104 protein-coding genes, 1 tRNA gene, 2 rRNA genes, 1 other RNA gene and 5 pseudogenes (2 of these 113 cut by a window edge) are annotated in these 115001 nt (G+C 56.8%); 41 read left to right on the top strand and 72 right to left on the bottom strand.

The annotated features are described in order from the left end of the window. The 3 genes from CC94_RS0112115 to prmB form a co-directional block, all read right to left on the bottom strand. Window positions 1–431, bottom strand: partial view of an MFS transporter gene (locus CC94_RS0112115; protein WP_005370142.1) — the start only. 733 nt of this gene lie to the left of the window's left edge; 431 of the gene's 1164 nt are visible here — the first part of the coding sequence; its start codon is at window positions 429–431; its stop codon lies off the left edge, out of view. A 617-nt stretch (window positions 432–1048) separates the two neighbouring features. Next, a complete protein-coding gene (aroC, locus tag CC94_RS0112110; protein WP_031431036.1) occupies window positions 1049–2137 on the bottom strand; it encodes a chorismate synthase in 1089 nt (362 codons plus the stop codon). A 1-nt stretch (window position 2138) separates the two neighbouring features. Beyond that, entirely contained in the window at window positions 2139–3071 is a 933-nt protein-coding gene (prmB, locus tag CC94_RS0112105) for a 50S ribosomal protein L3 N(5)-glutamine methyltransferase (RefSeq protein ID WP_005370140.1), read from the bottom strand. Between the two features lie 91 nt (window positions 3072–3162). Between prmB and CC94_RS0112100 the strand changes: the two genes are divergently transcribed. From CC94_RS0112100 to CC94_RS0112070, 7 genes are all read left to right on the top strand, one after another. Then, window positions 3163–4044 (top strand): HDOD domain-containing protein, encoded by an 882-nt coding sequence (locus CC94_RS0112100; protein ID WP_005370139.1) that lies wholly within the window; start codon window positions 3163–3165, stop codon window positions 4042–4044. 176 nt (window positions 4045–4220) lie between these two features. Continuing rightward, window positions 4221–4787, top strand: a complete 567-nt coding sequence (locus tag CC94_RS0112095; RefSeq protein ID WP_005370138.1) for a TetR/AcrR family transcriptional regulator — start codon at window positions 4221–4223, stop codon at window positions 4785–4787. Beyond that, window positions 4784–5791, top strand: coding sequence for a secretion protein HlyD (gene hlyD / locus CC94_RS0112090; RefSeq protein ID WP_031431034.1), 1008 nt, complete (start codon window positions 4784–4786; stop codon window positions 5789–5791). The genes CC94_RS0112095 and hlyD overlap by 4 nt, the downstream gene beginning before the upstream one ends. Beyond that, the gene (locus CC94_RS0112085; protein ID WP_031431033.1) at window positions 5788–7518 is read left to right on the top strand and encodes an ATP-binding cassette domain-containing protein; all 1731 of its coding nucleotides are present in this window, start codon (window positions 5788–5790) and stop codon (window positions 7516–7518) included. The genes hlyD and CC94_RS0112085 overlap by 4 nt, the downstream gene beginning before the upstream one ends. Next, complete coding sequence (locus CC94_RS0112080; protein WP_005370132.1) at window positions 7515–8645, top strand: ABC transporter permease; 1131 nt, start codon at window positions 7515–7517, stop codon at window positions 8643–8645. Before CC94_RS0112085 ends, CC94_RS0112080 begins: the two co-directional genes overlap by 4 nt. A gap of 71 nt (window positions 8646–8716) precedes the next feature. Next, window positions 8717–9754: an ABC transporter permease gene (locus CC94_RS0112075; protein WP_245619746.1), complete on the top strand. Its 1038-nt coding sequence runs from the start codon at window positions 8717–8719 to the stop codon at window positions 9752–9754. Window positions 9755–9807: 53 nt separating this feature from the next. After that, window positions 9808–11238: an efflux transporter outer membrane subunit gene (locus CC94_RS0112070; protein ID WP_031431029.1), complete on the top strand. Its 1431-nt coding sequence runs from the start codon at window positions 9808–9810 to the stop codon at window positions 11236–11238. A gap of 61 nt (window positions 11239–11299) precedes the next feature. Here CC94_RS0112070 and CC94_RS0112065 read toward each other — a convergent pair whose 3' ends face one another. From CC94_RS0112065 to CC94_RS0112050, 4 genes are all read right to left on the bottom strand, one after another. Further along, the gene (locus CC94_RS0112065) at window positions 11300–11815 is read right to left on the bottom strand and encodes a CinA family protein (RefSeq protein ID WP_031431027.1); all 516 of its coding nucleotides are present in this window, start codon (window positions 11813–11815) and stop codon (window positions 11300–11302) included. 115 nt (window positions 11816–11930) lie between these two features. After that, entirely contained in the window at window positions 11931–12707 is a 777-nt protein-coding gene (lpxA, locus tag CC94_RS0112060; protein ID WP_031431025.1) for an acyl-ACP--UDP-N-acetylglucosamine O-acyltransferase, read from the bottom strand. A gap of 7 nt (window positions 12708–12714) precedes the next feature. Then, window positions 12715–13599 (bottom strand): site-specific tyrosine recombinase XerD, encoded by an 885-nt coding sequence (gene xerD, locus CC94_RS0112055; RefSeq protein WP_031431023.1) that lies wholly within the window; start codon window positions 13597–13599, stop codon window positions 12715–12717. Then, a complete protein-coding gene (locus tag CC94_RS0112050; protein ID WP_051911483.1) occupies window positions 13596–14093 on the bottom strand; it encodes a methylated-DNA--[protein]-cysteine S-methyltransferase in 498 nt (165 codons plus the stop codon). Before CC94_RS0112050 ends, xerD begins: the two co-directional genes overlap by 4 nt. Before the next feature lie 548 nt (window positions 14094–14641). On the opposite strand from CC94_RS0112050, the gene CC94_RS0112045 reads away from it, so the two are divergent. The 7 genes from CC94_RS0112045 to CC94_RS0112010 all read left to right on the top strand — a co-directional run bounded on the left by CC94_RS0112045 (window position 14642) and on the right by CC94_RS0112010 (window position 23470). Continuing rightward, window positions 14642–17197, top strand: coding sequence for a hypothetical protein (locus CC94_RS0112045; RefSeq protein WP_005370102.1), 2556 nt, complete (start codon window positions 14642–14644; stop codon window positions 17195–17197). Window positions 17198–17326: 129 nt separating this feature from the next. Continuing rightward, a complete protein-coding gene (locus CC94_RS0112035; RefSeq protein WP_005370099.1) occupies window positions 17327–19249 on the top strand; it encodes a GMC family oxidoreductase in 1923 nt (640 codons plus the stop codon). A gap of 592 nt (window positions 19250–19841) precedes the next feature. Continuing rightward, complete coding sequence (locus CC94_RS0112030) at window positions 19842–20120, top strand: LytTR family DNA-binding domain-containing protein (protein WP_031431018.1); 279 nt, start codon at window positions 19842–19844, stop codon at window positions 20118–20120. Window positions 20121–20149: 29 nt separating this feature from the next. Beyond that, complete coding sequence (locus tag CC94_RS0112025) at window positions 20150–21076, top strand: malate dehydrogenase (RefSeq protein WP_031431016.1); 927 nt, start codon at window positions 20150–20152, stop codon at window positions 21074–21076. Between the two features lie 13 nt (window positions 21077–21089). After that, on the top strand, window positions 21090–21299 hold the full coding sequence (locus tag CC94_RS0112020) for a VIT1/CCC1 transporter family protein (protein ID WP_005370094.1): 210 nt from the start codon (window positions 21090–21092) through the stop codon (window positions 21297–21299). A 7-nt stretch (window positions 21300–21306) separates the two neighbouring features. Next, window positions 21307–21600 carry a GIY-YIG nuclease family protein gene (locus CC94_RS0112015; RefSeq protein WP_005370093.1) on the top strand — a complete coding sequence of 98 codons (294 nt, stop codon included), beginning with the start codon at window positions 21307–21309 and terminating at the stop codon, window positions 21598–21600. Window positions 21601–21652: 52 nt separating this feature from the next. Beyond that, window positions 21653–23470, top strand: a complete 1818-nt coding sequence (locus CC94_RS0112010; RefSeq protein WP_005370092.1) for a hypothetical protein — start codon at window positions 21653–21655, stop codon at window positions 23468–23470. Between the two features lie 18 nt (window positions 23471–23488). Here CC94_RS0112010 and CC94_RS0112005 read toward each other — a convergent pair whose 3' ends face one another. The 9 genes from CC94_RS0112005 to ffh form a co-directional block, all read right to left on the bottom strand. Then, window positions 23489–24715, bottom strand: coding sequence for a glucose-1-phosphate adenylyltransferase (locus CC94_RS0112005; protein ID WP_031431013.1), 1227 nt, complete (start codon window positions 24713–24715; stop codon window positions 23489–23491). 325 nt (window positions 24716–25040) lie between these two features. Next, window positions 25041–25979, bottom strand: coding sequence for a DUF5655 domain-containing protein (locus CC94_RS0111995; protein WP_005370091.1), 939 nt, complete (start codon window positions 25977–25979; stop codon window positions 25041–25043). A 417-nt stretch (window positions 25980–26396) separates the two neighbouring features. Then, a complete protein-coding gene (locus CC94_RS0111990; protein WP_005370090.1) occupies window positions 26397–26984 on the bottom strand; it encodes an ankyrin repeat domain-containing protein in 588 nt (195 codons plus the stop codon). A 38-nt stretch (window positions 26985–27022) separates the two neighbouring features. Continuing rightward, window positions 27023–27298, bottom strand: coding sequence for a hypothetical protein (locus CC94_RS0111985; protein ID WP_005370089.1), 276 nt, complete (start codon window positions 27296–27298; stop codon window positions 27023–27025). Window positions 27299–27579: 281 nt separating this feature from the next. Continuing rightward, window positions 27580–27924 carry a 50S ribosomal protein L19 gene (rplS, locus tag CC94_RS0111980; RefSeq protein WP_005370087.1) on the bottom strand — a complete coding sequence of 115 codons (345 nt, stop codon included), beginning with the start codon at window positions 27922–27924 and terminating at the stop codon, window positions 27580–27582. Window positions 27925–27932: 8 nt separating this feature from the next. Continuing rightward, window positions 27933–28676, bottom strand: a complete 744-nt coding sequence (gene trmD / locus CC94_RS0111975; RefSeq protein WP_005370085.1) for a tRNA (guanosine(37)-N1)-methyltransferase TrmD — start codon at window positions 28674–28676, stop codon at window positions 27933–27935. A gap of 9 nt (window positions 28677–28685) precedes the next feature. Beyond that, window positions 28686–29198: a ribosome maturation factor RimM gene (gene rimM, locus CC94_RS0111970; protein WP_005370083.1), complete on the bottom strand. Its 513-nt coding sequence runs from the start codon at window positions 29196–29198 to the stop codon at window positions 28686–28688. 6 nt (window positions 29199–29204) lie between these two features. After that, window positions 29205–29456: a 30S ribosomal protein S16 gene (rpsP, locus tag CC94_RS0111965; protein WP_005370081.1), complete on the bottom strand. Its 252-nt coding sequence runs from the start codon at window positions 29454–29456 to the stop codon at window positions 29205–29207. A 531-nt stretch (window positions 29457–29987) separates the two neighbouring features. Beyond that, a complete protein-coding gene (ffh, locus tag CC94_RS0111960) occupies window positions 29988–31346 on the bottom strand; it encodes a signal recognition particle protein (RefSeq protein WP_005370079.1) in 1359 nt (452 codons plus the stop codon). 201 nt (window positions 31347–31547) lie between these two features. On the opposite strand from ffh, the gene CC94_RS0111955 reads away from it, so the two are divergent. The 4 genes from CC94_RS0111955 (at window position 31548) to CC94_RS0111940 (ending at window position 33649) form a co-directional block, all read left to right on the top strand. Beyond that, window positions 31548–32342, top strand: coding sequence for a cytochrome C assembly family protein (locus CC94_RS0111955; RefSeq protein ID WP_005370078.1), 795 nt, complete (start codon window positions 31548–31550; stop codon window positions 32340–32342). 29 nt (window positions 32343–32371) lie between these two features. Then, window positions 32372–32566: a DUF1289 domain-containing protein gene (locus tag CC94_RS0111950; RefSeq protein ID WP_031431008.1), complete on the top strand. Its 195-nt coding sequence runs from the start codon at window positions 32372–32374 to the stop codon at window positions 32564–32566. 33 nt (window positions 32567–32599) lie between these two features. Next, a complete protein-coding gene (locus tag CC94_RS0111945) occupies window positions 32600–33199 on the top strand; it encodes an MBL fold metallo-hydrolase (protein ID WP_005370075.1) in 600 nt (199 codons plus the stop codon). A gap of 147 nt (window positions 33200–33346) precedes the next feature. Beyond that, window positions 33347–33649 carry a hypothetical protein gene (locus CC94_RS0111940; protein WP_005370067.1) on the top strand — a complete coding sequence of 101 codons (303 nt, stop codon included), beginning with the start codon at window positions 33347–33349 and terminating at the stop codon, window positions 33647–33649. Between the two features lie 98 nt (window positions 33650–33747). On the opposite strand, the gene CC94_RS0111935 is transcribed toward CC94_RS0111940, so the two are convergent. The 3 genes from CC94_RS0111935 to CC94_RS0111925 all read right to left on the bottom strand — a co-directional run bounded on the left by CC94_RS0111935 (window position 33748) and on the right by CC94_RS0111925 (window position 35594). Then, window positions 33748–34440 carry a DUF3313 domain-containing protein gene (locus CC94_RS0111935; RefSeq protein WP_005370062.1) on the bottom strand — a complete coding sequence of 231 codons (693 nt, stop codon included), beginning with the start codon at window positions 34438–34440 and terminating at the stop codon, window positions 33748–33750. Window positions 34441–34638: 198 nt separating this feature from the next. Further along, the gene (locus CC94_RS0111930) at window positions 34639–35055 is read right to left on the bottom strand and encodes a hypothetical protein (RefSeq protein ID WP_005370061.1); all 417 of its coding nucleotides are present in this window, start codon (window positions 35053–35055) and stop codon (window positions 34639–34641) included. A gap of 173 nt (window positions 35056–35228) precedes the next feature. Then, the gene (locus tag CC94_RS0111925) at window positions 35229–35594 is read right to left on the bottom strand and encodes a glycine zipper 2TM domain-containing protein (protein ID WP_005370058.1); all 366 of its coding nucleotides are present in this window, start codon (window positions 35592–35594) and stop codon (window positions 35229–35231) included. Window positions 35595–35836: 242 nt separating this feature from the next. Here CC94_RS0111925 and rapA point away from each other — a divergent pair, with 242 nt between their 5' ends. From rapA to CC94_RS0111910, 3 genes are all read left to right on the top strand, one after another. Further along, window positions 35837–38656, top strand: coding sequence for an RNA polymerase-associated protein RapA (gene rapA / locus CC94_RS0111920; protein ID WP_031431006.1), 2820 nt, complete (start codon window positions 35837–35839; stop codon window positions 38654–38656). An 8-nt stretch (window positions 38657–38664) separates the two neighbouring features. Then, complete coding sequence (locus CC94_RS0111915; RefSeq protein WP_005370055.1) at window positions 38665–39012, top strand: hypothetical protein; 348 nt, start codon at window positions 38665–38667, stop codon at window positions 39010–39012. A 103-nt stretch (window positions 39013–39115) separates the two neighbouring features. Continuing rightward, window positions 39116–39970 (top strand): CvfB family protein, encoded by an 855-nt coding sequence (locus CC94_RS0111910; protein ID WP_005370053.1) that lies wholly within the window; start codon window positions 39116–39118, stop codon window positions 39968–39970. A gap of 493 nt (window positions 39971–40463) precedes the next feature. Here the strand turns inward: CC94_RS0111910 and CC94_RS22375 are convergent, their stop codons facing one another. From CC94_RS22375 to CC94_RS23760, 6 genes and pseudogenes are all read right to left on the bottom strand, one after another. After that, the gene (locus tag CC94_RS22375; protein ID WP_031431003.1) at window positions 40464–43097 is read right to left on the bottom strand and encodes a pre-peptidase C-terminal domain-containing protein; all 2634 of its coding nucleotides are present in this window, start codon (window positions 43095–43097) and stop codon (window positions 40464–40466) included. Further along, window positions 43070–43921 (bottom strand): pre-peptidase C-terminal domain-containing protein, encoded by an 852-nt coding sequence (locus tag CC94_RS24320; protein WP_342666539.1) that lies wholly within the window; start codon window positions 43919–43921, stop codon window positions 43070–43072. Before CC94_RS24320 ends, CC94_RS22375 begins: the two co-directional genes overlap by 28 nt. A gap of 39 nt (window positions 43922–43960) precedes the next feature. After that, window positions 43961–44296: pseudogene (locus CC94_RS25265) on the bottom strand (S8 family peptidase); the annotation flags it as partial. 176 nt (window positions 44297–44472) lie between these two features. Continuing rightward, window positions 44473–45429 carry an IS5 family transposase gene (locus CC94_RS24750; RefSeq protein ID WP_031429660.1) on the bottom strand — a complete coding sequence of 319 codons (957 nt, stop codon included), beginning with the start codon at window positions 45427–45429 and terminating at the stop codon, window positions 44473–44475. Window positions 45430–45648: 219 nt separating this feature from the next. Further along, a pseudogene (locus CC94_RS24745) lies at window positions 45649–46047 on the bottom strand (S8 family serine peptidase); the annotation flags it as partial. Between the two features lie 493 nt (window positions 46048–46540). Beyond that, a pseudogene (locus CC94_RS23760) lies at window positions 46541–46636 on the bottom strand (IS5/IS1182 family transposase); the annotation flags it as partial. Window positions 46637–46802: 166 nt separating this feature from the next. Here CC94_RS23760 and CC94_RS0111890 point away from each other — a divergent pair. After that, window positions 46803–47225, top strand: coding sequence for a helix-turn-helix domain-containing protein (locus CC94_RS0111890; RefSeq protein ID WP_005370045.1), 423 nt, complete (start codon window positions 46803–46805; stop codon window positions 47223–47225). 134 nt (window positions 47226–47359) lie between these two features. Here the strand turns inward: CC94_RS0111890 and CC94_RS25510 are convergent. From CC94_RS25510 to CC94_RS0111865, 7 genes and pseudogenes are all read right to left on the bottom strand, one after another. Continuing rightward, window positions 47360–47533, bottom strand: a pseudogene (locus CC94_RS25510) (IS4 family transposase); the annotation flags it as partial. Window positions 47534–47614: 81 nt separating this feature from the next. Next, window positions 47615–47999, bottom strand: a pseudogene (locus CC94_RS25260) (ABC transporter permease subunit); the annotation flags it as partial. Further along, on the bottom strand, window positions 47990–48172 hold the full coding sequence (locus CC94_RS24305; RefSeq protein WP_213069551.1) for a hypothetical protein: 183 nt from the start codon (window positions 48170–48172) through the stop codon (window positions 47990–47992). The pseudogene CC94_RS25260 and the gene CC94_RS24305, both read right to left, overlap by 10 nt. Window positions 48173–48298: 126 nt before the next feature. After that, the gene (gene ssuD / locus CC94_RS0111880; protein WP_036304426.1) at window positions 48299–49456 is read right to left on the bottom strand and encodes an FMNH2-dependent alkanesulfonate monooxygenase; all 1158 of its coding nucleotides are present in this window, start codon (window positions 49454–49456) and stop codon (window positions 48299–48301) included. A 113-nt stretch (window positions 49457–49569) separates the two neighbouring features. Continuing rightward, window positions 49570–50544, bottom strand: a complete 975-nt coding sequence (locus tag CC94_RS0111875) for a sulfonate ABC transporter substrate-binding protein (protein WP_036303954.1) — start codon at window positions 50542–50544, stop codon at window positions 49570–49572. Window positions 50545–50583: 39 nt separating this feature from the next. Continuing rightward, window positions 50584–50895 (bottom strand): hypothetical protein, encoded by a 312-nt coding sequence (locus tag CC94_RS0111870; protein ID WP_031430995.1) that lies wholly within the window; start codon window positions 50893–50895, stop codon window positions 50584–50586. A gap of 46 nt (window positions 50896–50941) precedes the next feature. Then, a complete protein-coding gene (locus tag CC94_RS0111865) occupies window positions 50942–51724 on the bottom strand; it encodes a GntR family transcriptional regulator (RefSeq protein WP_005370037.1) in 783 nt (260 codons plus the stop codon). 401 nt (window positions 51725–52125) lie between these two features. Between CC94_RS0111865 and CC94_RS0111855 the strand changes: the two genes are divergently transcribed. Both CC94_RS0111855 and CC94_RS0111850 read left to right on the top strand, forming a co-directional pair. Continuing rightward, window positions 52126–53490, top strand: coding sequence for an MFS transporter (locus CC94_RS0111855; protein WP_005370035.1), 1365 nt, complete (start codon window positions 52126–52128; stop codon window positions 53488–53490). Between the two features lie 53 nt (window positions 53491–53543). Further along, a complete protein-coding gene (locus CC94_RS0111850) occupies window positions 53544–54572 on the top strand; it encodes a glycosyltransferase family 4 protein (RefSeq protein WP_031430990.1) in 1029 nt (342 codons plus the stop codon). A gap of 61 nt (window positions 54573–54633) precedes the next feature. Here CC94_RS0111850 and CC94_RS0111845 read toward each other — a convergent pair whose 3' ends face one another. The 5 genes from CC94_RS0111845 to CC94_RS0111825 are packed head-to-tail and all read right to left on the bottom strand — an operon-like array spanning window position 54634 to window position 61643. Beyond that, window positions 54634–55758, bottom strand: coding sequence for an ABC transporter permease (locus tag CC94_RS0111845; RefSeq protein WP_031430988.1), 1125 nt, complete (start codon window positions 55756–55758; stop codon window positions 54634–54636). 2 nt (window positions 55759–55760) lie between these two features. Next, entirely contained in the window at window positions 55761–58541 is a 2781-nt protein-coding gene (rbbA, locus tag CC94_RS0111840; RefSeq protein WP_031430986.1) for a ribosome-associated ATPase/putative transporter RbbA, read from the bottom strand. Next, complete coding sequence (locus tag CC94_RS0111835; protein ID WP_031430984.1) at window positions 58538–59608, bottom strand: HlyD family secretion protein; 1071 nt, start codon at window positions 59606–59608, stop codon at window positions 58538–58540. Before CC94_RS0111835 ends, rbbA begins: the two co-directional genes overlap by 4 nt. Before the next feature lie 21 nt (window positions 59609–59629). Continuing rightward, window positions 59630–61045, bottom strand: coding sequence for an efflux transporter outer membrane subunit (locus tag CC94_RS0111830; RefSeq protein WP_031430982.1), 1416 nt, complete (start codon window positions 61043–61045; stop codon window positions 59630–59632). Next, window positions 61035–61643: a TetR/AcrR family transcriptional regulator gene (locus CC94_RS0111825; protein WP_005370024.1), complete on the bottom strand. Its 609-nt coding sequence runs from the start codon at window positions 61641–61643 to the stop codon at window positions 61035–61037. Before CC94_RS0111825 ends, CC94_RS0111830 begins: the two co-directional genes overlap by 11 nt. A gap of 86 nt (window positions 61644–61729) precedes the next feature. Between CC94_RS0111825 and CC94_RS0111820 the strand changes: the two genes are divergently transcribed. Continuing rightward, entirely contained in the window at window positions 61730–62755 is a 1026-nt protein-coding gene (locus CC94_RS0111820) for an HlyD family secretion protein (RefSeq protein ID WP_005370022.1), read from the top strand. A gap of 2 nt (window positions 62756–62757) precedes the next feature. Beyond that, window positions 62758–64347 carry a DHA2 family efflux MFS transporter permease subunit gene (locus CC94_RS0111815; protein ID WP_005370020.1) on the top strand — a complete coding sequence of 530 codons (1590 nt, stop codon included), beginning with the start codon at window positions 62758–62760 and terminating at the stop codon, window positions 64345–64347. An 88-nt stretch (window positions 64348–64435) separates the two neighbouring features. Here the strand turns inward: CC94_RS0111815 and CC94_RS0111810 are convergent, their stop codons facing one another. Together CC94_RS0111810 and hemL are read right to left on the bottom strand one after the other, a co-directional pair. After that, window positions 64436–64822, bottom strand: coding sequence for a hypothetical protein (locus CC94_RS0111810; RefSeq protein ID WP_005370018.1), 387 nt, complete (start codon window positions 64820–64822; stop codon window positions 64436–64438). Between the two features lie 216 nt (window positions 64823–65038). Beyond that, window positions 65039–66319 carry a glutamate-1-semialdehyde 2,1-aminomutase gene (gene hemL, locus CC94_RS0111805; RefSeq protein ID WP_005370016.1) on the bottom strand — a complete coding sequence of 427 codons (1281 nt, stop codon included), beginning with the start codon at window positions 66317–66319 and terminating at the stop codon, window positions 65039–65041. 241 nt (window positions 66320–66560) lie between these two features. Here hemL and ffs point away from each other — a divergent pair. From ffs to CC94_RS0111785, 5 genes are all read left to right on the top strand, one after another. Then, window positions 66561–66657, top strand: an RNA gene (gene ffs, locus CC94_RS23080) — signal recognition particle sRNA small type. A gap of 41 nt (window positions 66658–66698) precedes the next feature. Continuing rightward, window positions 66699–68333: a DNA polymerase III subunit gamma/tau gene (gene dnaX / locus CC94_RS0111800; RefSeq protein WP_005370014.1), complete on the top strand. Its 1635-nt coding sequence runs from the start codon at window positions 66699–66701 to the stop codon at window positions 68331–68333. Window positions 68334–68349: 16 nt separating this feature from the next. Further along, a complete protein-coding gene (locus CC94_RS0111795) occupies window positions 68350–68673 on the top strand; it encodes a YbaB/EbfC family nucleoid-associated protein (RefSeq protein ID WP_031430979.1) in 324 nt (107 codons plus the stop codon). 2 nt (window positions 68674–68675) lie between these two features. Next, on the top strand, window positions 68676–69272 hold the full coding sequence (gene recR, locus CC94_RS0111790; RefSeq protein WP_005370010.1) for a recombination mediator RecR: 597 nt from the start codon (window positions 68676–68678) through the stop codon (window positions 69270–69272). A 207-nt stretch (window positions 69273–69479) separates the two neighbouring features. Beyond that, window positions 69480–69818: a histidine triad nucleotide-binding protein gene (locus tag CC94_RS0111785; RefSeq protein ID WP_005370008.1), complete on the top strand. Its 339-nt coding sequence runs from the start codon at window positions 69480–69482 to the stop codon at window positions 69816–69818. 82 nt (window positions 69819–69900) lie between these two features. Here CC94_RS0111785 and CC94_RS0111780 read toward each other — a convergent pair whose 3' ends face one another. From CC94_RS0111780 to moaD, 3 genes are read right to left on the bottom strand one after another with little or no spacing between them, the layout of a single operon-like run. Further along, on the bottom strand, window positions 69901–70695 hold the full coding sequence (locus tag CC94_RS0111780; protein WP_031430977.1) for a DUF2797 domain-containing protein: 795 nt from the start codon (window positions 70693–70695) through the stop codon (window positions 69901–69903). 29 nt (window positions 70696–70724) lie between these two features. Further along, entirely contained in the window at window positions 70725–71177 is a 453-nt protein-coding gene (locus tag CC94_RS0111775; protein WP_005370006.1) for a molybdenum cofactor biosynthesis protein MoaE, read from the bottom strand. 4 nt (window positions 71178–71181) lie between these two features. Then, on the bottom strand, window positions 71182–71415 hold the full coding sequence (gene moaD, locus CC94_RS0111770; protein ID WP_005370005.1) for a molybdopterin converting factor subunit 1: 234 nt from the start codon (window positions 71413–71415) through the stop codon (window positions 71182–71184). A gap of 76 nt (window positions 71416–71491) precedes the next feature. On the opposite strand from moaD, the gene moaC reads away from it, so the two are divergent. Both moaC and lpxD read left to right on the top strand, forming a co-directional pair. Then, window positions 71492–71968 carry a cyclic pyranopterin monophosphate synthase MoaC gene (moaC, locus tag CC94_RS0111765; RefSeq protein ID WP_031430975.1) on the top strand — a complete coding sequence of 159 codons (477 nt, stop codon included), beginning with the start codon at window positions 71492–71494 and terminating at the stop codon, window positions 71966–71968. A gap of 333 nt (window positions 71969–72301) precedes the next feature. Beyond that, a complete protein-coding gene (gene lpxD, locus CC94_RS0111760; protein WP_031430973.1) occupies window positions 72302–73342 on the top strand; it encodes a UDP-3-O-(3-hydroxymyristoyl)glucosamine N-acyltransferase in 1041 nt (346 codons plus the stop codon). Window positions 73343–73642: 300 nt separating this feature from the next. On the opposite strand, the gene CC94_RS0111755 is transcribed toward lpxD, so the two are convergent. The 9 genes from CC94_RS0111755 to CC94_RS22370 form a co-directional block, all read right to left on the bottom strand. Then, window positions 73643–73831: a hypothetical protein gene (locus CC94_RS0111755; protein ID WP_005370002.1), complete on the bottom strand. Its 189-nt coding sequence runs from the start codon at window positions 73829–73831 to the stop codon at window positions 73643–73645. An 898-nt stretch (window positions 73832–74729) separates the two neighbouring features. Next, complete coding sequence (locus CC94_RS0111750; RefSeq protein WP_005370001.1) at window positions 74730–76121, bottom strand: hypothetical protein; 1392 nt, start codon at window positions 76119–76121, stop codon at window positions 74730–74732. A 4-nt stretch (window positions 76122–76125) separates the two neighbouring features. Beyond that, complete coding sequence (locus CC94_RS0111745) at window positions 76126–76851, bottom strand: type III pantothenate kinase (RefSeq protein WP_005370000.1); 726 nt, start codon at window positions 76849–76851, stop codon at window positions 76126–76128. Beyond that, window positions 76848–77843, bottom strand: coding sequence for a bifunctional biotin--[acetyl-CoA-carboxylase] ligase/biotin operon repressor BirA (gene birA, locus CC94_RS0111740; RefSeq protein ID WP_005369999.1), 996 nt, complete (start codon window positions 77841–77843; stop codon window positions 76848–76850). The genes CC94_RS0111745 and birA overlap by 4 nt, the downstream gene beginning before the upstream one ends. Window positions 77844–77879: 36 nt before the next feature. Continuing rightward, window positions 77880–78461, bottom strand: coding sequence for a PilZ domain-containing protein (locus tag CC94_RS0111735; RefSeq protein WP_005369998.1), 582 nt, complete (start codon window positions 78459–78461; stop codon window positions 77880–77882). A 128-nt stretch (window positions 78462–78589) separates the two neighbouring features. Then, entirely contained in the window at window positions 78590–78844 is a 255-nt protein-coding gene (locus CC94_RS0111725) for a PA3496 family putative envelope integrity protein (RefSeq protein WP_005369996.1), read from the bottom strand. 478 nt (window positions 78845–79322) lie between these two features. Next, entirely contained in the window at window positions 79323–80021 is a 699-nt protein-coding gene (locus tag CC94_RS0111715) for a flagellar brake protein (protein ID WP_281174040.1), read from the bottom strand. A gap of 42 nt (window positions 80022–80063) precedes the next feature. After that, entirely contained in the window at window positions 80064–80570 is a 507-nt protein-coding gene (locus tag CC94_RS0111710) for a Rossmann-fold NAD(P)-binding domain-containing protein (protein ID WP_005369992.1), read from the bottom strand. A 387-nt stretch (window positions 80571–80957) separates the two neighbouring features. Further along, window positions 80958–81836: a SapC family protein gene (locus CC94_RS22370; protein ID WP_031430966.1), complete on the bottom strand. Its 879-nt coding sequence runs from the start codon at window positions 81834–81836 to the stop codon at window positions 80958–80960. A gap of 315 nt (window positions 81837–82151) precedes the next feature. Between CC94_RS22370 and CC94_RS0111700 the strand changes: the two genes are divergently transcribed. After that, on the top strand, window positions 82152–82397 hold the full coding sequence (locus tag CC94_RS0111700) for a type II toxin-antitoxin system Phd/YefM family antitoxin (protein ID WP_031430964.1): 246 nt from the start codon (window positions 82152–82154) through the stop codon (window positions 82395–82397). Between the two features lie 28 nt (window positions 82398–82425). Then, window positions 82426–82716 (top strand): type II toxin-antitoxin system RelE/ParE family toxin, encoded by a 291-nt coding sequence (locus CC94_RS0111695; protein ID WP_031430962.1) that lies wholly within the window; start codon window positions 82426–82428, stop codon window positions 82714–82716. 618 nt (window positions 82717–83334) lie between these two features. Here CC94_RS0111695 and CC94_RS25050 read toward each other — a convergent pair. From CC94_RS25050 to CC94_RS23750, 5 genes are all read right to left on the bottom strand, one after another. Continuing rightward, the gene (locus CC94_RS25050; protein WP_342666516.1) at window positions 83335–83460 is read right to left on the bottom strand and encodes a hypothetical protein; all 126 of its coding nucleotides are present in this window, start codon (window positions 83458–83460) and stop codon (window positions 83335–83337) included. A gap of 151 nt (window positions 83461–83611) precedes the next feature. After that, on the bottom strand, window positions 83612–83809 hold the full coding sequence (locus CC94_RS0111685; RefSeq protein ID WP_005369979.1) for a DUF5397 domain-containing protein: 198 nt from the start codon (window positions 83807–83809) through the stop codon (window positions 83612–83614). A 323-nt stretch (window positions 83810–84132) separates the two neighbouring features. Beyond that, window positions 84133–85092 carry an Rpn family recombination-promoting nuclease/putative transposase gene (locus tag CC94_RS0111675; RefSeq protein WP_031430959.1) on the bottom strand — a complete coding sequence of 320 codons (960 nt, stop codon included), beginning with the start codon at window positions 85090–85092 and terminating at the stop codon, window positions 84133–84135. 585 nt (window positions 85093–85677) lie between these two features. Then, entirely contained in the window at window positions 85678–86211 is a 534-nt protein-coding gene (locus CC94_RS0111665; protein ID WP_031430956.1) for an REP-associated tyrosine transposase, read from the bottom strand. A gap of 446 nt (window positions 86212–86657) precedes the next feature. Then, window positions 86658–86798: a hypothetical protein gene (locus tag CC94_RS23750; protein ID WP_157203427.1), complete on the bottom strand. Its 141-nt coding sequence runs from the start codon at window positions 86796–86798 to the stop codon at window positions 86658–86660. 53 nt (window positions 86799–86851) lie between these two features. Here CC94_RS23750 and CC94_RS0111650 point away from each other — a divergent pair. Beyond that, window positions 86852–86922, top strand: a tRNA-Met gene (locus tag CC94_RS0111650). A gap of 98 nt (window positions 86923–87020) precedes the next feature. On the opposite strand, the gene CC94_RS24095 is transcribed toward CC94_RS0111650, so the two are convergent. Then, the gene (locus CC94_RS24095) at window positions 87021–87173 is read right to left on the bottom strand and encodes a hypothetical protein (protein ID WP_169740955.1); all 153 of its coding nucleotides are present in this window, start codon (window positions 87171–87173) and stop codon (window positions 87021–87023) included. Window positions 87174–87310: 137 nt separating this feature from the next. On the opposite strand from CC94_RS24095, the gene CC94_RS0111640 reads away from it, so the two are divergent. After that, the gene (locus tag CC94_RS0111640; protein ID WP_031430952.1) at window positions 87311–88474 is read left to right on the top strand and encodes a slipin family protein; all 1164 of its coding nucleotides are present in this window, start codon (window positions 87311–87313) and stop codon (window positions 88472–88474) included. A gap of 131 nt (window positions 88475–88605) precedes the next feature. Here CC94_RS0111640 and CC94_RS0111635 read toward each other — a convergent pair whose 3' ends face one another. The 10 genes from CC94_RS0111635 to CC94_RS0111585 all read right to left on the bottom strand — a co-directional run bounded on the left by CC94_RS0111635 (window position 88606) and on the right by CC94_RS0111585 (window position 104906). After that, window positions 88606–89409: a SapC family protein gene (locus CC94_RS0111635; RefSeq protein WP_051911481.1), complete on the bottom strand. Its 804-nt coding sequence runs from the start codon at window positions 89407–89409 to the stop codon at window positions 88606–88608. Window positions 89410–89527: 118 nt separating this feature from the next. Then, window positions 89528–90055 carry a hypothetical protein gene (locus CC94_RS0111630; RefSeq protein WP_031430948.1) on the bottom strand — a complete coding sequence of 176 codons (528 nt, stop codon included), beginning with the start codon at window positions 90053–90055 and terminating at the stop codon, window positions 89528–89530. A 136-nt stretch (window positions 90056–90191) separates the two neighbouring features. Further along, window positions 90192–90392, bottom strand: a complete 201-nt coding sequence (locus tag CC94_RS0111625) for a DUF6447 family protein (RefSeq protein ID WP_031430946.1) — start codon at window positions 90390–90392, stop codon at window positions 90192–90194. A 185-nt stretch (window positions 90393–90577) separates the two neighbouring features. After that, on the bottom strand, window positions 90578–96580 hold the full coding sequence (locus tag CC94_RS0111620; protein ID WP_031430945.1) for a hypothetical protein: 6003 nt from the start codon (window positions 96578–96580) through the stop codon (window positions 90578–90580). A gap of 53 nt (window positions 96581–96633) precedes the next feature. Beyond that, window positions 96634–97797 (bottom strand): hypothetical protein, encoded by a 1164-nt coding sequence (locus CC94_RS0111615; protein WP_031430943.1) that lies wholly within the window; start codon window positions 97795–97797, stop codon window positions 96634–96636. Between the two features lie 1170 nt (window positions 97798–98967). Beyond that, the gene (locus CC94_RS0111605) at window positions 98968–100317 is read right to left on the bottom strand and encodes a TolC family outer membrane protein (protein WP_051911478.1); all 1350 of its coding nucleotides are present in this window, start codon (window positions 100315–100317) and stop codon (window positions 98968–98970) included. Window positions 100318–100327: 10 nt separating this feature from the next. Continuing rightward, on the bottom strand, window positions 100328–101650 hold the full coding sequence (locus tag CC94_RS0111600) for an HlyD family type I secretion periplasmic adaptor subunit (protein WP_031430939.1): 1323 nt from the start codon (window positions 101648–101650) through the stop codon (window positions 100328–100330). Window positions 101651–101668: 18 nt separating this feature from the next. After that, window positions 101669–103378, bottom strand: coding sequence for a type I secretion system permease/ATPase (locus CC94_RS0111595; RefSeq protein WP_031430937.1), 1710 nt, complete (start codon window positions 103376–103378; stop codon window positions 101669–101671). Between the two features lie 142 nt (window positions 103379–103520). Continuing rightward, a complete protein-coding gene (locus CC94_RS0111590) occupies window positions 103521–103967 on the bottom strand; it encodes an NfeD family protein (protein WP_031430935.1) in 447 nt (148 codons plus the stop codon). A 9-nt stretch (window positions 103968–103976) separates the two neighbouring features. Then, entirely contained in the window at window positions 103977–104906 is a 930-nt protein-coding gene (locus tag CC94_RS0111585) for an SPFH domain-containing protein (RefSeq protein WP_031430933.1), read from the bottom strand. A 324-nt stretch (window positions 104907–105230) separates the two neighbouring features. On the opposite strand from CC94_RS0111585, the gene CC94_RS0111580 reads away from it, so the two are divergent. Further along, entirely contained in the window at window positions 105231–105524 is a 294-nt protein-coding gene (locus tag CC94_RS0111580) for a hypothetical protein (RefSeq protein WP_031430931.1), read from the top strand. 103 nt (window positions 105525–105627) lie between these two features. On the opposite strand, the gene CC94_RS25045 is transcribed toward CC94_RS0111580, so the two are convergent. Then, the gene (locus tag CC94_RS25045) at window positions 105628–105753 is read right to left on the bottom strand and encodes a hypothetical protein (protein WP_281174012.1); all 126 of its coding nucleotides are present in this window, start codon (window positions 105751–105753) and stop codon (window positions 105628–105630) included. On the opposite strand from CC94_RS25045, the gene ribF reads away from it, so the two are divergent. From ribF to lspA, 3 genes are read left to right on the top strand one after another with little or no spacing between them, the layout of a single operon-like run. Further along, window positions 105743–106696, top strand: coding sequence for a bifunctional riboflavin kinase/FAD synthetase (ribF, locus tag CC94_RS0111570; RefSeq protein ID WP_031430928.1), 954 nt, complete (start codon window positions 105743–105745; stop codon window positions 106694–106696). The genes CC94_RS25045 and ribF overlap by 11 nt on opposite strands. Beyond that, the gene (ileS, locus tag CC94_RS0111565; RefSeq protein WP_031430926.1) at window positions 106680–109508 is read left to right on the top strand and encodes an isoleucine--tRNA ligase; all 2829 of its coding nucleotides are present in this window, start codon (window positions 106680–106682) and stop codon (window positions 109506–109508) included. The genes ribF and ileS overlap by 17 nt, the downstream gene beginning before the upstream one ends. Before the next feature lie 8 nt (window positions 109509–109516). Then, entirely contained in the window at window positions 109517–109990 is a 474-nt protein-coding gene (gene lspA / locus CC94_RS0111560; RefSeq protein ID WP_031430924.1) for a signal peptidase II, read from the top strand. Window positions 109991–110105: 115 nt separating this feature from the next. On the opposite strand, the gene CC94_RS25255 is transcribed toward lspA, so the two are convergent. From CC94_RS25255 to CC94_RS0111540, 4 genes are all read right to left on the bottom strand, one after another. Beyond that, complete coding sequence (locus CC94_RS25255; protein ID WP_342666515.1) at window positions 110106–110414, bottom strand: septal ring lytic transglycosylase RlpA family protein; 309 nt, start codon at window positions 110412–110414, stop codon at window positions 110106–110108. A gap of 328 nt (window positions 110415–110742) precedes the next feature. Beyond that, window positions 110743–112287, bottom strand: a complete 1545-nt coding sequence (gene lnt, locus CC94_RS0111550) for an apolipoprotein N-acyltransferase (RefSeq protein WP_084675337.1) — start codon at window positions 112285–112287, stop codon at window positions 110743–110745. 171 nt (window positions 112288–112458) lie between these two features. Beyond that, window positions 112459–112574 (bottom strand): 5S ribosomal RNA (gene rrf / locus CC94_RS0111545). A 159-nt stretch (window positions 112575–112733) separates the two neighbouring features. After that, a 23S ribosomal RNA gene (locus CC94_RS0111540) occupies window positions 112734–115001 on the bottom strand; it runs 627 nt beyond the window's last position.

The raw sequence follows: 115001 nt of genomic DNA, 5'->3' as shown, positions 1-115001 counted from the left end.
TGCACCGCCACGATGAAGCCGACCGAACCCCAGAGCCGTATCCGGCTGTAGCGGTGCGCGTCGTCGCGCAGATGCGCCAGGGTCACCGCCTCGAAAAGCGGCAGCGATGCGTTCCAGAATACCCCGAAGCCGAAAGTGCAGAGCGCCAGCTCGACGTAACCGCGCGCGGCCAGAAACCCCGAGAAAGCCGCCGCCGAAAAAAACAGCGTCAGCCGGATCAGGCGCAGGTTCTTGCCGGTCCGGTCCGCGATCCAGCCCCAAAAATTCGGCGCGATAATCCGGCTCCCGACCAGCACCGCCGACAGATTGCCGATTTGCGCCGCATCGAGGCCGAGATGCTTGAGGTACAGGTTCCAGTAGGGCAAAAAGCCGCCGAGCGTCGCGAAATAGAACAGGTAAAAACCCGACAGGCGCCAGTAAGGGACGGACATTGGATAAAATTGCTGGGTTAGATGCATGGAAACATAGACTGTAACGGAAGGCGCGCCGGCTTTGCGCGTCACGGCTAATGCCCTGCTCCTAGGCCACCCTTCAACTCACTACTGAATCCGTGTGAATCCGTGTAAGGCGGAACGCGGCAGCGGTTCCGCCGGAGGATGGCCGCTCACCGGCGGATCGCCTGGCGGCATCCGCCCTACTGAACTGCACGAACCCACGTAAGGCGGAACGCGGCAGCGGTTCCGCCGGAGGATGGCCGCTCACCGGCGGATCGCCTGACGGCATCCGCCCTACTGAACTGCACGAACCCACGTAAGGCGGAACGCGGCAGCGGTTCCGCCGAAGGATGGCCGCTCACCGGCGGATCGCCTGACGGCATCCGCCCTACTGAACTGCACGAACCCACGTAAGGCGGAACGCGGCAGCGGTTCCACCGGAGGATGGCAGCTCACCGGCGGATCGCCTGGCGGCATCCGCCCTACTGAACTGCACGAACCCACGTAAGGCGGAACGCGGCAGCGGTTCCGCCGGAGGATGGCCGCTCACCGGCGGATCGCCTGACGGCATCCGCCCTACTGAATTCATGCAATCGTAATCCACCCCACAGTTCTTATCTCAAAACCGGCAAACCGGAGCGCACATCGCTATTCTGCGCCCGGTGCCGGAGATAGTGGTCCATGATCACAAGCGCCGCCATCGCCTCCGCGATCGGGGTCGCGCGGATCCCGACGCAGGGATCGTGGCGCCCTTCGGTCACCACTTCGATCGGTTCGCCGCGCACATTGATCGACCGACCCGGCAGGCGCAGGCTCGAGGTCGGCTTCAGCGCGATGCTGGCGACGATGTCCTGGCCGCTCGAAATGCCGCCCAGGATGCCGCCGGCATGGTTGCTCAGGAAACCTTCCGGCGTGATCTCGTCGCGGAATTGAGTGCCCTTGCTTTCGATGCAGCCGAAGCCGTCGCCGATTTCAACGCCCTTGACCGCATTGATGCTCATCAACGCATGGGCGAGATCCGCATCCAGCCGGTCGAAGATCGGTTCGCCAAGGCCCGGCGGCACGTTCGTCGCGACGATATTGATGCGCGCCCCGATCGACTCGCCCTCCTTGCGCAGCGCGTCCATGTAGCTTTCGAGTTCCGGCACGCGTTCGGGATCGCCGCAAAAAAACGGGTTCGTGTTCACGGCCGACCAGTCCAGCCTGTCGATTTTGATCGGTCCCAACTGCGCCAGAAAACCCCGAATCTCGATCCCGGCCTTTTCCTTCAAATATTTTTTCGCAATCGCCGCCGCCGCAACCCGCATCGCGGTTTCGCGCGCGGACGAACGGCCGCCGCCGCGGTAATCGCGGAAACCGTATTTCTGCTGATAGGTATAATCGGCATGGCCGGGCCGGAACGATTCGGCGATTTTCGTGTAATCCTTCGAACGCTGGTCGGTGTTTTCGATCAACAGGCCGATCGGCGTGCCGGTGGTTCTGCCTTCGAACACGCCGGACAAAATCTTCACTTCGTCCGCTTCGCGCCGCTGCGTCGTATGCCGGGAAGTCCCGGGCTTGCGGCGGTCGAGGTCGTGCTGGATATCGGCCTCGCCGAGTTCGAGTCCCGGCGGACAGCCGTCGACGATGCAGCCGAGTGCGGGCCCGTGGCTTTCGCCGAAGGTGGTGACGGTAAACAGTTTTCCGAAGGTATTGCCAGACATATCAATCCAAAGCCGCGATAAATTGGTCGTGATAGAGCGCGAGCTGCTCGCCGGTCAGTAAAAACACGCCGTCGCCGCCGCGCTCGAAATCGAGCCAGTAGAAAGGAATGTCCGGAAACCGGTCCTGCAGCGTCTGCGCACTGCTGCCGACTTCGACGACCAGGATGCCCTGTTCGCTCAGAAAGCCTTTCGCCTGCGCCAGAATCCGCAGTACGATGTCCAGCCCGGTCTTGCCGCCGGTAAAGCCCATCTCCGGCTCGGCATGGTATTCGGGCGGTAGGTTTTCCCATTCGGCGACCGCGACATAGGGCGGATTGCTGACGATAATGTCGTAGCGGTGCCCCGGCAGGCTCTCGAACAGATCGGACCGGTACAACGCCACCGAATCTTCGGACTGATGCTTGGCGACGTTGATTCCGGCGACCGCCAGCGCCTCGGGCGACAAGTCGACCGCATCGACCGCCGCGGTCGGAAACGCATAGGCGCAGGCGATCGCGATACAGCCGCTGCCGGTGCACAAATCCAGAATCCGGTCGACATTGTCCTCGTCGACCCACGGCGCGAAGCGCTGTTCAATCAGTTCCGCGATCGGCGACCTGGGCACCAGCACCCGTTCGTCGACATAAAACGGCAATCCCGCGAAAACGGCTTCGTGCGTCAGGTAGGCGGCAGGCTTTCTCTCGTTGACACGGCGCTCGACGATGTCGATCACCGCCTGCCGTTCCGGCCGGATCAGGACCGCCTCCAGGTAAAACGGCGAAACGTTGTAAGGCAGATGCAGCGTATGCAATACTAAACCCGCCGCCTCGTCGATGGCGGTCAGGGAGCCGTGGCCGAAGTAGACCTGGGCCTCGGTAAAGCGGCTGGCCGCCCAGCGAATATAATCCCTGATAGTAGTTAAAGTATCGATGACCTCGGTCGAAATGGATTGCATGGCTGGAAATTCCTGGCCGGCCGGCCTCTGCGCAAAGAGACGAATTCTAAACTAAACTTGCCTTACTGTCCGATTTTTAAAACCTTTACCCATGGAAGCCGCCGAACCGTCAACCACCTCTTCCTCAACCGGCCAGGCCGAAAATAAGCTGCTGCTGGCGTGTTACCGCCATTTCGAAAAAAACCAGCTGATCCTGCCGACGATCCCCGAGGTCGCTTTTAAAATCCGCCGCGTGATCAATGACGAGAAAGCCAACAGCGCCAAGATCGCTCGCACCATGCAGGCCGACCCTTCGCTCACCGCGCGCCTGATCAAGATTTCGAACAGCGCCCTTTACCGCGGCCGCAAAACGATCGAAAGCTGTCCGGAAGCGATTACCCGGCTCGGCCTGAAAGCCGTGCAGGACATCGTCACGGCGTTTTCGCTAAAGTCGGTATTCACTGCCCAATCGCCTTCCATCCGCCAACGAATGGTCGAATTATGGGCGCACAGCAGTTTCGTCGCCGCGATCAGCGCCGTACTGGCGCACAAGGCGAAAGGCTTCGATCCCGACCGCGCGATGCTGGCCGGCTTGATTCACGACATCGGCAAGATCCCGATTCTGGCCTTTGCCGATCAACACATCGACCTGGTCGCGAACACCGCCCATCTCACCGAAACGATCGACAAGCTGCACGGCATGATCGGCCTGAATATCATCCGCAAATGGAATTTTCCGGACGACTTCGAGAATGTCGTACTCCATTCGGAAAACTGGCAGCGCGATACCGGCGAACATCTCGATTACGCCGACATCGTGATGCTGGCGCAATTCCACAGCCTGATCGGCAAGGTCGACATCAAAACCCTGCCGAAACTCGATACGCTGCCTGCCTATCAAAAAATCGCCCGCCGCCTCGACGCGAGCGGCAGTCTCGAAATTCTGGACATTGCCAAGGAGGAAATCGAAGCGATCCGGCAAATGCTCGGGTGAATCCGTTTTGGCCGCCGTCAATCGCCCGAAGCCTGCCGCTTCCCGATGAAAAGTGGTAAGCGGCAGCCACTGATACCTTGAATCGCCCTGGAAAACATCCCTTATAGCAATTTATTTTTTCACCATTCGTTGCCGCCTATTGACTATACCGTCCAGACGGTACAGTATATGAATTTATGAAACGCATGCAAAAGACGAACACTCGAGAACGCCTGCTCGATGCCGCCGAAGCCGTCGTGATAGAGCAAGGCGTCAGTGCCATGACCTTGGATGCGGTTGCCGCAAAGGCCGGCCTTAGCAAAGGCGGGCTCCTTTATCACTTCCCCACCAAAGACGCCATCGTGCTGGGCATGGTTTCGCGCATCGCTTCCATCGCACAGGAAAGGTTTGCCGCCGGTTTGGCTGGCGAGCCGCCTGGGCGAGGGCGACATGCCAGGACGATGCTGCATATGATGTTGGATACCGAGGGTTCCCTGTTTCCCCGGCTCCAACGGGTGGCCGGCCCATTGCTGGGCGCGGTATCCAGCAATCCGAAAATGCTGGAGCCGATGCGACGCTTCTTCCAGGGAGTATATCAAGGCATGCTGGATGACGGCTTGCCTGCCGATCGCAGTTGGCTGATTCTTGCCACACTGGACGGTCTCAAATTTTGGAGAATTTTCGGCATCCTGCATCCTTCGGAAGAAGACCTGGCAGGGCTTCGGCGGTTGTTGACGCAGATCATCGATGAGGCATCATTGTGAAAAAGATCATCCTCTTTGTCATCGTTTTGCTGGTCATTGCGGGGAGTGCAAGCTGGATTTATCGCACGTTCCGCGGTGAAGACAGGACCACGCCGACACTTTACGGCAATGTGGACATACGCGAAGTCACGCTCGGTTTCCGCGTTCCCGGCAAGCTGGCGAAACTTCTTTACGACGAGGGGGACAAGGTCAAAGCGGGCGAAGTGATGGCCAGGCTGGACGACGAGCCCTATCGCAATCAGCGGGCCAGCGCCCAGGCCCAGGTGGACTCGTTGCGGGCGCGCCTGAAGTTGCGTGAAACCGGCAACCGTCCGGAAGAGATCGCGCAAGCCCGGTCGCTCGTCCGTGAGCGCGAAGCCGCCGCCGTCAATGCCGAACGCTTGTTCAAACGGGCCGAAGAATTACTGGCCGACAAAGGCGTCTCGGTCCAGGAACGCGACAACGCCGAGGCCAACCACAAAGAAGCCAGGGCAAGACTCAAATCGGCGCGCGCCAACCTGGCGCTCCTCGAAGCCGGGTTTCGCGCCGAGGATATCGCCCAAGCCAAAGCCGATCTTACGCAAACCGAAGCGGCACTGGCCACCGCCCGCCTCCAGTTGAGCGATACGGTATTGGCCGCGCCGTCCGATGGCGTCATTCTTACCCGGGCGCAAGAAGCCGGCGCCATCCTGCAAGCGGGCTCTCCGGTTTTCACGCTGTCCCTGGTGAATCCGGTTTGGGTTCGCGCCTATGTCCATGAGCCCGACCTGGGCCGCCTACATCCGGGCATGAAGGTTGAAATCCGCACCGATGCCCTTGACGGCAAACCTTACAGAGGCCAGATCGGCTACATTTCCCCGCGCGCCGAATTCACGCCGAAGACCGTGGAAACGGCGGAACTGCGTACCGCGCTCGTCTACCGGTTACGCATTGTCGTCGAGAATCCCGATGACGGGCTGCGCCAGGGTATGCCGGTCACCGTCACCCTCGCCGGCAGCTCGTCAAGCACGCCGGCTCCGTTATGAGCGATGCCCTGGTCATACTCGATTCCGTCCGGAAAATCTTTCCGCACGCGAAGAAGCCCGCGCTGGAAGGCGTCTCGGCCGTGTTGAGGCCCGGCCAGATTACCGGACTGGTGGGACCCGACGGGGCCGGCAAGACAACCCTCATCCGGCTGATGGCCGGATTGCTCGCGCCGACTTCCGGCACCATTTCCGTAGACAATCGCGACCCGATCCGCGACGCGGACAAGCTGCGCCCGGTCATTGGCTACATGCCGCAAAAATTCGGCCTCTACGAAGATCTGTCCGTTGTCGAAAATCTCGAATTCCACGCTGATCTTCGGGACCTGACGGGTGAAGAACGCGCCGCCACCTTCAAACGCCTGCTGGAATTTACCGATCTTGCCCGGTTCACCGCCCGATTGGCCGGAAAACTGTCCGGCGGCATGAAGCAGAAGCTCGGCCTGGCCTGCGCGCTGCTGGGTCGGCCAAGGTTGCTGCTGCTGGACGAACCGAGCGTGGGCGTCGATCCGATTTCGCGCCGCGAATTGTGGAAGATGGTCCATGAACTGATTGCCCAGGGCATGGCGGTCGTATGGAGCACGGCGTATCTGGATGAAGCCGAATTATGCGCGGAGGTGCTGTTGATGAACGACGGCCGGTTGATCTTCTCGGGCAAGCCCGCGGATCTCACGGACCGAATCCATGGCCGAAGCCTGCAAATCAGGCATCTGACCGGCAACCGCCGGCAATTGCTCGCGCGGGCGCTGCGCCGGCCTGAAGTCATGGACGGGGTCATTCAGGGCCATGCGGTCCGCCTGGTGCTCCGCCAAGGAGCGGTCCGACCCAACCTCAAGGAGCTCGATGCCGGGATTGATGCGGAATTCGTGCCGGTCGCGCCCCGTTTCGAGGATGCGTTCATTGAAGCCCTCGGGGGCGGCCCGGGCGGCGATTCGGCTCTTGCGCAACGCCTGCGGCCGGTGCCCGGCAATGACGATACGGTTGTGGAAGCGGTGGCGTTAACCAAACGCTTCGGCGATTTCACCGCAACCGATGATGTGAATTTCAGCGTCAAGCGCGGGGAGATCTTCGGCCTGCTCGGCCCGAACGGCGCCGGCAAGTCGACGACGTTCCGGATGATGTGCGGGCTGCTTGCGCCGACATCCGGTACGGCGCGAGTCATGGGCATCGACCTCAAAACCAGCGCCAGCGAAGCCCGCCAGCGCCTGGGTTACATGGCGCAGAAGTTTTCGCTGTACGGCAATCTCACGATCGAACAGAACCTGAAGTTCTTCTCCGGTGTTTACGGTTTACGCGGCGTCCGGCAGAAAACCGCCATCGCGGACATGGTCGAGGTCTTCAAGCTGCAGCCTTTCCTCGGCACCACGCCCGATGCCCTTCCGCTCGGTTTCAAGCAGCGCCTGGCGTTGGCCTGCGCGGTCATGCACGAGCCGGCGATTCTGTTTCTGGACGAACCGACCTCCGGCGTCGACCCGGTGACGCGCCGCGAGTTTTGGACGCATATCAACGGCCTCGTCGAAAAAGGCGTTACCGTGATGGTCACAACACACTTCATGGACGAAGCCGAATATTGCGACCGCATCGCGTTGGTGTTCCGCGGCAAAATCATCGCGGCCGGCTCCCCGGACCGGCTCAAGGAACAAGCCGTGTCCCCCCGGAATCCCGACCCCTCGATGGAAGATGCGTTCATTTCCCTGGTGCAGCAACATACTTCAGAGGTCTCGATATGAAATCGCCTGTGTCCTTCCGCCGCCTGTACGCCCTTTGCCGAAAGGAGACCTGGCAAATCCTGCGCGATCCGAGCAGTAATCTGATCGCCTTCGTGCTGCCGGTAGTGATGCTGTTCATTTTCGGTTACGGCATCAACCTCGACTCTACCGCGGTGAATATCGGTCTGGTGCTCGAAGACGCCAGTCCCGAGGCCAGACATTTCGCGGACAATCTTTACGGCTCGCGCTACTTCGTCGTTCATCCCGCCGAGACGCAGGCGGAGATCGGGCAGGCGCTGACCGAAGGCCGGGTACGAGGCTTTGTGGTGGTACCGGCGGATTTTGCCGAAAAACTCGAACGGCCGACCGGCACTGCGCCGCTGCTGGTGGTTACCGACGGCTCGGAACCCAACACGGCCAACTTCGTGCAAAATTATGTGACCGGCGCCTGGAACGGCTGGATACAGCAGCGTGCTGGCGAACGCGGCGAAGCGCCGCCGCCCGGCATTACCATCGAACCGCGCTTTTGGTTCAATCCCGCCGCCGAAAGCCGGAATTTTCTGATTCCGGGATCGATTACCATCATCATGACCGTCATCGGCGCGCTGCTGACCTCGCTCGTGGTGGCCCGCGAATGGGAACGCGGCACGATGGAAGCGCTGCTGGCCTCGCCGGTGACCCGGACCGAACTGCTGTTGAGCAAACTGCTGCCTTATTACGTACTCGGAATCGTTTCGCTGTTTCTGTGCGTCGGGGTGGCAGCCTTGATGATGCAGGTGCCGTTTCGCGGTTCGCTGCTGATTTTGTGGGGAATCGGTTCGCTCTTTCTGGCGAGCAGTCTCGGTTTGGGCTTACTGCTCTCCACCGTGCTGCGCAACCAGTTCGTCGCCGCCCAAGCGGCCCTCAACGCGGCATTTCTGCCCGCCCTGATGCTTTCGGGCTTTCTGTTCGAAATCCGCAGCATGCCCGCCGTCATTCAAGCCGCCACCTATCTGATACCGGCCCGCTATTTTGTGACCGCCATCCAGACGCTTTTCCAGGCCGGCAATGTCCCGCCCATTTTGTTGCACAGCGGCCTATTTCTGGTGGCTGCGGGCAGCTTCTTCATCGGGTTGACCGCGCTGAAAACCCGCCGCCGTTTGGAGTAATGATGTTTTCACGCATCCTGACGCTCATCATCAAGGAACTCGAAATGCTGCTGCAAGACCGGCAAAGCCGCATGGTTCTGATCGTGCCCGTCTTCCTGCAACTGGCTCTATTCCCCTTTGCGGCTACGCTGGAAGTCAGGAACAACACGCTGGCGATCTACAACGAAGATTCCGGCCGCGAATCCACGGAATTGATGCAGCGTTTCTCGCAGGCCCAGGCCTTTACCCAACTGCTTACGCTCTACGGCGAAGCCGAGGTGCGAGATACCATCGACAACCAAGAGGCGCTGCTCGTCATTCGTTTTCCGCCGGATTTTTCGCGCGATATCGCGGCGGGCCGTCCTGCGAAGATTCAAGCCATTCTCGATGGCCGACGCTCCAACAGCGGCCAGATCGCCCTGGGCTACGTACAACAAATCGTCAACGATTACAGCAACGAACGCTTCGAGTCGAAGCAAAAGAACGCTCGCTCATCGTTGATTGTCCGCCACTGGTTCAATCCCAATCTGGATTATGTCTGGCATATATTGCCCAGCCTGATCGCCATTATCACGTCGATCAACGCGCTCATCGTAACGGCGCTCTCGGTAGCACGCGAGCGCGAACAAGGCACGCTCGATCAACTTTTAATCTCACCGCTCACGCCCGGAATGATCATGATCGGGAAAATCGTTCCGGCAATTCTGGTGGCCATCATGCAGGGAACGATCATTTTGCTGGGCGCCGTTTTCGCCTATCGCGTGCCGTTCGAGGGATCGCTGTCGCTCCTTTACGGCAGCATGATTTTTTACTGCCTGGCCCTGGCCGGATTCGGCCTGTTGATTTCATCAGTCTGCGCCACGCAGCAACAAGCGTTTCTCGGGGTTTTCAGCTTTTTGATGCCGGCCATCCTGCTGTCCGGCTATGCTTCGCCGGTCGACAATATGCCGAGCTGGCTGCAATATCTGGACTGGATCAATCCGATACGCCATTTCATCGTCATTGTAAAGGGGCTTTTCCTCAAGGACATCGGCCTTGTCGCGCTGCTGCACAGCTTGTATCCGCTCCTGATCATCGCCATCGTGACACTGAGTGCGGCAAATTGGTTATTTCGCCATCGCTTAGCCTGAATGTCGCGGCATTCAAACCCATGCCCCATGCCAACTCGTCGACGGAAATGCCTATGAAAACAACAGCCTTGATCTCCGCATTGTTGGTGCTCCCGGCAGCCGGATGTACCGTTGGCCCGGACTATCGGCCCCCCATTACCCATGCGCCTGCGCAATGGAGCGACCACCATACCGGCAGCATTACCCGTCAAAATGATCGGCTCGGTGAATGGTGGAAACTCTTTCACGATGCCGAACTGGATTCCCTGATCCAACGGGCGCTCGTAGCCAATCTCGACCTGCGCATGGCCGAATCCCGCGTGCGTCAGGCCCGATCCGAACAGGGCTTCGCCGAAGCGGATTTCTGGCCGACGGTGAATGCTTCCGGCTCTTATACCCGGCAAAAACAAAGCCAAAACCAGCCTATCCTCGGATCGCTGCCCAATTCTTCCAACATCCCGTTTGAGAACGATGTTTACAAAGCCGGGTTCGATGCATCGTGGGAAATCGATCTCTTTGGCGGCAAGCGCCGGGCGCTCGAAGCCGCGACGGCCGAATTGGCCGCGATGGAATATGGCCGGCGCGACGTGCTGGTGACGTTGCTATCCGAAGTGGCAAGGTATTACGCGCTAACCCGAGGCGCCCAGCGGCAGTGGGCCACTCTTCAAAACCAGATTGAAGCTCAGGAAGAAACGGTCAAAATCACTCGCAGCCGCGTGGATCACGGATCAGCGGCGGAGTTGGAACTGCAACGCGCGCTCGCGCTGCTGGCGAGTGTACAATCGCAAGCGCCGATCATCGAAACCTCGATTCAGTCGTCGATTCATCGTCTGGGCGTGTTGCTTGCGCAAAGCCCCGACGCCTTGAATACGGAATTGTCCGCAACGGCGACTATTCCGGCACCTCCACCACAAGTCCCGGTCGGATTGCCGTCGGACCTCCTGCTTCGCCGCCCCGACGTGTTGCGGGCCGAGCGTTTACTTGCCGCGGAAACGGCTCGTATCGGACAGGTGAAAGCCGAGCTATTCCCCAAATTTTCACTCACCGGATCGGCAGGACTCATTAGCATCAGCGCGAGCGACTTCTTTCTCCCCAGCAGTCGCACGTGGTCTATCGGTCCGACCGTACAATGGCGGATTTTTGATGCCGGTCGAGTGCTGGCAAGCATCAACGCTCAGACAGAAGCTCAAGATCAGGCTTTGCTGAATTATCAAAAGATCATTCTCACTTCATTTGAAGAAGTTGAGACCGCATTGATAACTTATGCAAAAGAACAGGAACATTACCAACGGCTGGAACAAGAAGTCAATGCAAACCAAAGGGCTGTCGAACTCGCCAGTCAACGCTACGCCAAGGGTTGGACGGGTTACCTCGATCTGCTCGATGCGCAACGCACGCTGTATATCTCCCAAGACGAATGGGTACGCAGCAAACGTACCGTTACCTTGAATCTGGTTGCGCTCTACAAAGCCCTCGGGGGCGGCTGGGAAACAGGAAAGCCTTGAGGCTTATGAGAAAGTGCATTGGAAGGGTGGTCTACGCCACCATGAGTCAAGGGGACTTTTTTCAGCCGCCTTCCCCATCCGAAATATCGGCCTGTCCATATTCATCGAGCAAACACCGCAACGCCGTCCGCACTGTCTGTAAGCGCACGGCATGCCGGTCGCCGGCGAAATGCCGCTCGATGCAACGGCCGGGCCGGTCGCGCCGCTGCCAGGCGATGAATACCAGGCCGACCGGTTTCTCGGCGGTGCCTCCGCCGGGGCCGGCGATGCCGGTCACGGCCAGGGCGATGTCCGCCTCGCTATGCGCCAAGGCGCCGGCGGCCATTTCGGCGGCCGTCTGCAGACTGACCGCACCATACTGCCGCAGAGTGCTTTCGCGGACCCCGAGCATCGCAATTTTCGCCGCATTGCTGTAGGTCACGAATCCCCGGTCGAACCAGGCCGAGCTGCCGGCGATTTCGGTCACGCTCTGCGCGATCCAACCGCCGGTGCAGGACTCGGCCAGGGCCAGGCTGTGCCCCGATCCGAGCAGGTGCCGGCCGAGCCGTTCGGCCAGAGACAATAAATCGTTTGGCATCGTCCAATCCATTCTTTAGTCGGCGTGGGGTACGCACCTCGTTTGACGCCTCAACCGGAAAACACCTCAATATTGCGGCAAAACCATGAACACGGCGCGCGATGCGCGCCTCCCCTTAATCTGCCGAAATATCGACGAACCCGTGCAGGCCGCGTTTAGATTTGACCGCCAGCCAGTTTTTCAGAAACATCAATTCCTCGGTTTCTTCCAGACCCTCCAAAGTCTTTTTGTTCCTGAGCAGGCGGAAAGCCCGGGACAAGACATTGTAACGTTCGCCGGTAATACCGGCCCTTCTCAGGCCGACCGTGTTCAGCCGGTAATGGCGCGCCGGCCGGCCGCCGACCAGCGTGAACGGAATCACGTCCATGTTCAGGCCGGTGGTGCCCTGCACGATCGCGAACGCGCCGATCCGGCAGAACTGGTGCGCGACGACCGCGCCGCCCAGGAACACGTTGTTGCCGACTTCGACATGGCCGCCGATCGCGACATTGTTCGCGAAAATGGTCTTGTCGCCGATCGTGCAGTCGTGCGCGACATGGCTGTTGTTCATGAAATAGCAGCTCGAACCGATCCGCGTTTCGCCGTTTTCCTTGGTCGCCCGGTGCGCGGTAAAGCCTTCACGGAATACGTTATCGTCGCCGACGGTCAGCCAGGTTGCGGTTTCCGGTCTGAAGCCGAGATCCTGAGGCAGGCCGCCCAATACCGCATGCGGATGCAGAATATTGCCCGCTCCCATTCTGACATGGCCGTGCACGACCGCATGCGCGCCGACCCGGCAGCGGCTGCCGAGCACCGCGCCGCTTTCGATCACCGCGAACGGGCCGACGAGGGTTCCTTCCCCGAGCGTGACATCGGAGCCGATATAAGCGGTCGGGTGAATCTGTTGTGTCATGTTGTATTTAGCCTCTCGGGTGGTATTTGGAATGTAAATCTTTCAGCCGTTCGCGGGCGATATGCGTATAAATCTGCGTCGTCGACAGGTCGGAATGGCCGAGCAACAGCTGCACCACGCGCAAATCCGCCCCGTGGTTCAACAAGTGCGTCGCGAAAGCGTGGCGCAGGGTATGAGGGGACAGTTCCGCGGCGATGCCTGCTTTTTTTGCGTGCCGCTTGATGATATGCCAAAAGGCCTGCCGGGTCATCCCTTCCGCCCGGTTCGTCACGAACAGGCAGTCGCATTGCCGGGCGCCGAGAATATCCGGCCTTGCCTGATTCATATAGGTTTCGAGCCAGCTCATCGCGATTTCGCCGACCGGAACCAGCCGCTCCTTGCTGCCTTTGCCGGTAACCCGAACCACGCCTTGGCGGAAACTGATCTGCTCGAACTTGAGTCCGACCAGCTCGGACACCCGCAGCCCCGTCGCATAGAGCATTTCGAGCATCGTCCTGTCGCGCAGGCCGAGCGCATTGGATACCTCGGGCGCTTCGAGCAAGCGTTCGACGTCCTTTTCGGACAGCGACTTCGGCAAAGGGCGGCCGATATACGGCGACTCGATCAGCGCGGTCGGATCGGCGCTGATCCGGTTTTCGCGCAGATAATAACCGTAGAAACCGCGCAGGGTCGAAAGAATGCGCGCGGTAGAGCGGCCGCCGATGCCCTGCTGATAACGGAAGGCGAGGAACCGCGATAGCTGGTCGCCGTCGGCCTCCAGCATCGGCTTGCCCTTCAGCCAGTCGGCAAATATCCTTAAATCGCTCCCGTAGGCGGCCAGCGTATTCTCGCTGAGCCCCTGCTCGGCCCAGGCTGCATCCAGATACTGGTCGATTACGTCCGCGGCCTTCATCGGCGATGCTCCGCCTCGAATTGCAACAGTTTGATTTTGACATCCATCAAGGCGCCCTCGGTCACGCCGCAATATCCCCCAAGCCCCGCAGACGAAACGACCCGATGGCAGGGGATGAGCGGCGCATAAGGATTGTCGCGGCAGGCATTGCCGACCGCTCGCGGGGAGGAAGCCAGCACATGGGCCAAAGCGGCGTAAGTCCGCGTTTCGCCGAACGGAATCCGGCACAATTCAGCCCACACACGGCGCCTGAAAGGCGTGCCCTGCGCCAACACCTTCACGGCGAGATCAACCTTACCGTCATGCCAGTAAGCGTCGAACCGATTTTGCCACTCGCGGTCGCGAGAGATTCGGCTATCCGTTTCAATAATCCAATCGCCGCCAACCATCACATCGCCGCTTACGCTTACGCGCAACCACCCTGCGGGTGTTTCCACGCGGATATCTTTCACCGGCTCCCGGCACTGCTCGACCCATTCGACTACGAACGCCATCCGTCTATCTACCTCGCTGGGGCATCGTTCGGGACCCCGCCGCCAGCAACTCAAAACCATGTAAGCATTTACTTACAAACCTATGATATATCAAGATAATTTTTACCCGCATCGCCATCACTCTTTAGTTGACAAAAATTCGCCGTTAGGTACACAATTGAGCAGATCAGCTTGGCCGAACATAGACAACTCAATCCGAAAGCAAGAATAACTTAAGAAAAATACGCCCTAACTTAAACGTATTGGATTAACAACTTAAGAAATATTCTAACTGAGTTTTGCCTAAAATCGCCGAAAAACGATCAAGTTCCGTTTTCAGCCGGGATATCCCGGCGCTTTTGCGTTGAAAGTCCGGAATTGCAGGAGCTATTACTGAAAAATCAGCGCGACTCCGTCCGGCGTGCCATTCATGCTAAAGACCTGGCAGGGTCATAATTAAGAACAATAATCAAAATAAAATCACTTCTTCAACGGAGGCCAACCAAAAACACCGCATTTCAGGGATGTCAATCATCTGCAGGATTTTCAATTTAACCGGGGAGATAAATATGAAACTCAAAAAATCAGCACTTGCGCTGATGCTGACCGGCACTGGCTTTCTAGGCCTGGCCGGCTACAGCAGCGCGGGATCGGCAGCACTTTTCAGCAGCAACGTCTGCAAGAATCAACAAGGCGAGATCATCGACGAAGCGATGTGCGCCGGCCGCGACGCCGCCAGCCTGAAAGGCGCGGACGAAGATTACTTCAAAGACATGGACTACGGCATCACCAAAGACCCGGCCACCTTGGCCAAAACGCTGGCCCCGTTCGTACCCGGCATCACGCCGGAACAGGCGGTCAAGAGCGTCGCGACCGGGCGCAACAACTGGATCGTTTGGACCGCGGGCAACGACCGCCTCTGGGACACCATCAGCTATCGCAGCGTCGGCAACCTCGATTTTCTGAAAACTCTGTCCAATCACCCCGGCCTTAAATTCAGCCGCAGCAACCGCTGGAACTATCTGGGCCTGGTCAACGAACCCTGCTTTGAAAAAGGCACCGGTCCACGCAAGGACCGCTACGGGCTCTGGCTCGACGTGCGCTCGACAGACTGCCCGGCCGATCCGTTCGAAAATGAAGAAAAATATCCCGGCGTAAAATACGGCGCCCGCGGCAAGAACATTCCGGCCGGCTCCTACTACGGCTATGCGACCGGCATCGTCGGCCTGCGCCTGTTCCCGAACCCGGACTTCGACGAAAAAGCCGAAAAAGCCTGGGATCCCGAACGCTACTATACCGATCCCAGCTATTACAACAACAAGAATCTGGTCCGCCCTTACCGCGTCGGCATGTCCTGCGGTTTCTGCCACGTCGGGCCGAATCCGACCAATCCACCTGCCGACCCCGAACATCCGAAATGGGAAAACCTGAACTCGAATCCGGGCGCGCAATATTTCTGGATCGACCGCATTTTCTCGTGGGAAGCCGATCCGAGCGCATTCCCGTTCCAATTGTTCGCGACCTCGCGTCCCGGCGCCCTGGATACCTCGCTGATTTCGAGCGATTACATCAATAACCCGCGCACGATGAACGCGGTCTATAACCTGGTACCGCGCCTCCTGAACGCGAAAAATTTCGGCGAGGAAAAGCTCGGCGGCGGCAGCTTGAACAACAGGCAATTCAACGACTATGTCAAAAGCGGCCCGTTGACCGAGTTTTACAAAGCACCGGATACCGTGTTTACCCCGCGCGTGTTGAAAGACGGTGCCGATTCGGTCGGTGCGCTCGGCGCGTTGAACCGCGTCTTCATCAACATCGGCCTGTTCAGCGAAGACTGGTTGACGCACTTCAATCCGTTGGTCGGCGGCAAACCGATTACCCCGATCCCGATCATCAAATCGCGCAAAAACTCGGTCTACTGGCAAGCCAACGAAGCGCAAACGCCGGATCTGGCGCTGTTCTTCGTCGCCGGCACCCGTCCGGATCTGCTGAAGAATGCGCCCGGCGGCGATCAAAAAATCACCCAAGACGCGGCGGTGCTGACCCGCGGCAAGGAAGTATTCGGCGAACGCTGCGCCCGTTGCCATTCGAGCAAACTGCCGGACAAAGCTTACGAATTCTTCAAAGGCGGAGCCGTCGGCAAGGACTATCTGAAACACTGGGGTAATTACTGGCGCTGGACGCAAACGGACGAATTCAAGAAAGCGATCGACGTAATCGTTAAAAAAGACGACTTCCTGCAGGACAACTTCCTGTCCACCGACCTGCGCGTTCCGGTCACGCTGCTCGAAACGAATGCGTGCAGCCCGCTGGCGACCAATGCGATCGAAGGCAACATCTGGAACGATTTCTCGTCGCAGTCGTACAAGAATCTGCCGTCTGTCGGCAAAATCACCGTACACCATCCAATGACCGGAAAGCCTTGGGAATTCACCGCGCCGGGCGGCGGCGTCGGCTTTACCCGTCCGGCTTCGTTGGTCAGCGTCTGGTCGACCGCGCCGTTCTTCGTAAACAACTCGCTCGGTAAATTCGACCCAAGCCCGTCGGTCGAAGCCAGAATGGGTTCGTTTGAAAACTCGATCACGCAATTGCTGTGGCCGGAAAAACGAGAGGGCAACATCCAGTATCAAACCGCGAACGGCAAAATGCTGCCGGGCTGGATCGACCGCACTTTCGCAACCAGCTATCTCAGGGTGCCTGCCGGATTCTTGCCGGATTGGCTGAACAAGCTGGCAGGCAAGATCGACGGCGGCAAATTCGCCGGCGAACAGGGGCTGGAACTCGGTCCGATTCCGAAAGGCACGCCGGTCAACCTGTTGACCAACATCGACCTGGACCGCCGCGAAGGCTTCATCGACCGAGTCAAGCACAAAGCCGAACTGCTCGGATTGCTGCTCAAGATCAAGCATGATCTGAAAGAAATTCCGAAAGACGCAACCGACGAGCAAGCCGCAGCGCAATTTAAAAATCTCGTGGATCCTTTGGTCAAGGCCAGCAAATGTCCCGACTACATCGTCAACCGCGGCCATTATTTCGGCACCGACTATTTCAAGGAAGCCAACCTTGAACCGGGCCTGAGCGATGCCGACAAGAAAGCGCTAATCGAATTCCTGAAGACTTTTTAACCCTTCATTTTCGATCGGGAGCGGCATGACGCCGCTCCCTCTCAGCAACATCATCATGGATAAAACCTATGAAGCCGCCTCGATCCCGGATCGAGGCGGCTTCCACTTATTTGATCAGGAGAAACGACAATGACAGTATCGAATGCAACTTACGATTATATCGTCGTCGGCTCGGGCGCGGGCGGCGGCACCGTCGCGGCGCGCCTCGCCGAAAAAGGCAAGAAAGTGTTGGTATTGGAAGCCGGCGGCGATCCGAAACAGCTCCAGGGCGACGACCTGGCCTTCCCCGGCGAAGACCGCCTGCCCGAGGATTACGATGTACCGGTCTTCCATCCGTTTTCGACCGAAAACGCAGCGATGCGCTGGGATTTTTTCGTCCGCCATTACGAAACCGAAGCGCTTCAGGCCCAGGACCCCAAATATACGCCGGCAGAGAAAGGCGTGCTGTACCCGCGCGCCGGCTGCCTCGGCGGCTGCACCGCGCATAATGCGATGATCACGGTCTATCCGCACAACGCCGACTGGGACGAGGTCGCCGAACTGACCGGAGACGACTCCTGGAAAGCCGACAACATGCGCAAATATTTCGAAGGGATGGAAAACTGCGAGCACCGGCCGAAGCTGCGTAAACTCGCCACCTGGCTCGGCATCAATCCGTCCCGCCACGGGTTCAAGGGCTGGTTCCAGACCGAAGCCGCGCTGCCGCTGCAAGCCTTGGCTAAAGACAAGAAACTGATCCTGACGATACTGGAGTCCGCCGCCAAAGCCGCCGGCGCCCTGCCGAACTTTTTCGAGCGCCTGAAATGGCAGATCGAAGGACTGGCCGATCCGAACGACTGGCGGCTGGTCAAGGAAAATGCCACCGGACTGCGCTATCCGCCGCTCGCGACCACGAACGGCCGCCGCCACAGCACCCGCGAACGCCTGCTCGTGGCGCAGCAGAAATATCCGAACAATCTGACCATCGAACTGGACGCCCTGGTCACCAAGGTCATTCTCGACGAAAACAACCGCGCCGTCGGCGTCGAATACCTGAAAGGCGCCAAACTCTACAAGGCACATGCCAATCCGAGCAACCAGCCCGGCGAGCGCCGCACCGTCCACGCATCGAAAGAAGTGATTCTGGCCGGCGGCGCCTACAATACGCCGCAACTCCTGATGCTGTCCGGCATCGGTCCGCAGGAAGAACTGCAAAAGCACGGCATTCCGGTCAGGCAGCATTTGCCCGGCGTCGGCACCAACTTACAGGACCGCTACGAAGTCGGCGTCGTGAACCGAATGAATCAGGACTGGGAAGTGCTGAAAGGCGCCAAATATTCGGCCGGCGATCCGCAATACAACGATTGGAAAAACGAAAACAAGGGCGTCTACACGACCAACGGCGCCGTGCTGGCGGTCATCAAGCGTTCTTTCGAAGAGCGGCCGCTGCCCGATTTGTTCTGCTTCGCGGTGCTGGGATACTTTAAAGGCTACTTCCCCGGCTATTCGAAGCTGATCAAGGACAATCTGAACTACCTGACCTGGGCCGTGCTGAAAGCGCACACGGTCAACCGGGCCGGCCAGGTCCGCCTGGCCTCCAGCGATCCGCGCGACCGGCCCTATATCAACTTCCGCTACTTCGAGGAAGGCAACGATACGCTCGGCGAAGATCTCGACTCGGTCGTCGAAGGCGTCAAATTCGTGCGCAGCATTGCCAAGCCGCTGTTCGAACAAGGCATTCTGGCCGAGGAAGTCGCACCCGGCAAAGACGTGCAAACCGACGACCAACTGCGCGATTTCGTTCGTTTCAATGCCTGGGGCCACCACGCCTCCTGCACCTGTCCGATCGGCGCCGACAACGATCCGATGGCGGTGCTGGACAGCCAGTTCCGTGTCCGCGGGATCCAGGGCCTGCGCGTCGTCGACGCCTCGGTATTCCCGAAGATTCCGGGCTTCTTCATCGTGTCCTCGATTTACATGATCGGCGAAAAGGCCGCGGACGTGATACTGAACGCCCCGCAGGACGCTCGCACGGCCAAGCCGTACGAAGCGGTGGCCGAAGCGGCTTCGTAATATTGAACGGTTGATAAAAAAACCCGGGTGGGCGGTTTTTTCCGCCCACTTTTTTTCGCGGCCCTGCGCCTCTCGCCGTCTAGCGCCTTACCCACCCAACCGTCCTCCGACCCTTCCTTCCTGTGCCGATACGACCTCGTCGTTGCCGCTGCTCAGTCGGCCACCCTCCTTTCACTGCCTGCGGGCGGAGCGAAACAGAGTCAAAATGAATCCAACAGGTTAGAATGAGCCGCAACGGCTGTAACCCGTAACCCGTAACCCGTAAGGCGGAACCGGCTCTGCCGGGTTCCGCCGAAGGAGAGTGGATTGCCTGGCATGGCGGCGGATCGCCTGACGGCATCCGCCCTTGTATATTAAAGCCCTCTACAAATACAGGATTAATTAAACCGAAGAGTTTATAGTGATTGCCGATTTCTGGGGAAGCCGGTCCGCCCTGAAGCCTTGAGCTTGTGCGTAGAATGGCTCCCCACCCTCGTCATCCATGCCGTGGAGTATCTGAGACCTGTAAGCTAAGCTTCTGAGTCTGCATTCACAACCCGTAAGGCGGAACCGGCTCTGCCGGGTTCCGCCGAAGGAGAGTGGATTGCCTGGCATGGCTTTGAAGCATGTTGTGGCGTTTTGCTATCGCGAAAACGCTCTACAAGCTCCGCAAATCCATAGAGGCAGCCCGGTCAATCTCCATCATGTGCAGGGATTGAAACCCAGACTTGGCGAGGAGCATGCCTATAAGGTCTATTTCAAGACCAACCCGGACGAATTACAGGTCGGCCCGAATTATCCGCACTTATTGCGGACGGCGCTGCTGGGCGATATTTCAGGGTCATTATCGATGGCATTGGTCTTGCCTTACACAATACGTTATCCTACCTAAGACCAAACCACCCAGGAGTTCGGTGACTCATGAAAATTGCGATCATCGGCACCGGCCATGTCGGATCGACCATCGCTTATGCATTGGTGCTGAAAGGCCTCTGCGACCATTTGGTGCTGGCCGGCAGGAATCTGGCCAAAGCGCATGGCGACGAACTGGATTTACAGCATACCCTCGCCTTCTGCGAACGTACGATGCTGATCGAAAGCGCTCCGATCGAAGCCGTCGCAGCGAGCGACATTCTGATCGTCACCACCTCGGTGCCGTTATCCGACCACATGACTTCGCGCATGGAGCTCGGCCCGGCCAATGCAGCCTTGTTCCGGCAGCTGATTCCGCGCTTGGCGCGCAACAATCCGGACGCGATTTTGATCATCATCACCAATCCGGTCGATGTCCTGACTTATCTGGCGACGCAGATTTCGGGTTTTCCGGCTTCAAGCATCATCGGTATCGGCACCCTGGTGGATTCGGCGCGCTTCAGGTCGCTGCTGTCGATAGAGCGGCAGATTCATCCGGACGATCTGCGCGCCTATATTCTCGGCGAACACGGTCCGAACCAGTTTCCGCTGTTCAGCACCGCCTCGATGGGCAGCGAGCATATCGACGACAACCCTTTGCACCGCGAGATTTTCAACGCCGTGTACAATGCCGGTTTCGACGTCTACAACGCCAAAGGCTACACCAATTTCGCGATCGCCGCCGCGGCCTGCGAAGTGGTCCGCGCGATTGTCTACGATTCGCATAGGACTCTGCCTCTCAGCACCTATCTTGAAGACTGGCTTGGAATCCGGGACAATTGCTTCAGTATTCCGGTCGTGGTCGGGCGGCGCGGCGTCATTCGCCATCTCCATCCTTACCTGAACCGAACGGAAAGAAAGGCATTGGAAAAAGCGGCCAAGGAGATCAAAGCCCGGATCAACCGCCTGCTTTCTTCCGAGTCCGGCTTGCGTTAACCAGGAAATCGGCGTGCAATTTCACCATCCGGAATCTCACCGCACCCACCGGCCCGGCTGGCTCCGCGCCGCGGTATTGGGAGCCGACGACGGCATCGTCTCGACGGCCAGCCTGATCGTAGGCATCGCGGCTTCGCGCGCGGCGCAACAAGATATTTTGCTGGCCGCCTGCGCAATGTCGATGGCGGCCGGCGTCGGCAAGCTGTTCGGGACCGCGGCGTAGGCTGCCGATGACCTGGTTCGTCTACATCATCCTCTGCAGCGACGACTCGCTTTATACCGGCATCACCAATGACGTGCAGCGGCGCTTCGAGCAACATGCCGGCGGACGCGGCGCCAAATATTTCAACGGCCGGCGGCCCGAGCGGTTCGTGTATCTGGAAACCGGGCATGACCGCAGTTCCGCGACCCGGCGCGAGCTGCGGCTTAAAAAATTGAGCCGCCCGCAAAAAACGCGGCTGATCGCGTCGGAAGCCAACCGGATCGACGATTTCCTGCATCTGTTGCCCGGCACACCGACTTGAAGCCGCGCTTGGCCCACGCTGAGCGGATAACTCGATCCGGGAGAGGAAATGGATGGCCCGATACGCCAATATTTATGACATCTGCGACACGCCTATTTTAAAAGAACAGCCCTACGCAGAACCGGGCCGTAATCTGAAGCGGCTTTATCGAAAAGTCGCGGGTAACGGGTTATTGAAATACCTGATCCTTAAAGGCTGCCGCCATCCGGAAATTCCGATGCAGGCGGTTCCCGCCTATCAGGCAGTCATCCGCGCCGCAATGCGCGCCGGTTACGACGAGTGGCGGGATGCCGGCTGGATCGACCGCACATTCAAGCCGATTGCCGAACTGCTCGACCGGATCGATCCGCCGCATTTTCGCCGGCGGGAAAAAACACCCTTGATCCAGACCAATCCCAAGCCGGAAGCGTTGGATACCGTCATCGAACGCTGCCTGCAGGATATCCTGCAAACGTGGAACTCGCATCACGAAAATCCCTATTTCCCGGTTGCGGCGCAGGTCGTTTTGTCCGGCGACGATCAAATGAACGGCGAAAACTTCCTGAATATTCTCCGCGGCGTCGGCGCTTTCGAATACCGGAATGCCGTTTTGTTGTTCGCCTTGATCCGCTGCTTCATTCATTGCAACCCCGTAAAATTGAAGGTCGTCCGCAAACCTTATCGAGGCATTGCGGAAAAGCTGTTTCAGCGTTCGCACTGGTTTATCCATCGTACCGCCTTCTACGATGTCAATTTTTTCGAACTACTGCTGACGCGGGTCGCAAAAAACCGGCTAACGCCCGATGAGTTGCAGCCAATCGTGCAAATCCTGGAAAACCTGCTCCACTTTTGCGTCGTCACCAGCCAGGAATGGCTGGTAACCCCCAATAACGGCATCCGGCATCCCGCGACAACCTGCTTTCCTGAGGACGAAAGGGCGGAATGCCTATTCAAGCTGAACCAAAAGAATCGAGCAATCAAAAAGGATCTGGGCTTCGGCAATTATGCCCCCGATACCGATACGACCTTTTTCACGCTCTCCATCGCGAAAAAGTGGCTGGATCTTGTGGAGGAAAAACACCTTGCCGCCGACGTGAAACTGCTCAGGGAATGCCGGAATTTTTTGGCGCATCCCTGGGTGGAGATCATCACCGAATACCAGATCGGCAGCGGTTACACTTCGAATCCGCCGACGATCCGCATGACCCGTCCGCTGGACTATCAGGGCGCGATTCCGATCTGGTTCGACAAACGGTTCCGGAAATCCGACGGCCGTATCGTTCGGGAACCGGCAGGGAACGAAATCTGCCCCGGCCATAACATGGATATTCTGGAGGCCATGCTGGTCAACCGGAAGCAGTGGCGGTCCCTCGAAGGGGACAATCTGAAGACCGTGCGGCGCTTGCTCGATTTTCATTACCGAACGGTTGCGAGCGGCAACTTCAGGCATGAATCCGTTTTTCAGTATTATCTGCCGGAGATCTACGTTTATTACATCGGCCGCTTCTACGAAGCCTACTTGACGCTCGGCGATGCCGAAAAAAATAGCCTGAATCCCGAAGGACAAGTCGAAAAAATTCGCCGGATCGCGCTCGATTACTGCAAATCCGAGCTGATCGGCTATACCCTGAATGCGTTCGACGCCGCCATCGCGGTGGCTGCATTGGCGCTGCTGCGTCATGAACCGCGGGATGACGGCCTGATCGCCACGGGTTTGAAGACGATGTCGGATGCGCTGGGAGAAGGCGCAAAAGGCCACCTTTTCCAACCTTACGAATGGACGCGCTTGCGGCACCCTTGCCGAATCATCGTCGGCAGCGAAGTGGCGACTTCCCTGTTCGTCATGAGCGCCTTCGCCAGCGCGAAACAGTATTTATACGGAAACGGATAGCCCGCCGGCAGGCCGCGCTCAATAGGCCAGGGAAATCATCCGATTCCCGCGCGGCACGACGGTGATCCCCGACGCATCCACGAAATACTGCCGGGCGTCTTTTTCGCGATCGAATCCGAGTACGGTGCCCGCTTCGATGATATTCTGCTTGTCGACGATGACCCGGCGCAGCCGGCTGCCTTTGCCGATCTTCACGTAATCCAGGATGATGCACTCGTCCAGTTGCGCGCCTTCCTCCAGCACCACTTCCCGTCCCACAATGCTGCGGCAAATCAATGCCTTGTTTAGCCAGCCGGCGGAACAGACCAAACTGTCTTCAACATATCGGCTGGTGATTTTTACGCCGGGTCCGTCATAACGGGACGAGCGGATAGGCCATTGAGGATTGAACAGATCGAAACAAGGCCGTTCCCCGAGAAGATCCTGATGGGCCTGCCAGTAGGATTGGAGCGTACCTACGTCGCGCCAATAGGCGGTTTCTTCGTAAGGTTTGATGCCCGGCACCTGATTGGCGGCGAAATCGTAGGCAAACAGACGATGCGTCCTCATCAGACGGGGCAGGATTTCGCTGCCGAAATCGGTTTCGCCGCGTTGATGAGCCGCTTCGACGATGCCGCGCAGCTTTTCCACATCGAAAAGGTAATTGCCCATCGACACGTAAGCCCTTTCGGAATCGCCGGGCATGGGCTTTGGCTTCGCGGGCTTTTCGCGGAAAGCGCTGATTCGCCCCGCGTCATCCGTTTCCAGTACGCCGAAAGAGACGGCTTCGGCCAAGGGCACCGATCGCGCCGCCACCGTGACATCCGCCTTGTTGGCGCAGTGGAACTCCATCATCTGGCGCACATCCATCCGATACACATGGTCGGCGCCGAAGACGGCCACCAACTTGGGTTGATGCCGGTCGATAAGGGACAGATTTTGATAAACCGCATTGGCGGTTCCCTGAAACCAGTCGTCGCCGAGCTGTCTTTGCGGCGGCACTTCCATCACAAACTCGCCGGTCGCTACCCGGGAAGGTTCCCAGGTCTTGTGCAAATGCTCGATCAGGGATTGGGACTTGTACTGCACCACCACATAAATCGATCCCACCCCCGAATTGATCAAATTGCTGATCACGAAATCCACCAGCCGATATTTCCCTCCAAACGGAACCGCCGGCTTCGAGCGATGCGCAGTGAGAGGATAGAGCCTTGAGCCTTCGCCGCCCGCAAGCACGATGGCGAGTATTTTATCGGGATATTCCATGCAAATCTCTCCTGCGCCTGTAACGAACAGAACGCTTCATTTTCCGTTTATGACTCTTCCCCCATTGGATGCCTTGCCGTTTTTCGAGTTCACCCCGGAAATACGCTGTCAGCGGACAAAAAGTTCTTGAACGTCGCAGTCTCGATAACCGAGCTCGTCGCGCGCCGTGTCGAAGAACTGCTCTGGAAACTGTTTTACGGTATCGCGGCCTGATGCGGATTTTCCGAATAGCCGACAGCGGGCATCCGGTGTTGGACAGCACCGAGCTCACCCGACGCGAACCACTCAGCGGTGAGCGGTCGAGTGGAGCGCCGTGTTAGAATCGTCACCCCCCAACCTTGTTGTACGCTGATTCAATAAACGGCTTAACTAATTCAAAGTCTCGCTCCGATGAAATAGTGAACTCAGTATCGCCTGTACCGTAATGCCCGATTTCTGTCACGTCACGATAGAATTTAGGCGGTGCCTCAACGTCATTCGCGCTTAGTTTTACAAATAACTTTATATTTCTGCTTTGCGGCTCCATGCACACAATATTCTGAGAAATCTTGTATGCGACATAGAACTTTTTCGGCACTTCCTCAATAGCAGGATCGAGTCCAACGATATACTCACGAATGCCGTGCATGAGAGACTGTATGTGCGCGGGCTTTCCCTCAAGATGTTCTTCAAATTCATAAGTAGCGGTAGCACGCACTTGCGCAGCCTTTTTCCCAGCCTCCACCATAACCGGATTCTTTCCTCCATCAACAGAAGATGGCGAGAGGGTCACCTTAGTTGCTTGGAACACCTCCTCAAGGTAGATCGAACCATTCTTGAAAAGACGGTACTTCCATAACTCGATATTCGCTCCCATTACTTGAACCGCATGCAGATCGTACTTTTTATAATTTGGGGCGATACAAATAACTCGGACATCTGACCAGTCTACTTCAACGCCATTTCCGAGCGCCCGCTGAACGGCTATTTCGAAATCGCCCTTGTGGTCCTGAATCCAGTGCAGGTAGAAAAGACTCTGGTTTATAAGCTCGGAAGATTCAACTTTCTTGTATTCAATGATTACGGGATTGTTGTCCTCGGACAACGCCAGGCTGTCTATTCGCCCGGCATGTAATGCACCCGTCGAAAACTCTGAGGCGACAAAACGGCAGTTAAACACCGTCGCAAGATTTCGCTCAATAAGGGTCTGTAATTCCTTCTCCAGAGCAAAATTCGTTTGCTCCACAGGAACAAGATTTTCCCCAGATATCTCAAATAGTGGCATTATGAAATGTGCTCCTGCTCTTTCTCAAAATTCTAACAACAAAAATAGCCTGCTAAACAAAGCGAAGTCCGGGGCAGCGATCTGTTAGGCATTTTCCTCACCCCATTCATCAACCCTAAATACTTTCTTGAAGTCTGCATATTCGCGATCCAGGTCATCAGCAAAAGAGCTGTAGGACGTTTTCGCGATAGCAAAACGCCAACAGGCTTCAAAGCGACGGCGGATTGCCTGGCGGCGAATCCGCCCTACAAGAGCTTTCTGCTGTGTACCAGTCTAACGTCGGGCAACGATGAAGCTGTTGCCCGACCTACCAGACTACATTTGCTCATGGCGTACCCCTTTCGTGTTGGCTAACGTGAAACTAAGGGGCGCGCAGCGTAGCGGAGCGTCCCTTTAAGTACCATGTTAGAACTATTCTCACATGCTACCCCGGATAAACGTCTCACACTTAGCACAATAATAGCCTTCGGTGACTTCACAAAGGCCATCTAAATTCATGCCTCCAAATGACACGAATGACTCATCTTTAATTAAGGGTGCATAGTGCCCTCTCCGGCACTTAGTGAATTTGTCTTTTTTCTGAGCACCTATTTCGGTAAGGAATTCAGAACACGCATTTGCGCCTATCGAGAGCGCGTAATCGAGTGCGGTGAAGTGAAGCAGCCAACGGTTCAAACGTGGATTTTGGGAGAATTCTTTGTCACGGTAAAAATTCCGAAAAAACACTGCATCGTGTTTGTGGAACACCTCAAGAATAGGCCGCGAATCGACTTGAATTGCCTCAAAGATAGACGAACCCCACAACGGCGCGCCGACACTAAGCAAAAACTCGGTACACACGGTATTTCCAGCAGCGGCTGATGCATCCAATGGAGTCATCCAAGGATCATAAGTTGTTCTTCGGTCGATTCGGCACCCACCACGAATGAGCTTCTGAAGCTTCTCGATGTTTCCTTGTTGAGCAAGACTCACTACAGTAATGGGGTCGGTGAAGCGTTCAAACAAATCACTACTCCAAATTCTTACGAGATCAGACGCAAAGCTCAGCCGAACTGAACAAATCCGATTTGTGACCTTTCATTAGCAGAGATATACATCTTTACGTGATGGTGATGAATACCAATTTCGGCTTTGAACGAAGAGCCATCTGAATTAGTGCAAGAAGCGACCATTACGAAGTATTGGCCACCGAGCTGCACTTCTTCGCAATAGATATAACGGCCGATGCTGCCCTCGCTCGAATAAGGCTTTAAAGCCGCACCTAACTCTGCCCATGCCTCGTCGGTGAGAAGTACTCCGAATACTTTCTTCTGATTCATTATAATGTTCCTTCTTTATGCTTCTAACATTAATTACACATCCTAAATGACGCAATATTTTATGTCATTTAGGAGGCCTAAACTTTTGTAAAAATTTAAAACTACTCCAGATTCATGCAGGTGCCGAAAATTATCATATCCTCAATAAAACACAATACTCTTCATAACAATTTTCCGAACATCTTCCCTAAGCCGACGAATCGCCAAAACTAAAATCCGCCTGCATTGCCGCGCATAAAAAAGGCGACTCGAAGTCGCCTTTTTTATTTTCCGAGAAAATCTTAGGAGAGTTTTTCCTTGATTCTCGCCGCCTTACCGGTCAGATCACGCAGGTAGTACAGCTTCGCCCTGCGCACGTCGCCGCGGCGCTTGACCTGGATTTCGCTGATCAGCGGGCTGTGCGTCTGGAAAACGCGCTCGACGCCGGTGCCGTGCGAGATTTTTCTGACGGTGAAAGCAGAGTTCAGGCCGCGGTTGCGCTTTGCGATCACGACGCCTTCGAACGCCTGGATTCTTTCACGCTCGCCTTCTTTCACGCGGACTTGCACGACCACGGTATCGCCGGTCGAGAATTCCGGGATCTGCTTCAATTGTTCTTTTTCCAATGCTTCAATAATATTGCTCATTACCACACCTAATAAACATCAAGTTCAATTTTAAATTCATTCAGCAGGGCTTGCTGATCCGGGCTCAGATGCATTTTTTCCAGTAAGTCCGGGCGTCTTAGCCATGTTCTGCCGAGCGCCTGTTTCATTCGCCAGCGCTCGATTTCGGCATGATTGCCGCCCAGCAACACCTTCGGCACCGGATGGCCGTCCAGATGCTCGGGCCGGGTATAGTGCGGGCAATCCAACAAGCCGTTCCGGTGCGAATCCTGCTCCGCGGAGGCTTCGTCGCCGAGCACGCCGGGCAACAGCCGCGTTACCCCGTCGATCACGATCAAGGCAGCCAGTTCGCCGCCGCTGATTACGTAGTCGCCCAGCGACCATTCCTCGTCGCAATCGAGTTCGACGAAGCGCTCGTCGACGCCTTCATAACGCCCTGCGACAAGAATCAATTGACTGAGTCGGCTGGCCTCGGCCAACATTTCCTGGGTCAATAACCTGCCTTGAGGACTTAAGTAGACCACTTTGGCGGGGCCTGAGCCCGCCGCTTTCGCCGCCGCCACCGCATCGTGCAGGGGCGGATATTTCATCACCATGCCCGGTCCGCCGCCGTAGGGCCGGTCGTCGACGGTCCGGTGGCGGTCTTCGGTATAATCCCTGGGATTCCACAGGTTCAGGCTGACGAGCCGCCGCTCGATCGCCCTGCCGGTAACCCCGTAGTGTGCGGCGCCGGCCACCATTTCCGGGAAAATCGAGACGACATCGAAACGCATGCCGCCGATTTAAAACTCGGGATCCCAATCGGCCACGATCCGACCGGCATCGGTGTCGACCTTCACGATTGTCCGTCCCTGAATGAACGGCACCGCACGCTCGCGCTCGCCTTTCACGATTAGTACGTCGTTCGCGCCGGTTTCGAGCAGGCTGTCGACGATGCCCAATACCACGCCTTCGGTCGTCACCACTTCCAGCCCGATCAAATCGGACCAGTAATACTCGCCTTCGGACGTCTTGGGCAGTTGCTCTCGGCGGATAAAAATCTCGTAGCCGAGCAGGGTTTCCGCCTGACTGCGATCGCTCACGCCCTTGATATGGGCAATCACGCCGCTACCCTGCAGATGGCCGTCAGTGATCTCGACCGTCTTCATCTCGCCCTTTTTTACCAATAACCAAGGCGAGTAACTCAGGATGTTTTCCTTCGGGCTGGTATAGGAAAAAATCTTCAGCCAGCCTTTGACACCGAAAACGCCGGAGATTTTGCCGACACAGACGGTGTTATCGCGTTCCTTGATCAACCCGGATTAGGCCGACGCTTTCGCAGCGTCTTTAATCAGTCTTGCAACGCGATCGGAAGGTTGCGCGCCGTGCGATTTCCAGTATTCGACACGCTCGCTGTCCAGGCGCAATCTGACTTCGTTGCCGCGCGCCAGAGGATTGAAGAAGCCGACGCGCTCGATGTAGCGACCGTCGCGGCCGCTTCTGCTGTCGGCGACGATGACATGATAAAAAGGACGATTTTTCGCGCCGGTTCTGGTAAGGCGAATGGTAACCATTAAAGTTTTCCTCGAAACATTTAATTCAAAAAAATTAATCCGCCTATTCTACGCGATTTTAGCGATATGTAAAGTGCGGAATAGGCTCAAAATTCGGTTTGTGGATCTTGGGTGAAATGTCGAATAGGGATCGACGGCGCCGGTTATAGGCAGATCATCCAGTACGCTCTTTATGCCCTTCAGAGTAGCCGACATGCCTTCTAACCTGACTATTTATCCTGCGAGAGGGCTTGAGGGAAGGGATTTAAGAAAACTCTGAAAGTCCGGGAAACGCTCTCATCCAAGGGCAATGCCGTTAAGTCAAGAAAACCGCAGGCCGGATAAGCGTAGCTCACGCATCCGGCATTAGCGTGGTGGATACGCTACGCTTATCCACCCTACAGTATCTTTATTTCTTAAATTAACGGCATTATCCGGAAGGAGAGGAATTATTCGGAAATTTCTTAAAATCAATACTGCCGCCGTCAGCGGCTTTTGATCGTCCTCACCCTGCCCTTTCCCGCAAAGGGAAAGGGCTTTCAAGCACAAAGCTCAGCGCCGCAGTCCGCGTACGTTGCTCTTGATGCCGCGGATCATGTTCGCCATGTTGCCGCCGGCTTTCAGTTTCTTCATCATCTTTTCCATCATCATGAACTGCTTCAGCATCCGGTTCACCGCGTTCAGATCCTGGCCGCAGCCGTCCGCGATCCGTTTTTTGCGGTTGCCTTTGATCAGGTCGGGGAAGCGGCGCTCCTGCGGGGTCATCGAATTGATCACCGCGATCTGGCGAGCCAGTTCCTTGTCGTTGACCTTCTCCCGGACTTCCCGCGGTACGCTGCTCATGCCCGGCAGTTTGTCCAGCATCGTGCCGACGCCGCCCATGTTCTGCATTTCGATCAGTTGCTGGCGGAAGTCTTCCAGGTCGAAACTCTTGCCCTTTTGAATCTTGCGGACCAGCTTCTGCGCTTTTTCCTTGTCGACTTTCTGTTCGATCTCCTCGATCAGACTGAGCATGTCGCCCATGCCGAGAATCCGCGAAGCGACCCGGTCGGGATGGAAAGGTTCGAGCGCCTCTGCCTTTTCGCCGACACCGATGAATTTGATCGGCTTGCCGGTAATATGTCGGATCGACAATGCCGCACCGCCGCGCGCGTCGCCGTCGGCTTTGGTTAAAATCACGCCGGTCAATGGCAGCGCCTCGTTGAACGCCTTGGCGGTATTGGCTGCGTCCTGACCGGTCATGCTGTCGACCACGAACAAGGTTTCGATCGGCTTGGCCGCCGCATGCAGTTCCTTGATTTCGGCCATCATCTCGTCATCGATGTGCAGGCGGCCCGCGGTATCGATAATCAGCACATCCAGAAACTTGCGCTTCGCGGCGTCGATCGCGGCGTTGGCGATATCGACCGGTTTTTGGCTCGGATCGCTCGGGAAAAACATGAGTTCCAAATCCTGCGCCAGCGTTTCCAACTGCTTGATTGCGGCCGGACGATAAACGTCGGCACTCACCACGCCGACCTTTTTCTTCTGGTTCGTTTTCAGCCAGCGGCCCAGTTTGGCGACGGTGGTGGTCTTACCGGCACCCTGCAAGCCCGCCATCAGCACGATCGCGGGCGGGTTGGTGCGCAGGTTCAGCGCCTCGTTGCGCTCGCCCATCACCTTGACCAGTTCGGACTGCACCAGTTTGATCATCGACTGGCCCGGCGTCAGGCTGCTTTGCACGGTCTGGCCCAGGGCGCCGGTTTTGACGCGTTCGATAAAATCGGTCACCACAGGCAAGGCGACATCGGCTTCCAGCAAGGCCATACGTACTTCGCGCAGGGTATCCTTGATGTTGTCCTCGGTCAGGCGGCCCTGGCCTTTCAGTTTTTTGAGAGTATCGCTTAATCGGTCGGTTAAATTATCAAACATGGCGTAAACTTACTGGTAACTGGGAAAACTGGCCCCCGCACATAATGGGCTAGGATCAGGACACATTAACAGGCTATACTACCATACCTTGAGCAGTCCTGTAATCTTCACCGATTTTCCAGAAGCCGAGGCGGACGCCAACGCTTTCAAAACCGCCTAATCGATTCGAATCGGACCCATTTTCAGCCGCGAAACCGTTGAATGACCACACTTCAGCTTGCTCTTCTATCCATCGGCGCATATGTCTGCAATGCGCTGTTGATCGCCCGCCATTTCCATAAGCACAGAAGCGAAAAAGCGCCGCTGTCGCCCGGCTGGATCGGCGCCGCCGCGCACTTTGCGTATATCGGGGCCAATTTCCAGCAATACCAGGGATTTAATTTCAGTTTTTTCAGCACCGCCTCGCTGGTTTCGATGATCGTATCCCTGCTGCTGTTGACTGCGGCATTGAACAAACCGGTCGAAAAACTCGGCGTGATCCTGTTCCCTATCGCCGCCCTGATGCTCGGGCTGGATTTGGTTTCGACCGAAAAGCCCCATCCGCTGCACATCCATAACTGGCAAATGAGCACGCACGTCCTGACTTCGATCGTCGCGTACAGCCTGCTGAACATCGCCGCGCTGCAGGCAATATTGCTGGCGATTCAGGATCGGCAATTGCATAGCCATCCGCCGAAACGTTTCATTCAATCCCTGCCCCCGCTGCAGACGATGGAAGCGCTGCTGTTCCAGATGCTCAGCGTTGGCCTGTTCTTTTTGACGATCTCGCTGATCAGCGGTTTTATCTTTATAAAAGATCTGTTCGCGCAGCATCTCGCACACAAGACGGTGCTGTCGATTCTGGCCTGGATCATCTTTTCCGGACTGATCCTCGGACGCATCCGCTACGGCTGGCGCGGACGGACCGCGATCAAGTTGACCCTGTGCGGTTTTCTATCGCTGCTGCTCGCCTATTTCGGCAGCAAGCTGGTTTTGGAATTGATTCTGCACCGCTGATGCCGCACCCTTTCTTACAGCGAAACCCGATGAATTTTTCCCAGGAACCGCCGGCTTCCCCCTGTGTCAGATGCTGTTGTCTCGACCGGAACAACCTCTGCCTGGGCTGCTTTCGCACCCTCGACGAAATCACCGGCTGGACGCAAATGACCGAGGCCGCGCGCCTGGCCGTTCTGGCTCAAACCGAAAAGCGGCGCCTGCAGCACGACAGAAGCGAACAATGATTTTTTACCCTCCCACCTTCCGGAAGCGCAACCATGAAACAATTACATCGTAAAGATTTATTCGGCTGGTCGGTTTTCAATGAAGAACGCAACCTGGACTTCCACAGTGTGCTGTGGGTTCACCCCCAAGGCAATGTTGCGATCGACCCGCTGCCGTTGTCCGCGCACGACCGCAAACACTTGCAGGCCCTGGGCGGTGCCAAGTTTGTGGTGATCACTAATTTCGATCACGTCCGCGCCGGCTGGCTGATGGCCCAGGAATACGGCGCCAAGCTCTACGGACCGGCCGGGGACAAGGATCTGATTCCGTTTTCCTGCGACGTCTGGCTCGACGGAAATGAAGAAATCGTGCCCGGGTTGACCGTGTACGGCCTGGCCGGTTCGAAAACGCCCGGCGAATTGGCGCTGCTGCTCGAAGACGAAACCCTGATCACCGGCGACCTGATCCGCTGCCATGTCGGCGGAGAATTGTGCCTGCTGCCGGACGACAAACTGCAGGATAAAAGCCAGGCGGTCGCCTCGGTCAAACGCCTGGCCGCCCTGCCCGACATCAAAACCGTTTTACCCGGGGACGGCTGGCCGCTGTTCAACAACGGCGGCGACGCGCTGCGGCGACTGGCCGCTTCGCTCTGAAATCAAGAAATATTAGAATACAAAAACTTACAGACTATAAGGTAGAGGAAAGGCGGATCTTGTTATATATTTTGATGGTATGGAGAAACGGGAATCGTAGCATTTTGGATCTCCATTCCGCCGTCAACGATAGAGGTTACTATTACAATGAATATCATTAACTTACGAAAACATGTCCGGCGCGCGACCGATACGCGTCCGAACAGTGACCGCCGCAGCTCGCCCAGTCGATTCACCGCCGCCGAAAGACAGGAAAGCGAATCGGCATTCGCCAAACTCAACCGGCGCAAAGCGGAAAGGCGCCTGAAGGACCGCAGAAAACCGCTGCCCAACACAAAGCAGGAGCATGAAACTTTGCCGCCGGGCACCCAATATGCGCGTTTCAAACTGACCCGCGGCGAGAGGAATCTGATTCAGGATATGTTCCTGAGCGATCTCGATACGGAATAATCGAAAAATTTTACCGGCAAGGGAAATTCGACGCGCTTCGGGAAGCTTTGGACGGGGCGGGCACAACTAAAGCTTCTCCCCTCCCGCCTATTATCGTGCTACTCCGGCTCCCGGCACTCGGGATTCCCGGCCTTTTGGCAAAGCTGGTAGCTCAACTGTTGAGCCCAATACACATAAGCCTGTTCGACATCATCCCAATCGTTGAACGAACCAACCAGCGTTTTTCCTCCAGCCCGGCAATCGGCCGAGGCCATCAACAACTCCCCGGTCGTCGAATCGGTCACTTTTCTCTCGATGCTGGCCTGGCCAACGAACGATTCGGTGCCGAACGCCAGCCGCTTCAGCAGCGACGACACGCGCGCCGAAGGATACAAGGTCGTGAGCTGGTCCAAGAACAAGGTCGAAGTCTCGGCATCGGTAATCGCCAACTGGACCCGGATCGTATCCGGCCCCGGACGGGTAACCAATTTAAAATCCTTCTTCAAGGCTTCACGCACCCGGTATTCCAGCAATTCTTTCAGGCGGCTGCTTTCGATCTGGGGGCGGTCGTTCAATCCGGAATCCAGGGTCTTCCGAATCAGGACCGGATCGACGATGATTTTTTTGTAATGCGACCAGTCGGCGCCTTCCTTCCAATAGCTCAGCAACGCATCGTCGTCCCGATCCTCCTCCAAAATCGAATAATCGTTCAGAAAGTTGCTGGTCTCGACGTAACGGGCCTGATACGTCCTGGCGCAGCCCACGGCCGAGAAAACAGAGAGAAAAATTGCAATACGGAGAAAAAGGACCATGGCACCACTTTAAACCGGTTAAAAAATAAACGACACGGTTTAAGTGTAATGCAATTCACCCGTTTGACTATGCGGCCCGCGGACCGGAATGCGGAAGGAAAAACTCAAGACCTGCCGGCCGGGCCGGCAAAAGGTCTTGATGACTGCTTGAGAAACTTGAAAAAAGGACCCGTTGTAGACGAGTCAAGCGTAAGTGAGTTAGTAGCCGCCGATTCCGTTACCCAAAAATGAACCGGCCGCGGCACCGATACCGGCCGCCAGCGGGTCGCCCCTACCCAACTGGTAACCCATCACGCCGCCGATCACACCGCCCGCCAAGCCGTTTGTGGAAGGACGGCCGCCGCCGGAATAGTAAGGCACCGGAGCAGGGACAGGAACAGGGACAGCTGCCGGCACAGGATAAACCACGGCCGGCGGAGGGGCCATGTAGCTTACCACCGGCTGCGGATAATAATGATTCACGACCGGGGCAGGATAGTAATGGCCATGATAATGGGGGCGATGTCCCCAGCCGTAACCATGTCCGTGATGATGGCCCCACCGATCCGCGAATGCTGCACCCGGCAACATCATGGCCGACACAGCCAGGGAAATGAATAACAATGACTTTTTCATAAAATCGTTCTCCATGATGTATCAACTATTTAAAAAATAACGGTTAAAATTTTCGTTGGTTGCATTATCCATGATTTAACTGAATGCTTCCTTAACGAAAAAAATAATTTGACAAGGTCAAGGAACAAGACGAAAAAGCGGAGCGATTCAATGAATCCGCTTCGTCCACCGGCTTATCTGCCGATTTCGTTACCGATCAGGGAACCGGCCGCCGCGCCGACGCCGGCCGCCAGCGGATGGCCGTTGCCGACCTGATAGCCCAGCGCGCTGCCGACCACACTGCCCGCCAATCCAGCCGTGGAGCGGAGGTCCGGCTCGGGCTGCCGATAAGACTGCGGCGCCGGAACGGGTGCCGGATAGTAATGTGCAGGCGCGGGCGGCGCTACCGGCACATAATAATGCACCACCTCGTCCCGGTGCCCATGCCTATGCTTGTAATGCCCTTTGGCCTTGCCGTGATGGCCGCCGGAAGCTTCGGCAGCGCCTGCAAAGCTCAGGGCCACCGCAAAGGTCGGGATTAAGGTCAGTATTTTTTTCATAGCCGTTTCGGAATGTCAGTTAAAAGATCAGTCGTTATCAAAGTTTAAAATGATGATGTTATCCATTATAAGCCGCATGATCTGAACGGAGGCTTAACATGCGGATATTGGCGGCCCGATTGCGCAGCGGAATATCTCCGGCTACTTGATCCGCCTTCCAGGATGATTTCCCCCCTATATTTTTCCCGACAGCGCTTATAATAGCTGCCTTTCTTCACATCTTAAGACGAGCGAATCGATCAATGGAAAACTTCATTCCGGGACAACGTTGGATCAGCAATACCGAATCGGAATTGGGACTCGGGCTGATTCTCGAAGCGGCCTACAACCGGGTCACGGTGTTGTTCCTGGCAACCGGCGAGAAAAGAATCTATGCGCGCGATAACGCCCCGCTGACCCGCGTCAAATTTTCACCCGGAGAGACGATCGAAGCCATCGACGGCTCCAAAATCACCGTGCAGTCCGTATCCGAAAATAACGGCGTCATTACCTATATCGGCAGAAACAAGGCAGGCAAGGAAGTCCGCATGGAAGAAATGGAACTGAACCACCACATTCAATTCAACAACCCCCAGGACCGCCTGTTCACCGGCCAGTTCGATCCGCCGTCCTGGTTTTCGCTGCGCTACGATACCTGGCGGCGGCTGCGCGAACACCATCAGTCGCCGGTCAAGGGCCTGATGGGCGGACGCACCAGCCTGATCGCACACCAAATCTATATCGCCCACGAATGCGCGAACCGGCTCGCGCCGCGGATCATGCTCGCGGACGAAGTCGGCCTCGGCAAGACGATCGAAGCCGGGATGATCCTGCACCATAGGCTGATCAACGGGCTCTCCGTCCGTATTTTGATCATCGTACCCGAGACGCTGCTGCACCAATGGCTGGTCGAAATGCTGCGCCGCTTCAATCTGCGCTTCAGCATCGTCGACGAGGAGCGCTGCCGCAACGTCAACCTGGAAAACGAGCTCGCCGACGAAGAGTTCGACGAGGAACCTCTTGAAAACGAAAACGTGTTCGTGAACGAACAACTGGTGCTGTGCAGCCAGTCGTTTTTCAGCCGCTATCCGAACCGGCGGAAGCAGGCGCTGGAAGCGGGCTGGGACATGGCGATCGTCGACGAGGCGCACCATCTGGAATGGAGCGAAGCCAATCCGAGCCCCGAATACCTGTTCGTCGAACAGCTCGGCCTGCAAACGCCGAGCCTGATTCTGCTGACCGCAACGCCCGAGCAACTGGGCAAGGAGAGCCACTTCGCCCGCCTGCGGCTGCTCGATCCGGACCGCTTCTACAGCTACAGCCGTTACCTGGAAGACGAGAAGCACTTCGAGCCGGTCGCCAATGCGGCGCGCGCGCTGCTGGCCGAAGAGACATTGACCGATGAAGCCGCCGCGGCCCTGCGGGCGCTGGTCAAGGACGACAATGTCGAAGGCCTGTTGAAAAACCTGAACAATCCGGAAAAATCCGCGCATGCGCGCGCGCAATTGATCAACGTACTGCTCGACCACCACGGCACCGGCCGCATCCTGTTCCGCAACTCCCGGCATACGGTGCAGGGTTTCCCCGACCGCGAACGCTACGGCTACGTGCTGGAAGGCCGGGAAAACCGGGACGATCCCGAACAGGACCCGCGCTTTGGCTGGCTGGTCGATACCATCAAACGCTTCGGCGGCGACAAGGCGCTGTTGATCTGCAAAAAAGCGCAAACCGCGATCGACCTGGAACAAACGCTGAGGAACCGGACCGGCATCGCCGCCGCGGTCTTTCACGAAGGGATGACGATCATCGAACGCGACCGTGCAGCCGCCTATTTCGCCGACCAGGAAAGCTCGGCCCGCCTGTTGATCTGCTCCGAAATCGGCAGCGAAGGCCGCAATTTCCAGTTCGTGCACCAATTGATCCTGTGGGACCTGCCCGTCAACCCCGATTTGCTGCAGCAACGGATCGGCCGCCTCGACCGGATCGGCCAGAAACACATCATCGGCATCCATGTGCCGTACCTGCGCGGCAGCGAACAGGAACTGCTGTTCCGCTGGTACGACGAAGGCTTGAACGCGTTCCGCCATAACAACTCGGCCGCCCAGCACGTCGCGGACGAACTCGCGGCAGAGCTGGATGCCCTGCTGGCCGCGCGCGACTTCGATTTACTCGACGGCTTCATCGCCAAAACCCGCGAGCGCAGCGCCGCGATCGAGGCCGAACTGCATCAGGGCCGCGATCAATTACTCGAACTGAACTCCTGCCGCAAAGACATCGCCGACAAATACATCGACGCGCTGCAGCGCTACGAACGGGAAAGCCATCTCTGGCAATACATGGAAGACGTGTTCGACAGCTACGGCGTGGATACCGAATTCCATTCGCCCGATTGCTTCATCGTCAAACCGGGCGACCATCTGCGCATCTCGCACTTTCCGAGCCTGTCGGAAGACGGCATGACGGCCACGATCAACCGGTCGATTGCGCTGGCCCGCGAAGATTTCCAGTTTTTGACGATGGAGCACCCGATGGTGCTGGGTGCAATGGACCTGGTCATTTCCAGCGAAACCGGCAATGCCTCGATCAACGTGGTCAGGCATCCGGACCTGAAGGCAGGGCAATTCCTGCTCGAATGCCTGTTCGTGGCCGAATGCAGCGCGCCGCCCGAACTGCAGATCGGCCGCTTCCTGCCGCCCACGCCGATCCGCGTGCTGATCGGCCAGAACAAGCAGGACCTGACCGATACCGTCGATTATGACGACCTGATCGATGCCGGCATCACCTTCGACAAGGGTAAAATCGTCGCGTTCATCAACAACCAGCGCCATCATCTGACGCAAATGCTCGGCGTTGCCGAACAACGCGCCCAAAGCGACAAACACGCGCTCGTTCAGCATGCGGCCCAAGAAATGCTCGGCTCGCTGGCCGAAGAGATCAAACGGATGATGCGTCTGCAAAAAGTCAATCCGTCGATCAAGCCCGAGGAGATCGAACACCTGAAGGAAATGACCCTGCTCGCGCACGACAATATCGAATCGGCCGAGCTGAAACTGGACGCAGTAAGGTTTCTGATCACTCATTAGGCGAAACAATGAAATTGCCGATACGGATTTCCCGATTGACGCTTTACGGCCTGACCGTATCGGGAAGTCTGTATCTTTACTCTTTAAACGGATATTTGAATACTCTCCATTCCGAACTCCCCGTGCTCGCGGAATGGGAAATGACTCTTCCCTGGAGTATTCGGGTAATGACCTCGCAAGCCTTCATATGGGTCGCCCCGGCAATCCCGCTGCTTGGCGCCATCGCGGCATGGAAGCTCACAAATAATGCAAAATTATATTTTTCGGTCTTGCTGGGATCACTGCTGGCAATGATTATTTTAGTGTTTTTTATTTTTCTTAATGAGCCATTGGAAGGCCATCTGGTATGCTGCTGAATTGCAATTTACTCCTGCGCGCATCAAACACTTGATCCTGCCAATTCAAGCCAAAAGAAGCTGCGGATTCGATCGAACGCTCCATTCAACTATCTCCCATTCCATGATCAACATCGGCAAAACCAACTCACTCAAGGTCGTCAAAATTCAAGGCCCGAACATTTACCTCGGCCTGCCCGGCTCGCCGATGGTGCTGCTGGCGGACAAAAAGCCGTCCAAGGCCTGTCAGGTCGGCGACAGCGTTCCCGCTTTCGTGTATATCGACGGCGAAGGCCATCTGGCGGCGACCCTGCAAAAACCTTTGGCCGAAGTCGGCGACATCGCCTGGCTGAAAGTCGCCGCGGTCAATTATTACGGCGCGTTTCTGGACTGGGGCATCCCGAAGGACCTCCTGGTGCCGTTCAGCGAACAGATCGCCGAAATGAAGCCCGGCCGGTCTTATCTGGTCAAACTGTACGAAGACGTCAAAGGGCGGATTGCCGCAACGACCAAACTCGACCGTTTTCTATCGGATGAAGGACCGGAGTTCAAAGCCGGCCAGCAAGTCGCCCTGCTGATCGCGGACCCTACCGAACTGGGCGTCAAAGCGATCGTGGACAACACCCACTGGGGCATGCTGTATCAAAACGAGCTCTTCCGCCCGCTCCGCAAGGGCCAGAAGCTGACCGGCTACATCAAAAAAGTCCGCGACGACCACAAGCTCGACCTGACTCTGAACGAACCCGGCTACGGCAAGATCGATCCCTTGGCCGACCGGATCCTGGCAGAACTGGACAAACACGGCGGCGTCCTGGAACTTGGCGACAAAAGCCCGCCGGAAGCGATTTACGCGGCCTTCGGCACCAGCAAAAAAGCCTTCAAACAGGCGATCGGCGCGCTTTATAAACAGCAGCTGATCGTGATCGAAGACCATACGGTCCGGCGAACCGGACAACCGGCGGGCAGGGATTCAGTTTGAAATTGGACAATTATTAAGGGAAAAACGTCCGGCAAGGATAAAGACCGGCCCGAACGGGAAACCTGCTTCAAAGTAGTCCGGCAAGGCGATGCATGGGGCGTTTGGCGACTGGAGTGCTTGTAGGGCGTTTGTTCAAATACGGATTAAGAGCCAGCCTATATAAAATCCCCCCGGCCCCCTTTTTTTCAAAAAGGGAAAGCGGCATTCCTTTTTCAAAGGCGGGAATCGGCATTGTCGAAGGGGCGAGGGCAGGAGTCGCTTCAACAATAGCCCAAACGACGTCCCTTTTTGAAAAGAGAGCGATATGCTAGCGACATCCCCCCTTTGGAAAAAAGGGGGGATTTGCTCTGTAAGCCCCGCGGTACCGTGTGCAGCGATTTCAGATTGCCGCAATAACGGAGCGTGATCACCACCTAAACGTCGGGTAACGATAAAGCGGGCCCGACTACCAGGCTAGGGACAGGTTCTAAAACCCGCAGCGCTTTGAATCCGGTTATCTAATCGGGACGCGCAAGTCCGTGATAATCTCACCGCCCAACAACCCTTTGCCAAGCTTGCGGCCGCATCCTTTCTCTTTAATCGAATCGTTGGGAAAATTGTCGAAGTAAGGCGCGGCCACGCTGCGCGGACAGACATCGTCGTCGGGGTGCGCATCCGGGTTACCGTCGATCGCGTGGTGATCGACCCGCGCCGAATAGCGGTAATCGTCATGGCCCGGATTCTTTTTCGTGGTAGCGATGGGATCGTTCGTACAATCGAAGGTAACTTTATACCCGACCGTCAATTTCTGTTTCGGCCGCAAGCGTATCGGCAGGCGCTTCAGCAGCGGGGCCGTGATCAATTCGACCTGAGGAGATAGACACTCGCCCAGCGAATCCACGTGCAGATCGACCAATTCCGCTAGCATTGCCGCACCGGTGATTGTTTCGATGTGGCGACTGCGGTTTTGCAACGTCACCTTGACCGTCTTCGCGACGGCTGCGAACGGTTTCAGTTTGATTTTTGCCGGCGCCTTGATTTCGGTCACGGCAAAGTCATGATCCACGCTGCCGGGCACACGCTTTGGATTGACCGTAGTCATTTCGCTCGCCGCGTTGTTCGCCATGTTCGGGTCCGGCGTCGCGCTGGCGATGTTGACTTGGTTGGTCAGCGAACCCGCCGACTTTGGCGTCACGGTCAAGCGCCAAGTATGGCTTGCGCCGGCGGCCAAATCTTGCAGCGGGCAGTTCAACACCGAATTGCTGAATGTACAGGTGCCGCAATTCGTGCAGCGCACGCCCGCCACGCCGGTTGGCACGGTATCGGTCAGCACCAAACCGGTCGCGATCGAGGTGCCGAGATTATTTATGGTCACCGTGTAGACCAGGTCGCTGTCGACCGTCGCCGGGTCGGGGTTGTCGCTTTGGCTGACTACCAAGTCTGCCTGCGTGGCCGGCGCCAGATTGAAGGTGGCAACCACAGCCTTGGCAGCGGTCATCGTCAAGCTGCAGGTAGAGGTCCCCGAACAGGCGCCACCCCAGCCGGCGAAGGTGCTACCGGCGGCCGGATCGGCCATCAGGATCACGGTGGAACCGGCGCTATAATTTTCCTCGCAGTCGGTCCCGCAGGCGATCCCTGCCGGGGTACTGGTCACCGTGCCGATGCCGTTGCCGGTCTTTCCGACAGTGAGGGGATAGGTTGTGACTGGCGGAGTGCTCGTGTGCTCGGCCCACAGTGCGAGTCCGGAATAGCTCTCGTAACCGTGCACCAGGATGTAGTAGCGGCCCGCCGCAGGATTAGTCCCCTCGCACTCTTCGTCGTTGCCGAGCACGTATGGACGGCAATCGAACTCGGTCAGGGTGGGCGCGGAGCCGAAGCGAACGTACAAATCCGCGTCGCCCGTGCCGTCCGCCATCTCAATCTTCAAACCGGTCGCCCCGGCCGGCACATCGATATAGAAATGCCGTTCGGAACCCGCCGCTCCGTCGAGATTACCCCGCAGCTCGCCGTTGTTCAAGGGCTCGGAACCCGGCGGTGGTGCGACGCCCCGGTATTCGGCCTTGAGAGAGACGCCGGCGTAGGCACTGTCGCCGCGCACCATGATATAGTAGCGGCCCGCCGCAGGATTGGTCCCCTCGCACACCTCGTTGTTGCCGAATTTGAATGGACGGCAGTCGAACTCGGTCAAGGTGGGAGCGGAGCCGAGGCGAAAGTACAAGTCCGCGTCGCCCGTGCCGCCCGCCATCTCAATCTTCAAACCGGTCGCCCCGGCCGGCACATCGATATAGAAATGCCGTTCGGAACCCGCCGTTCCGTCGAGATTGCTCCGCAGCTCGCCGTTGCTCAAGGGCTCGGGACCCGGCGGTAGTACGACGCCCCGGTATTCGGCCTTGAGAGAGACGCCGGCGTAGGCACTGTCGCCGCGCACCATGATGTAATAGCGGCCCGTCGGAGGATTAGTCCCCTCGCACTCCTCATCGTTGCCGAGCACGTATGGACGGCAATCGAACTCGGCCAGGGTGGGCGCGGAGCTAAAGCGAACGTACAGGTCCGCGTCGCCCGTGCCGCCCGCCATCTCAATCTTCAAACCGGTCGCCCCGGCTGGCACATCAATATAGAAATGCCGTTCGGAACCCGCCGTTCCATTGAGATTGCTCCGCAACTCGCCGTTGTTCAACGGTTCGGGGGCACCCGGCGTCGATTCCAGGTACTCGGCCTTGATGGAGATGCCCGAATAATCCCTGTAACCATACACCAGGATGTAATGGCGGCCCTCCGAAGGGTTGCTCACCAGGCATTCCTCGTTGCTGTCTGCCTTCTCGGAACCGCAACCGTAGGCGCTCCTGGCCGGTGGACTGTCAAAGCGCAAGTACAGATCCGCGTCTCCCGCTCCTCCCGAAAGAGTGACGGTCAGCCGTGTCGCCCCGGCCGGAACATCGATGTAATAGCGCCGCTCAGAACCGGCGGCCCCCGACAGACCGGTCACCACCTGGCCGTTTGCCAAGCCCTGCGCGGTGGATGAGGAGGTCGTCACAGTGACGATGTTGGAATTTCCGCTGTTGCCGTTGGCGTTGTAGGCCCGCACCCGGTAATAATAGGTCGTGCCCGCCGTCAGCCCGCTCACCGAGCGGCTGGTATTGGTTCCCACGTCCAAAAGCCGCTATCCCTGGCCACATCCAAGCGGTAGCCGTCGGCTGTGGCAGCCGCGCTCCAATTGGCGGTAAAGCCGTTGGCGGAGAGATTGCCGGCGACATTAGCCGTCGGCGCGGGGGGCACGGCGATGGAGGTTTCGGCGACATAGCTGGCGGTCAGGGTGACACCGGAATAGGCCGTGTAGCCCTGCAGCATGATGTAGTAACGGCCGGCCCGGGGGCTGGCGACCAGGCATTCTTCATCGGGGCCGGGGGGCAGGTAGGGGCGGCAGTCGTAGGCGCTGGTGGCGGGCGGGTCGTTGCGCCGAAGGTAGAGGTCCGCGTCCCCGGTGCCGCCTGACATCCGCACCCGCAAGGTGCTCGCGCCGCTGGGCACATCGATGAAAAAATGGCTTTCCGAGCCGGCGGTTCCGGAGAGTCCGCCGACCACCTGGCCGTTGCTCAAAGGTTGAGGACCGGCAGCGGCTGCGGTAGTCGCGGAGACCGTGTTCGAGTTTCCACTGGTTCCGGCGGCCCCGTAGGCGCGCACCCGGTAGTAGTAGGCCGCGCTCGCGCTCAGGCCGCCGACGGCGCGGCTGGTGGCGTTGCCTACATCCAGGTTCTGATACCCGGCGACGTAGCTGGTGAAGCCGCTATTCGGGGATACGTCCAAACGATAGCCGTCGGCGCCATTCACCGGCGTCCAGTTAGCCGTGAAAGCAGAGGCCGTCAGGTTGGTGGACGGCAATGCGGTGGGAGTACCCAAGCTCGGAGCGCCGCCCACCCCCAGGGCTCCCGCCACGTCGATGCGGGGTTTGGTGATTCCATTACGATAATCCATGACCGGCTGGCCGGTGGAAGCCAGCGCATTCAGGGCAGCGGCGACGGAAAGACCGGGGGTCTTCTGTTTCAACAAGGCCCAGGCGCCGGCCACATGGGGAGCCGCCATGGAAGTCCCGTTGAAATTCGCAAACCCGTCGCCGAGTATGGAAGACCGGATATTTTCGCCGGGTGCGAGCAGGTTGAGGAACCCGGCTGAGTTGGAAAATTGGGATACTTGGTCGTTCTTGTTGGTGCTGCCCACGCTGACAGCCGTGGAGATACAACCCGGCGCGCCCATGCTGTCCGTGTAGGATGCGTTTCCCGAAGAAATCACCGTGGCGATGCCCACCGAACGCAGGTTGTCGATGATCGTCTTGACACTAGAATTCTGGGCGTCGCAAGAGGCTTGGTTAAGGAAACTCTGATTAAGTAGCTTTTATCGCTAGAACCGGTCAATCGGCGTGGGCGGCTGGCCGAAAAATCGTCCGATTTTCGACGAGAAGCGGCCTATGAGAGGCCGTTTTCGTCCTTCGCCCCCGGGGTTTCCAGGACGCAGGACGGACGTCTCCTCTAGGCCGGCATCAACGCCTGCCGGATGTGGTAAAGATTACCGAGGGCAAACAGCAAGTAGAGTTGCTGCGCGTTCTTGAAAAGTCCCCGGTAGCGCACTTTGGTATAACCGAATTGGCGCTTGACGATCCGGAACGGGTGTTCGACCGCGGACCGCAGCGAAGCCAACATGCGGTTGCAAAGGGCTTGCTCCGCCGGCAACTCTTCGCCCTTCCGGCGCTTGAACGGAAAAGCCCAGACTGGCTCGCCTTCCTGACGTTCCGCCGCCAGATTGCGATCCTTGCGCGTATAGGCCCGGTCGCCCAGCACGACCTGTTCATCGCCGTGCAGCAACGCATCGGTCATCACCCCGTCCGCCACTTTCGCAGTAGTGATCTCGACGGTGTGCACCAGCCCCGATGCGGCATCGACCCCAATGTGCGCTTTCATGCCAAAGTGATAGTTGTTGCCTTTCTTGGTGGAACTCATCTCGCCATCCCGTTTGCGATCGCGGTTCTTGGTCGAGGGCGGGGCGGCAATCAAGGTGGCATCCACGATCGTCCCTTGCCGCAGCAACAAGCCTTTGTCGGCTAACAATGCCGCCGTTTCATCGAACAGCGTTTGTGCCAACTGATGGCGTTCCAACAGGCGCCGAAACTTGAGGATCGTCGTCTCATCCGGCATCGCCTCTTCACCGGCATCGAGCCCGGCAAATTCGCGCAACAAGGGCATGTCGTGCAAGGCCTCCTCCATCGCCGGATCAGAATAGCCGAACCACTGCTGCATCAGGTGGATACGCAACATCGTCGCCAAAGCAAAGGGACGCCGGCCTCGGCCCGCCATCGGATAGTGCGGCGCAATCCGACGCGTCCACAACGCCCACGGTACCACCTGTTCCATCTCCTGGAGGAATTGTTGGCGTCGGGTCTGCTTCGGCTTCTTCACGAACAGCGGGGCACTGAGTCCGAGTTGTTTCATCTGCGGCGTCCTCTCGATAAGGGTGGCTGCGGATATTTTATCGCAGCAACAGAACTTATTCAGAGTTTCCTTAAGGTATTGCCCGCCTCCAAGGCTCATGTTCACTGCAGCGATGTTGTAACTGGACCGAAGCGCGAAGACCCGTTCGAGTCCTTGCAAGATATCACCCCAGGTTGCCGTCGTGCATGGCGCAGGCTTCTCGCCGCAAGCATCTTGTGTGGTGACTTTAGAGAAGACCTGCACCGCAATGATTCGGGCGTCCGGAGCCACGCCCGAGAAACTACTCCCGCGGCCCGCCACGATGCCCGCCACATGGGTACCGTGATCGCAATTCGTGGCACCAGTACAATTGACCCCGGAGCCGACGGCGGTGGAAGCGGCGACGCCGCCCGGACACACGGACACCACAGCCTGTGGAGCGGAAGTGGTCGAATAACAGGCTTCCGAAACCACTTTGCCGGCCAGGAAGGGATGATTCTTGTCGACCCCGGTGTCCAGGACGGCGACGGTCTGTCCCTGCCCCGTATACCCGGCGTTCCAGGCCTCGGTGCCGCCAATCAGGGGAACGCTGTCCGCCAGGGTGGGAAAGGCGAGGCGGTCTTCTTCAATGCTGGTCACGTCATAATCATGGGCCAACTGCGCCAACTCATCCGAGTCGACCTCCACGGCAAGAAAGGGGATGGTCTTGAACCGCTTGATGCTGCCTTTTCTCTGAAGGGGCGTTGCGGCCAGCACTGCCGATTGCGCGTCGGCGATCTCCTTCTTCTGCAATTGGGCCTGGGCGGGGCTGAGCTTTCCTTCCGGCGCGAAGGCGGCCCGCACGCCAACGATGACCCGCACCGTTCCCCGGTTCTGGGCCGTGGTCTGAAGATACTGCAAAGACTCGACAACGGCCGGGTCGCCGCTGGCGCTCACCGAGACGGCGTCGGCGACCCCGAGAAAGCCGCGCTCCGCGTCCGCGGCCCATGCCGACGGAAAGCATGCCAGTAGAAGGAGCAGTAAGTACGAAGCGGCAAGGTTGTTGCCGGTCCCCAAAAGCCTAAGCACCGTTTTTTTCCCGATTCTTTATGGAAGCGCTGAACTATCCTGGATCTTCATCCCGAAGTATCATCCATTGATTACCTTTCTTAGTTTGGTGCATCTGGAAATCACGCACCTGCGCCTCGTTCTTGGTCGAGCGGGGCGTATGAATTATCGTCGCACTTACACTCTGCGGGTATCCACCCTACCCGGCTTGAAAAATCAATGCTTCGCCGAAAACAAGAACGGCAAATACAGGGTTAGGTGCTTTTTTTAAAGTGTTGTCAATTCTAAGTCCTCACAAAAGCTGTTACAATCAAGCCAGACAGGTATTTTATCGGTAGGAGCGACTTATGTCGGTAAATGACAAAATAAGATTAATGCGGGAAGCTAAAGAGTTAACCCAAGAACAGGTAGCGGAAAAGCTAGAAATGTCTAAAAACGGCTATGGTGATATTGAGCGGGGCGACTCCGACATAAAATTATCGAAACTCGCAAAACTGGCTGAAATTTTTGAAGTGCAGTTGCCTGAATTAGTGGATCTCAGTGAAAAAGGGGCATTGAATGTAAACTTTGCTTGTAAGCAAAATAATAAGCACCTTCAAAGTAAAGTTTATATTGGCTCATCCAATGCCGAATTAGACAAGCAGCAATTGATTATTGAACTAAAAGACAAAGAACTTGCTCTCCTGCAACGTGAAATTGAAAACCTAAAAATCCAAATTGCCCAGTTGCAAAAAATCAATGCGCTGTTAGAGAAAGATCAGGGCCATTAGGATCATAGGGTCGTAGAACCGCATCAATTGCGAACGATGCGGTTCGAAATCAATCGAGTCTGACCCGAATGGCACTTACTTAACCACCTAAACGTCTTCAATAAATCCAGTTTCTTACCCTAATCTCTCTCATTTCATTTAATCTTTTTCGGATGCTTTTGTTTTTTTATATCCTCCCTGGCTTCATGTCTTGGTTTTGTCAGTAGCGGATAAGGTTTGGGTCGTCGTTTGATGGCTCGAGGTTCGATTCGTCCGGGTCGATGGCCAACCGACTGTGCAGCCACCCACAGCAGAAGGCTAGAGCATTTAAATCCCGGATGCCATTGCAAAATGCGGCGTTCCAGAAAATGCACCGAGGTATCGGCCAGTTTGCCCAGCAAGGCGTAGATCAGAATCGCCAATACCACGACGTCGGTCTGCATGAATTCCCTGGCGTTCATGGCCATCTGGCCGATGCCGGAGGTGGTGGCAATGGTTTCGGCGACGATCAGCGTCAGCCACATCAAGCCCAGCGAATACCGCAGCCCCACCAATATGGAAGGCAAGGCGCCGGGGAAAATGATCTGGCTGAACAATTGAGGGCGTCAAACCGTACACCCGGCCCATTTCGATCAGTTGCGGATCGGTGGTTTTGATGCCGTGATAGGTGTTGGCGTAGATTGGGAAAAACACCCCCAACGTTACCAGAAACACTTTGCCGGCTTCGCCGATCCCGAACCAGATGATGACCAGCGGAATCAACGCCAGATGCGGCACGTTTCTGATCATTTGCACCGTGGTGTCCAGAAACCGTTCAGCGGTCCGGAACAGGCCGTTGAACAGGCCCAGAAAAAGCCGATGCTGCCGCCGGCCAGCAAGCCCCAGCCGGCGCGTTCGGCGCTGGCGGCGATGTTGTCCGCCAGTGCGCCCGAAAGCGTCAAATCGATCGCGGCGCGGACGATATCCATCGGCGCCGGCAGGATTTGCGACGACAGCCAACCGTTTTCGGCAGCGATAACCAGCGGCGATCAACAAAGCCGGCAACAACCAGCCCGATAGCCCTGCAAGCCAGTGAGACAAAGAAACGCCGGTTTTCACGATACCGCCGCCAATGGGGTTGCCACATCGACATGGCCGGTATCGCCGACCGGACTCATGTAAATCACGGCGTTGTCGTTGTCTTTTTTGCTGTCGACCGGCAACAGCGGAAACAGCAATTCGGCGACGCGATAGGCTTCTTCGAGATGCGGGTAGCCGGACAACACAAAATTGTCGATGCCCAACTCGGCGTATTCCCGAAGCCTTGCCGCCACGGTTTCCGGCGAACCGACCAGCGCCGTGCCGGCGCCACCGCGCACCAGGCCGACGCCGGCCCACAGGTTGGGCGATACTTCCAAGGCTTCGCGGCTTCTCGACGCGCCCCATCGGGTCAGTTCCGCCATCCTGCGTTGACCCACGGAATCGGAGCGTTTGAAGGCTTGCTGGGCTTTGGCGATCGCTTCATCGTCGATGTATTGGATCAAATCGTCGGCGGCGGCCCAGGCTTCTTCGTCGGTTTCCCGGACGATGATATGCAGGCGCAAACCGAATTTCAGGATTCTGCCTTTGTTCTCCGCGCGTCGGCGGACATCGGCGATCTTTTCCGCCACTTGCGCCGGCGGCTCGCCCCAGCTCAGATAGGCATCCATTTCGCCGGCGGCAAATTCGTGCGCGGCGTCCGACGAGCCGCCGAAATACAAAGGCGGATGCGGCTTTTGCACCGGCGGAAACAGCAGTTTTCCGCCTTCGACCCGCGTGTGCCGGCCTTCGAAGTCCACGGTTCTGCCAGCCAGCAGTTCCCGCCAGATGTGCAGAAATTCCTCGGCATATTGGTAACGGTCGTCATGGGATTGGAATATGCCGTCACCGGCCAATTCAGCGGAATCGCCGCCGACCACCACGTTCAACAACAAGCGGCCGCCGGAAAATCGATCCAGGGTCGAGGTCATGCGCGCCGCGCCCGCCGGCGTCAGCACGCCCGGACGCAGCGCGACCAGGAATTTCAGACGTTGGGTCAGCGCGACCAGCGAGGAAGCGACGATCCAGGCGTCTTCGCAGGTGCGGCCGGTCGGAATCAGCACGCCTTCGTAACCCAGTTCGTCGACCGCGCGGGCTATTTGCGTCAAATACGGGTGGTCCGCCGGACGCGCCTGTTTGCTGGCGCCTAAATAACGCCCATCGCCTTGGGTGGGTAAAAACCAGAAAATTTTCATGATACTTTTGCTCCTAATCGGAAGGGTTGTTTCGGCTTTCCTGCGGGCATAAGCCTTGATCGTCTTTTTGAAACGCCGGCATTCAAGCGCATGCATGCCGGACTATAGGGCGGTTATTTGTCCTTGGACTGCCACACCGCATCCTCGACTTCGATGACCTTGGGCAATAGCTTGATATCCAGCAAGGTATCGGCAATTTTTTGTTGGGCGGCAACGACTTCCGCTGTCAGATGCGCGGATCCGTAGCTGCTGCGGCGCAGGGCTTTTTCGAGAATGTTGGCGTCGACGCCGACATGAACGGCCAGTTTTTCGGCGGCTTCGGCGGGATTATTCTTGACCCAGGCATCGGTTTTGCGCACTGCCTCAAGCACGATTTCGATCAATTCGGGGTATTTTTCGACGAATTCACGCCTTGAGGTATAGAACGCATGGTTGTTGACGATGCCTGTGCCGTCGGTCAACGTCCGCGTAGCCAATTGCACTTCGGCGGCGGCATAAAAGTAATCCCAAATCGACCAGGCGGCGACATCACCGCGTTCGAGCGCGGCCCTGGCATCGGCCGGCGCCAGATAAGCCACCTCGATGTCGTTCAGCGTCAAACCGGCCTTCGCCAACGCTTGAATCAGGAAATAGTGCGCGTTCGAGCCTTTGGCGGTCGCGATTTTTTTACCTTTTAAATCAACGACGCTTTTGATCTCGGAATCCGCTTTCACAACCAAACCTTCGCCCTGCGGCGAGGCCGGTTCGTTGGCGACGTAAACCAGAGGAGAACCTTTGGCGGCCTGGGCGAACACCGGCGGCGTTTCGCCGGTGACGGCAAAATCCAGCTTGTTGGCGTTCAAGGCTTCCAGCATCGGCGGGCCGAACTGAAACTCCGCCCATTTGACGCTGACACCTTTGTCTTGCAGGCGTTTTTCCAGCTCGCCGGTCGATTTGAGAATGATCAGCGGACCGTATTTTTGATAGCCGAGAGTGATTTCCTTCGGCCAGGCTTCGCCGTCGGCAAAGGCGTTATCGTTCATGAAGGCCACCAAAATAACGGTCATTTGCAGCAAACGATTCAATGTCGGAAAAGATTTTTTAGTCATACATGGCTCCCCATGAGTTATATAGCCAAAATCGCTACGCTATTGTTCGCCGTCATTGCCGTAGGCCGCCAGCCATTCCTTGTTGTAAACCGCGACGTAGCCGCCGCCGTAATCCCTGTTGGCAAAATTCTGCCATGGGGCCGAAACGATACCGCCACTGGTTTTGATAGGACAGCTTGGCGAATTTGGCGTCTTGCTAGCTTTGGCTTCTGCCGGCAAATCCCGAGAGGCCCGGTATTCTTCATTCGCGGCAAGGCGCCCTCTGTTCGTCAATAACCGTCCCGATGCCAGGTAATATTCCCGATAAAAGTCATCGGTAAAAGGTTCGATCCCAGTTTTAGCATGCAACATGCAGCATTCCCTATAAAAAGGGTCGGTAAATGATTCGGTCGTCCATTCAGCGCGCAATCCGCAAACGAAACTGAAAGTTATCCGCCCGGCAATAAAGATATTCGAAAGTCAAAGGCTGCCCGTCCCGGCTATGGGTAAGGCGCTCCACGCGCAATATCGGAGTGCCTTTGGCTATTTGCAGCAATTCGGCAATTTCGCTATCGGCCAGTATGGCGTCGATCGCCAAATCGGCGAAACCGAGCGCAATGCCGTATTGATTTTCGAAAATCAGAAAAAAATCGCGGCCTGGCAAATCCTCCTTGGCCAGCCGTTCGCCCAATGTTGCGCTCATGTAACTGACGTCGTAGGAAACCGGTTCGCGATTCAAATAACGAACGCGCTTCAATTCGGCGATACGTTCGGGCTCCGCCAGATCGAGCCGCTGCCTTGGCTCGTCCGAGTCGGCCGTGCCGTTGCCGGCGGCAAAATCAAGCCCGACCACACGGTTGTACACTTCATAACCCTGCCTGGACATCGCCTCGGCAAAACCCTGCAAGCGCGCCAAGTCTTGAAAAGGTTTGGGCTTGGAAACGAACATGCCTTTGCCGGCAATCTTGAACAGCAAACCTTCTTTCTCCAACTCCCCCAATGCCTGGCGCACGGTGATCCGGCTAACGCCATAACGTTTGATCAAGTCGCTCTCCGACGGTAAGCGTTGATGCGGCTGGTAAGTGCCGTTGACGATCATGGTACGGAGTTCATCCCGGATACGGGCATACAATGGGCCCGGTGTCGGGTGAGAAAAATTCGAAGTGGATGTCACAAGTGTTGTCACGATATAACTCGTCATTACAGGCTAATACTGCAATAACTAATCAAACTCCGTGCCAATCTGTTTTTTAACCGGGTTTTTATTGAAATGTCATTTATTTTCATAGGCTTGAAAATTCAATCCCTATCCGATAGACCAACCCAAGCCTCTGAAATATTTTTATGCTGCTGGTTTATCAGCAGTTTTTGTTGATTGCCTGTTGGTTAGTCAGCAGGCCGTGTGACAGGTATTGGCTGGTAAAGATAGAAAAGAATCTGGCTGATTTCTTACCCACTGAGGAAGCGGGTTTTATTGTTTAAATTTCAAAGTCAGTGAACCGCCGCACGCCGGCAGGCAAAGCGAGGTGTCCGGTTTAACGGAACTATGTTAGGCTGGGCGGATTCGAGCAAACGCTTGCACCCCACAAGAGGAGCGACGCCTTGACGAGCCCCGACCGCACCGATCCGGCCGCCGCCGAGCCTTTGTCCCGACGGACAATGATGCTGTACGCCTTGCCGCATCTGACCGATGCGGTGATGACCCTGCCGATGGCGTTGTTCATCCCGGCCTTTTATGCCGGCGAAATGGGGCTGCCTTTGGCCGGCGTCGGCGCGATGATCTCCGTTTCGCGCATCTTCGACGTGCTGACCGATCCCGTGATCGGAACGATCAGCGACCGCTGGCACAGCCGCTGGGGCCGGCGCAAGCCCTGGCTGGCGGTCGGCACGCCGGTCATCATGATCGCCACCTGGATGCTGTTCGTTCCGCTGCAAAACGCCTCGCTGCTCTACCTGATGGTCTGGGCGAGCCTGCTGTCGATCGGCTATTCGATCTTCGACCTGCCTTACAAGGCCTGGGGGGCCGAACTGTCGACCGGCTACCGGGAGCGTTCCCGGATCGCCGCCTGGCGCGAAGGCTTCGGCGCCACCGGCCAATGTCTGTTTCTCGCCGTGCTGGCCGCGATGGGGCTGGCGGGACATCAAGGCGGCAGCGGCGAAATGCGCGCCATCGCGCTGATGGTGATCCTGTCTCTGCCGCCCTTGGTCGCGGTCACGCTCTGGCGGGTGCCGGAACCGCCGTCCGAAAAATTGACCGGGGAAATTTTGATCGGCTGGCCAGCGCTGCTTTCCGTGTGCAAAAACAGGGCATTTCTCCGCACCGCGATCGCGATCGTACTGTTCGGGGCCGGCCTGATGATCCAGGCAAGCCTGCATAAACTGGTATTGAAACACGTGATCGGCCGGCCCGAACTGTTCGCGCCGCTGATTCTCGGCGAAACGGTCGCCTCGCTGGCCGCGATGCCGCTGTGGCTGCGGCTTTCGGACCGGATCGGCAAGCACCGGGCGGTCACTCTCGCGGCGCTCTGGGTCGGACTCTGGAGCCTGCCCTTTCCCTGGGTCGGCGCCGGCGACATCGCATTCTACGGCACCCTGATCATGCTGCGCGGCAGCAGTTTCGCAGCCATTTTCTTCCTGTCCAATTCGATCGCCGCCGACGTGATCGATCAGGACACGCTGGACACCGGCAAGCAACGCACCGGCCTGTTTTTCGCGCTCTGGGGCATGGCGATCAAGCTGGCCGTGGCGCTCGGCGTGATGATGGGCACCGGCTTTCCGGCCTTATTCGGTTTCACCCCGAATGCCGCAAGCCACAGCCCGGCGTCGATCTCGGCGCTAATGCACATCTACGGCTGGCTGCCCGCCTTGATCATGCTGCTCGCTTTCCCGCTGCTCTGGAATTTCCCGATCGACGAGGTCCGCCACCGGGAACTGCGCGCCCAGATCGAGGCCAGGCGGAATTCCTAACCCGACGGGTGAGTCATGCCCTCCATCGCCGTCAAGATAAAGGAGCTGCCGCTTTGAGAATCGCCCTGATCACCGACGCCTGGCATCCGCAAATCAACGGCGTCGTCACCACGCTGACCCAGACGATGGAAGTGTTGCGCCGGCTCGGGCACACGGTCGAACTGTGCGCCCCGGACCGCTTCTACACCTGGCCCTGCCCCGGCTATCCGAACGTCGGCCTGGCGTTTTTGTGCGGCCCGCGCCTGCGCCCCACCCTCCAGGCATTCAAGCCGGACGCGATCCATCTGGCTTCCGAAGGCTGCGTCGGTTTCGCCGCGCGGCGTTATTGCCGCGAGATGGGCTACCACTACACGACCTCCTTCCACACCCGCTTTCCCGAATATTTCAAGATGCGCATCGGCCTGCCGCTGTGGATCGGCTACGGCTACATGCGCTGGTTTCACAGCGAAAGCGCGCGCGTGATGGTCACCACCGAATCGATGCGGCGCACCCTGGCCGACAAAGGCTTCGAACGAATGGTCCTCTGGTCGCGCGGCGTCGACACCGACCTCTACCGGCCGCGCGAAAAAAACTTTCTTCAGGAAAAACGCCCGATCTTCGCCTATATCGGACGCGTCGTGGTCGAGAAAAACATCGAGGATTTTTTGAAGCTGGATCTGCCCGGCACCCAGTATGTGATCGGCGACGGCCCCCAGCGGCCGGAACTCGAACGGAAATACCCGGAAGCCCGCTTCGTCGGCTTCCAGACCGGCGAGATGCTGGCGCAATATGCAGCCGCCGCGGATGTGATGGTGTTTCCGAGCCGCACCGATACCTTCGGCCTGGTGATTCTCGAAGCCCTGGCCGCCGGCGTGCCGGTCGCGGCCTTCCCCGCCCCCGGCCCGATCGACATCATCGGCAAAGCCCCGGTCGGCGTACTCGGCGCCGATCTGCGGCAGGCCGCGTTGGACGCGCTGAAACTGAATCCGGCCGACTGCCGGCGCCATGCGCTGAATTATTCCTGGGAACAAAGCGCGCGCCAGTTCCTCGGCCATTTGACGCCGATGATCCGGGGTCCTCGCGAGACTTATTTCAAAACCTGAATCCGGAGCGATCCGCCGCTCTACGGATTGCCATCCGGCCTGCAAACGATCGAACCGGATTTCAGCCCATCGAACCGATGGTCTTCCGGAAACGGCTCAGCGCCAGTACAAAGAAAACGCCGCCGATTCCGAGCAAGGCGAGAAACTGCGGCCAGACGGTCTCCACCCCCGCTCCCCGATAGAGAATCGCCTGCGCCAGCGCCACGAAATGCGTCGTCGGGGCGGCGAGCATCAAATTCCGCACCGCTTCCGGCATGCTCTCGCGCGGCGTCATGCCGCCGGACAACATCTGCAGCGGCAGCAGCACGATGATCATCAATAGCCCCATCTGCGGCATCGACCGCGCCACCGTGCCGAGAAAAATCCCCATCGAGGTGGCCGCGAACAGATGCAGCGCCATGCCCGCCACGAACAGCCCGATCGAGCCCTCGATCGGGACTTTCAGGATGCCCTGCACGACGAAGACGACCGAAGCGGTCGCCGCTACGGCCACGACCAGTCCCATCGACCACACCTTCGCCATCATGATTTCGAAAGGGGTCAGCGGCATCACCAGCAAATGCTCGATGGTGCCGTGCTCGCGTTCGCGGATCAGCGCCGCGCCGGTCAGGATGATCAACAGCATCGTGACGCCGTTGATCACTTCCATGACCGAGCCGAACCACATCGGCTCCAGGTTCGGGTTGAAGCGGGCGCGGATCTCGAGTTCGGCCGGAAACACGAACGGCGCACGATGCCCCTGCAGAAAGGCGGCCACCTCGCCGTTCACGATGTTCTGGATGTAATTGTTGCCGATGAAGGCCTGCGACATGCGCGTGGCATCGACATTGACCTGGATCGCGGGCGCCCGCCCGGCCAACATGTCGCGCTGAAAGTCGGGAGGAATGTCGAGCACGAAAGTGTACAAGCCGATATCCAGCCCCGGATCGGCGGCGTACGGATCGATGACCGCCGGCGTCTGGAAATAAGGCGGATAAAAGGCATTCCCGATCCGGTACGACAAGGGCGAACGGTCTTCGTCGACGACCGCGATCGGTGCCTTGTGCAGAGCACCCGGCAAGCCGGTCGCGGTCAGATAGACCTGGCCGGTAAACGCGAAGGCGATCAGGACCAGCATCAGCCTGTCGCGGGCGAGGCTGCGCAGTTCCTTGACGCCGAGATGGAAAATGTTGAGCAGCGTCTGCACCGTCAACGCTCCTGCTTGTTCAGCAGCATCACGCTCAAGCCGACGATCACCGGAATCGACAACACGATCGGCACCAGCGACGGCGCCAGCTCGGCGAAGCCCAGCGCTTTCGAGAACGTGCCGCGGCTGATCGTCAGGAAATGGGTGGTCGGGAAGATCTCGCCGACGAAGCGCGCGCCGCCCTCCAGCGAGCCGATCGGATCGATCATCCCCGAAAAACGCGAGGCGGGGATAATCGTGGCGAGGGCCGTCGCGAAGATCGCCGCGATCTGGCTGCGCGTGAACGCCGAGATCAACAGGCCCAGGCCGGTCGCGGCGGTCACGTAGAGCAGCGCGGCGACGGTCAGCAGCAGGAAATTGCCTTTGTGCGGGACACCGAACACAAAGACGGCGAATGCGCACAGTAGAAAGAAGTTGACCATCGCCAGCGCGATGTAGGGCATCTGCTTGCCGAGCAAAAATTCAAGCTTGGTCACCGGCGTCACGTACAGGTTCAGGATCGAGCCGAGCTCTTTTTCGCGTACGACGCTGAGCGCACTGAGCATCGCCGGGATCAGCATCAACAGCATCGGAATCACCGCCGGCACGATCGCGGGCAGGCTCTTCACGTCCGGATTGTAGCGATAGCGCGTCTCGATCCTGATCGGCTCCGGCGGAACTTTGTCGGTTGCCCGACGGCGGGCCTGCTCCGCCAGCCAGACCTGATGCATCGCCTGAACATAGCCGATCACATTCTCGGCGCGGCTCGGCATCGAGCCGTCGATCCAGGCGCCGATCCTGACGTTACCGCCGCGCTCCAGGTCGCGCGCGAAATTCGGCGGAATCTCCAGCGCCAGGCTCAGCTCGCCGCTGCGCATGCGCCGGTCGAGTTCGTCGTAATCGGCGATCGGCGGCCGTTCGATGAAATAGCGAGAGCCGCCGAGATCGAGCGCGTAATTGTTGCTGAGCAGGGTCCGGTCGCGGTCGAGCACCGCGAAACGCAAATTCTCGACGTCCATGCTGATCCCGTAGCCCATCACGAACATCAACAGCAGCGTGCCGAAGAGCGAAATCGAACTGCGCAACGGATCGCGGCGCAACTCCAGCGTTTCGCGCCGGGTATAGCTGAACAGGCGCATCAGGCTGAAGCGTCCATCCTTCAGCCTTGGCCCTCCCTCCCCTGCCGGGAGAGGGTCGGGGCGAGGCGGAGCGAGAGAGACATTCCCATCGCCAGGAACGTCCGCCGGCTCGTCACCGGTCCCGACCGCTTTCTTCAGATAATCGATAAACGCCGCTTCCAGGGTCGGCTGTCCGCTCTGCTCGACCAGAGCCGAAGGCCTGCCGCTGGCGAGCACCTTGCCCGCGTGCATCAGCGATATCCGGTCGCAACGCTCGGCCTCGTTCATGAAATGGGTGGAAATAAAGAGGGTGACGCGGTCCCGGCGCGAAAGGTCGGCCATCAGCTCCCAGAAACTGTCGCGCGCGACCGGATCGACGCCGGAGGTCGGCTCGTCGAGGATCAACAGATCGGGCTTATGGATCACCGCGACCGCCAGCGACAGGCGCTGGCGAATGCCCAAAGGCAACGCATCGGGCAGCGCCTCCATCGCCGGACCGAGCAGGAAGCGCTCGGCCATCGCCTCGACGCGCCCCGGAATCTCGGCCGCAGGCAAATGGAACAGCTTCGCGTGCAGTTCCAGGTTCTGGCGCACGGTCAGTTCCGAATACAGCGAAAAGGCTTGCGACATGTAGCCGACGCGCTTGCGCGTGGCCAGATTGCCGGCGTCGAGGACTTGCCCGAACAGCCGCGCTTCGCCCTCGCTCGGCGGCAACAGCCCGGTCAGCATTTTCATCGTGGTCGACTTGCCGCAGCCGTTGGAGCCGAGAAAGCCGAAGATCTCGCCCCGTTCGATGCGCAGGCTGACGCGGTCGACCGCCACGAAATCGCCGAAGCGCATGGTCAGGCCGCGCGCCTCGATCGCGATTTCGGGCTCGCCGCAAAGCGCGCGCGGCGGAATCGCCATGCCCTTGTGTCCCAGGCGTTTCGCTTCGGGCAGCAGCCGGATGAACGCCGTTTCCAGCGTTTCGGCATCCGTGCGGGTCCTGAGCTCTTCCGGCGCGCCGGTAGCGAGCACCTTCCCCGCATCCATCGCGACCAGCCAGTCGAAGCGTTCGGCCTCGTCCATATAGGCGGTCGAGACGAGTACGCTCATCCCTTCGCGGCGCGCCCGCAGCCGCTCGATCAGCTCCCAGAACTGGGCTCTCGACAAGGGATCGACGCCGGTGGTCGGCTCGTCCAGCACCAGGAGGTCGGGATCGTGAATCAGCGCGCAGCAAAGCCCGAGCTTTTGTTTCATGCCGCCCGACAGTTTTCCGGCCGGACGGTCGCGGAACGGCCCGAGGCCGGTGCTGTCGAGCAGCTCGGCGATGCGCCGGCGGCGCGTGGCCGGCGCGTGCCCGAACAGGCGCCCGAAAAAATCGACGTTTTCGTAAACCGATAATGTCAGGTAGAGATTCTTGCCCAGTCCCTGCGGCATGTAGGCGATGCGGGGACAGACCGCGCGGCGGTGCGCCGCCTCGCCGATATCGCCGCCCAAAACTTCGATGCGGCCCTGCTGCATTTTGCGGGCGCCGGTCAACAGCGACATCAGGCTGGACTTGCCGACGCCGTCGGGACCGATCAGGCCGATCATCCGGGCTCCGGGAATCTCCAGGCTCAAATCATCCAAAGCGAGATGCCTGCCGTAACGCAGGCTGACGTTCCGCACCCGGACCACCGGCTCTGCGGGCGTCCGAGCAGTCATCGCGGCAGCCTGACGGCGAGCTCGGGCGGCCACTCGGCGGCGGGATCGATCTTGACGTAGGCCATCCCGGGCAGACCGGTCTTGACCTGTTCGAGGTGCCTTTTCAGCAGCTCGGGATCGATCGCCGCGCGGACCCGGAACATCAGCTTCAGCCGTTCGACCTCGGTCTCGACGGACTTCGGGGTAAACTGGGCGACGCTGGCGACGAAACTGGCCCTGGCCGGAATCACATAATTCGGTGCCGCGTCGAGCACGAGGCGAATATCGCTGCCCAGCGCGACCCTGCCGGCGGCTTCGGTAGGCAAAAAGAAAGTCATGTAAACGTCCGACAGATCCACCATGTTCAACACCCGGCCGCCGGCGTTCAGCACTTCGCCGGGCTCGGCGACCCGGTATTGGACTCGGCCGTCGCGCGGAGCCCTCAGGTCGCGGTCGTCGATATCGGCCTTCAGGCGCACGACGGTCGCCCTGGCGGCCTCGATCACCGATTGCGACTCCACCACCTGCGACTTCGCTGCCTCGATCCCGGCCTGCGCGGCGGCAACCTGGGCTTCGGCGGCCCGCACGGCCGCCTCCGCGCCCAACATCCGGGCGCGGTTGTCGTCGACTTCCTGCTGCGGCGTCGCGCCTTCGCCGACGAGCCGCTGCGAACGCTTCAGGCGTTTGCGCGCGGCCTCCAGTTCGGCCTGGCGCTGGGCGACGACCGCCTGCGCGGCGCGGCGTTCGCTCTCGCGTTGAACGACGAGCGATTTCGCGCTCAGATAGGCGTTTTCGGCCTGCCGAACCTGGGCTTCCGCTTCGGCCTTTTGAGCCAGCAGCACATCCGTATCCATCCGGGCAAGCAGTTTCCCTGCCTTCACGAAGTCGCCTTCGCGCGCCAGGATTTCGACGACGCGTCCGGGCGTCTTGGTCGCGATGTCGATCTCGGTCGCTTCGATCCGGCCGTTGCCCGAAACGATGCCCGCGGGCAACCCGGCCGGCCGCAACAGCCGCCAGGCAACCGCCGCGGCCAACAGGGCGGCAGCGGCGAAAATCCAGGTCAATGTCGATTTTGTCTGTATCCTCATGAGCCGCTCCGCCAACAGGGATTATGCCGATTGCGCGCCCGCGCCGCCGCCCAGCGCTTTATACAACGCAATCAAATGGGTCGCGGCTTCCGCTTCGGAACGGGCCAGCTCGATTTCGGCCGCATAGAGCGCGCGCTGCGCGTCCAGCACGTCCAGAAACGAGATGACGCCTTCCTGATAACGCAGGTTCGACAGGCGCACCGATTCTTTCAAGTCCGCCACCGAGCGCGCGAGCGTCCGGCGGCGGATCTCTTCTTTCAGGTAGCGGCTCGTCGCGGTTTCGGTTTCCTGAAGCGCTTCGAGCACCGCCTTTTCGTAGGCCAGACAGGCTTCCTTCTGCTTCGCATCGGCCAGGTCGATCCCGGCGCGGATGCGGCCGAAGTTCAGCAGGGGCTGCAGCAGATTGGCCGCGGTGCCGTAGGAAAACGCCGCCGACCTGAACAGTTGTTCGATGTCGGTATTGCGAAACCCCAAAAAGGCCGACAGCGAAATTTTCGGAAACAGCTCCGCGATCGCCGCGCCCTGCATCGCGGTCGCGGCCGCGAGGCGGCGTTCGGCGGCGCGGAGATCCGGACGACGGCGCAGCGTTTCCGCCGGAGCAGCCAGAATCCCGAGCGGCGCGGCCGACGGTACTTTGCCTTCCGGGTTCAGTGGGCCGTCCAGCGCCCCGGGCCGCTGTCCCGCCAGCACTTCGAGCCGGCGCAAGGCCGATACCCGCTGCGCTTCCAGGGCCGGAATCTGCGCTTCGGTCTGAGCCGTCTGCGCCCTCGCCCGCACGACGTCGTGCTTGGTGCCGACGCCTTCGGCATCGAGCCGTTCGGTCAGCCCCAGCGTGCGCCGCTGCGATTCGAGGTTCGAGCGCGTGATTTTGAGCTGGTTCTGAACGCTGCGGAATTCGACATACGTGCGCGCAATTTCGGAGGTCAGCGCGACCTGCGCCTGGCGGTAAAGATCCTCCGCGCCTTCCAGGTCGGCGGTGGCGGCTTCGAGGAGCCGCCGCTGCCGGCCGAACAGGTCGATTTCCCACAGCGCGTCGAAGCCGAGTTCGAACAGGTTGAAGCGGATGCCGGGCGCGAATCCCGGAAACGGATTCTCGTTGCGCTGCGCGCCCGCCGCGATGTCGACCTTCGGAAACAGTTCCGCACGCGTTCCCCGGCGTTCGGCGCGCGCCTGCTCGATACGGGACAGCGCGATTTTGACGTCGAGGTTTCCGGCCAGCGCCTGATCCATCAACCGGTCCAGTTCCGCATCGCCGAAACTTTGCCACCAGCGTTTCAGCGCCTCCGCATCGATCATCCTGGCGCCCGCTTCGAGCGGCATCGCTTCGGCGGCCAGCCAACGGTCGGGGACGCTCGGCGCGGCTTCTTCATAATCGGGCCCGACCGCGCACCCGGCCATTCCGGCAGTCAGCAAACACCACGCAAGGCTAGGCTTCATACCCATGTCCTTTCAAAAAAAATGCCACGGCGGCGCTGATCATAGAGTCTCTTTCGACTTGGTTCAACCCGTCCCGAAGGCCGAGCAGGCAGCGAAAATGTTCATCGCCCTTCAACATGCTCAAAAACAGCCGGCTCGAACCGTCGACGTCGGGAATCTTCAGCGCGCCGCGGGCAGTCAGTTCGGCCAGGTAGGCGGCCAATTGCTTCAGAACCGGCTCGGGCCCCGAGCGGTAGACCAGGAGCCCCAGGTCCGGAAAATGCTGCTGCTCGGAAATGATCAGCCGGTACAACTGCAGCGACTCGGGCGCATAGATCAAGTCGACGAAAGCGCGGGCGATCGCTTTGAGTCCTTCTTCCGGATTCCGGTTGCCGCCCAGCGAGCGGACAAGCGTCCCGAGCAGGGCTTCGCACTGTTCGGCGATCACCGCCGCGAACAGGTCCTGTTTGCCCCGGAAATGACTGTACAGGGTCGGCTTCGAAACCGGTGCGGCTTCGGCGATCGCTTCCATGCTGGCGCCGCTGTAGCCGTGCGCGAGGAAAACCTGCCGGGCGGCGGCAAGAATGCTCTGTCGTTTGGATTTGGGAGCGTGAGTCATGATGATAGCCAAGAAAAACTGATTGCTTAGAGATCGATTTCGCGATTAAAATAAACTAAACCGTTCAGTTTAGCAATTGTTTATTTATGCGCGCACCGTTTTACAAAACCCCACCGTTCTCGATCGGCATGCTGCTGCTTTTCGCCTCGGCCGGCGCTTTTTATTGGCTCCGGGCCGTCCATCCGTTCGAAAGCACCGACAATGCCTACCTGAAATCGCACATGAGCCTGATCAGCCCGAAAGAGACCGGCTATGTGAAGGAAGTGCTGTTCGAAGACAACCAGACGGTAAAACGCGGCGACCTGCTGGTCGTGATCGACGACCACGATTTCCGGGCCAGAGTCGCTCAGGCCGAAGCGCAGGTTTTGCTGGAAAAGGCCAGCGCCGCAACGCTGGAAACGGACAAACGGGCCCAGCAAGCGATGATTCTGGAAGAACGCGCCAACATCGCCGCGGCCGAAGCCAACGTCGAAAAAGCGGCCAAAGATCTGAAGCGTTTTAGCAATCTGGCCAAAGAAGGCGCCGTTTCCGCGCAAAGCCGCGATGCGGCCGAGTCGGCCCATAAACAGGCCCGGGCCGAGCGCGACAAATTCGTTTCGGCCAGACAAGGCGCGGAAAGCCGGTTGTCTTCGCTGGACGCTCGTCTGAGCGAAAGCCGGGCCCGGCTGAAAGCGGCGGAAGCCGCACTGGAGCTGGCCCGGATCGATCTGGCCAATACCCGGATCGCGGCGCCGTTCGACGGCGTGGTCGGCAACCGCAGCGTGCAGGTCGGGCAACTGGTGCAGCCGGGCAGCGCGCTGGCTTATCTGGTTCCGGGCGACGGACTGTTCGTCGAAGCCAACTTCAAGGAGACGCAAATCGGCCTGATGCAAGCCGGACAGACGGCGACGATCTCGGTCGATGCGCTGTCCGATCGACTTTTCGAAGGCACCGTGGACAGTTTCGCGCCGGCGTCCGGCTCCGAATTCAGCCTGTTGCCACCCGAAAACGCGACCGGCAATTTTACCAAAATCGTGCGCCGGGTGCCGGTCAAAATCCGTTTCGGACAGAATGCGGACCTGAACAGACTTCGGCCGGGGCTGTCCGCCGTCGTTCAGGTTCGCGTCCGCTGATCATGGCGGCCGTACTCGAAGCCGCTCCGGCGCCGGAAATCCGGAAGAGCCCCGGCGGCGTCAGTTCCGAACAATGGCTCGGCTTCACCGGGATGGTGTTCGGCATTTTCATGGCAGTGCTGGACATCCAGATCGTCGCGAGTTCGCTCGAACAAATCCAGGCCGGCCTGTCCGCGACGCGCGAAGAGATCACCTGGGTGCAGACCGCCTACCTAGTGGCGGAGGTGGTGGTCATTCCGCTGTCCGGCTGGCTCGGCCGGGCGCTGTCGACCCGCTATCTGTTTGCCTTGGCCTGCGGCGGCTTCACCCTGATGAGCCTGTGCTGCGCGCTGGCCTGGAACCTGCCGTCGATGGTCGTCTTCCGGGCCTTCCAGGGCCTGTTCGGCGGCGCGATGATCCCGTCGGTGTTCGCGATGATCTACACACTGTTTCCTCCCCGCCTGCAGCCGGTGATGGGCATCGTGGTCGGGATGGTCGTCACCGTGGCTCCGACCGCGGGACCGGTGCTGGGCGGCTATCTGACCGAAGTGGTGTCCTGGAAAGCGCTGTTCCTGATCAACCTGCTGCCCGGCCTATTGGTAACATTGTCGACGTGGCTGTTCCTGAAGGTCGACGATCCTGACTGGACATTGCTGAACAAGATCGATTTTCTCGGGATTCTGTATATCGTGATATTTCTCGGCAGCGTCCAGTTCGTTCTGGAAGAAGGCGTCAAGGAGGAATGGTTCGAGAGCCGGGAAATCGTATTTTTTACCGTGGCGGCGCTCGCCTCGGGAATCGCGATGTTTTACCGCGAACTGACGATCGCCCATCCGATCGTCGACCTGTGGGCCTTTCGGAACCGCAACTTCGCGGTCGGCTGCATCTTCAGCTTCATCCTCGGCTGCGGGCTCTATACGATCATCTATCTGATGCCGGTCTATCTGGCCAGCGTCAAGGGCTTGAACAGCCTGCAGATCGGCCGGTACGTGATGGTGACCGGCCTGTTCCAGTTCATCTCGGCATTCGCGGCCGGCGCACTGGTGAAAGTCCTCGATTCGCGGTTGATGCTGGCTTTGGGGCTCTTGCTCTTCGGCCTTGGCTGCTGGCTGAACGGCAATCTGACGCACGAAGCCGGCTACTGGGAATTTTTCTGGCCGCAGGCATTGCGCGGCTTTGCGATGATGTTCTGTTTTCTGCCGATCAACACGCTGGCGCTCGGCACATTGCCTCAGGAAGAAGTCAAGAACGCGAGCGGGCTTTACAACCTGATGCGCAACCTGGGCGGCGCGATCGGCCTTGCGGTCGCGAATACGCTGATGATCCAGCTGAACAAGGGGAATTACGCGGCATTGCGCGAGCACGTCACGGCGGCATCGCCCGAGGCCCGGGCCTTGCTTGGCGGTTTGACCCAGCGCCTGTCCGGCGGCGCCCTGCCGAATGCCGAATTAGCCGCGCTGAAGCAGCTTTACGGGCTGGCGATGCGGGAAGCCGAAGTCCTGACGATGAATACGATGTTTCATACGCTGGCATTGGTATTCTTTATCGCGCTTCTGCTGATGCCCTGGGTCGGCAAGGTTTCCGCCGACGGCGGAGCAGCGGGAGGACACTAAAGGGAGGGCTTTCGAGGAAAGAATGGGAAAAAGCAAAAGGCAAAAGTATCGGGAAGCACGATGCCCCCCGATAAGTTTCAAGCTAAAATTACAGCAATTCTTTCAGCGCGTTGAAAGCTTGCAGTCCCTGTCTCAAATGCTGCTCGGCTTCCGGAATATTACCGGCTTTAGCTGCGTTGCGGGCAGCTTTCAAGTGATTGTTGGCGCGAGAACGGGCGATATCCACTTTGTCGTTCGCATTGATTTCTTTGCTCATATCCAGCGCGTCCTTGGCCTGGCTGGCAACGGTTTCGGCATCTGCGCCGGTTGTCGCCGACGCGAGTGCGACTTCGATTCTCTTAATAGTCAGATCAATCGCCTCGGTTGGCGCATAAACGATTCTGCCATCGGAAGCTTCCGCCATTGCAGAGGTTGAGAAAACACCCATGGAAGCGCCGACCAGAGCAGCAAGTGCGATTTTTTTCAAAATTTTCATATTTATAGAGTCCTCTGTTTCTTTTTGTTATTTGATTTTTTCAAATCAGTAACGGTCATGGAACGGTAATAAAAGTACCGGCGCGAATTTTACCACAATTTATAATTTTTTTAGCAAGCCCTCGCTCAAGTTGGCCGGCACCGCAGACACCGAACCGTTCGACCGTTCTAAAAACCGCGTGCCAAAGGCTTGAAACAGCGGCGGCTCGACAGGCGCTTACAGCGCCTTGAAGCAATGCGCCGCTTTCTCGAACGTGGCGTTCAGCTCCCGCTCGCCGTGCGCCGCCGACACGAAGCCCGCCTCGAATGCGGACGGCGCAAGATACACGCCTTCGGCGAGCATTCCATGGAAGAAGCGCTTGAAGCGGTCCTGATCGCACTGCATCACGTCGGCAAAAGAGGTCACTTTGTCCTTCGCGGTGAAGAAAAGCCCGAACATCCCGCCGACGCGATTGGTGGTGAACGCGATGCCGGCCCGATCCGCCAGCGCCTGCAAACCGTTCGCCAATTTTTCGGTCTTGGCGCCGAGGTCTTCGTAAAAGCCCGGCTTTGCGATCTGTCCGAGGGTCGCCAGGCCCGCCGCCATCGCGACCGGATTGCCGGACAGGGTGCCGGCCTGATAGACGGGGCCCGCCGGCGCCAGGCATTCCATGATCTCGCGGCTACCGCCGAACGCGCCGACCGGCATGCCGCCGCCGATCACCTTGCCGAGCGTGGTCAGATCCGGCTTGATGCCGTACACGCCTTGCGCGCCGTGCAGGCCGACCCGGAAGCCGGTCATCACTTCGTCGAAGATCAGCACGCTGCCGTAGTCGTCGCAGACTTTGCGCAGCGTTTCGAGAAAGCCGGGCGCGGGCGGAATGCAATTCATGTTGCCGGCCACCGGTTCGACGATCACGCAGGCGATCCGTTCGCCGATCTGCGCGAACAACTCGGCCACGCTCTCGCTGTCGTTATAGGTCAGCGTGATCGTGTTTTCGGCGACCGCCGCCGGCACGCCCGGCGAACTCGGCACGCCGAAGGTCAGCGCGCCGGAGCCGGCTTTGACCAGCAGCGAGTCGGAATGGCCATGATAGCAACCCTCGAATTTGACGATCCTGTCGCGGCTTGTGTAGCCCCGGGCCAGACGGATCGCGCTCATCGTCGCCTCGGTACCGGAACTGACCATGCGCACCAGTTCGATCGAAGGCACCAGCTCAATCACCTTCTCGGCCATGCGCGTCTCGATTTCGATCGGCGCGCCGAAGCTAAGCCCCTTCTCGGCCGCCGCCTTGACCGCCGCGATTACGTTGGGATGCGCATGGCCCAGCACCATCGGTCCCCAGGAGCCGACATAATCGATATAGGCTTTGCCTTCGCTGTCGTAAATGTAGGCGCCCTGCGCCCGGTCGATAAACACCGGCGTGCCGCCGACGCCGCTGAACGAACGTACCGGCGAATTGACGCCGCCCGGAATCACACGTCTTGCTTCGGAAAAAAGGGTTGCTGCTTCAGTCATGTCGATCGATTTTTCAAAATAATTAGCCCGCGTAAGGCGGAACGCGCCAGCGGTTCCGCCGGAAGCTGGCCGCTCAGCGGCGGATCGCCTGACGGCATCCGCCCTACTAATGTTTTACTTTAGCATGATTCGCTCTTCGCCGATGCCGCACACCAAAAAATATTTCGTGATCACTTGCATTCTTGGCCAAATACAAAGATAATAACCGACTCACAGCCGCCAAGGCTAATTATGGTAATCGTATCGGTCCTCCCGCAACGATACGCTGCAAACCCCGCCAGGCCCGGAAGGGAGCAACGGTAGCAGCAGATTCGTGTGCCGGGATGTGGCTGGTGCGGTTACCGCCCTACTCCGCTTTCTACCCCTTGATGAGCCTGAAATGAGTTACCAGGTTCTCGCCCGCAAATGGCGCCCGCATAATTTTTCCGAAATCGTCGGTCAGGAACATGTCGTCAAGTCGCTGATCAATGCCTTGCAGCATGATCGCCTGCATCACGCCTATCTGTTTACCGGCACGCGCGGCGTCGGCAAAACCACGCTGGCCCGCATCCTGGCCAAAGCGATCAACTGCGAGAACCTCCAGGATTATGACCCCTGCGGCGTCTGCCAGGTCTGCCGTGATGTCGACGAAGGCCGTTTTCTGGACCTGATCGAAGTCGATGCGGCCTCGCGCACCAAGGTCGAAGATACCCGCGACCTGCTCGACAACGCGCAATATGCGCCGAACCAGGGCCGCTTCAAGGTCTATCTGATCGACGAAGTACACATGCTGTCCGGGCATAGCTTCAACGCATTGCTGAAAACGCTCGAAGAGCCGCCCCCGCACGTCAAATTTCTACTCGCCACGACCGACCCGCACAAGATTCCGGTCACCGTGCTGTCGCGCTGCCTGCAGTTCAACCTGAAGCGTTTGTCCCCGGAGCAGATCTTCGGGCAAATGGAATTCATCCTGAATCAGGAAGCGATCGCCTTCGAAGCGCCTGCCCTGAAGCTCCTGGCCCGCGCCGCCGACGGCAGCATGCGCGACGGCCTGAGCCTGCTCGACCAGGCCATCGTGCACGGCAACGGCAAGGTGACCGCCGACGAAGTCGGCGCAATGCTCGGCGTCGTCGCGCAGCAGCCGGTCGGCGATCTGTTGAACGCGCTGGCCGCTCAGGACGGGCCCGGCCTATTGAAAGTCATCGCCGATCTGGCCGACTTGGCGCCCGATTTCGGCGGCGTACTGCGGCAGCTGCTGCAGGCCCTGCATGCGATCGCTGTCCTGCAGCAGGCCCCGATCCCTATCGATGCCGGGCTCGACAGCGAGCTGATCAAGTCGCTTGCCGCCAGATTGCAGCCCGAAGACGTGCATCTTTATTACCAGATCGGCCTGCTCGGCCAGAAAGACCTGGATCTCGCCCCCGATCCCAGAGGCGGCTTTGAAATGGCGCTGTTGCGCATGCTGGCGTTTCGGCCGACCCTGACGAGCACCCCGGAAACCCATCCGCAGCCTGACGTAAAGCCCATACCGACACCACCGGCCCGTCCCGCGCCGAAACCCATACCCATACCCATAGCCAGTCCGCCGCCGCCCGAAGAGCCGGCCAGGCCATCACGCGACAACCCGGCTGCACCACCGGCGGCCCAGCCTTTGCCTGCTGGCGACGATTGGCCGGAAATGATCGCGGCGATGCGGCTCGAAAGCATCACCAAACAGCTGGCGCAGCAATGTGCCTTGCACTCGATCAACGATCGCAATTGCACGTTATTGCTGGACCCGGCATTTCAAACCATGCTATCGCCGATGCGGACCGAAAAGCTGCAGACCGCGTTACGCACTTTGCGCGGCACACCGGTCAAATTGACGATCCTGGTCGAAAAACCGACCAGCGCAACGCCGGCCGAGCAATTGATCAAGCAGAGAGAAGACCGTCAGCAGGCCGCCGTCGAGGCGATCGAAGCGGATCAAAACATTCAGGCGCTCAAAGAACATTTCGGCGCCCGGGTCATTCCCGGCACCATCGAACCCGTTTAATCAAGGAGAACCCATCATGAAAAATCCTCTCGGCAGCATCATGCAGCAAGCCCAGAAAATGCAGGAAGACTTCAAACGCGCCCAGGCGGAAATCGAAGCCACGGAAGTCGTCGGCCAATCCGGCGGCGGACTGGTCACCATCCTGATGACCGGCAAGCGCGAAGCCCGCAAGGTCACGATCGACCCTTCGCTGATCGGCGACGACAAAGATATGCTCGAAGACCTGGTCGCGGCCGCAATCAATGACGCGGTCAACAAGGTCGCGAAAATGAAGAAGGAGAAAATGGCCGAAATTACCGCAGGACTCCCTCTGCCGCCCGGCTTTCAAATGCCTTTCTGAGCATGCGCGACACAGGCCTGTTGGGCCGCCTGATCCAGCACCTGCGCTGCCTGCCCGGCGTCGGACCGAAGACCGCGCAGCGGATGGCCTTCCATCTGCTGCAGAAAGACCGGGAAGGCGCCCGCGCCTTGGCCGAAACGCTGCTGCAGGCGATCGACCGCATCGGCCAATGCAGCCGTTGCCGCACCCTGACCGAGAAGCCGCTCTGCGACATTTGCGCGGATCCGGCCCGCGACAGCTCGCTGGTCTGCATCGTCGAAAACCCGTCCGACGTCTGGATCATCGAACAGGCGACCGTGTTCAAAGGATTGTATTTCGTACTGCATGGGCGCCTTTCGCCGCTTGACGGCATCGGCCCCGGCGAGCTTGGGCTCGACCAGCTGGAACGCCAGTTGGCAACAAGCGACATCAAAGAGCTGGTGCTCGCAACCAACTCGACCGTCGAGGGCGAAGCGACCGCTTTCTTCATCGGCGAACTCGCCCGCAAACACCATGTCCAGGCCAGCCGGATCGCTCACGGCGTACCGATGGGAGGCGAGCTCGAATTCATCGACAGCGGCACGCTGCTGCACGCATTTAACGGGCGCCGGACGATTTAACCTCTTTGCGTAGGGTACGCTGCGCGTACCTTCCCACAACCTCGCGCGCCATCCCATCTCAAAAAGGTACGCACAGCGTACCCTACGCCCAATCAGCAACCTCCATCCCCACCCACTGTCGAATCGTTATAAAATGCGGTGGACGATGCCTCTCGCCTAGCGCGTCGGGCTGTGATTTTTTATTCTCTTTTGACAAAAGGAAAAACGATGACGAACTGCTTATTCTGCAAAATGGTCGCCGGCGACATCAAGCCGGACGTGGTGTACGAAGACGACACCGTAATGGCATTCCGCGACATCAACCCGCAAGCCCCCGTACACATTCTCGTGATTCCGAAACGCCACATCGCCACGCTGAACGAGCTCGACGACGATCGGCTGGGCGGCCAAATGCTGCAAACCGCGGTCAAACTGGCCGAGCAGGAAGGCATCGCCGAAGAGGGTTACCGGACCTTGTTCAACTGCAACCGGAACGGCGGCCAGGCGGTTTATCATCTGCATTTGCATCTGCTGGGCGGACGCGCGCTGCACTGGCCGCCGGGTTGAAAATCTTCCGCGCTTCCCGCGCAACCGGCACGCACCCAAGCCGGCAGGCAAAGACCCGCCAGGTTTTGAAAACCTTGCGGGTCTAACCCGAAAACTCGACTTCGTAGCCGGTAAACTTGCGGATATTGATTACGCCGGTATCAAACATCAGGTACTGGCCTTTGATCCCGTGCAGCACGCCCGCCACTTCCGGCCCCTTGTCCAAATTGAACGAGACGACCTTGACCGGATAACGGTCGACCGGATAACGGATATCGACGCTTGGCCGATCCGACAACAACTCGACCGCCTTGTCCCCGAATCGCCCAACCAGTTCGTCCAGCTCCGCCTTGCATAGCGCCAGCAACCGGTCCCGCTCGGCCGCCAGATCGATCGGACTGACCTGATTTTTCAGCATTTGCTGCCAGCGGGTCTTGTCGCTGACGTGTTGGGCAAGGATCACTTCGATCAGGCCGGAGACATGGCGCGACGGCACCCGGAAAACCGGCAGGGCCTGTACCGCGCCCTGGTCGATCCAGCGCGTCGGAATCTGCGACTGACGGGTGATGCCGACCTTGATCCCGCTCGAATTGGCCAAGTAGACGATATGCGGCTGCATGCAGAACCGCTCGCCCCAGGCCGGTTCGCGGCAGGTACCGGCGGCGTAGTGACAGGTTTCCGGCTTCATGATGCACATGTCGCATTGCGCCAGCTTGATGAAGCAGGGATAGCAATAGCCTTGATTGAAACTTTTCTTGGTCGCTTTGCCGCAATGCGTGCAGAAAATATTGCCGGTATAACGCAGCCGGATCGGGCGGCCGAGCAGCGGATTCAACTCGACCGTCGCTTCGCCGAGCGGCAGGCGGTATTGCACCGTCTCTTCCAGCCGCACCTGCATCTTATCCAATGGTCCCACTTCGCTTTGCCTCACTCGCTTTTCAAATAGCCGTCGGTATTGCGCGCGACCCAACGCTCGCCTTTGGCTTTCAACCATTCTTTTTTCCAGAACGGCGCCCGTGATTTGAGCGCCTCCATGATATGCCGGGCCGCATCGAACGCATCGCCGCGGTGGGATGTCCACACCGCCACCAACACGATTGGCTCGCCCGGCCGAATATCGCCGACCCGGTGCACGACCAGGGCGTCGATGATCGGCCAGCGCTCGCCGGCCTCCCGCACGATATTTTCGAGCGCTCTCTCGGTCATGCCGGGATAATATTCGAGCGTCATCCCGACCACGTCGTCGCCTTCGTTGAAATCCCGCATCGTGCCGACAAACAGGTTCGTCGCGCCGAATTTTCCGGTCATTTGCGCGGCGGCATGCTGATACTCGCGCGCTTCGGCCCAGGGATCGAACGGCCGCGGGGAAATTTTGACCATCCTGTCAGCCTCCGGTCACCGGGGGGAAAAACGCGACTTCGTCGCCGTCCCTGACCAGGCTGTCCCAGTCGGCATATTCCAGATTGATCGCGACCAGGATCTGCTCCGGCGGCGGCAGCTCGGGCACGCACTGCCGCCAAAGGGCCTTCGCAGTCACCGGCTCGGCGATCGCCGCATCTTCTTCCGCACGTCCGATGCGCTCCTTCAAACTGGCAAAATAGCGAACTTTGATTGACATAAACCTTTACGCAATGATAAAAATCAACCTTTACGCTCCGCAAAAGAGCGAAACCGATCAGTCATTCTACCGAATTGTGACGCATACTCCACATTTTAATCAGGCCGGCGAAGCGGTCATGGTCGACGTCGGCGAAAAAGCCGTTACCCAACGCGCCGCCACCGCGGAGGGCTACATCGAGATGCAGCCTTCCACCCTGAACATGATCCTGAAAGGCAAGCATAAAAAAGGCGACGTCCTGGCCGTCGCCCGGATCGCCGGCATCATGGCCAGCAAGAAGACGTCCGACCTGATTCCGCTGTGCCACCCGCTGCCGATCACGCATGTATCCGTCGAATTCAGCGCCGAAGCGGAATCGAGCCGCATCCGCTGCCGAACGTTGGTCAAAACCAACGGCCAGACCGGTGTTGAAATGGAAGCCCTGACCGCCGTACAAATCGCGCTGCTGACCATTTACGACATGTGCAAGGGCGTGGACCGGGGAATGACGATCGAAACCGTGCGCCTGGTCGAGAAAGCCGGCGGCAAATCCGGCCACTGGCGGCGCAGCTAAAACCGCCATGCCGATGCCATACCCCAATACCGTTATTCCGTAGGATGTGCCGACGCAGGAGGCGCGTCATTCGCGGAAGAGCCGTAGGGCGTTTTCGCGATAGCAAAACGCCAACAGGCTTCAGGCGGATTGCCTTCGGCGAATCCGCCCTACAAGGTCTACAGGAGGCGCGTCATTCGCGGAAGAGCCGTAGGGCGTTTTTGCGATAGCAAAACGCCAACAGGCTTCAGAGGCGGATTGCCTTCAGCGAATCCGCCCTACTCGTCGGGGCCTCCATAAAATTTCCTGTCTCGCGACCGATTAACCTCATACAGAAACATCAACGGGAATCCCATGCCGATAACGATTAAAGAACTCGCCGCACTCTGCGGAGCCCGGATCGAAGGCGGCAATGCCGACCGGCTCATCCATTCCGCCGCCGATATCGGCTCCGCACAGCCGGGCCAGGTCACGCAACTGACCAACAGCAAATATGCCGCGCATCTTAAAAACTCGGCGGCTTCGGCTTGCCTGATCGCGGAAGGCTCTGTGGTACAGGATACTCCCGGCACACTGGCATTGCTGGTCTGCCGGGATCCGGAGCTGGCCTTCATCGAAGCGGTCAAACACCTGCATCCGGAACGCGCCTATGCACCCGGCATAGCGCCGCAGGCGGTACTCGCGGCCGATGCCGTGCTGGGCGAGGCGGTCCATGTCGGCCCTTATGCAGTGATCGGAGAAGGAACCAGGGTAGGCGATCACAGCGCCATACTGGCCGGCGCCTACCTCGGCAACAACGTCAAGATCGGTAAAGGCTGCCGCATTTATCCTTATGCGGTCGTCTACGACGACGTGGAAATCGGGGATTACGTCACCGTCCATTCGGGCGCAGTCGTCGGCGCGGATGGCTTCGGCTACAAATTCAGGAACGGCGCCCATGTCAAAGTGCCGCAAATCGGCAACGTCAGGGTCGAGGACCATGTCGAAATAGGCGCCAACACCTGCGTCGATCGGGGCGCTCTAGGCAGCACCGTGATCGGCGAAGGTTCCAAGATCGACAATTTGGTGCAGATCGGCCATAACAACAAGGTCGGCCGGCATGTGATCATGTGCGGACAGACCGGCGTCTCGGGCTCCTGCACGATCGGCGACTACGCGATTCTGGCCGGCAGTTCCGGCATCGCGGACCACGTCACGATCGGCCAGGGCGCCGTAGTGCTGGCACGCTCCGGCGTGGCCGGCGACATTCCTCCAGGCGCGCATTATTTCGGCAGTCCGGCCAAGGATAAAAAGACGGCCTACAAAGAACAGGTTGCGATACAGAAATTGCCCGAGCTGATCAAGAAAGTCAAACAGCTGGAAGAGCAGTTGCAGGAACTGGCGAAGCAGGCGTAGCGGCAGGATTCGGAGGAGGAAGGGGCGTGCGGCAATCCGCCTCTCTTCCTGCGGGAAAGAATGCCGCACCGCTGGCATCGACGCCATGATACAGCCCGATCATTAAAAGATCGTGAAACCCCTTTTTCCCGGAAATCGGGAAAAAGCGGAAACGTTACTCGATATGACGATCGGAAAAACTTAATCCGTTTCCACGAGGCTCTGAGGAACCGGATCAAGATAAGTTTTGAGGAGCGGGAATTTTTTTATGTAGGAACGGGATGACCCCCCGCCGACAAACGCCGCCAGGGGGCACCATCATTATTGTGCTACGTTTTTGGTTTTTCTTTGTGCCAATTTAGCGTCAATTTCAGCGTTGCTGGCAGCAACGGAGCCGCTTGCAAGGTGCTTGGTTTCGTCTTTCTTCAACAGAACAACCAGTACGATGATTGATGCGATTGCAACGCCAACGACGGTCCAGGTGTAATCTTTTTCTTGTGCTTCAGCCATTTTTAAATCCTCTATATAGTTATTAATGTTATAAGCCCCTCTCCTCAAGAGAGCAACCCATCAAATGTTTTAACGAGTTGGTTGTCGGTTTATATTTGAACAACGGCATAATTTTTATCATGAGATAAGGGCCTCTGTCAAAGCCATATCGAAAAAAAATCCATCTTCGCGCAGCCCTGAAGTTGCCCGCCGCAATGCCTATCTCATCTCGGCATTAAACAAACCAAAATAACAAACTGAAAAACATCATAATTTTAAAAACTTACCCTTTTACCGCCGGGCAATGCGACCTTCGGATAAATCGCGGCCCACTCCCCCACCTCAAGTTTCCGGGGATACGGACACGACTTATCTTCCCGTCTTCAAGTTTCAGAAGTTTTTATCCGACCGCTACGGCGCGCGGCTCGAATACCGCTCCGCCAAGACCGGCCGTAAGGGTCTAGGGCATTTTCATATCGCGTGTAGGGAAGTCCTCGCCTTCTGAAGGGCGCCCTGCCGTTAAGTCCAGCCCCGTAGGGTACGCTGTGCGTACCTTTCGACATTGAGGGTACGCACAGCGTACCCTACAGGCAACCCGTAAGATACCGGTGCCGGACGGGATATTTCTCCCGTCCGTAACGTTTAGCATCGCGCGAACACAGGCGAGGATTTTATGCTGGCGGTAGGTCTTCAAGTATGGGGAACGGGGTTATCAACCCCGTCCCGCGCAGAGGGATTGCCGAGGTCCAGATGACAGGGAGGTGTCAGAACCAACTCTCCCGGGTTTCCGGATGCGGCAACCACTCCCTACGTTGCTCTAACGCCTGAATCCATGCGTCCGCCCAGCAATCCCCGCCGGAATGACGTGTTTTCCTTCGTATTTTCCTTACGAAGGCCATATTCCCAAAGCGAAATGCTCTTAAGGACAGCCTTGTCCGGCTTCCGGCAGCCGGCGAAGCCTGATGTCGGGATATTTTTTTTCCAGCGCCTGCAGAGCTCCGGCTATCGATTCGGGAGCGGTAATCAGCGCGTACTTTTGGCGTTTGCTTTTGTAGCGGGGCTTCACGACCGAATTGATGCCTTTGTCGAGCAAACTCTTCTGCATTTGCACCGCGTTTTCTTCCCTATTGAAAACGCCCAGCGATATCTGCCCCTTGTCCTCTCCCGATGGCAGCGGCCAAACACCGTTCAGGCCGCGCTCGCGCAGCATTTTCACATTGGCCTTGACTGCTTCCATTCCGCCCGAGGAAGGGTACAGCACCAGATAATCGCTGACCGCCTTACCGTCTCGCAAAACGGGCTTGATCGCCGCCTGGGCGCCTGAAATCCGTTTCTGCCAGGCGTTCAGGCTATATTCGTTCGGAAAAGGTCCCGCCTCGTAACACGCAAGCCTGACCGATTTTACCTCTGCCGCATCATGCGGCGGGTTCCGATCCAAAGGTGGCGCCTGTTGAACGGGCGGTTTCCCGACACGGCCGCCGCCCGCCGCCAGGGACGGCTCGCCGGCAGGCCGAGACTCGGTAAGCGCCGACTTCATGCCGTTATCTTTCGGTTCCGCCGCAGGAACTTCCGCTTGGCGGCCTCCCGCCTCCCGGCAATTCGGATCGCCATCGGGCAACGCCTTGAGTTGAACGCCCGGATAGCGTTTTTCCAACGCATCCAGGGCTCCGGCCATCGCCAAAGGCCCTTTGATCAGCGCATATTTCTGCGCCGATTCCTTGAAACGGGGCTTTACGACGGCCTCGACGCCTCTCGCCTGCAAATCGTTCCGCATGCGCGCCGCGCGGTTTTCCCGGCGAAACACGCCGAGCGATATATAGCCCTTGAGTTCGCCCGCAAGCAGCGGATAGGCGTCGCCAACCCCCTGATTGCGCAATGCCTGCATCGCAGCTTTAACGGCTTCCGGGCCGCCCTCCGTCGGGTAAAGCACCAGGTAATCGGTGATCTCCTGCGCATGAGGCGGAATCGGCCTGAGCTCGCCCTGAGCTTCCTTGAGCGCTTGATGCCAGACATTCAGGACCCGCTCATTCGCAAAAGGGCCAGCCTCATAACAGGCGAGCGAATCAGACGGAGAGGATTGCGGCGGCAACACGGCTTCAGGCGCTGCCGGCGTTTCCCCGACCGGTCCCGCAAGGACGTCCTGCGCCGCCGACAGCCCGTTTTCCTGCTCCCGCGCCAGCACGATCGGCTCACGAAGCATCGCCGGATCCGGCGCCGGCGTTTCGGCCCCCTCCTTGAAAGCCTCGCGATGATACTGATGCATCAATAGCGCCAGATTCGCCAGCAATACAAGAAAAAAGGCGATTTTCATAGGGTTATTCCAGAAGCAAAGACAGCCCGCGAAGCACCAGATCGGGATCGATCCGGCAAGGGAAGCCGAGCTGGCTGGCGATCAGCGGCGCATCGCCGCCGGTCAGCAGCAACCGGCAGGCGTCCGGTTGAGCGGAGAAAACATGTTCGATCAGGCCGGCCGCCGCCGACACCACCCCGCTGTAAATCGCTGCGCCGGTATGGTTCGCGGGACCCACGGCAAAAGCCGAATCCTCGTAGATCAATGCCGCCGTGCCCGCGCTGAGCGACTTTCTCATCAGCTCCAGGCCGGGGCTGATCATTCCGCCCAGATGCCGGCCATGTTCGTCGAGCAGGTCCAGTGTAATCGCGGTCCCGCAATCGGCGATGCAGACCGGCGAGGCATGATGGCGACGTGCCGCCAGCAAGGCCAGCCAGCGGTCGACGCCGAGCTTTTCGGGCTGAAGATAGGCATTCGTCACCCCAAAAGCCTGCGCTTCCGATTTCGCCTCGAATACCGTAATGGCGGGCCATAGCCGGACAGCCGCCAAGCACACGATTTCCGCAAGCCGTGCCGCGCTAACACAGGAAATCGCCAGTCGGTCCGGCGGCTTCGAAAGCCTCCCCCAAGCCTCGGCCAGGCGCGCTTCGGTCAGCGCATGATTTTCTATCGCGGCGCCGACCACAAGCCCGTCCGGCGCCGTAGTCGCCCATTTCAGGCGGGAGTTGCCGATGTCGACGAGCAGATTCACGGATAGGGGCGCCGGAAACTGACTTCGCCGGAAGCGAAGGCGCGCAGCCTGTCTTCCGCGTCGCGCATCAACAAAAAGCCTTGCACATCGATCCCTTCCAGCGTCCCGTCGAACTGCTGCGTCCCGATAAAAACGCTGGCCCACTCGCCGCGCAGACAGTCATACTCCCGCCATTCGTCCAGGTAGGCCGCAAGCCCCGTTCGCTCGAACCCGGCCAATACCGGGAGTATCTGATCGATCAATTCCCCGGCCAGCCGGTTTCTGCCGACGGGCCGCCCGCCGGCGATCCGGTTCAGGTCGGTCCACGGTTGTTCGATCGATCCCGCCTCTTCCTCCGGCAAAAACAGGTTCAAGCCCAGGCCGGTCACCGCGTGACAGGGGCCTTCGTTTTCGCCCGCCACTTCGATCAGGATTCCGCCCAGTTTTTTGCCCTCGCTGAAAATGTCGTTCGGCCATTTCAGGCCGGCATTGCCGACCCCCAACCGCCGCAACGCCCGGATCACCGCGACGCCGACCGCCAGGCTCAACGCCGAGATCGCGGCCGGCCCCTGCTGAAAGCGCCACAGGATCGACAGCAGAATATTGCTGCCGTACGGCGAAACCCACTGCCTGCCGCGCCGGCCCTTGCCGGCGATTTGCCGTTCGGCAAGGCAGACATGGCCGGAAGGCGCGTTTTGCCGCGCCAACCGGCTCAGGTAAGTGTTCGTGGAGTCGATCTGGTCATGGATTTCCAGCCGGGAAACCAGGGCGCGCCTTTCGCTGCCCAAAGCCGCCAGGATGCCGTCGCCGTGCAGCAGTTCGATGGGGTGGGAAAGCCGGTAGCCCTTGCCGCTGACCGCCGCGTACCGGATACCGAGGGCATCCAGTCCGTTCAGATGCTTCCAGACGGCGGAACGGCTCATTCCCAGCGCTTCCGCCAGCTCGGCGCCGGAATGAAATTCGCCGTCGGCCAGCAAAGTCAGAATTTTTTTCTGGTTATCTGCAATCAGCACGGATTCGGGTATCTCCAATAGCCCATGACGGTATACTCAGCAAGCCTTTAGCGCCCGGATCTGCGCCAACTGGCGCTTGACTACATGCTTGACCAGGACCTCCCGGTCCTCTTCCTTCATGTTTATGTAATCGACGCTGACGACATAGGGATAACGCTGTTCTTTTACCGGATTTCGCCGGCATTGAACCACCCGGCAACAGGTGGTGACCAGCGCCCGGGACGCCGGCAGCAGAATCTTCAACTCCAGAAAATCGCCTTCGCTCAACGCCTGTTCGCTGCCGAAGGCAAGGCCCGAGGCGCTCAGACTCACCTGGTAGGAATTTTTTTCCCGAGCCAGATCGCTCTGATTCAGGATACATTGGGCCAATATGTCGACCTTGTAATTGAGCAGTTTCAAATACTCGGCGGTTTCGGGCCGAGCGGCTTCAATCCGCGCCATAAGACTGTCCATCTCCCGCTCCACCGCCGCCATGATCTGCGGCAAGGCAGCGCTGGTCAGCACATTCTCGTCGATATAGCTGTCTTCACGCGCTTCTTGCGCAACGATTTTTCGAAAATAAAGATCGACTTCATCGTTGATGCGAAAAAACCGCCGTCTGTCTCCGGCTTCTGGCATAACGCAGGTCTCCTGGTCATTTGTCGGTTAGGGCGCCGCGGAGCGGCGGCGGATGCTAAAATTCCGGTAAATGGCCGCGTTCTTCCGCAGAACGTCGGCACGATGCCCAACGATAGGTTCCGCTTCGATCAAAAATCGAGCTCGTTTTCGTCGAAATCGCCTAATTGTTCCCTCAAACGTTTTTTCTCCCAATACATTTCGATTTTCCGGCGCGCCGCCATTTTTTTCACGGCTTTTTCGTCTTCGGTCGGAAACGAAATATATTCGTCTATCAGCTGCAAGTCGTAATCTTCGATCTCGATATCGGCATCGTGCTTGCTTTTTTCAGTTTCGGGCTCGGCTTTGGAAGTTTCCACTACGGAGGGCTGTATGTCTTTCGTCATAGCAAAATAAGCTGTTAAAAATGCGTTTTATAATTATCTAAAAGACCGTTGTAAAGAAAAATAATTACCTGCAGCGATTCTATCCAGAACACGGTTTTCTGCCGGGTACCGGCCTGAAGATGCGCCATACATTCGTTTCGGTTCGGAAAAAATCGAGCCGTTGCTCGTTCAACGCCCGCCGAATAACCGCCGTCGCCCCCGGTCCGATTCCGCGGCCGCCCTGACTGCCTTTCTGGCGCCGGACGACCGGACATGCAAGGTACGCACAGCGTACCCTACGGGCTGAACCCAAAGATACCGGTGCCGGACGGGATATTTATCCCGTCCGGCATTTGGAGAACACCCTCTCGCTTCGGCAATGTCGTTCAGTTTAGCCCCAAAGCCTTGCAAAGCCGGCTTTGCAAATGACTGAGTAACAAAGCCAGCTTTGTACTCCATTAGGGAAGTGATTTTTTGCCACACCCTCTAAACATCGAACTTATGTTTTTTTACTGAGATTTTTTCTTTCCTGATACTGCATGTAGAGCTGAATCCCGGACTCGGCAGCAGGCCTTAAACCGATAAATCTGCATCCTATTTTTTGAGCCGAATCATGCTGATTCGGATTGAGCCGCACGACGTTCACGACTTGAAACTCAATTTCCTGATTAAAAGCATTCTCCAAAACGAGCCAGCAGCCCGAAAATTTCCGGCCAATTTCAAAAAAATGCGATAGACCGCTAATATCGTTTATCAGGGAAAAACCGGAAATACTGATATCGTAGAGCGGCATATCGGCTAGGAATTGATCGTCCACAAACAGTTTTACCAAAGTTGAACGCAGCAAAGGCAATCTGATCCGGTAGAATTGACGGCGCTGTACCCACTCAATGGATTTGGGTATCGGCATTGAAAAGACGGTTTCTCCGTCAAAATGGGTCTTCCTGATATTTTTGCCTTGAAAATGGACTTTAATACCGGAAAAATTCGAATTGAATTCCACCTGGGAAGCGCTGAGCACCTGCGAATTTAAATGCTCGGAAGGTGCGCAGTCGAAAAGCAGGAGATCCTTTTGCGGCTCTATCGCGGCAAGCGTCGTAACGAATGTCCCATTTTTATCGAAGCTCAACAGGATCAGACATTTTTTCTTAAACAATGAAGTCAGATGATTGAGGATCTGGGACTTGTTATGAACCATATAATCCGTGTCATTAAACATAGGATACAATTTATAGAATAATTAATGCTTCACCACACGCTTTGGAACGGCACGCGCGCTCTCGCGTACCCAATCCGGCCATTGGCTCAAAGGCCAACCGGCTTTGCGGTTGATATCGTAAAGAATGTTCAACCACTGCCTCAGAAACTGACCCTCCAGCTTCAGAACCGCCCGCCCGCTATCGCCACTCTTAAAAGTAAGGCGCAAACCGTTCGGGGTGGCGGCCACGTCGATCGACTTTACCAGCCATGCCTGCGCACCGGATTCCGGCTTAAGCGGCGGCTGCGGCTTCATCTGAGCGCGCGCCGCCTGCTGGGCAAACTCCTGCACCACACTGCCTACCTGCCCCACTTGCTGCAGATTGCCCGTCGCCGCCTGCAGGCGATCCAGCAGTACCGGCAACAAACGCGAAAATAGCCGTTGTGTGATCCACATCACGATCAGATCGCCGTTCCGAAATTTACCGACCAGTTTAATGCGATCTTCCACATCGTCATATTCTGTCGTTATGCTTTGTAATAAACTCATGATCAAATTACTAAGGAAAAAATACGTTCCATTTAGACGGTTGCTTCTCTCGTATCCAAAACCCGTAGGGCGTTTTCGCGATAGCAAAACGCCAACAGGCTTCAAAGCCCGGCGGATTGCCTGGCGGCGAATCCGCCCTACAACGACAAGGATGGGTAGAGCGAAGCGAAACCCATCAAGAAACCCATATCCTACTTCACGATGGGTTTCGGCTGACGCCTCTACCTATCCTACGGCTTCTCCCATATCCAAGACCTGTAAACCGTAGGGCGTTTTCGCGATAGCAAAACGCCAACAGGCTTTAAAGCCCGGCGGATTGCCTGGCGGCGAATCCGCCCTACAACTGCAAGATGCGGCGAACCCGGCATAGCCGGTTCCGCCTTACGGTTATTTATAATTTTTCAGCCATTCGAGATCCATGGAATCCGATGGAGCCGAGGTGCCAAATAGGGCGCCCAGACCCAAATCGCCAATCGGCAGCTGCCGTTCGCGCCGGCCTTCCGCATGGGCCTTGGCTTTTTGCTGCTCTCGCTGCCTATACAGGGCCTGGAGCGAGACCAAGCGCTGCATTGAAAACAGCTGGGCATAAGCCAGATCGAGCGCCTGGGTATCGCGCAGAATCTCCAGTACGCTGCCGGGCAATGTTTTCATGGCGGCGGCATCGATACAGCAAAGGTCGCTCAATAAGGGACGTTCATCATCGAGGCCGGCTTTGGGCAACTCCCAGGGCACCAACACTTTGGCGGCTGCCAGCGCTTCGACCGCCTGCTGAGTGAGACGCTGATTCTTGGCGCTCTCGACCAGAAAGTTACTCACTTCCTGCAACCAGGGCTGCGGTTGTCCCTGATCATCGAAAAAACGCTCCTCCTGCTGCAGAGGATCCGGCGCCTCCCGGTAAAGTCCGCTGGCGTGATCGAATCCCAGCATGATCAATTGCTTGTCTTCCGACGACCGGACTTGCAGCAACCTGAAAGGATAGGCGCGAAAATGGCCGGGAATGTACGGTGCCCGCCATTGACCGTGGGCATCGACGAAAAGATTTTCGCCCGCGCACATGCCCAACAGGACAACCAACTGAAAATGCCCTTGAAAAGGACCGGAATCGATTGGCCTGAAGGCCAAAGGGTAATGTGCGATGGCATGGGACAATTCGGCGATCAACAACGGTGCGAAAGCATCGTTCCGGGCAAATACATAGCCCTGCGCTTTTTTTCGGCCGTGTTGCCGATGTGGAACTGCATCTAAGGGTTGGTAATTCGGATTCATCTCTATCGTTAAGACTAATTGAAATGGAAAGGAGGACGGATACTATGGCCACCTCATCCTCGCCGGACTTCTCCGTCTGGTTGAGGCTAGCATAGCATAAATCCACCATCCCCAAGCCTGGATGGGAACATAGCCATCCTTCGGCGGAACCCGGAGGAGCCGGTTCCGCCTTACGGGTTACGGGTTACGGGTTACGGGTTAATAATTGATCGCTTTCCCAAGAAGGGCGTGCGCAATTATTTTTTGCTTGCAAAATCAATCAGCGATAGCCACAATGATTAAAATAATCATTTTAATCATTGTGGAGCAAATACCATGGTCAGTATGCCTTCAACCGAAGCCAAAACCCATTTTGGCGCCTTGCTCGATATGGTACAGCGCAACCCGGTGACCATCGAGAAAAAAGGTCGCCCTATCGCGGTCATGATCTCGGAAAGCGAATACGCGGCATATCAACAGTTAAAGTTGCAAGCTTTACAAAGCGACTTAAACACAGGTATCCGCCAAGCCGACGAAGGCCAATTAGTGGATAGCGAAACCGCTTTTAACGGACTCATTTAAAGCCGCTTGTTTTTAGGGCTGCCTTAATATGGCGACAGCAAGGTTTACACCGCTAGCCAGGAGTGATTTAAAAGAAATACGGGATTTCATTGCCCGTGACAAGCTCACCGCTGCCTCCCAATACATGGCAATGCTCAAGCAAAAATGCGAATTATTAGCCGATTTCCCCGGGCTTGGCATCCAGCGAGATGAATACTGCGGGCTATATAAATTCTCTGTCGATTCCTATTTAATTTTTTACCGGATTTCACAAACAGGCATCGACATCATTCGTGTTCTGCACGGTAGCCGAGACATTGACAGTATCCTACGGAGCTGAACCATAACTGAGTCTCGTAGGATGGATAGCTCGTAGGGCGCGGATTCGCCGCCAGGCAATCCGCCGCGCCTTGAAGGGGGATGATGTTTTGCTATCGCAAAAAAACCAAGCTCGTAGCTCGTAGGGCGGATGCCGACAGGCGATCCGCCGCCATGCCGGGCAATCCACTCTCCTTCGGCGGAACCCGGCAGAGCCGGTTCCGCCTTACGGGTTAGGATAACACGCTTCGGCAGGCGTTTCGACGGCGGTTTTCCGCTTCCGTTAGGATGGGTAGGGCGTTTTTGCGATAGCAAAACGCCCATAGCCTTCAAGGCGTGGCGGATTGCCTGGCGGCGAATCCACCCTACGAGATGCTTGTTCAGTTCGCGATCAATCACCCATGTAGGGTACGCTGTGCGTACCATTGATGTTGAAAGGTACGCACAGCGTACCCTACACAAAAAAGCCTCCCTGGGTTTCCCCGGGGAGGCTTTTGGCAGGCCATCCTTGACCTTACGGTTTTCCTGGTTGTTCTGTTCGCGATTGATCACTCCTGTAGGGCGGATGCCGACAGGCGATCCGCCGCCATGCCGGGCGATCCACTCTCCTTCGGCGGAACCCGGCAGAGCCGGTTCCGCCCTACGACTTCACCACCGGGGTGAAGTCTGACCACTGCTCAATGCGGAAGGCGCGAATATCGCGCACCGATTTCGGAAACCACGCTCTGGCTCGCAGTGCCTGGATGGCGAGAAACAGGTTCGCCATGTCTTCGTTCTCGGTCACGTACAAACTGCCTTGCACGCGACGAAAGCCATACTCAGCGAGCACTGCGCCGATTTCGGTGTACGCCTGCGCACACCCTTCGGGTGATGCTTCTCGGTGTCAGTCACCACCAGATCGAAAGCCACTGCGTACATCAGTGCGCATCCGGATCGTCAGATAGATGCGTCAGGCGATACTCGGCCTTCTCTCCCGTCTCAACCATCGTAACCTCGACCATCCAGTCGCCATCATCCAACTGGCGAAGGACCTGGCCTACCTCGTACTTCGGCCCGAAAGGTCCGAAGCTCTTGATCTTGCCGACGGGAATGGGCGGCGCAACGCCTGCGTGCATGACAGCTCTCCTACAATGAAATCCAGTTTAATGGTAGTCAAACATAACGAAAAAGACAACATCAACATCCGGTTTTACACCAAAATGACGGCGGCCAACTCAGACACCGAAAGCACACACAAATCCGGATAGCCAAACAAAAAAGCCCCCCGGGTTTCCCCGGGGAGGCTTTTGGCAGGCCATCCTTGACCTTACGGTTTTCCTGCTTGTTCGGTTCACGATCGATCACTCCGTAGGGCGGATGCCGACAGGCGATCCGCCGCCATGCCGGGCGATCCACTCTCCTTCGGCGGAACCCGGCAGAGCCGGTTCCGCCTTACGGGTTATTCAAAAAACCCGTTCAAATCGTTGGCCGTCAGTACCCGTTCAATCCAGGCGTCCAACTGGTCCGCACCGGCGGTCGACACGTTCCGTTCCGCCCAGTCGGGTAGTGGGCCGAACTTCAAGGTCAACAATTTGAGTAACGTTTGCGCTTTGGCTTCCGCCCGGCCCTCCAATCTGCCCTCCGCTTTACCTTCCGCCTTGCCCTGCCGTTGCCATTCTTTTGCCCATTGTTCAATACGTTGCGTCAACATAGCTCTCATCTCGATTAAATCGCTTGAAGGGGGAAAATCCGCGCCCATCGGCCGCAATACCCGGTTGATCCACACGTTGAAACTCCGTTTCAAGCGGGCTTGTTCCGGCATTGCCAGCCATTCTACCAAATTGTCGATGACCGCCAACATATCGGCCGGCGTGCGCGAATTTTCCAACCGGAAAATCGCCGCTACCAGGTTTTTGAGCGGCGCCAGGTCTTCTTGTCGATACGCCCCTTCGTCCAATAGGTAGTATTTCAGCGACGGCACGTAATCGCTCAGCCCACCCGGCATGTTCACGATCAGGTCTTTCAGTTCGGTCGCCGCCTGCCAGCGCGATTCGCCGTTGTACAGCACAATCGGAAAGACCGGCGGCAGGCGTTTGTCGTTCCCCCAATGTTTGCGCTTGATCAAATCCTGGTACAGCAAGCCGATATAGGTCAGCAAGCGGACGGCCATGAAGGGATCGACCGTCGACTGGAATTCGATCAGCAAATATACATAGATCCAGCGGCGTTTGTGTTTGACGCGCCAGACCACGTCGTCTTCGCGGCTGCGCAAGTCGTCGGAGACGTAGCTCGATGCCACCGGCTCCAATGTCGATAAATCCAGTTCGCCGACCCACGGCTGATGCACGAAGCCGCGTAGCAGGTCGGCAATCATTTCGGGTTCGGAAAACAGCAGCTTGTAGGCGTGATCGTGGTTCATGGCGTTAGGATAACATGCCTCGGCAGGCGTTTCGACGGCGGTTTTCCGCTTCCGCAGGCGGGGTAGAGCGGGACGGGGCAATATGCCTCGTTCGGCTAAGAAAATGAGAACGAGAAAAAACAAAAAAGCCTCCCTGGGTTTCCCCGGGGAAGCTTTTGGCCATGCCCCTATATACAATTCGTCATTCCGGCAGGGATTGCCGGAATCCAGGCTACAGGAACGTATTACGCTTGCCATCCCTGGCTCTGGATACCCGCTTCCCGGCGGGTATGACGACATTTGCGTATAAGGATATGGCTTTTGGCAGGCCATCCTTGACCTTACGGTTTTCCTGGTTGTTCGGTTCGTGATCGATCGCCCCGTAGCTCCGTAGGGCGGATGCCGTCAGGCGATCCGCCGCCATGCCGGGCAATCCACTCTCCTTCGGCGGAACCCGGCGGAGCCGGTTCCGCCCTACGGTTTTCCTGGTTGTTCAGTTCGCAATCGATCACCCCGTAGGGCGGATGCCGTCAGGCGATCCGCCGCCATGCCGGGCGATCCACTCTCCTTCGGCGGAACCCGGCAGAGCCGGTTCCGCCTTACGGCTCAATCACGTTCACCGCAGGCCAAATCAGGCTGATCGCTGCCGGCCCAATCTTCCGGCAGTAAGCCGTGGCGGACGTAGCGATGGAAAGAAGAATACGGCCAATCGGCTACGCGCTTCACCAAACCGTGTTTCATCGGGTTCCAGTGGCAATAGTCAATGTGGGCCGCATAATCCTGTTCGCTGCGAATCGAGTGCTCCCAAAAGCGCCGTTGCCAGATTGCCCGTTCTCCCTTATTCGTCCGTACCTGCGAACGGCGTTCGACAGCCGGTATCTTTTGCACAAAACGAATCTTGATCGCTTTCCAGCGATTGGAAAAATCATTATCTCCCGACGGCAAAGTCCAAACGCAGTGCATGTGATCGGGCAGCACCACCCAGGCGTCGATACGGAATGGCCGCTCGCAACGCGTCACGCGTACCGCTTCACGCAACAAATCAATATGCCGAACCAACAGATCCAAACGCCGTTCCAGCAAATTCACCGTAAAAAAATAAGTGCCTCCCGACACCCGACATCGCCGATAATTAGGCATCTTTATTTCCTCCGGCATAGACGCGGATGATGACCATCAGCCGATCCGCTTAATAAGTATTCTGTAGAAGAAAATATAGCATCAGTTTTCATACAGTGTTCATACGTCCCCTATAGCGGAAGCCGGTAAACCGCTATCTTTCCCGTAGGGCGGATGCCGGCAGGCGATCCGCCGCCATGCCGGGCGATCCACTCTCCTTCGGCGGAACCCGGCAGAGCCGGTTCCGCCTTACGGGTTTGGAAGCCTGGAAAGACTAAAACAAAAAAGCCTCCCTGGGTTTCCCCGGGGAGGCTTTTGGCAGGCCATCCTTGACCTTACGGTTTTCCTGGTTGTTCGGTTCGCGATCGATCGCTCCGTAGGGCGGATGCCGGCAGGCGATCCGCCGCCATGCCGGGCGATCCACTCTCCTTCGGCGGAACCCGGCAGAGCCGGTTCCGCCCTACAGGTTAGAGAATAATAGCCGCTTCACTGAAGTTGGCCGGATTGATACCGGTCAGCTCAATCACTCCATCGACGTGCTGATCTGGTTGTTCGGTTCGCGATCGATCACCCCGTAGGGCGGATGCCGTCAGGCGATCCGCCGCCATGCCGGGCGATCCACTCTCCTTCGGCGGAACCCGGCAGAGCCAGTTCCGCCTTACGGGTTATAGCTCAGTGGGTAGAGCAACTGACTCATCATCAGTCTGGCGCCGGTTCGAGCCCGGCTAGCAAACCTGCCTGTCAAGGCAGCTTGACAAACCGGTCCGCAAGGGCCACGGCGGACCTCCGGGCGCGGGTTCGGACCGCGAGGATCCCGGCGTGCGGCTCGTTCAGCGCATTGCAGCAAGGACGCAACAAGTCCGGTCCCAAGCCGGCATCGGCAAAGCCTGCTGGTGAAGATCGGCCGGCGCGCGCCGCGAAGGATGCGCGACGCCCGCCGGTTGGAGCGCCAGCAGCCCGCGCCGGTGCGGAGGCTCCGTCACCCCCAATTCATAAATTAAGGCGTAGGGTGGATAAGCGCAGCGCATCCACCACAGTGACCTAAAAGGTGGATGCGCTTCGCTTATCCACCCTACTTTAGTAATGAATCTCCATGGTCATATTTTTACGGAGAAATCCAATGTCCATCAACAAGAAACTGATCATCACCGAAGCCCAGCGCGGGCTGCTGTTCAGGGACCAGCAATTCGTGAAAATCCTGCCGCCCGGCGTTTACCGGCTTTGGGACTGGCTGAACCGCTACCGGTTGCAAATCGTCACGATTACGGCCCCCTTGCAGCAAACTGTCGGCGACGATCTGCTGAATCTCGCACAACTGCACCCGAAAGCCTTCGCGCCGTACCTGCAGCTTTGGGAAACGTCCGACATGGAAGCCGGACTGGTCTATCAGAACGGAACACTGAAGGACATCAAGGCGCCGGGCCAGCAAGGTGCGTACTGGAAAACACAGAATACGATCCGGATCGAGAAGATCGATATCGGTGCGCAACCGGCCCTGCCGAAGCCGCTCGCTACACAGTTGGCCAACGCGAAAGATGAGATACTGCGTAAAGCCGCACTGAATGCAGTCGCGTTTTTCAACATCCCGGACCAGCACATAGGCTTCCTGGCCGTAGACAACGAAATCCGGGCGGCACTGAGCGCGGGCATTCATGCCTGGTGGCGGTTCAACCACTGCCCGACCTTGACTTTGTTCGATCTGCGCCTGCAGAACATGGAAGTGAACGGCCAGGAAATCTTGACCAAGGACCGGGTCAGCCTACGCGTGAACCTGTCTGCAACCTGGCAAATCCGCGAACCGGAAAAGACCCGCGCGGAACTGGCCGATGCGAAAGAGTTTCTGTACCGCGAACTGCAACTGGCCCTGCGCACGGTCGTCAGCACGCAAACGCTGGATGAACTCCTGGCCGACAAGAACTCGCTGAACCGGCAGATTCTCGAGATCGCGACAGCAAAAGCATCGGCTTACGGGATCGAAGTCAAATCGGTCGGGGCACGCGACATCGTCCTGCCCGGCGAGATGAAAGCGATTTTGACGCAGGTTGTCGAAGCGCAAAAAATGGCCGAAGCGAACCTGATCAAGCGCCAGGAAGAAACCCAGGCGACCCGCTCATTGCACAATACCGCCAAGGTGATGGAAGGCAATCCGATCCTGCTGCGCTTGAAGGAACTGGAAGCACTGGAGAAGATCACCGCACGAATCAATACGCTGAATGTATATGGCGGGCTGGATAGTGTAATGAACGGGATGGTGAAGTTAATTGATAAGACAAATCCGGCTTAGCGCCATCATCGTGTAGGTTGGGTTAGCGAAGCGTAACCCGACGACATTCGGCTTCGATGCGTTGGGCTACGGCTAGCGCCCAACCCAACCTGCACGATTAGGAGAGTCAACAAGAACTGAACGCGGAAGCCTCAAAATAATCCTTTAAAACTCACTATGCCGTCCTTACTGAAAAAATCCGTATCCGATTCTTCCTGAGCGACGGTCTTTTCGATTTCCTGTGCGGCATCACCGGCCTTGCCATGAACTTGGACAAGCCGGCCGAGCAATGTCAAATTCCGCACTGAAAAGAGCTGACAGTAGGCCGCCGATAACGCGCCTACCTGCATCAGTTCTCGCAACGCCTCGCCGGACAAGGCATTTAAGGCCGTTTCATTGATTTTATATAAACCCTTGAAGGGTATATTCCGATCCAAGACTTTTACAGTAATCGGCCACGGCTGAATCAGGTCATAGCTTTGTAAAGCCTCACATACATCGACCGTACGCTGCCGATCTTGCTCTAAAAGACTGAGGAAATCGACGATGGACTGAATAAAAGGCGTAGGCTGGCCTTCTGCGGTAAAAAACGCTTCCCCCGCAACTCCCTCGGCAATCAGTCCGCTGTCCGCATCGATCAATAAAATCCGTTTATCCTCTTCCGTTTTTGCCAACCGAAAAGGATAGGCACGATACACGGCAGGAATATAATCGCCCAGCCAACGTTGATCCGGGCCTACGAACCAATTGCGGCCGGAATGCAAACTTTGAATGGCTGCCGGCAGAAAACGCTCGTCCTGCTTGATAAAGCCGATCGGCATCGCAGCAAGGGTATGCGGAAGTTCATTCAGAGACAAAACCGCCACGGTATCGGCCGCCGCGAAGGCATAGTTCGCCGGCCGCAACCAGCGCTTATTGACATGATGTTTAAAGGAGAGTGCCTGATAATTGGACATGATTTGTCGATTCAGTCAGTTGTTGCGTAGGCCGGATAAGCGAAGCGCATCCACAACGCAATCACCGGATGCGCTTCGCTTATCCGGCCTACAACTCATTAATTTAAATAGTGCACCCCTAATGCACGATCACGTCGTCCGGCTTGAGCGTCGGCATCTTTTTAACCCAGTCGGGCCACTCATTATCGGGCCAGCCGGCCTGATTCCACAAGCCATAAACGATGCTCAACCATTGCCGCAAATGTTCCGGTTTAAACGCCAGATCGGCGACCGGATGATTACCCCAGCGTTTGAATGCCAGCGTCACCGACTTGGGTGTCGTCTTCAATTCGATGGCGCTGACAAGACAACTTGACGGCGGGGCCGATTGCCGGCTGCCCTTTTCGGCGCCAGCGGCTGGCGGGCTTACGGGTTTTTCCGACTGCTGCCGCGAGCGTGCATGGCTTAGCGCCCATTCCGCCAAGATGGCTGCCTTGGCTTCGGTCTTGGCCTGAGGGGTAATCAGTTTCAACAATGGCGGCAACAACTCCCGCATTAGCCGGTAAGTGAGCCACAGCCTTACGATTTCGCCATTGGCAAACTGTCCGTCGATAGACAGGCGATCCTGGTAAATGCTGTAACGGGTGGTGATTTTTTGAATCTGCATTCAGGCGAGTAATGAAACTGATCGAGGTGCTGGGCTAAGACAGGCACGGGACAAGATTTATCAAACTCCGACTTTACGCCGGCAACTCTCCCAACCCGAAGAAATTCCGTAAAATTCGGATATTATTCTGCCAAAGCTATTCGCTAGCCGGCAAATTGTTATTGATGCCATTGGCAAAGACCGAACGCGCGGTCTGGGCAATCGCCAACTGAGTCTGCAAACGCGCAATTTCACGATCTACCACGCGCAGGCTGGCCAATTGCTGCTTGACGACCTCCGGCAGCGCATCGAGGGCGTATTCTTTATTATCGATTTTAATGGTTTTTGCTTGAGCCATAAGAGAAATCCTAACAATTTAGTGCAATGCGTTACGGCGCCAATCGCTTGAAACCGGAACATGATGAAGGCGGCTTCCAAACTTGCGCCCGGAAACCAGGAATAAAATAACAGAAAACCCCGCCTTATAGGAAGGCGGGGTTGTAGGGATTCCCCCCGGAGTAAATCCGGGGTGTCTCAGCGGTCTTAGACCAGACCGAGAGCTTGTACCGCAGTCAACTCCGCAGCGCTGTTGACAGTACCGACCAAGGTCACCGTCAGGTCGGACGTGCCGGCAGTATCGCCGTTCTCCACGTAGTAGACCTGATACGGGTTATTGGTGACATCCGAAACTCCGTCTGCGTCGGCGGTCAGCAACACTACCGCTTTTTGGTTGTCTCCCAAGCCCGAGACGCTGTCGACTACCAAGTTAGCCAGGTTGTAACCTACCGTTACCTTACCGTTGGTCAACACGAGGCCATCGCTAGCGTCGTCAGTGTTATCCGCAACCGCAGCTGTGCCGAAGAAGGCGCTGAAGTCCAGCGTATCGCTCGCATCCACGTTGTTCAGCGTGTCGACGCCGTTGCCCGCCGCCGTGGCTTCGAACACGTAAGTGTCGGCGCTTTCACCCCGGGCTGCATAGGCAGTATCCACCACCTCAGCACCAGCCGTCAACGGCAGCAGACTTAGGTCGGGAACGACCGTGAGGAGTCCCAGAAGGTTGTCGGCGACATCACCTGCGGCGCTGGTGAAGGTGAAGATCAGCTCGTTGGCATTTGCATCCCATTCAACGTCGGCGATGTCCGCGGCGTTGGTGAACTCGCCGTTGCCGGCATTGCCATCGCGGAACTGGGCGCTTGCAAGCAAGCTGCCGATCACATCGGCGTCGCCTCCCACAGCGAAGTCAGTGCCTTCAGTCAGCGTAACACCGTTTAAGGATACAACCACGTTGCCCGGCAAAGCGCTGGAGGTGCCGTTCAGAGAGTAAGAATGGACTTCCACCACTTCCGGCACGAAGTTGCCGTCCAGCGTGTCGTTGCCAGCACCACCTTGGATCGTGTCGGCACCTGCACCGCCGGTAATGCTATCGTTGCCGTCGCCGCCATAGACGGTCACATCCTCGTTGCCAGTTACCGTAAAGGTAATACCGCTGGTCACGTTAGCGACTTGACCGCCGTCGAGGGTGCCTGCTTCCAATACCAGACCGCGGAAGCTCACCGTGTTCATGTCATTGTTGAACGTCAGCGATTTGGCGCCGCCGGTCAGCTTATTGGCAGTGGTATCGAGCACGAACGTAGTACCGGTTTGGGCCAGCGTCGCATCGGTCAGAACCACGCTTTCGAAATCGTTGACAGTCGCGATGTTGTTGACCGCTCCCAGTACTACTTCATCGGTCGGACCGGTTGCACCGACTAATGTCGTAACCAGAGCGGAAGTCACACCGGTCACGTCCAGTACATCAAAGTCGAAGTCAAAGCCACCCGGAGCCGAAGCGTCCAGTGCTGCTAGGCTGATGGTATTTGCGCCGGCACTATTAAAGTTAATGGCGTCGTCGTAGACCTTGATCGTGTCGTGGTCACCACTAAAGCCTTGCGAACCGTCAACAAGCGTCAAGTTACCATGAACGTTGGCCAGCGATTTCATGTCATAGACATCGTTGGTTTCCGCATCTTTCAGAATCTCGAATCCGGTCAGACGCATGGTGTCCAGATCACCGATTTTGACATCGATTACGCCGGCCGACGTGCCGAGGAAGTAGATCTTGTCGGTCGTCCCCGTAAAGGTCAGGCTGTCTTCCGCATCCTGAGACGCTTCCAGCTTCAAGCTACCCGCCGCAATCCCATTGTCGCTGGTATAAGACGTGATATGGTGTTTGCCGCTACCCGCCAGGGTCGTATTGGTGCCGGTGCCGTCTTCAAAGGACACAGTGGCTTCAATCAAACCGGTAGTGGTCGCGTTTTCAGCATCGAACTCAGAGACATCGATTACCGCGTTAATGCTGGTTTCCAGCTGGAAGTAGGAAACCACGTTATTACCGCCGCGCAGGTTGAGCGTGTCGTCGGAATAACGGTGATCCACACCGGCCAGGTTGGTCAGGTCTTCGCTGCCGTCATATTTGATGCTTTCACCAAAGTCACTGCCTTCGATGCGGTTCCAGGTAGCATTGTTGAATGGATCGACTGATACATTCTTATTCAGGTCGTAGCGTTCCACGTAGGTCGGCACGCCCGCGATTTCATTGCTGCTGGCATCGGCAATGCGAATCGTGCTTTCGAACTGATCTGTCGACGCATTGGCCTTGAGCGGATCGAATTGGAAGCTGATTTCGACGGCTTGACCGAAATTGGTGAAGTCCAGTACCGATTCAGCTTGCGAAGCTACAATGCGCTCCGCGCTGATCAGGTGATCGACGCGGGTAACCCAGTTGCCGCCAAAGCTGTCATCGGGGCTGCTGTCTTCATCAACCAGTACATACTGATCGCTACCGGTTCTTACAACGGTGGCGATGGAGTCCAGCGCCTGGCTGTAATCCACGGTATCGACATCAGCATCGTTACCCACGCGGCTCAGGTCGAAGGTGAACAAGTTCTGATTCTCCACATCCTCGATTTGAGCAGAATCCTGATCCGCAAACGCGACACGTTGATTGTTGGCATCCAGTTCATCGTAGTCAATGAATGTCGCGAAGGCAACATCTTCGTCGTCATTGTCATATTGCGCATTCTGACTCATGATGTCTTCGTCAGCGACAATAACCGTATCATTGCCGTCGGCCCAAACATTTTCCATCTCATAAATTCCTTCGATGGTCAGCTGGACATTTCCGTTGAGGTCGCGCACTTCGCCGTTGGTGTAGTCAACTACGGCACCGGTGGTCATGGCCGTCACATCGATCACGTCGTCCGCACGGACGCTTTCGGCCGTATGGCCGTTGAGCGCGATGTACTCGACGCCGGTCAAAATGTCTGTTGCCACAGTCGAGCCGACACGGCCTCCCGTCATGACGACATGGTCGGTATCGTTCGCAACGTTGACTTTAATGGTAACCGTTGGCTCAGCCGTTTCGGACCCGTTATAGTCATTACGGTACTCGATACGGTCAACGCCCAATCCTGCCTGGAACGTGTTGTTTTTGGCCGCTTCGGTTTCGTCGATGATTACCAAGTCGTTACCCAAACCTCCGATGACGTTTTCCACACCATCGACCTTGATAACGAGCTGCTCATAGTCGGTCTCGGCCGGTCTTTCACCGTCCGTAGTAACGAACGCATCGGTGCTGTAACGCACATCGCCCGGACCGCTGAAACCCGCGTTGTTGGTCAAGTTATAGCTGATGCCGCCTGCATCCGTAGACAATCCGGACACATCGAGAGTGTCGTTACCTTGACCATCGCCCGCTACCGCCTTGCCGACACCCGATACCGTACGGATGTTTTCGAAGTTGGTGAAGGTGCTGGTGGATTCAAAATCGCCATCGCCGTCCACGTCTACGCCAACCGTACCGGCACCGTCGTTGCGGAATTCGATCGCGCCACCGTTCACTACATAATCGTTCAGCGTAATGGTGAACTCGGTTTGACCCGCCGCGAAATCAGCCTGCTGGAATTGCAACGTATCATCGAATACGCCGCTCGCCAACGTGACGCCGGTCTCCGCTTGTGAGATCAGGGCAATCGAAGAAATGTTCAGACCGGTCAATGCCGCCACTTTCGAAGGATTGGCCGCTTCCCACTTGTTCAGCTCATAAACACGGGTTTTGGCTTCACCCAATACCTTAACGGCATAGTAGTTCTTACCACCGTCGAGGTCGTCCGCGCCCAAGGAACCAATCACACGATCGTCACCGGTGCCGCCACTGATCGTGTCGTTACCTTGACCGCCGAGCAGGAAATCATCGCCGTGTACGGAATAGATTTCCACTTGGTTGTCCAGCCAGGCATTGGTGGCTTGGCTATTGACAATGGTTTCCCCAGTGTTGGCAACGCTTTCCGCATGCGTATCGACCTTGTTGTCGATCAGCACGGCATTTTTACCAACGATGGTGGAACCTGCATCTTCAGCGGTTTCCAGGGTCGAGCGGTTAATGCCGCTATCGCCGATGAACAACACGTTGTCGTTATTCAAATTGCCGTCGCGGCCGTCGAATTGGTACAGGAGCACTTCATGCTGCGAAGTATTCTCAACCGTGACAGTAGCCGGCTCGCCATTGGACAGATTTTGAATGGTCACGGTCGGCTCGATCATGAACACGGTTTCTTCGCCGTTATAGTCGGCCTGGGTCAGCGTAATGGTGTCAGTACCATTGAAAGACGCACTCAACTCACCGGAAGCCGTGTCATCGTCCATAAAAGTGTTGATGAAGTCGGTCAAACGATCCAGGAAATTTGCCTGGATATTCGCCTGGCTAAAGAACGGACCATCTTCGTTACCGATGATGTTACCGTCGAGATCCACGCCCACTTGCAGGGAGTATTCCACGCCGTTGACCAGGATGGTCACTTTATCCTGAGTCGTGAGATTGTCAAACGTCAGGGTATAAGTCTGGTCTTCGGCAATACGCGTACCATCCTCGGCGAAATTGATCACCAAGTCTTCGGCATAGCCTTCTTGGCCCAGACTGACGTTGGAACCCAGCACGGCATCATCGTCGCGCAACTCGCCATCGGCACGGTCTTCATAGGCGGCATAGATCAGACGATCTTGAGATACCGTTACATCGGCTTCCCCAAACGCAAACGTATTGGCGGTCTGCGTGTTTGCCTTTTGCTGTACGGTAACGCCCGCGCCCGCCACTTCCGTGGTCGTATCCGCCAACTCGCGGCCCAGCGCGTCGGTAATGTAGATCGTTACGCCATCAGATTGCAGGGTGGCTTGCAGATCCGTACCAAACGATGTTGCATCCAAGGCTTCATTAATCGCATCGGTCAGTCCTTGGTAGGTCGTCGCCGCCTTGATCGCAGCGGTATTCAAGGTGATGCTTTGGAAAGTATCCCCAACCTTGACGCCCGTGGTGATTTCGGACACGAAATTGACCACATCGGACAACTCGTCGCCCGGCGCATTGCCGCCTGCTTTTTCAATCGCGATCTTGAGCACGGAAGAACCTACGGTGGCGGTTGCATCCAAGCCGAAATCCTGGCCATAGAGGTAATTGCCGTCGGCATCCGTATCCCAAATATTGTCGCCGTTCGCATCGACTTGACGCCAGATTACATCCACGCCATCCGCAGCAACTTCCTGAGCATTGTTATTGACAGTAGAACCCAAATGGAAGATGAAGTCGTCGTTGCCTTCGCCGCCCGACAACAAATCGTTGCCTTTACGGCCTTCGATCACGTCGTCGCCCGTATTGGCATACAAGATGTTGTCACCGTACGTGCCGCGCAAATCCAGATCGCCTTCATAAGCGAAGTGGTTTTGTTGATTCGCGAAATGCAGCTCCGGATCATTCGCGCCGGACGCCAGATAGTCGATCGATCCCAGGCCGGTGGCGATCACGTTTTCCATATCGGTCACGGTCACGCGGGCACTGCCGCTGTAGTTGGTCTGGTCTTGCGTGCCGTCTACGTCCGCGCCGCCGTAACCAGCGGAATCATTGATGTTCTGAGCTCTCAGATCGAAACGCAATACGCCGTCGGTAGTCAAATCGTCGGCTGTTTGAGTACCGAGAGATTGATCAGTGAGCCACAGGGTATCATCGTCTTCACCGCCGCCAATAGCGCCGCCGTCCGCTTCGAATACGATGTCATCGTTGCCATCTCCGCCGAAGAGCTCGTCTCTGCCATCATTGACAATGCCGGCCGCATTCGGGTTGTTCAGAGCGTAGCGCAGGTTACCGCCCATCAGTAAGTCATCGCCATCACGACCTTCGATATAATCGTTGTCGTAACCGCCGATGAGGATGTTGCGAGCATTGCTACCCGAAATGTTCAACTGCGCGGAAGTACCAATGCCAACATTTTCACCATTGACCGTTTTGCCGCCAGCGCCGATCGCAACATTTACATCGTCCAGGAAGCCGTACAGATTGCCTGATGCATCCACGTTTTCAACGTCGTCGAGCTGCATGCTTTCGCCCGAACGGGACAATACGCGACCCATGCCATCGTACAACCCGTCATCACCATCGCGATTATCCTGTAAGTTGGCGTTGTCGTTGTTCAACCAAATCTGGACGGGCTCGTCGTCATCAGAGGCTTCGAACAGCAACCAATCAGAGTCTTGTGCGCTCTGCTGATTGCCTGCCGAATTGTCGTCGGCGGTTATGCCACCATCAACGACAAGGCTGGAACCATCCCATCGGTGGCATCCAGACCGGAGAACTCGGCAAAAAAGAAGTCAGCGTTACGTCCACCGCTCAAGTAATCTTGGCCCGGAGCACGTGCTTGGGCAATACCACCACCCGCCAGGAAGTCGTTGCCGATGCCGCCAAATGCACTGTCCGCGCCCAGGCCGCCCAGGAAGATGTTGCCGTCGGTGTTAACGCCATCGCCAGCGAAACCGGTGCCGTCAAACGCGATGTCGCCCAAATAGTTTTGGGCGATATTGCCCTGATTAAGCAAATCACGGCTGTAAGCATCAACGATTTCGAAGTCCTTGCCGTCATCCAACGCCGTCGGGTTGTTGTTTTCAACACCGTTCAATTCGATGACGCCGTCTCCGTCCAGATCCAGACCCTTGACTTGATTGTCGTTGGCGGTTACATCGATGCGCGCATCCTGATCACCGGTCAACCGCATTACGTCTGCGCCGGCAGCAGTCTGCGAGGTAAGATTGAAGGTTTTGTTGAGATTTTGGTTCTCGTTGATCTGAACGACTTTAGTCGTCTGCACTTCGCCGGTGGTATTTTTCAAGGTAACCGTGAACAGTTCGGACGGTTCCGCATGCAAATCCTGCAGGGCGCTGATAGTGAAAGTGGCCTTGCCGGTTGCATCCAAAACAACGGAACCCACTGCAGAATTAACGTCTTCGCTGTGGCTGGTATCGACTTCCCATACCAAGGTGGTATTTGCCGTACCTGTAACCGTAAAGGTAACACCGTCAAGACCTTCGGTAATAGCCTGTTTATCGGCGCTTAACGTCAAACCGGAAGTCGGCTCTCCGCCTCCGCCAAGGCCAGTTTCGGCGGCCGTTTTCAGATCCGCTTTTACGTCGGCCAACAAAACCGCTTTTTCGGCTTTTGAAAGCCTACCGTTTCCATCGGTATCCCCCAGGCCCAGGTCCTTAAAATTCTTTATTAACTGCTTTTGTATAAAGAGGCGGCTTCCGACATAGTTAGATACGTAAGCGTCATCTCTATTGGCTTTTTCATACAGCCTGACGATGGTTTTGCTCAGTGCCGCTTTTTGGCTTGGCTTAAAGTCGATCCCATATCCCTCAAGGGCGCCAATGATGGCTTGAGCTTTTTCTGTAGAACTAATTGTCATAATTTACTCCGGTTACATAAATTTCTGTTTTATAACAGTTAAAGATGAGCAACGCCACGCCCAAACGGTTATCGACTGCCTTGGCTTTTCGCTGGCGTCATGCAGATTGGTAATTTCAGTCCATTGTCGCGGTATAAAGTATAGTGACATTTAAGCAACTTTGTCTAGCTTTTTGGGGATTTTCTTAGAACATCATTCAGTTACGCAGACAAACTGATGATTTTTATCAAATTATTTTCGGATTACTTCCCCAAAAGGCTTTATGACAGCCTCATACGATCCACTTTGTTGCCCATCTTCCAAAGATTGTTGCGTTTTCCCAAACCGCATCGACAGCAATATAAAAGCAGATTTCATGCCACTAATAATCTTCCCTTTATGAATCATATATTAGTTTAACTGTATCGCCGCTGAATGACCCGGACCCAGGTCGATAAATACTTTCGCCCAACAGTCGACCAACACAAAATGGGGATAACAAACCAGCTTTGCACTACTTTTGCCAGCTCTTGCACCACGCTGGGTCAATCATACCCTAACAATGGCTTTTTCACCTTAAAGACAAAGGGGTCAGACAGGGAAAAATACAAGTACCTAAAGCTCAACAGAACTACGACATCCAGGTTATGGATATTAATAAAATTCGTCCCATCTCAATTGGCTTTTAGAGATATTTCAGAATTCTTTTATTTTTTGCAGACGCGAATTTATCTGTGCCTTTTGGGCATCGTTCTGTACGAACAAATTCACACCTCTATCTTGCATACTTCACTCGAAGTGAGCGCAGTGATTCTAGAAAGCCTCGCGTTTTATTCCGACCCCATCAGTTTATTGATTAGATTTGCATATAAGCCAGCATTTTTTAGGACTCATCCATCTTTCTCAATATATCACAGCCGGGGCATTTCATTTGTTACAGTTTAGGTAGAGATACTCCGAATCCAGCTAAATTCGGACTCCATCCGAATTCGTGCGCATGGCCGGTTGTCAGGTCGCTGCATCCCAATCTCCAGATTAGAAGTACTTGCCAGGAAGAAATTGAAAACCCAGCAGCGGAGAGCACAAGAAACAAAAAAAAAAAGGGGGGGGGGATTCTGACACGCCTCTTCCGACTCCTAAGTTCCAGCTCGGGCACGAAAAAGCGAAAGCTTCTGCAGCGACTTTTATAGCTTATGATTCTTCAGCGTTTGCAGCCGGGCTCGATTTTGCCGATTCCAGCCAGTCGTTGATTTCGCGCAAGTTGTTTTCATCAAGCGAACCGATGGCCAACAAAAAGCGAATGTGATTGCGAATATAGCTGTATTTAGCCTGCGCCAAATCCCTTTTCGCAGCAAATTCATTTTCTTGCGCCTTGAGAAAGTCGCTGATGGTAACTATACCGTAATACAGTCCTCGCGCCATCGATTCACGCGATTTAGCCGCCGATTCGAGCGATTTTCGGCCCGCCTTGATGCGCTTGACATCGGCATTAGTGGTGAGAAACGCATCGCTGGTTTCTTTAGTCAAGGAACGCAAGGCGATTTCATTGTCGTATTGACTCAATCGCAATTTGCTTTTGGCTTCAAATAATTGATGAGTGGTGGTTCCACCCGAAAATATCGGCACATTAACGTTGATCGCCGCAACTTGGGTCTGTATATCCGCCCCTAAACGCTGACTGTTGTATCCGGTATTAGTATCGTAGAAATTCAATTGCAGATCTACGACTGGCAAATGCTTGGATTTTTGTGCGGCAACATTATTCTCCGCCGCCTCTATAGCAATACGCTTGGCCGATAAGAGAGGGTTTTGACTTTGCGCCATATCGATCCATTGCTGCAATTTGCCTTCAAGTTCTTTAAACTCGATGTTTTCACGAAGCCTCCACAAACTCGAAGGTGCCATCCCCGTTAATTCACGCAAACCTTGCTGACTGGTTACCAGTTGACTTTCCGCCTTTATCTCGTCGGCAACCACTTGATCGAGACGCGCTTCCACGGCATACACATCGGTTATTTTTAACACCTGCTTGGCGAATTGTTTTTGCACCTGATCCAATTCGTGCTGGGTCATTTGTTTTTCCGAGCGCGTAAACTCCAATTGATCCTCAGCTTCCAACACAGCAAAATAACGATCGACCACATTGAAGATTAATTCATTCCGCGACTCAATTTCTTCGGAGGCAAATTGATCTTCCACCTTGGACGCGCGCCGCCATTCCCAAAATTTCCCAAAGTCGATCAAGGTCTGGCTAAGCGAAACATAGTAGCGGGTACCGACATAAGAGCTATTCGCGGCTCGCGGTCCGGTATCTGTTCTTTGTTGGTTTTTCGACCAGTTGCCGACAGCATTGATCTGCGGCAGCATTTGACCGAGTGCTTGGCCTTTTTGTGCAGCTCCGACTTCCGATTTAGCCTCCGCGGACTTCAACGTAGGGTCGCCCTCCAAGGCCTGGCGATATACAGTAAGCAAATCATCGGCCAACGCTACCGCGCTAAACAAGCAGAATACCACCCCCCATAGAAGATTGGACTTAGTCATTCGGCACCTATTAATCTTCGATAAATGCACGTGCGAACGCATTGGTTGCAGGCTGCGCCAAATATTCGAACAAGGTTCTTTCTCCCGTATTGATCAGAACCTCTGCCGGCATCCCCGGGACCAGCTGAAGCTTGCCGAGCTTTTTCCGACTTTCCGGAGTCAGTTCGACACGCGCCTGGTAGTAAGGCGTGCCCGATTGATCGTCCACAAACCGGTCTGCCGATAATTGAATAACGGTGCCGTCCATCTTCGGGGTCTGCGATTGCTTGAAGGCGCTGAAACGCACCTCGGCATGCAGACCAACCGAAACGCGATCGATATCATTAGGAGATACTTGGGCCTCGATAATTAACTCGGCATCTCTCGGTACGATATCGAGAATCGCATGGCCTGGCGATATGACTCCGTTCTGGGTATGCACCGACAAGCCCATTACCATGCCGCTGACGGGTGCCTTGATGATGATGCGGTCAAGCTTGTCTTTTGTCGCGGACAGTCTCTCATTGACATCGTTCAGCTGCGCCTGTACTTCGCTAAGCTTGCTGGCAACCTCTTCCTGAAATTTCTTTTGTATCTGCATAATCTGCAGGCGAGTTTCGCTGATCAACATCTGATTGGTAGCGATTTCCGCATTCAGTAGGGCGATTTCACCATTTTGCATCGCATGACTACGCTCCATGTCTCGCAAGCGTAATTTATCGGCATATCCTTCCGCCAATAATTCTTTTAAATCATGAATTTCTTCACCAAACGAATCGACCAGGACCTTCTTGCTTTCGACTTGGGCTTGCAAGCCTTTTATTTTGCTGGATATCTGGCTGATCCTTTCTCTCAGTACCGCCACCTCGCCGTCATGGGTGGTTTTTCTGGATTTAAAAACATTGATTTCAGCCTTTTTGGCTTCAGTTACCTTTTGGTCACTGTCATCTTTCAGCTCGTCAGGAAAAGCGATCTGATTGAGTTGATCTTTTTCCGCACGCAACCGAGCCGCCTGCGCAGCCAAACTAATGAACTGGCTACGCGCAATTTCCATTTGGGCTTTTAGCTGCGTATCGTCAAGAATCAATAATGGATCGCCTTCGTTGACCAAATCTCCGTCTTTGGCCAGTATTCTGGCAACAATTCCCCCGTCCAGGTGTTGCACGGTTTTTCTATGCGACTTTACAACAACAACCCCGGGTGCCAATGCGGAACTATCAATCGGCGCCAAAAATGCCCATCCGCCAAAGATGCCGAATGTCAGTATCACTATTACTGTACCGATGAGCCGTATCGACCAGTCATTAGTGTGCAAATCCGGGGACGATATATTGCCCCTAGTATTTTGTGTCATATTTGCTTATGTAAGGAATTAAGCTAGGGACGCTACGGGCCGTTGTTGCTTTTGCTGTTGCTGCAGATATTCGATAACCTGCGTCTTCGGCCCGTAAACAACTAGCGCACCGTCATTCAGGATCATCATTTTGTCAACTTTGGACAGGACATTATTTCGGTGCGTGATGATAATTACTGTTGTCTGCTTTTGTTTGAGCTGCAACAAAGCCTTTTCGAGGGCGCTTTCGCCCTGTTCATCCAGGTTGGAATTCGGTTCGTCGAGAACAACCAAAACCGGATTGCCATACAAAGCCCGCGCCAAACCTATTCTTTGCCGCTGGCCTCCCGACAAGTTTCCGCCCGTCGCGCCAATAACAGTATCATAGCCTTCCGGCAGGCGTAAAATCATATCGTGCACATCAGCCATTTTTGCGGCTTCAACAACTTTTTCCGGAATAATTTCGCCAAAACGAGCGATATTTTCGCTGATACTGCCTTCAAATAACTCTATATCCTGAGGCAAGTAGCCAATGAACCGGCCGATATGTTCGCGCTCCCAATTGAAAACCTCCGCACCATCCAATCGAATCACTCCGTTAGCGGTCGGCCAAATACCTAATACCGCCCGCGCCAATGTCGATTTACCAGCTCCGCTGGGCCCTATTACGCCAATGATGTCTCCTTTCTCGATCACCAGATTGAGCCCCTTTATAGCGGGTACTTTACCGCCCGGCGGAATGACAACGGTATTTTCGAATTGAATGCGTCCTTGAGGATCGGGAAGCTGCATTTGCTCCTTTTCGGGAGGAATTTGCTGTAAAATTTCATTCAACCGTTTGTACTGGCCGCGAGCACTAATAAAGCCTTTCCAGGTCCCAATCATTAAATCAATAGGAGCCAAGGCCCTACCCATTAGGATGGAACCGGCAATCATCAGGCCTGGAGAAATCTCGCGTTCGATCGTCAAATAAGCACCCAATCCCAAAATCAGCGATTGTGAAGACATACGGATGATCTTTGACAACGCAGCCAATAGCCCTGCCCGCGAGCTGGCCACGGCCTGCAAATTCAAAACTTTTACAGCCCCCTCCATCCAGCGCCGGTGCAAATTACCTAACATGCCCATTGATTCGATTACTTCGGCATTACGTAAGTTTTTGCTTAATTGGGCCCGAGTGGCAATGGCGACATTATTTGCATCGCTCAACGTTTTACTCGTTGCTTTTTCGGTCGCAACAGCAACCAAACTAAGCAATATTGCGGTAGCTACGGAAAACCATCCGAACCAAGGATGGAATACAAACAGCAGAGCCAGATAAACCGGCATCCAAGGTACATCAAAAAACGCAAAAAGCCCATTGCCTGTGAGAAATTGGCGCAAACCGGTCAAATCATCGAGCGCCTGGGTCGTAGCCTGCCTCCCCCCCGTAAATAAGGCTTGTTTGAAAGCAACGCGAAATAATCGTGTATTCAGCAGCATTTCCAAGCGCGTACTGACTCTTACGAGTATTTGGGAGCGCACCCACTCCAAAGAGGCCATCGTGATAAATAACAACAACACAATTAATGTCAACATCAGTAATGTTGTCATATTTCCGGTTGTGACCACTCGATCATACACTTGCAGCATATAAATCGAGGGAGCAATCATTAAGAAATTAATCAATAGACTAAAACCAGCCGCGGACAAAAATGCTCCTTTGCAAAGATTTAGAGCCTTTTCCAGATCGGTTTTGACGATATTCATGCGCAGAAATAATGCCGATTGCCAACAAACTGTTTATTATCTCATAAAGAACATTTTTTTAATATTATGGTGAAAAACATAAGTCATTGAACCAGAGCCGCAACCCACACCTTCCGTGCCGAATGTGGCATTGTGGTTTACCTTAGCCATGTTCTACTTTTTCGACTTCAAACACTGTACCGTTGACCGAAACCACCCGGACTTTCGCGTCAACCGGACAATCGGGCCCGTGTACTTTCCAGATCGTGTCGTCCACCTTGATCTTGCCCTGCCCGTTCTCGATTGGCGCGTACAGATTGAACACTCGGCCGATATACTGGGCGCCACGCTTGTTCAACAGCGGCCGGTCACTTTCGATCGGGTGTTTCTTGACATAAAACCGCCAGGCCGCAATCGCCAGGATCGACAGTACCGAAAATTCGAAAATCTGAAAATTTTCCGGTGTCGCCGGAAACAGCAGAACCAGGCAGCCGGTCACAAAGCCTGCTGCCGACATCCACAGGAAAAAGAAGCCGGGCGCAACCAGTTCGACGACCAGAAGAATCAACGCCAATATCCACCAGTACCAGAAGACAAAGTCGAATTCCATCGTTCCCCCCTATGCGCTTTTGGCATTCTTGGCCATCGCTTCCTTCGCCAGTTCGGTAATCCCGCCAATTGCGCCGATCACGCTCGAGGCCTCCAGCGGCATCAGGATCAGTTTGCTGTTATCCGCGGCAGCGACGTTTTGCAGCGCCTCAATGTATTTTTGTGCGACGAAATAATTGATCGCGTTCAGGTCGCCCTTGCCGATCGCTTCGGACACCATCAGCGTAGCCCGGGCCTCGGCCTGCGCCAGACGTTCGCGGGCATCCGCGTCGCGATAGGCAGCTTCCTTGCGGCCTTCGGCTTCCAGAACCGCTGCCTGCTGGGCGCCTTCCGCACGCAGGATCTCGGATTGCCTAAGGCCTTCCGCTTCTAAAATCGAAGCGCGTTTTAGCCGTTCCGCTTTCATCTGCTTGCCCATCGCTTCGACCAGATCCTTCGGCGGCGCGATGTCTTTGATTTCGATACGGGTCGCCTTGATACCCCACGGCGTCGTCGCATCGTCGACGACCGTCAGCAGGCGCGCGTTGATGTCGTCGCGGCGGGACAATAGCTCATCCAGATCCATCGAGCCCATCACGGTCCGGATATTGGTCATCACCAGATTCAGGATTGCCCACTCGAGATTGCTGACTTCATAGGCGGCTTTAGCAGCGTCCATCACCTGATAGAACACGACGCCGTCGACGGTGACCATCGCGTTGTCTTTCGTGATCACTTCCTGCGACGGCACATCCAGCACCTGCTCCATCATGATCATTTTGCGGCCGACCCGGTCGACCAGCGGGACGATGATGTTCAATCCGGGTGTCAATGTATTGGTGTAGCGGCCGAATCGCTCGATTGTATATTCCATCCCCTGCGGAACCGATTTGACCGCCAAAAACACGCCTAATACGGCGAGAACCAATAACGCTAAGACAAAAATCCCGAAACCGCCCATGAGGCCTCCAAAGAAGGGTAGATTAAAAAACGCATGTTAAAGAATAGCCTATCGATCAAAATCCGCGCTGATCGGTCTCAATAGAAATCCGAAATTCCTTGCCCTTATACCATAAAGAGCCAGCCAATTCTCCATCTTAAACTCGATCGGATATCGAACAGGCTCAGCGGCCTTCCGGCTTCCGGAAATCCTTGCCGGTCAAACCGGCTGCTCGGCGCTAAGTTTAATTTCATGGAGGGATGGTGGTATATTATAAAGTTATGGACGGCGGAGCCGACTCTCCGGCACTACCCGGTTTTGAACCACTTTTATCGGTAATTCAATATGGTATTTTATTCTTTCAACATGGCGGCTTTTACGCTTCTTTTCTTCGTGCTCGGAATGATCAAGCCGAAATGGCCCCTATTTTTTCTGAAGGAGCCCAGCCGCTTCATGATCCTGATGATCACGCCGATCCTGATCATGATTACGGTGACGCTGTACGGCGAAGGCCTGAAACGCGAACGGGAAGAAAAGGCGATGCAAGAAACGCCTGCGAAAGTCGCCGAACCCGTGCCGGTGCCTGTTCCGGTTCCGGCCACGGATGCGCCGCCAAGCACACCCGCTCCCAAAAAATAAACTTTCCGCGAGGAGCAACCGTAGTTGCTCCGCAACAGAATGTTCCAATTCGCACACGGCGCCTACCTTACCGTGTAAATCATGATAAAATCAGCGGTTTTAATTAAATGAAACGCTGATTTATGCCTTTTCCGAATCCGCCGTTACGGTTCGAATCATGCCTGATAGCATAGCGGCGGAGCTTTTCTTGCTCAATTTGCGTTTCCCAAGCATTGATGATGCGTGTCATTAGAGGCCTATCCCATCTGGAATCCCTCGAGCAGGGCTGCGTGCTGACGATCGGTAATTTCGACGGCTTGCACCTGGGGCATCGCGCGGTAATCGACAAACTTGCCGCAAAAGGCCGAGCCATTGGGCTTCCGGTCGCCGTGATGATTTTTGAACCGCAGCCCTTGGAATATTTTCTCGGCGACAACTCGCCATCGCGGCTGATGCGCCTGCGCGAAAAAGTGCTCGGCTTTTCGACATTGCCGGTCGATTATTTGCTGATTGCCCGCTTCAATCGGCAATTTGCCAACCTGGATGCCGAAAAATTCATCGATGACATCCTGGCCAAAAAGCTGAACGTAAAACATCTGGTGATCGGCGACGATTTTCATTTCGGCAAGGCCCGGCGCGGCAATTTTGCGATGCTGCAAGATAAGGGCCGGCAATGGGGATTTACGGTCGAGGACACCGGTTCGCTCTCCATCGAAGGCCTTCGCGTCAGCAGTACACTGATCCGGGATGCGTTGGCGGCCGGCAATCTCGCGCAGGCCGAACAATTACTGGGCCACAGCTATTCGGTCTGCGGCCGGATCGTGCACGGCGAGAAACGCGGCCGGGCCCTGGGTTTTCCGACCGCCAACATCAAGCTGCACCGAAAGAATACGCCACTTCACGGCGTGTTTGCGGTAACGATGACCGGCCTCGGCGAAGGTGAGATCCAGGGCATCGCGAACGTCGGCACGCGGCCGACCGTCGACGGCGGCTCGAAAGTGGTCCTGGAAACCCATTTGTTCAATTTTGACCGGGAAATTTACGGACGTTATGTGGAAGTGCATTTCAAGCACAAAATCCGCGACGAAATGCGTTTCCATTCCCTTGATAAATTACAAGCCCAGATCGAGAAAGATGTGGCTCTAACCCAAAAGATTTTTGCCGATTCAAACGCTTATGACTATGGACTATAAAAAAACGCTTAATTTACCGACGACCGCTTTCCCGATGAAAGCGAACCTGGCACAGCGCGAACCGGAACGGTTGAAAATCTGGAACGAATCCAAACTGTATCAAAAGATCCGCGCAGCGGCGGCCGGACGCCCCAAATTCGTCCTGCATGACGGCCCGCCCTATGCGAATGGCGAAATCCATATCGGCCATGCGGTGAACAAAGTATTGAAGGACTTCATCGTGAAGTCGAAAACGCTGGCCGGCTACGATGCGCCGTATGTGCCCGGCTGGGATTGCCACGGCCTGCCGATCGAGTTGATGGTCGAAAAGAAAGTCGGCAAGGCCGGCGTCAAGGTTGCCCCGGCGGTGTTCCGTAAAGCCTGCCGCGAGTATGCCGGCAAACAGGTCGCGCTGCAGAAAGAAGCCTTCGTCCGCCTTGGCATTCTCGGCGACTGGGACAATCCTTATCTGACGATGGACTTCGCATTCGAAGCGGACATCGTGCGTTCGCTCGGCAAGATCGCTGCAAACGGCCATATCGCGCACGGTGCGAAGCCGGTTCACTGGTGCACCGACTGCGGCTCCGCCCTAGCCGAAGCAGAGGTCGAATACGAAGACAAGCACTCGCCGGCAATCGACGTGCGCTTCGAAGCCGTGGATCCGGTCGCTTTTTTGGCCAATTGCCATCATGTCAGCGAAGGCGAAGGCCCCCTGTCGGTTGTGATCTGGACCACTACGCCGTGGACCCTGCCCGCAAACCAGGCCGTCGCATTGAATCCCGAACTGGATTATGCGGTCGTACAGTGCGAAAAAGGCGGCATCAAGGAGCGCTTGGTCATCGCCGAGGCGCTGCTGAAGGATGCGATGTCGCGCTATAACATCGACGACTTCCGGGTCATCGCCTATTGCAAAGGTTCCGCGCTCGAACACCAGGCATTGCATCACCCTTTCTACAGACGCCAGGTCCCTGTCATTCTCGGCGATCACGTAACGACCGACGCGGGTACCGGCGCGGTGCATACCGCCCCCGGCCACGGCCAGGAAGACTATGTTGCCGGCCTTCGCTACGATCTGCCGGTCGACAACCCTGTCGGCGCGGACGGCGTATTTTTGCCGAATACCGAACTGTTCGCGGGCGAGCATGTGTTCAAGGCCAACGAGCACGTGATCGAAGTGCTGGAGACGAACGGCAAGCTGCTGCATCACCATGCGATCGAGCACAGTTATCCGCATTGCTGGCGGCACAAGACGCCGATCATTTTCCGCGCGACGCCGCAATGGTTCATTTCGATGGAAAAGAAGCACCTTCGCGAAACCGCGCTGGCCGAAGTCAAACGCGTCGCCTGGATTCCGGACTGGGGCCAGGCGCGCATCGAAAGCATGCTGAACGGCCGCCCGGACTGGTGTATTTCCCGGCAGCGCACCTGGGGCGTACCGATCACCTTTTTCGTGCACAAAGAGAGCGGCGAATTGCACCCGCGCACAGTCGAATTGATCGAGCCGATCGCCAAACGGATCGAAGAACGCGGCATCGATGCCTGGTTTGATCTGGAACCGGCCGAATTACTCGGCGACGAAGCGGCGTATTACGACAAGATCACCGATACGCTGGACGTCTGGTTCGACTCCGGCGTAACGCATGCCTGCGTACTCGAACGGCGCGAGCAATTGAGATTTCCGGCCGATCTGTACCTGGAAGGCTCGGACCAGCATCGCGGGTGGTTCCAGTCGTCGCTTCTGGCCTCGACCGCGATGAATGATGCCACGCCGTACAAGGCGGTGCTGACGCACGGCTTTACGGTCGATGCGGAAGGCAAAAAAATGTCCAAATCGAAAGGCAACGTGGTCGCACCGCAAGCGGTGATGAAAGACCTCGGCGCGGACATCTTGCGACTATGGGTCGCCTCGGCCGATTACCGCGGCGAAATGAACGTTTCGGCTGAAATTTTGAATCGGACCGCCGACGGCTATCGGCGGCTGCGCAATACCGCCCGCTTCCTGCTGTCGAACCTGAACGATTTCGATCCGGCGCAGCATCTGGTCGAAACCGGCAGCCTGCTCGCGCTGGACCGCTGGGTGATGGATCGGGCCTGGCAATTGCAGGAAGAAGTGAAAGCCGCCTACGAGGCATATCAATTCCAATCGATTTTCCAGAAAGTGCATCACTTCTGCGTGATCGATCTCGGCGGCTTTTACCTGGACGTGATCAAGGACCGCCAGTACACCGCGAAAACCGACGGCCTGGCCCGGCGCTCCGCGCAAACGGCGATGTATCATGTGCTCGAAGCGCTGGTACGCTGGCTCGCCCCGATCATCAGCTACACAGCCGACGAAATCTGGCATTTCATGCCGGGCAAACGCAGCGAATCGGTGTTTCTCGAAACCTGGTACGACGGACTGGCCCAGCTCGACGCCGATGCGGCGATCAGCCGCGACACCTGGCAAAAAGTGATGGCCGTACGCACCGCAGTCAGCAAAGAACTTGAAAAAAGCCGCGCCAAAGGCGATATTGGCGCGTCGCTAAATGCCGAAGTTGAACTGTATTGCAACAGCGACTATTTCCAGGCGTTAAAGCTTTTGGGAGAGGAATTGCGTTTCGTGCTGATCACTTCCGGCGCTTCGGTAATGGCGGAGCAAGCCGACGACCCGACTGATGCAGCTTCGACCGACATTCCGGGAGTCCGTATCAAGGTTAATGTTTCTGAATATCCCAAATGCGTCCGTTGCTGGCATCAGCGTGCTGATGTAGGCATCGCTCCCGAGCATCCGGAACTTTGCGGACGTTGTGTCGAAAACGTTGCCGGTGCCGGCGAAACTCGCCAATTCGCGTGATGATGCCGATGTTGAAATGGCTCTGGTTAACCTTGTTGGCTGTCCTGCTCGACCAGGGCAGCAAGCTGGCGATCGACGCCTCGATGCATTTATATGAATCGATTCCGCTGATACCGTATCTGAATCTGACCTATGTGCATAACACCGGGGCGGCGTTCAGCTTTTTAAGCGAGGCGGGCGGCTGGCAGCGCTGGTTTTTTTCGGGGCTCGCGCTGGTCATCGGCATCGGGATCACGGTATGGCTCGCCAGACTGCACAAGCACGAAACGCTGCTCGCGGCGGCGCTGTCGCTGATCCTCGGGGGCGCGATCGGCAATCTGATCGACCGGGTTGCCTACGGTTATGTGATCGACTTTATCGATGTGTATTACGGAAATTCGCACTTTCCGTTTTTCAATATCGCCGATGCGGCAATCAATCTGGGCGTGTTTCTGATGCTGGCCGAATCGTTCGGCTGGTTCGGTGCGGCCAGAAAAGTTTAGGAAGGTTCTAGGCGCCGGTCAGCGGCGCTTCGGGACACAATCACTTTTTTATCTTCGCAAGCCGTTCAGCCTGCCGAAGCAATTTAACAAGGGTTATTTGGAAGATGCGATCCCGTCATTCCAGACTGCTCAGGTACTCGACCTTGACTTTAGCAAGTCCGCGTATCCCGATTCTCCTCGCCGCAGCCTGCGACAAATCGATCAGCCTTCCCTTTTTAAAAGGGCCTCTGTCATTAACCAGCACGTCGACCGAACGGCCGTTATGGAGATTAGTCACCCTGACTTTGCAGGGCAGCGGCAAGGTTTTGTGTGCGGCCGTCAAGCGTTGCGACCTGAACCGCGACCCGGTCGCGGTCCGGTTTCCCGATTCCGAGCCGTACCAGGAAGCCGTGCCGACCTCTTCATAACCCGCTGCCGAAGCCATCGGATAATAGGTTTTTCCCTTAACCCGGTAAGGCCGGTTATAAGCCGCCTTATGCTTGGAATGTTCGGCGCGCTGAGCCTGAGGCCGATATAGCGGCAGAGTCGGCGATACGGCCTTCTCTGTAGCACAGCCGTTAAATAGCAGCGCAGTCCATACGATACAGAACAGAGCGGTTTTCTTCCGATCTATTGTGGAGAAGAAAGGCATTATCATAACGCGGCGACTCAGTACGATGATAAAAATATCGTGAATATAAAGCACAATGCTTAATAATGCCTTACTTGCTCGGGATGAGCCAGTGCCGGGATATAAAATTAACTTTCGAACATTATATCGGGCATTTTTCGTCGATACGAAATAACCTCATTTTGTCCGAACGAGTCAGCAGTAAAATCAAAAACAATAGCGCCGCTATAAATGCCACGACCGGCCTATCCCCTATCCACGCATAAGGCGTCAATCCGGTCATCGGTCTGATCGTGCCCGTCAATGCGGTTGTGGTAAATAGAGGGGCCTGCTTCAGTATTCGCCCGTCTGGAGATACGATTGCGGTCACACCGGTGTTAGTCGAACGCAGCAGGTAACGCCCGGTTTCCAATGCTCGCATCCGTGCGTTTTGCAAATGCTGGTGCGGTTCGATCGAATCGCCGAACCAGGCGTCGTTGGTCGCGTTGACCAGATAGGCCGCATCCTGGAGCCCACGCAGAGCATTTTCCGAAAACGCGTCTTCATAACAAATCGAAGTAATGAAGGGATAGCCGCCGGCTCGCAGCAACGGCTGATCGGCACTTCCGGGAGTAAAATGGCTCAGCCGCAAATTGAAATGTTCAAGTATCCAGCCAGAAACCGGCTGCCACGGCATGTATTCCCCGAAAGGCAGCAAATGCACCTTCCGGTAAATGCCTTCATTCCGACCCAAGGTGATGACCGAATTATATTTCTCTCCTTCCGCATCGCCATAGGAGGGTACGCTGACGATCAAATCGGCCTGGTGGGCTTTCGCGCTCTGATGCAGAGGCTTCAGAAAAGGCTCGTAAACATCCGGCAAATAAGCAGGTACTGCAGATTCCGGCCAGACGATCACTTGCGAGTCCCAATGCGCCTCGGTCATTCGGATATATTGCAGAATCGTGCTGACGCGGGTTTCCGGCAACCATTTTTTATCCTGCGAAATATTGCCTTGGATCAGCGTCACTTTGAGCGGCTCACCGTAAGGGCGAGTCCATTCGGCAGTTTTCAAAACTCCGCCGCCAAACCATATGCTCATAATACCGATCAATAGATATAAGGCGGATTTAGGACGGATGAATATCCCAGTGAGCAAGGCGGCCGATACAGCACCAAGCAGCCCCGTCCCATAGGCGCCGATCAGCGGAATATAGCCTGCTAAAGGCGCATCCAATTGCGAATAGGCAATCTGCAGCCAAGGGAAGCCTTCCAATACAATTTTTCCCCGCAGATACTCGATCAATATCCAAACCAGAGGATAGAAAATCAAACGGCCGGATTGTTTTCCCGGCAGCTTTGCCGTCATGTAAACGGCAATAGCGGGAAACGCAGACCAAAATCCGACAAAAAGGCCGGCTATGAGAAGTGAGCCGAATACGCCACCTCCGCCATAATCATGAACGCTGACGTAGACCCAGGAAACACCTAAACCGAACTGTCCAAGCCCGAACAAATAGCCTCTCAGTAACCCACGCTTCGGCGTAAGCGGCATACAGGTCCAGAACAAATACGCCAGCGCGGGAAAAACGGTAAGATATAAATCGAAAGGCGCAAATGCTAGGGTATAGGCAATGCCTGCAGCGAACGATAGAACGTCCCAAAGACTGTTAGCGGATGATATACGGTTTTTTGGAAAGGTGCTCACACGCCGGCTACACTGAGTCTGGGAGGGGAAGGCTGCACGAATGAACTATCAAGAGAACAGCGCCATTTTACCGTGCATACGCAAATGAAACATTATTTTAGCGAGCGTCCTGAATCGCGGCCATAAAAAAACCCCCGGCCTCGGGGAGAGGGCGGGGGTTTTGGATTAAGAGCTTGGCAATTCCCTACTTTCGCACGACAACCTGTCGCACTATCATCGGCGCTAAGCGGTTTCACTTCCGAGTTCGGGATGGGATCGGGTGGTTCACGCTCGCTGTGGTCACCAAGCAAACGGGTGCGGCGGGTTGTAGGCGGTAAAGCCTGGCCCACCTCGGCAGGAGGAAGTCCTCGTGCCTGGAAATCTGTAACGTTCGGTTCTCTTGCATTAAAGCGTCAGCTGCCCTGCAGTTTTGTTCTGCAGGTTCACCCAAACCGATTGGGTGTTATATGGTCAAGCCTCACGGGCAATTAGTACACGTTAGCTGCACGCATTACTGCGCGTCCACACCGTGCCTATCAACGTCGTCGTCTCCAACGGCCCTTCAGGGGACTGAATGTCCCAGTGAGATCTCATCTTGGGAGGGGCTTCCCGCTTAGATGCTTTCAGCGGTTATCCTGTCCGTACATAGCTACCCGGCAATGCGATTGGCATCACAACCGGAACACCAGCGGTACGTCCACTCCGGTCCTCTCGTACTAGGAGCAGCTTCCCTCAAATCTCAAACGCCCACGGCAGATAGGGACCGAACTGTCTCACGACGTTCTGAACCCAGCTCGCGTACCACTTTAAATGGCGAACAGCCATACCCTTGGGACCTGCTTCAGCCCCAGGATGTGATGAGCCGACATCGAGGTGCCAAACACCGCCGTCGATATGAACTCTTGGGCGGTATCAGCCTGTTATCCCCGGAGTACCTTTTATCCGTTGAGCGATGGCCCTTCCATTCAGAACCACCGGATCACTATGACCTACTTTCGTACCTGCTCGACCTGTCCGTCTCGCAGTCAAGCACCCTTATGCCATTGCACTCATTGCCTGATTTCCGACCAGGCTGAGGGTACCTTCGTGCTCCTCCGTTACGCTTTGGGAGGAGACCGCCCCAGTCAAACTACCCACCAGACACTGTCCCTAGCCCGGATCACGGGCCGAGGTTAGAACTTCAAATAAACCAGGGTGGTATTTCAAGGATGGCTCCACGCGAACTGGCGTCCACGCTTCGCAGCCTCCCACCTATCCTACACAAGTCGATTCAAAGTCCAGTGTCAAGCTATAGTAAAGGTTCACGGGGTCTTTCCGTCTAACCGCGGGTACACTGCATCTTCACAGCGATTTCAATTTCACTGAGTCTCGGGTGGAGACAGTGTGGCCATCGTTACGCCATTCGTGCAGGTCGGAACTTACCCGACAAGGAATTTCGCTACCTTAGGACCGTTATAGTTACGGCCGCCGTTTACTGGGGCTTCGATCAAGAGCTTCGCTTTCGCTGACCCCATCAATTAACCTTCCAGCACCGGGCAGGCGTCACACCCTATACGTCCTCTTTCGAGTTTGCAGAGTGCTATGTTTTTGCTAAACAGTCGCAGCCACCAATTTTATGCTACCTTGCTCGGCTCCATCCGCGAGGGACTTCACCTAACCAAGGCGTACCTTATCCCGAAGTTACGGTACCATTTTGCCTAGTTCCTTCACCCGAGTTCTCTCAAGCGCCTGAGAATTCTCATCCCACCCACCTGTGTCGGTTTAGGGTACGGCCACTCGCAACCTGAAGCTTAGAGGTTTTTCTTGGAAGCTTGGCATCGATCGCTTCGCGGCTCCGTAGAGCCTGCTCATCATCACGTCTCGGGATTGAGCGCCCGGATTTGCCTAAGCGCTCTCCCTACCGGCTTGCACTGCCACTTCCAACCGGCAGCCGATCTAGCCTTCTCCGTCACCCCATCGCAGTTGCGACCGGTACAGGAATATTAACCTGTTTGCCATCGACTACGCCTTTCGGCCTCGCCTTAGGTACCGACTAACCCTGCGTCGATTAGCGTTGCGCAGGAAACCTTGGGTTTTCGGCGTGCGGGTTTTTCACCCGCATTATCGTTACTCATGTCAGCATTCGCACTTCCGATACCTCCAGCCGACTTCTCAATCGACCTTCGCAGGCGTACGGAACGCTCCTCTACCGCTCATCTTGCGATGAACCCGTAGCTTCGGTACTATGCTTAGCCCCGGTAAATCTTCCGCGCAGGCCGACTCGACCAGTGAGCTATTACGCTTTCTTTAAAGGGTGGCTGCTTCTAAGCCAACCTCCTGGCTGTCTGGGCCTTCCCACATCGTTTCCCACTGAGCATAGATTTTGGGACCTTAGCTGACGGTCTGGGCTGTTTCCCTTTTCACGACGGACCTTATCACCCGCCGTGTGTCTCCCGTGCTCGCACTTCTGGGTATTCGGAGTTTGCATCGGGTTGGTAAGTCGGGATGACCCCCTAGCCGAAACAGTGCTCTACCCCCCAGAGTGATACACGAGGCGCTACCTAAATAGCTTTCGAGGAGAACCAGCTATCTCCGAGCTTGATTAGCCTTTCACTCCGATCCACAACTCATCCCCTACCTTTTCAACGGGAGTGGGTTCGGTCCTCCAGTCAGTATTACCTGACCTTCAACCTGGTCATGGATAGATCGCCCGGTTTCGGGTCTAATCCCAGCGACTGAACGCCCTGTTCAGACTC

The organism is Methylomicrobium agile (assembly GCF_000733855.1).
GTDB classification, from domain to species: Bacteria; Pseudomonadota; Gammaproteobacteria; order Methylococcales; family Methylomonadaceae; genus Methylomicrobium; species Methylomicrobium agile.
Note: the sequence above shows the minus strand (reverse complement) of the source record. Positions and strands in the feature narration are given on the sequence as shown.

What these genes read in the sequence shown, in the direction of transcription:
- aroC (WP_031431036.1), bottom strand. Translation starts at nt 2,137, where the DNA reads ATGTCTGGCAATACCTTCGGAAAACTGTTTACCGTCACCACCTTCGGC.
- prmB (WP_005370140.1), bottom strand. Translation starts at nt 3,071, where the DNA reads ATGCAATCCATTTCGACCGAGGTCATCGATACTTTAACTACTATCAGG.
- CC94_RS0112100 (WP_005370139.1), top strand. Translation starts at nt 3,163, where the DNA reads ATGGAAGCCGCCGAACCGTCAACCACCTCTTCCTCAACCGGCCAGGCC.
- CC94_RS0112095 (WP_005370138.1), top strand. Translation starts at nt 4,221, where the DNA reads ATGAAACGCATGCAAAAGACGAACACTCGAGAACGCCTGCTCGATGCC.
- CC94_RS0112085 (WP_031431033.1), top strand. Translation starts at nt 5,788, where the DNA reads ATGAGCGATGCCCTGGTCATACTCGATTCCGTCCGGAAAATCTTTCCG.
- CC94_RS0112080 (WP_005370132.1), top strand. Translation starts at nt 7,515, where the DNA reads ATGAAATCGCCTGTGTCCTTCCGCCGCCTGTACGCCCTTTGCCGAAAG.
- CC94_RS0112075 (WP_245619746.1), top strand. Translation starts at nt 8,717, where the DNA reads ATGGTTCTGATCGTGCCCGTCTTCCTGCAACTGGCTCTATTCCCCTTT.
- CC94_RS0112070 (WP_031431029.1), top strand. Translation starts at nt 9,808, where the DNA reads ATGAAAACAACAGCCTTGATCTCCGCATTGTTGGTGCTCCCGGCAGCC.
- CC94_RS0112065 (WP_031431027.1), bottom strand. Translation starts at nt 11,815, where the DNA reads ATGCCAAACGATTTATTGTCTCTGGCCGAACGGCTCGGCCGGCACCTG.
- lpxA (WP_031431025.1), bottom strand. Translation starts at nt 12,707, where the DNA reads ATGACACAACAGATTCACCCGACCGCTTATATCGGCTCCGATGTCACG.
- xerD (WP_031431023.1), bottom strand. Translation starts at nt 13,599, where the DNA reads ATGAAGGCCGCGGACGTAATCGACCAGTATCTGGATGCAGCCTGGGCC.
- CC94_RS0112050 (WP_051911483.1), bottom strand. Translation starts at nt 14,093, where the DNA reads ATGGCGTTCGTAGTCGAATGGGTCGAGCAGTGCCGGGAGCCGGTGAAA.
- CC94_RS0112045 (WP_005370102.1), top strand. Translation starts at nt 14,642, where the DNA reads ATGAAACTCAAAAAATCAGCACTTGCGCTGATGCTGACCGGCACTGGC.
- CC94_RS0112035 (WP_005370099.1), top strand. Translation starts at nt 17,327, where the DNA reads ATGACAGTATCGAATGCAACTTACGATTATATCGTCGTCGGCTCGGGC.
- CC94_RS0112030 (WP_031431018.1), top strand. Translation starts at nt 19,842, where the DNA reads ATGGCTTTGAAGCATGTTGTGGCGTTTTGCTATCGCGAAAACGCTCTA.
- CC94_RS0112025 (WP_031431016.1), top strand. Translation starts at nt 20,150, where the DNA reads ATGAAAATTGCGATCATCGGCACCGGCCATGTCGGATCGACCATCGCT.
- CC94_RS0112015 (WP_005370093.1), top strand. Translation starts at nt 21,307, where the DNA reads ATGACCTGGTTCGTCTACATCATCCTCTGCAGCGACGACTCGCTTTAT.
- CC94_RS0112010 (WP_005370092.1), top strand. Translation starts at nt 21,653, where the DNA reads ATGGCCCGATACGCCAATATTTATGACATCTGCGACACGCCTATTTTA.
- CC94_RS0112005 (WP_031431013.1), bottom strand. Translation starts at nt 24,715, where the DNA reads ATGGAATATCCCGATAAAATACTCGCCATCGTGCTTGCGGGCGGCGAA.
- CC94_RS0111995 (WP_005370091.1), bottom strand. Translation starts at nt 25,979, where the DNA reads ATGCCACTATTTGAGATATCTGGGGAAAATCTTGTTCCTGTGGAGCAA.
- CC94_RS0111985 (WP_005370089.1), bottom strand. Translation starts at nt 27,298, where the DNA reads ATGAATCAGAAGAAAGTATTCGGAGTACTTCTCACCGACGAGGCATGG.
- rplS (WP_005370087.1), bottom strand. Translation starts at nt 27,924, where the DNA reads ATGAGCAATATTATTGAAGCATTGGAAAAAGAACAATTGAAGCAGATC.
- trmD (WP_005370085.1), bottom strand. Translation starts at nt 28,676, where the DNA reads ATGCGTTTCGATGTCGTCTCGATTTTCCCGGAAATGGTGGCCGGCGCC.
- rpsP (WP_005370081.1), bottom strand. Translation starts at nt 29,456, where the DNA reads ATGGTTACCATTCGCCTTACCAGAACCGGCGCGAAAAATCGTCCTTTT.
- ffh (WP_005370079.1), bottom strand. Translation starts at nt 31,346, where the DNA reads ATGTTTGATAATTTAACCGACCGATTAAGCGATACTCTCAAAAAACTG.
- CC94_RS0111955 (WP_005370078.1), top strand. Translation starts at nt 31,548, where the DNA reads ATGACCACACTTCAGCTTGCTCTTCTATCCATCGGCGCATATGTCTGC.
- CC94_RS0111950 (WP_031431008.1), top strand. Translation starts at nt 32,372, where the DNA reads ATGAATTTTTCCCAGGAACCGCCGGCTTCCCCCTGTGTCAGATGCTGT.
- CC94_RS0111945 (WP_005370075.1), top strand. Translation starts at nt 32,600, where the DNA reads ATGAAACAATTACATCGTAAAGATTTATTCGGCTGGTCGGTTTTCAAT.
- CC94_RS0111940 (WP_005370067.1), top strand. Translation starts at nt 33,347, where the DNA reads ATGAATATCATTAACTTACGAAAACATGTCCGGCGCGCGACCGATACG.
- CC94_RS0111935 (WP_005370062.1), bottom strand. Translation starts at nt 34,440, where the DNA reads ATGGTCCTTTTTCTCCGTATTGCAATTTTTCTCTCTGTTTTCTCGGCC.
- CC94_RS0111930 (WP_005370061.1), bottom strand. Translation starts at nt 35,055, where the DNA reads ATGAAAAAGTCATTGTTATTCATTTCCCTGGCTGTGTCGGCCATGATG.
- CC94_RS0111925 (WP_005370058.1), bottom strand. Translation starts at nt 35,594, where the DNA reads ATGAAAAAAATACTGACCTTAATCCCGACCTTTGCGGTGGCCCTGAGC.
- rapA (WP_031431006.1), top strand. Translation starts at nt 35,837, where the DNA reads ATGGAAAACTTCATTCCGGGACAACGTTGGATCAGCAATACCGAATCG.
- CC94_RS0111915 (WP_005370055.1), top strand. Translation starts at nt 38,665, where the DNA reads ATGAAATTGCCGATACGGATTTCCCGATTGACGCTTTACGGCCTGACC.
- CC94_RS0111910 (WP_005370053.1), top strand. Translation starts at nt 39,116, where the DNA reads ATGATCAACATCGGCAAAACCAACTCACTCAAGGTCGTCAAAATTCAA.
- CC94_RS24320 (WP_342666539.1), bottom strand. Translation starts at nt 43,921, where the DNA reads ATGGATTATCGTAATGGAATCACCAAACCCCGCATCGACGTGGCGGGA.
- CC94_RS24750 (WP_031429660.1), bottom strand. Translation starts at nt 45,429, where the DNA reads ATGAAACAACTCGGACTCAGTGCCCCGCTGTTCGTGAAGAAGCCGAAG.
- CC94_RS0111890 (WP_005370045.1), top strand. Translation starts at nt 46,803, where the DNA reads ATGTCGGTAAATGACAAAATAAGATTAATGCGGGAAGCTAAAGAGTTA.
- CC94_RS24305 (WP_213069551.1), bottom strand. Translation starts at nt 48,172, where the DNA reads ATGGATATCGTCCGCGCCGCGATCGATTTGACGCTTTCGGGCGCACTG.
- ssuD (WP_036304426.1), bottom strand. Translation starts at nt 49,456, where the DNA reads ATGAAAATTTTCTGGTTTTTACCCACCCAAGGCGATGGGCGTTATTTA.
- CC94_RS0111875 (WP_036303954.1), bottom strand. Translation starts at nt 50,544, where the DNA reads ATGACTAAAAAATCTTTTCCGACATTGAATCGTTTGCTGCAAATGACC.
- CC94_RS0111870 (WP_031430995.1), bottom strand. Translation starts at nt 50,895, where the DNA reads ATGTTGCATGCTAAAACTGGGATCGAACCTTTTACCGATGACTTTTAT.
- CC94_RS0111865 (WP_005370037.1), bottom strand. Translation starts at nt 51,724, where the DNA reads ATGACGAGTTATATCGTGACAACACTTGTGACATCCACTTCGAATTTT.
- rbbA (WP_031430986.1), bottom strand. Translation starts at nt 58,541, where the DNA reads ATGACTGCTCGGACGCCCGCAGAGCCGGTGGTCCGGGTGCGGAACGTC.
- CC94_RS0111835 (WP_031430984.1), bottom strand. Translation starts at nt 59,608, where the DNA reads ATGAGGATACAGACAAAATCGACATTGACCTGGATTTTCGCCGCTGCC.
- CC94_RS0111830 (WP_031430982.1), bottom strand. Translation starts at nt 61,045, where the DNA reads ATGAAGCCTAGCCTTGCGTGGTGTTTGCTGACTGCCGGAATGGCCGGG.
- CC94_RS0111825 (WP_005370024.1), bottom strand. Translation starts at nt 61,643, where the DNA reads ATGACTCACGCTCCCAAATCCAAACGACAGAGCATTCTTGCCGCCGCC.
- CC94_RS0111820 (WP_005370022.1), top strand. Translation starts at nt 61,730, where the DNA reads ATGCGCGCACCGTTTTACAAAACCCCACCGTTCTCGATCGGCATGCTG.
- CC94_RS0111815 (WP_005370020.1), top strand. Translation starts at nt 62,758, where the DNA reads ATGGCGGCCGTACTCGAAGCCGCTCCGGCGCCGGAAATCCGGAAGAGC.
- CC94_RS0111810 (WP_005370018.1), bottom strand. Translation starts at nt 64,822, where the DNA reads ATGAAAATTTTGAAAAAAATCGCACTTGCTGCTCTGGTCGGCGCTTCC.
- hemL (WP_005370016.1), bottom strand. Translation starts at nt 66,319, where the DNA reads ATGACTGAAGCAGCAACCCTTTTTTCCGAAGCAAGACGTGTGATTCCG.
- dnaX (WP_005370014.1), top strand. Translation starts at nt 66,699, where the DNA reads ATGAGTTACCAGGTTCTCGCCCGCAAATGGCGCCCGCATAATTTTTCC.
- CC94_RS0111795 (WP_031430979.1), top strand. Translation starts at nt 68,350, where the DNA reads ATGAAAAATCCTCTCGGCAGCATCATGCAGCAAGCCCAGAAAATGCAG.
- recR (WP_005370010.1), top strand. Translation starts at nt 68,676, where the DNA reads ATGCGCGACACAGGCCTGTTGGGCCGCCTGATCCAGCACCTGCGCTGC.
- CC94_RS0111785 (WP_005370008.1), top strand. Translation starts at nt 69,480, where the DNA reads ATGACGAACTGCTTATTCTGCAAAATGGTCGCCGGCGACATCAAGCCG.
- CC94_RS0111780 (WP_031430977.1), bottom strand. Translation starts at nt 70,695, where the DNA reads ATGCAGGTGCGGCTGGAAGAGACGGTGCAATACCGCCTGCCGCTCGGC.
- CC94_RS0111775 (WP_005370006.1), bottom strand. Translation starts at nt 71,177, where the DNA reads ATGGTCAAAATTTCCCCGCGGCCGTTCGATCCCTGGGCCGAAGCGCGC.
- moaD (WP_005370005.1), bottom strand. Translation starts at nt 71,415, where the DNA reads ATGTCAATCAAAGTTCGCTATTTTGCCAGTTTGAAGGAGCGCATCGGA.
- lpxD (WP_031430973.1), top strand. Translation starts at nt 72,302, where the DNA reads ATGCCGATAACGATTAAAGAACTCGCCGCACTCTGCGGAGCCCGGATC.
- CC94_RS0111755 (WP_005370002.1), bottom strand. Translation starts at nt 73,831, where the DNA reads ATGGCTGAAGCACAAGAAAAAGATTACACCTGGACCGTCGTTGGCGTT.
- CC94_RS0111750 (WP_005370001.1), bottom strand. Translation starts at nt 76,121, where the DNA reads ATGAAAATCGCCTTTTTTCTTGTATTGCTGGCGAATCTGGCGCTATTG.
- CC94_RS0111735 (WP_005369998.1), bottom strand. Translation starts at nt 78,461, where the DNA reads ATGCCAGAAGCCGGAGACAGACGGCGGTTTTTTCGCATCAACGATGAA.
- CC94_RS0111725 (WP_005369996.1), bottom strand. Translation starts at nt 78,844, where the DNA reads ATGACGAAAGACATACAGCCCTCCGTAGTGGAAACTTCCAAAGCCGAG.
- CC94_RS0111715 (WP_281174040.1), bottom strand. Translation starts at nt 80,021, where the DNA reads ATGGTTCATAACAAGTCCCAGATCCTCAATCATCTGACTTCATTGTTT.
- CC94_RS0111710 (WP_005369992.1), bottom strand. Translation starts at nt 80,570, where the DNA reads ATGAGTTTATTACAAAGCATAACGACAGAATATGACGATGTGGAAGAT.
- CC94_RS22370 (WP_031430966.1), bottom strand. Translation starts at nt 81,836, where the DNA reads ATGAATCCGAATTACCAACCCTTAGATGCAGTTCCACATCGGCAACAC.
- CC94_RS0111700 (WP_031430964.1), top strand. Translation starts at nt 82,152, where the DNA reads ATGGTCAGTATGCCTTCAACCGAAGCCAAAACCCATTTTGGCGCCTTG.
- CC94_RS0111695 (WP_031430962.1), top strand. Translation starts at nt 82,426, where the DNA reads ATGGCGACAGCAAGGTTTACACCGCTAGCCAGGAGTGATTTAAAAGAA.
- CC94_RS25050 (WP_342666516.1), bottom strand. Translation starts at nt 83,460, where the DNA reads ATGGCGAACCTGTTTCTCGCCATCCAGGCACTGCGAGCCAGAGCGTGG.
- CC94_RS0111685 (WP_005369979.1), bottom strand. Translation starts at nt 83,809, where the DNA reads ATGCACGCAGGCGTTGCGCCGCCCATTCCCGTCGGCAAGATCAAGAGC.
- CC94_RS0111675 (WP_031430959.1), bottom strand. Translation starts at nt 85,092, where the DNA reads ATGAACCACGATCACGCCTACAAGCTGCTGTTTTCCGAACCCGAAATG.
- CC94_RS0111665 (WP_031430956.1), bottom strand. Translation starts at nt 86,211, where the DNA reads ATGCCTAATTATCGGCGATGTCGGGTGTCGGGAGGCACTTATTTTTTT.
- CC94_RS23750 (WP_157203427.1), bottom strand. Translation starts at nt 86,798, where the DNA reads ATGGCGGCGGATCGCCTGACGGCATCCGCCCTACGGGGTGATCGATCG.
- CC94_RS0111640 (WP_031430952.1), top strand. Translation starts at nt 87,311, where the DNA reads ATGTCCATCAACAAGAAACTGATCATCACCGAAGCCCAGCGCGGGCTG.
- CC94_RS0111635 (WP_051911481.1), bottom strand. Translation starts at nt 89,409, where the DNA reads ATGTCCAATTATCAGGCACTCTCCTTTAAACATCATGTCAATAAGCGC.
- CC94_RS0111630 (WP_031430948.1), bottom strand. Translation starts at nt 90,055, where the DNA reads ATGCAGATTCAAAAAATCACCACCCGTTACAGCATTTACCAGGATCGC.
- CC94_RS0111625 (WP_031430946.1), bottom strand. Translation starts at nt 90,392, where the DNA reads ATGGCTCAAGCAAAAACCATTAAAATCGATAATAAAGAATACGCCCTC.
- CC94_RS0111615 (WP_031430943.1), bottom strand. Translation starts at nt 97,797, where the DNA reads ATGACAATTAGTTCTACAGAAAAAGCTCAAGCCATCATTGGCGCCCTT.
- CC94_RS0111605 (WP_051911478.1), bottom strand. Translation starts at nt 100,317, where the DNA reads ATGACTAAGTCCAATCTTCTATGGGGGGTGGTATTCTGCTTGTTTAGC.
- CC94_RS0111600 (WP_031430939.1), bottom strand. Translation starts at nt 101,650, where the DNA reads ATGACACAAAATACTAGGGGCAATATATCGTCCCCGGATTTGCACACT.
- CC94_RS0111595 (WP_031430937.1), bottom strand. Translation starts at nt 103,378, where the DNA reads ATGAATATCGTCAAAACCGATCTGGAAAAGGCTCTAAATCTTTGCAAA.
- CC94_RS0111590 (WP_031430935.1), bottom strand. Translation starts at nt 103,967, where the DNA reads ATGGAATTCGACTTTGTCTTCTGGTACTGGTGGATATTGGCGTTGATT.
- CC94_RS0111585 (WP_031430933.1), bottom strand. Translation starts at nt 104,906, where the DNA reads ATGGGCGGTTTCGGGATTTTTGTCTTAGCGTTATTGGTTCTCGCCGTA.
- CC94_RS0111580 (WP_031430931.1), top strand. Translation starts at nt 105,231, where the DNA reads ATGGTATTTTATTCTTTCAACATGGCGGCTTTTACGCTTCTTTTCTTC.
- ribF (WP_031430928.1), top strand. Translation starts at nt 105,743, where the DNA reads ATGCGTGTCATTAGAGGCCTATCCCATCTGGAATCCCTCGAGCAGGGC.
- CC94_RS25045 (WP_281174012.1), bottom strand. Translation starts at nt 105,753, where the DNA reads ATGACACGCATCATCAATGCTTGGGAAACGCAAATTGAGCAAGAAAAG.
- ileS (WP_031430926.1), top strand. Translation starts at nt 106,680, where the DNA reads ATGACTATGGACTATAAAAAAACGCTTAATTTACCGACGACCGCTTTC.
- lspA (WP_031430924.1), top strand. Translation starts at nt 109,517, where the DNA reads ATGTTGAAATGGCTCTGGTTAACCTTGTTGGCTGTCCTGCTCGACCAG.
- CC94_RS25255 (WP_342666515.1), bottom strand. Translation starts at nt 110,414, where the DNA reads ATGGCTTCGGCAGCGGGTTATGAAGAGGTCGGCACGGCTTCCTGGTAC.